General features: G+C 65.6%; 99 protein-coding genes, 4 tRNA genes, 3 rRNA genes, 1 pseudogene and 1 riboswitch (2 of these 108 cut by a window edge). Of the genes and pseudogenes, 49 read left to right on the top strand and 58 right to left on the bottom strand.

The features are described 5' to 3' along the window. The 3 genes in view from dnaE to B9N43_RS14405 are tightly spaced (at most 57 nt apart) and all read right to left on the bottom strand, a layout consistent with a single transcriptional unit that may run on beyond the window. On the bottom strand, positions 1–2,036 hold the 5' portion of the coding sequence (gene dnaE / locus B9N43_RS14415; RefSeq protein ID WP_145842887.1) for a DNA polymerase III subunit alpha. Its footprint begins 1,432 nt before the window's first position; only the first 2,036 of its 3,468 coding nucleotides appear in the window; its start codon is at positions 2,034–2,036; the stop codon falls past the left edge of the window. Positions 2,037–2,093: 57 nt separating this feature from the next. Continuing rightward, complete coding sequence (locus B9N43_RS14410; protein ID WP_145842886.1) at positions 2,094–2,720, bottom strand: ParA family protein; 627 nt, start codon at positions 2,718–2,720, stop codon at positions 2,094–2,096. 14 nt (positions 2,721–2,734) lie between these two features. Next, positions 2,735–3,640, bottom strand: a complete 906-nt coding sequence (locus B9N43_RS14405) for a LysR family transcriptional regulator (RefSeq protein ID WP_145842885.1) — start codon at positions 3,638–3,640, stop codon at positions 2,735–2,737. A gap of 170 nt (positions 3,641–3,810) precedes the next feature. Between B9N43_RS14405 and B9N43_RS14400 the strand changes: the two genes are divergently transcribed. From B9N43_RS14400 to B9N43_RS14385, 4 genes are all read left to right on the top strand, one after another. Continuing rightward, a complete protein-coding gene (locus B9N43_RS14400) occupies positions 3,811–4,092 on the top strand; it encodes a DUF2934 domain-containing protein (RefSeq protein ID WP_145842884.1) in 282 nt (93 codons plus the stop codon). Continuing rightward, the gene (locus B9N43_RS14395) at positions 4,089–4,505 is read left to right on the top strand and encodes a GreA/GreB family elongation factor (RefSeq protein ID WP_145842883.1); all 417 of its coding nucleotides are present in this window, start codon (positions 4,089–4,091) and stop codon (positions 4,503–4,505) included. Before B9N43_RS14400 ends, B9N43_RS14395 begins: the two co-directional genes overlap by 4 nt. Before the next feature lie 130 nt (positions 4,506–4,635). After that, positions 4,636–5,922 carry a polyamine aminopropyltransferase gene (speE, locus tag B9N43_RS14390; protein ID WP_145842882.1) on the top strand — a complete coding sequence of 429 codons (1,287 nt, stop codon included), beginning with the start codon at positions 4,636–4,638 and terminating at the stop codon, positions 5,920–5,922. Between the two features lie 22 nt (positions 5,923–5,944). Further along, a complete protein-coding gene (locus B9N43_RS14385) occupies positions 5,945–6,178 on the top strand; it encodes a hypothetical protein (protein ID WP_145842880.1) in 234 nt (77 codons plus the stop codon). A gap of 34 nt (positions 6,179–6,212) precedes the next feature. Here B9N43_RS14385 and B9N43_RS14380 read toward each other — a convergent pair whose 3' ends face one another. Further along, positions 6,213–6,842: a LuxR C-terminal-related transcriptional regulator gene (locus tag B9N43_RS14380; RefSeq protein ID WP_145842879.1), complete on the bottom strand. Its 630-nt coding sequence runs from the start codon at positions 6,840–6,842 to the stop codon at positions 6,213–6,215. A 154-nt stretch (positions 6,843–6,996) separates the two neighbouring features. Here B9N43_RS14380 and B9N43_RS14375 point away from each other — a divergent pair, with 154 nt between their 5' ends. Both B9N43_RS14375 and B9N43_RS14370 read left to right on the top strand, forming a co-directional pair. Then, positions 6,997–8,082: a hypothetical protein gene (locus tag B9N43_RS14375; protein WP_145842878.1), complete on the top strand. Its 1,086-nt coding sequence runs from the start codon at positions 6,997–6,999 to the stop codon at positions 8,080–8,082. Beyond that, positions 8,082–10,004, top strand: coding sequence for an ATP-binding protein (locus B9N43_RS14370; RefSeq protein ID WP_145842877.1), 1,923 nt, complete (start codon positions 8,082–8,084; stop codon positions 10,002–10,004). Before B9N43_RS14375 ends, B9N43_RS14370 begins: the two co-directional genes overlap by 1 nt. Here the strand turns inward: B9N43_RS14370 and B9N43_RS14365 are convergent. The 6 genes from B9N43_RS14365 to B9N43_RS14340 form a co-directional block, all read right to left on the bottom strand. Then, positions 9,937–11,016, bottom strand: coding sequence for a hypothetical protein (locus B9N43_RS14365; RefSeq protein WP_145842876.1), 1,080 nt, complete (start codon positions 11,014–11,016; stop codon positions 9,937–9,939). The genes B9N43_RS14370 and B9N43_RS14365 overlap by 68 nt on opposite strands. A gap of 79 nt (positions 11,017–11,095) precedes the next feature. Next, positions 11,096–13,405 carry an autotransporter domain-containing protein gene (locus B9N43_RS14360; protein ID WP_145842875.1) on the bottom strand — a complete coding sequence of 770 codons (2,310 nt, stop codon included), beginning with the start codon at positions 13,403–13,405 and terminating at the stop codon, positions 11,096–11,098. Positions 13,406–13,505: 100 nt separating this feature from the next. Continuing rightward, the gene (gene pcaD / locus B9N43_RS14355) at positions 13,506–14,312 is read right to left on the bottom strand and encodes a 3-oxoadipate enol-lactonase (protein WP_145842874.1); all 807 of its coding nucleotides are present in this window, start codon (positions 14,310–14,312) and stop codon (positions 13,506–13,508) included. Between the two features lie 9 nt (positions 14,313–14,321). Further along, positions 14,322–14,540 (bottom strand): hypothetical protein, encoded by a 219-nt coding sequence (locus tag B9N43_RS14350; RefSeq protein ID WP_145842873.1) that lies wholly within the window; start codon positions 14,538–14,540, stop codon positions 14,322–14,324. A gap of 22 nt (positions 14,541–14,562) precedes the next feature. After that, on the bottom strand, positions 14,563–15,360 hold the full coding sequence (gene pcaD / locus B9N43_RS14345) for a 3-oxoadipate enol-lactonase (RefSeq protein WP_145842871.1): 798 nt from the start codon (positions 15,358–15,360) through the stop codon (positions 14,563–14,565). Further along, positions 15,360–17,627 (bottom strand): UvrD-helicase domain-containing protein, encoded by a 2,268-nt coding sequence (locus B9N43_RS14340; protein WP_145842870.1) that lies wholly within the window; start codon positions 17,625–17,627, stop codon positions 15,360–15,362. The genes pcaD (B9N43_RS14345) and B9N43_RS14340 overlap by 1 nt, the downstream gene beginning before the upstream one ends. On the opposite strand from B9N43_RS14340, the gene B9N43_RS14335 reads away from it, so the two are divergent. From B9N43_RS14335 to holA, 7 genes are all read left to right on the top strand, one after another. Beyond that, entirely contained in the window at positions 17,627–17,878 is a 252-nt protein-coding gene (locus B9N43_RS14335) for a hypothetical protein (RefSeq protein WP_186453840.1), read from the top strand. The two genes, B9N43_RS14340 and B9N43_RS14335, sit on opposite strands and share 1 nt — an antisense overlap. 40 nt (positions 17,879–17,918) lie before the next feature. Next, entirely contained in the window at positions 17,919–18,911 is a 993-nt protein-coding gene (locus B9N43_RS14330; protein WP_145842868.1) for an IS481 family transposase, read from the top strand. Positions 18,912–18,934: 23 nt separating this feature from the next. Further along, positions 18,935–20,581 carry a methyl-accepting chemotaxis protein gene (locus B9N43_RS14325; protein WP_145842867.1) on the top strand — a complete coding sequence of 549 codons (1,647 nt, stop codon included), beginning with the start codon at positions 18,935–18,937 and terminating at the stop codon, positions 20,579–20,581. An 83-nt stretch (positions 20,582–20,664) separates the two neighbouring features. Beyond that, positions 20,665–23,424, top strand: a complete 2,760-nt coding sequence (leuS, locus tag B9N43_RS14320) for a leucine--tRNA ligase (protein ID WP_261379339.1) — start codon at positions 20,665–20,667, stop codon at positions 23,422–23,424. Continuing rightward, positions 23,424–24,065: a hypothetical protein gene (locus B9N43_RS14315; protein ID WP_145842866.1), complete on the top strand. Its 642-nt coding sequence runs from the start codon at positions 23,424–23,426 to the stop codon at positions 24,063–24,065. Before leuS ends, B9N43_RS14315 begins: the two co-directional genes overlap by 1 nt. Next, entirely contained in the window at positions 24,062–24,550 is a 489-nt protein-coding gene (gene lptE / locus B9N43_RS14310) for an LPS assembly lipoprotein LptE (RefSeq protein ID WP_145842865.1), read from the top strand. The genes B9N43_RS14315 and lptE overlap by 4 nt, the downstream gene beginning before the upstream one ends. A gap of 82 nt (positions 24,551–24,632) precedes the next feature. Then, positions 24,633–25,634, top strand: a complete 1,002-nt coding sequence (gene holA, locus B9N43_RS14305) for a DNA polymerase III subunit delta (protein WP_145842864.1) — start codon at positions 24,633–24,635, stop codon at positions 25,632–25,634. Between the two features lie 87 nt (positions 25,635–25,721). Here holA and B9N43_RS14300 read toward each other — a convergent pair whose 3' ends face one another. Next, on the bottom strand, positions 25,722–27,146 hold the full coding sequence (locus B9N43_RS14300; RefSeq protein WP_145842862.1) for a DUF4139 domain-containing protein: 1,425 nt from the start codon (positions 27,144–27,146) through the stop codon (positions 25,722–25,724). A gap of 121 nt (positions 27,147–27,267) precedes the next feature. Here B9N43_RS14300 and B9N43_RS14295 point away from each other — a divergent pair, with 121 nt between their 5' ends. The 5 genes from B9N43_RS14295 to B9N43_RS14275 all read left to right on the top strand — a co-directional run bounded on the left by B9N43_RS14295 (position 27,268) and on the right by B9N43_RS14275 (position 30,194). Further along, the gene (locus tag B9N43_RS14295; protein ID WP_145842861.1) at positions 27,268–28,524 is read left to right on the top strand and encodes a glutamate-5-semialdehyde dehydrogenase; all 1,257 of its coding nucleotides are present in this window, start codon (positions 27,268–27,270) and stop codon (positions 28,522–28,524) included. A gap of 2 nt (positions 28,525–28,526) precedes the next feature. Next, positions 28,527–29,015 (top strand): methylated-DNA--[protein]-cysteine S-methyltransferase, encoded by a 489-nt coding sequence (locus B9N43_RS14290; protein WP_145842860.1) that lies wholly within the window; start codon positions 28,527–28,529, stop codon positions 29,013–29,015. After that, complete coding sequence (gene xerD / locus B9N43_RS14285) at positions 29,012–29,917, top strand: site-specific tyrosine recombinase XerD (protein ID WP_145842859.1); 906 nt, start codon at positions 29,012–29,014, stop codon at positions 29,915–29,917. Before B9N43_RS14290 ends, xerD begins: the two co-directional genes overlap by 4 nt. A gap of 118 nt (positions 29,918–30,035) precedes the next feature. Continuing rightward, positions 30,036–30,111, top strand: a tRNA-Lys gene (locus B9N43_RS14280). Between the two features lie 7 nt (positions 30,112–30,118). Further along, a tRNA-Lys gene (locus tag B9N43_RS14275) sits at positions 30,119–30,194 on the top strand. Between the two features lie 53 nt (positions 30,195–30,247). On the opposite strand, the gene B9N43_RS14270 is transcribed toward B9N43_RS14275, so the two are convergent. Further along, positions 30,248–31,060, bottom strand: coding sequence for an SDR family NAD(P)-dependent oxidoreductase (locus B9N43_RS14270; protein ID WP_145842858.1), 813 nt, complete (start codon positions 31,058–31,060; stop codon positions 30,248–30,250). A gap of 350 nt (positions 31,061–31,410) precedes the next feature. Between B9N43_RS14270 and groES the strand changes: the two genes are divergently transcribed. From groES to B9N43_RS14220, 10 genes and pseudogenes are all read left to right on the top strand, one after another. Continuing rightward, complete coding sequence (groES, locus tag B9N43_RS14265; protein ID WP_145842857.1) at positions 31,411–31,701, top strand: co-chaperone GroES; 291 nt, start codon at positions 31,411–31,413, stop codon at positions 31,699–31,701. 40 nt (positions 31,702–31,741) lie between these two features. After that, on the top strand, positions 31,742–33,388 hold the full coding sequence (groL, locus tag B9N43_RS14260) for a chaperonin GroEL (protein WP_145842856.1): 1,647 nt from the start codon (positions 31,742–31,744) through the stop codon (positions 33,386–33,388). A 132-nt stretch (positions 33,389–33,520) separates the two neighbouring features. Next, positions 33,521–33,620, top strand: a riboswitch (cyclic di-GMP riboswitch). Positions 33,621–33,736: 116 nt separating this feature from the next. Next, complete coding sequence (locus B9N43_RS14255; RefSeq protein WP_145842854.1) at positions 33,737–34,312, top strand: hypothetical protein; 576 nt, start codon at positions 33,737–33,739, stop codon at positions 34,310–34,312. 203 nt (positions 34,313–34,515) lie between these two features. Then, on the top strand, positions 34,516–36,837 hold the full coding sequence (locus B9N43_RS14250) for an acyl-CoA dehydrogenase (protein WP_145842853.1): 2,322 nt from the start codon (positions 34,516–34,518) through the stop codon (positions 36,835–36,837). A 64-nt stretch (positions 36,838–36,901) separates the two neighbouring features. Continuing rightward, on the top strand, positions 36,902–38,305 hold the full coding sequence (locus tag B9N43_RS14245; protein ID WP_261379338.1) for an OmpP1/FadL family transporter: 1,404 nt from the start codon (positions 36,902–36,904) through the stop codon (positions 38,303–38,305). Positions 38,306–38,413: 108 nt separating this feature from the next. After that, positions 38,414–39,421 carry a sulfate ABC transporter substrate-binding protein gene (locus B9N43_RS14240; RefSeq protein WP_145842852.1) on the top strand — a complete coding sequence of 336 codons (1,008 nt, stop codon included), beginning with the start codon at positions 38,414–38,416 and terminating at the stop codon, positions 39,419–39,421. A 104-nt stretch (positions 39,422–39,525) separates the two neighbouring features. Beyond that, on the top strand, positions 39,526–40,359 hold the full coding sequence (gene cysT / locus B9N43_RS14235) for a sulfate ABC transporter permease subunit CysT (protein WP_145842851.1): 834 nt from the start codon (positions 39,526–39,528) through the stop codon (positions 40,357–40,359). Beyond that, positions 40,359–41,243, top strand: a complete 885-nt coding sequence (cysW, locus tag B9N43_RS14230; protein WP_145842850.1) for a sulfate ABC transporter permease subunit CysW — start codon at positions 40,359–40,361, stop codon at positions 41,241–41,243. Before cysT ends, cysW begins: the two co-directional genes overlap by 1 nt. A gap of 10 nt (positions 41,244–41,253) precedes the next feature. Next, positions 41,254–41,979 (top strand): annotated as a pseudogene (locus B9N43_RS14225) (sulfate/molybdate ABC transporter ATP-binding protein); the annotation flags it as partial. Positions 41,980–42,220: 241 nt separating this feature from the next. Beyond that, positions 42,221–43,162: a CysB family HTH-type transcriptional regulator gene (locus B9N43_RS14220; protein ID WP_145842849.1), complete on the top strand. Its 942-nt coding sequence runs from the start codon at positions 42,221–42,223 to the stop codon at positions 43,160–43,162. 103 nt (positions 43,163–43,265) lie between these two features. Here the strand turns inward: B9N43_RS14220 and B9N43_RS14215 are convergent, their stop codons facing one another. From B9N43_RS14215 to uvrA, 7 genes are all read right to left on the bottom strand, one after another. Continuing rightward, a complete protein-coding gene (locus B9N43_RS14215; RefSeq protein ID WP_145842848.1) occupies positions 43,266–44,840 on the bottom strand; it encodes a DUF3369 domain-containing protein in 1,575 nt (524 codons plus the stop codon). Continuing rightward, positions 44,837–46,930, bottom strand: a complete 2,094-nt coding sequence (locus B9N43_RS14210; RefSeq protein WP_145842847.1) for a PAS domain-containing sensor histidine kinase — start codon at positions 46,928–46,930, stop codon at positions 44,837–44,839. Before B9N43_RS14210 ends, B9N43_RS14215 begins: the two co-directional genes overlap by 4 nt. Before the next feature lie 129 nt (positions 46,931–47,059). Continuing rightward, positions 47,060–48,199 carry an ABC transporter permease gene (locus B9N43_RS14205; protein WP_145842846.1) on the bottom strand — a complete coding sequence of 380 codons (1,140 nt, stop codon included), beginning with the start codon at positions 48,197–48,199 and terminating at the stop codon, positions 47,060–47,062. A 7-nt stretch (positions 48,200–48,206) separates the two neighbouring features. Next, the gene (gene rbbA, locus B9N43_RS14200; RefSeq protein ID WP_145842844.1) at positions 48,207–50,942 is read right to left on the bottom strand and encodes a ribosome-associated ATPase/putative transporter RbbA; all 2,736 of its coding nucleotides are present in this window, start codon (positions 50,940–50,942) and stop codon (positions 48,207–48,209) included. Positions 50,943–50,948: 6 nt separating this feature from the next. Then, positions 50,949–51,929: an HlyD family secretion protein gene (locus B9N43_RS14195; protein ID WP_222428747.1), complete on the bottom strand. Its 981-nt coding sequence runs from the start codon at positions 51,927–51,929 to the stop codon at positions 50,949–50,951. Positions 51,930–51,950: 21 nt separating this feature from the next. Next, positions 51,951–52,277, bottom strand: a complete 327-nt coding sequence (locus B9N43_RS14190; protein WP_145842842.1) for a hypothetical protein — start codon at positions 52,275–52,277, stop codon at positions 51,951–51,953. 2 nt (positions 52,278–52,279) lie between these two features. Further along, a complete protein-coding gene (uvrA, locus tag B9N43_RS14185) occupies positions 52,280–55,114 on the bottom strand; it encodes an excinuclease ABC subunit UvrA (RefSeq protein ID WP_145842841.1) in 2,835 nt (944 codons plus the stop codon). Between the two features lie 98 nt (positions 55,115–55,212). Between uvrA and B9N43_RS14180 the strand changes: the two genes are divergently transcribed. From B9N43_RS14180 to B9N43_RS14170, 3 genes are all read left to right on the top strand, one after another. Further along, entirely contained in the window at positions 55,213–56,424 is a 1,212-nt protein-coding gene (locus B9N43_RS14180) for an MFS transporter (protein ID WP_145842840.1), read from the top strand. A 16-nt stretch (positions 56,425–56,440) separates the two neighbouring features. After that, entirely contained in the window at positions 56,441–56,902 is a 462-nt protein-coding gene (gene ssb / locus B9N43_RS14175) for a single-stranded DNA-binding protein (RefSeq protein ID WP_145842839.1), read from the top strand. A 186-nt stretch (positions 56,903–57,088) separates the two neighbouring features. Beyond that, the gene (locus B9N43_RS14170; RefSeq protein WP_222428746.1) at positions 57,089–59,380 is read left to right on the top strand and encodes a putative bifunctional diguanylate cyclase/phosphodiesterase; all 2,292 of its coding nucleotides are present in this window, start codon (positions 57,089–57,091) and stop codon (positions 59,378–59,380) included. Here the strand turns inward: B9N43_RS14170 and B9N43_RS14165 are convergent. From B9N43_RS14165 to B9N43_RS14155, 3 genes are all read right to left on the bottom strand, one after another. Further along, positions 59,369–60,220, bottom strand: a complete 852-nt coding sequence (locus tag B9N43_RS14165; RefSeq protein ID WP_145842838.1) for a class I SAM-dependent methyltransferase — start codon at positions 60,218–60,220, stop codon at positions 59,369–59,371. The genes B9N43_RS14170 and B9N43_RS14165 overlap by 12 nt on opposite strands. Before the next feature lie 11 nt (positions 60,221–60,231). After that, positions 60,232–60,939, bottom strand: a complete 708-nt coding sequence (locus B9N43_RS14160) for a DsbC family protein (protein ID WP_145842837.1) — start codon at positions 60,937–60,939, stop codon at positions 60,232–60,234. A 198-nt stretch (positions 60,940–61,137) separates the two neighbouring features. Then, positions 61,138–62,295 carry a UbiH/UbiF family hydroxylase gene (locus B9N43_RS14155; protein WP_145842835.1) on the bottom strand — a complete coding sequence of 386 codons (1,158 nt, stop codon included), beginning with the start codon at positions 62,293–62,295 and terminating at the stop codon, positions 61,138–61,140. Positions 62,296–62,419: 124 nt separating this feature from the next. Between B9N43_RS14155 and B9N43_RS14150 the strand changes: the two genes are divergently transcribed. Then, on the top strand, positions 62,420–62,731 hold the full coding sequence (locus tag B9N43_RS14150) for a hypothetical protein (RefSeq protein WP_145842834.1): 312 nt from the start codon (positions 62,420–62,422) through the stop codon (positions 62,729–62,731). On the opposite strand, the gene cobC is transcribed toward B9N43_RS14150, so the two are convergent. Beyond that, on the bottom strand, positions 62,707–63,255 hold the full coding sequence (gene cobC, locus B9N43_RS14145; protein WP_145842833.1) for an alpha-ribazole phosphatase: 549 nt from the start codon (positions 63,253–63,255) through the stop codon (positions 62,707–62,709). The two genes, B9N43_RS14150 and cobC, sit on opposite strands and share 25 nt — an antisense overlap. After that, the gene (locus B9N43_RS14140; protein WP_145842832.1) at positions 63,240–64,013 is read right to left on the bottom strand and encodes an adenosylcobinamide-GDP ribazoletransferase; all 774 of its coding nucleotides are present in this window, start codon (positions 64,011–64,013) and stop codon (positions 63,240–63,242) included. Before B9N43_RS14140 ends, cobC begins: the two co-directional genes overlap by 16 nt. A 124-nt stretch (positions 64,014–64,137) precedes the next feature. Between B9N43_RS14140 and cobU the strand changes: the two genes are divergently transcribed. Further along, the gene (gene cobU / locus B9N43_RS14135; RefSeq protein ID WP_145843589.1) at positions 64,138–64,707 is read left to right on the top strand and encodes a bifunctional adenosylcobinamide kinase/adenosylcobinamide-phosphate guanylyltransferase; all 570 of its coding nucleotides are present in this window, start codon (positions 64,138–64,140) and stop codon (positions 64,705–64,707) included. Here the strand turns inward: cobU and B9N43_RS14130 are convergent. The 3 genes from B9N43_RS14130 to B9N43_RS14120 are packed head-to-tail and all read right to left on the bottom strand — an operon-like array spanning position 64,694 to position 65,681. Further along, on the bottom strand, positions 64,694–64,984 hold the full coding sequence (locus B9N43_RS14130; RefSeq protein ID WP_145842831.1) for a YqjK family protein: 291 nt from the start codon (positions 64,982–64,984) through the stop codon (positions 64,694–64,696). The two genes, cobU and B9N43_RS14130, sit on opposite strands and share 14 nt — an antisense overlap. A gap of 7 nt (positions 64,985–64,991) precedes the next feature. Then, complete coding sequence (locus B9N43_RS14125) at positions 64,992–65,375, bottom strand: phage holin family protein (RefSeq protein WP_145842830.1); 384 nt, start codon at positions 65,373–65,375, stop codon at positions 64,992–64,994. Beyond that, positions 65,376–65,681 carry a YqjD family protein gene (locus B9N43_RS14120; RefSeq protein WP_145842828.1) on the bottom strand — a complete coding sequence of 102 codons (306 nt, stop codon included), beginning with the start codon at positions 65,679–65,681 and terminating at the stop codon, positions 65,376–65,378. A 300-nt stretch (positions 65,682–65,981) separates the two neighbouring features. Here B9N43_RS14120 and B9N43_RS14115 point away from each other — a divergent pair, with 300 nt between their 5' ends. Together B9N43_RS14115 and B9N43_RS14110 are read left to right on the top strand one after the other, a co-directional pair. Beyond that, complete coding sequence (locus B9N43_RS14115; RefSeq protein ID WP_145842827.1) at positions 65,982–66,746, top strand: SDR family NAD(P)-dependent oxidoreductase; 765 nt, start codon at positions 65,982–65,984, stop codon at positions 66,744–66,746. Between the two features lie 7 nt (positions 66,747–66,753). Further along, positions 66,754–67,566 (top strand): enoyl-CoA hydratase/isomerase family protein, encoded by an 813-nt coding sequence (locus B9N43_RS14110; RefSeq protein WP_145842826.1) that lies wholly within the window; start codon positions 66,754–66,756, stop codon positions 67,564–67,566. Between the two features lie 184 nt (positions 67,567–67,750). Here the strand turns inward: B9N43_RS14110 and B9N43_RS14105 are convergent, their stop codons facing one another. Further along, positions 67,751–70,123 (bottom strand): arylsulfatase, encoded by a 2,373-nt coding sequence (locus B9N43_RS14105; RefSeq protein WP_145842825.1) that lies wholly within the window; start codon positions 70,121–70,123, stop codon positions 67,751–67,753. Positions 70,124–70,270: 147 nt separating this feature from the next. Here B9N43_RS14105 and B9N43_RS14100 point away from each other — a divergent pair, with 147 nt between their 5' ends. Both B9N43_RS14100 and B9N43_RS14095 read left to right on the top strand, forming a co-directional pair. Beyond that, complete coding sequence (locus tag B9N43_RS14100; RefSeq protein ID WP_145842824.1) at positions 70,271–71,791, top strand: DUF1254 domain-containing protein; 1,521 nt, start codon at positions 70,271–70,273, stop codon at positions 71,789–71,791. 59 nt (positions 71,792–71,850) lie between these two features. Next, the gene (locus B9N43_RS14095; RefSeq protein WP_145842823.1) at positions 71,851–73,200 is read left to right on the top strand and encodes a phosphotransferase; all 1,350 of its coding nucleotides are present in this window, start codon (positions 71,851–71,853) and stop codon (positions 73,198–73,200) included. A gap of 7 nt (positions 73,201–73,207) precedes the next feature. On the opposite strand, the gene B9N43_RS14090 is transcribed toward B9N43_RS14095, so the two are convergent. Together B9N43_RS14090 and ubiD are read right to left on the bottom strand one after the other, a co-directional pair. Further along, on the bottom strand, positions 73,208–73,693 hold the full coding sequence (locus B9N43_RS14090; protein WP_145842822.1) for a hypothetical protein: 486 nt from the start codon (positions 73,691–73,693) through the stop codon (positions 73,208–73,210). 36 nt (positions 73,694–73,729) lie between these two features. Then, positions 73,730–75,199 (bottom strand): 4-hydroxy-3-polyprenylbenzoate decarboxylase, encoded by a 1,470-nt coding sequence (gene ubiD / locus B9N43_RS14085; protein WP_145842820.1) that lies wholly within the window; start codon positions 75,197–75,199, stop codon positions 73,730–73,732. Between the two features lie 143 nt (positions 75,200–75,342). On the opposite strand from ubiD, the gene B9N43_RS14080 reads away from it, so the two are divergent. Continuing rightward, a complete protein-coding gene (locus B9N43_RS14080) occupies positions 75,343–75,984 on the top strand; it encodes an RluA family pseudouridine synthase (RefSeq protein ID WP_145842819.1) in 642 nt (213 codons plus the stop codon). A gap of 35 nt (positions 75,985–76,019) precedes the next feature. Here the strand turns inward: B9N43_RS14080 and B9N43_RS14075 are convergent, their stop codons facing one another. The 17 genes from B9N43_RS14075 to tyrS form a co-directional block, all read right to left on the bottom strand. Continuing rightward, the gene (locus tag B9N43_RS14075) at positions 76,020–78,206 is read right to left on the bottom strand and encodes a molybdopterin-dependent oxidoreductase (RefSeq protein WP_145842818.1); all 2,187 of its coding nucleotides are present in this window, start codon (positions 78,204–78,206) and stop codon (positions 76,020–76,022) included. A gap of 236 nt (positions 78,207–78,442) precedes the next feature. Next, the gene (locus B9N43_RS14070; RefSeq protein ID WP_145842817.1) at positions 78,443–79,582 is read right to left on the bottom strand and encodes a hypothetical protein; all 1,140 of its coding nucleotides are present in this window, start codon (positions 79,580–79,582) and stop codon (positions 78,443–78,445) included. Continuing rightward, positions 79,576–80,682: a phosphotransferase family protein gene (locus B9N43_RS14065; protein WP_145842816.1), complete on the bottom strand. Its 1,107-nt coding sequence runs from the start codon at positions 80,680–80,682 to the stop codon at positions 79,576–79,578. The genes B9N43_RS14070 and B9N43_RS14065 overlap by 7 nt, the downstream gene beginning before the upstream one ends. 223 nt (positions 80,683–80,905) lie before the next feature. Continuing rightward, positions 80,906–81,766, bottom strand: a complete 861-nt coding sequence (locus tag B9N43_RS14060; protein WP_261379337.1) for an endonuclease/exonuclease/phosphatase family protein — start codon at positions 81,764–81,766, stop codon at positions 80,906–80,908. A gap of 28 nt (positions 81,767–81,794) precedes the next feature. Continuing rightward, the gene (ubiA, locus tag B9N43_RS14055; protein WP_145842815.1) at positions 81,795–82,685 is read right to left on the bottom strand and encodes a 4-hydroxybenzoate octaprenyltransferase; all 891 of its coding nucleotides are present in this window, start codon (positions 82,683–82,685) and stop codon (positions 81,795–81,797) included. Beyond that, entirely contained in the window at positions 82,682–83,248 is a 567-nt protein-coding gene (locus B9N43_RS14050) for a chorismate--pyruvate lyase family protein (protein ID WP_145842814.1), read from the bottom strand. Before B9N43_RS14050 ends, ubiA begins: the two co-directional genes overlap by 4 nt. Next, on the bottom strand, positions 83,245–85,311 hold the full coding sequence (gene recG, locus B9N43_RS14045; RefSeq protein ID WP_145842812.1) for an ATP-dependent DNA helicase RecG: 2,067 nt from the start codon (positions 85,309–85,311) through the stop codon (positions 83,245–83,247). Before recG ends, B9N43_RS14050 begins: the two co-directional genes overlap by 4 nt. Continuing rightward, on the bottom strand, positions 85,289–85,669 hold the full coding sequence (locus B9N43_RS14040) for a RidA family protein (RefSeq protein ID WP_145842811.1): 381 nt from the start codon (positions 85,667–85,669) through the stop codon (positions 85,289–85,291). Before B9N43_RS14040 ends, recG begins: the two co-directional genes overlap by 23 nt. A 14-nt stretch (positions 85,670–85,683) precedes the next feature. Next, entirely contained in the window at positions 85,684–86,112 is a 429-nt protein-coding gene (gene fliW, locus B9N43_RS14035; protein ID WP_145842810.1) for a flagellar assembly protein FliW, read from the bottom strand. A gap of 2 nt (positions 86,113–86,114) precedes the next feature. Further along, the gene (locus B9N43_RS14030) at positions 86,115–86,861 is read right to left on the bottom strand and encodes an SPOR domain-containing protein (RefSeq protein WP_186453839.1); all 747 of its coding nucleotides are present in this window, start codon (positions 86,859–86,861) and stop codon (positions 86,115–86,117) included. Then, a complete protein-coding gene (locus B9N43_RS14025) occupies positions 86,821–87,405 on the bottom strand; it encodes a DUF2802 domain-containing protein (RefSeq protein WP_145842808.1) in 585 nt (194 codons plus the stop codon). The genes B9N43_RS14030 and B9N43_RS14025 overlap by 41 nt, the downstream gene beginning before the upstream one ends. Positions 87,406–87,579: 174 nt before the next feature. Continuing rightward, a 5S ribosomal RNA gene (gene rrf / locus B9N43_RS14020) occupies positions 87,580–87,692 on the bottom strand. Positions 87,693–87,825: 133 nt separating this feature from the next. Further along, positions 87,826–90,714 (bottom strand): 23S ribosomal RNA (locus B9N43_RS14015). Between the two features lie 276 nt (positions 90,715–90,990). Beyond that, positions 90,991–91,066, bottom strand: a tRNA-Ala gene (locus B9N43_RS14010). Between the two features lie 11 nt (positions 91,067–91,077). Beyond that, positions 91,078–91,154: transfer RNA gene (locus B9N43_RS14005), tRNA-Ile, on the bottom strand. A 59-nt stretch (positions 91,155–91,213) separates the two neighbouring features. Then, positions 91,214–92,753 (bottom strand): 16S ribosomal RNA (locus B9N43_RS14000). The 16S, 23S and 5S rRNA genes sit together here with 2 tRNA genes alongside, the layout of an rRNA operon. A gap of 424 nt (positions 92,754–93,177) precedes the next feature. Next, positions 93,178–94,365, bottom strand: coding sequence for a tyrosine--tRNA ligase (gene tyrS, locus B9N43_RS13995; RefSeq protein WP_145842807.1), 1,188 nt, complete (start codon positions 94,363–94,365; stop codon positions 93,178–93,180). 81 nt (positions 94,366–94,446) lie between these two features. Here tyrS and B9N43_RS13990 point away from each other — a divergent pair, with 81 nt between their 5' ends. Then, on the top strand, positions 94,447–95,778 hold the full coding sequence (locus B9N43_RS13990; RefSeq protein ID WP_145842806.1) for a M23 family metallopeptidase: 1,332 nt from the start codon (positions 94,447–94,449) through the stop codon (positions 95,776–95,778). Beyond that, positions 95,771–96,871, top strand: coding sequence for an anhydro-N-acetylmuramic acid kinase (locus tag B9N43_RS13985; RefSeq protein ID WP_145842805.1), 1,101 nt, complete (start codon positions 95,771–95,773; stop codon positions 96,869–96,871). Before B9N43_RS13990 ends, B9N43_RS13985 begins: the two co-directional genes overlap by 8 nt. 42 nt (positions 96,872–96,913) lie before the next feature. Here B9N43_RS13985 and erpA read toward each other — a convergent pair whose 3' ends face one another. From erpA to rplM, 6 genes are all read right to left on the bottom strand, one after another. Beyond that, positions 96,914–97,264: an iron-sulfur cluster insertion protein ErpA gene (erpA, locus tag B9N43_RS13980; RefSeq protein ID WP_145842803.1), complete on the bottom strand. Its 351-nt coding sequence runs from the start codon at positions 97,262–97,264 to the stop codon at positions 96,914–96,916. A 54-nt stretch (positions 97,265–97,318) separates the two neighbouring features. Next, the gene (locus B9N43_RS13975) at positions 97,319–97,720 is read right to left on the bottom strand and encodes a polymer-forming cytoskeletal protein (RefSeq protein WP_145842802.1); all 402 of its coding nucleotides are present in this window, start codon (positions 97,718–97,720) and stop codon (positions 97,319–97,321) included. 50 nt (positions 97,721–97,770) lie between these two features. Next, entirely contained in the window at positions 97,771–98,229 is a 459-nt protein-coding gene (locus B9N43_RS13970; protein WP_145842801.1) for a hypothetical protein, read from the bottom strand. After that, on the bottom strand, positions 98,193–99,221 hold the full coding sequence (gene argC / locus B9N43_RS13965) for an N-acetyl-gamma-glutamyl-phosphate reductase (RefSeq protein WP_145842800.1): 1,029 nt from the start codon (positions 99,219–99,221) through the stop codon (positions 98,193–98,195). Before argC ends, B9N43_RS13970 begins: the two co-directional genes overlap by 37 nt. A gap of 99 nt (positions 99,222–99,320) precedes the next feature. Then, positions 99,321–99,713, bottom strand: coding sequence for a 30S ribosomal protein S9 (gene rpsI, locus B9N43_RS13960; protein WP_145842799.1), 393 nt, complete (start codon positions 99,711–99,713; stop codon positions 99,321–99,323). 11 nt (positions 99,714–99,724) lie between these two features. Continuing rightward, positions 99,725–100,153 carry a 50S ribosomal protein L13 gene (gene rplM / locus B9N43_RS13955; protein ID WP_145842798.1) on the bottom strand — a complete coding sequence of 143 codons (429 nt, stop codon included), beginning with the start codon at positions 100,151–100,153 and terminating at the stop codon, positions 99,725–99,727. Positions 100,154–100,335: 182 nt separating this feature from the next. Between rplM and B9N43_RS13950 the strand changes: the two genes are divergently transcribed. Then, positions 100,336–100,755, top strand: a complete 420-nt coding sequence (locus B9N43_RS13950) for an OsmC family protein (protein WP_145842797.1) — start codon at positions 100,336–100,338, stop codon at positions 100,753–100,755. Here B9N43_RS13950 and coq7 read toward each other — a convergent pair. From coq7 to B9N43_RS13935, 3 genes are read right to left on the bottom strand one after another with little or no spacing between them, the layout of a single operon-like run. Then, the gene (gene coq7, locus B9N43_RS13945; RefSeq protein WP_145842796.1) at positions 100,746–101,366 is read right to left on the bottom strand and encodes a 2-polyprenyl-3-methyl-6-methoxy-1,4-benzoquinone monooxygenase; all 621 of its coding nucleotides are present in this window, start codon (positions 101,364–101,366) and stop codon (positions 100,746–100,748) included. The genes B9N43_RS13950 and coq7 overlap by 10 nt on opposite strands. A 45-nt stretch (positions 101,367–101,411) precedes the next feature. Beyond that, a complete protein-coding gene (locus B9N43_RS13940) occupies positions 101,412–101,924 on the bottom strand; it encodes a CNP1-like family protein (RefSeq protein ID WP_222428745.1) in 513 nt (170 codons plus the stop codon). Then, positions 101,921–102,454, bottom strand: a complete 534-nt coding sequence (locus B9N43_RS13935; protein WP_145842795.1) for an RNA pyrophosphohydrolase — start codon at positions 102,452–102,454, stop codon at positions 101,921–101,923. Before B9N43_RS13935 ends, B9N43_RS13940 begins: the two co-directional genes overlap by 4 nt. 108 nt (positions 102,455–102,562) lie before the next feature. Between B9N43_RS13935 and B9N43_RS13930 the strand changes: the two genes are divergently transcribed. Next, positions 102,563–104,299: a proline--tRNA ligase gene (locus tag B9N43_RS13930; RefSeq protein ID WP_145842793.1), complete on the top strand. Its 1,737-nt coding sequence runs from the start codon at positions 102,563–102,565 to the stop codon at positions 104,297–104,299. Further along, a complete protein-coding gene (locus tag B9N43_RS13925) occupies positions 104,278–104,895 on the top strand; it encodes a lytic transglycosylase domain-containing protein (protein WP_145842792.1) in 618 nt (205 codons plus the stop codon). The genes B9N43_RS13930 and B9N43_RS13925 overlap by 22 nt, the downstream gene beginning before the upstream one ends. A gap of 148 nt (positions 104,896–105,043) precedes the next feature. Here the strand turns inward: B9N43_RS13925 and ffh are convergent, their stop codons facing one another. Further along, complete coding sequence (ffh, locus tag B9N43_RS13920) at positions 105,044–106,399, bottom strand: signal recognition particle protein (RefSeq protein WP_145842791.1); 1,356 nt, start codon at positions 106,397–106,399, stop codon at positions 105,044–105,046. 39 nt (positions 106,400–106,438) lie between these two features. Between ffh and B9N43_RS13915 the strand changes: the two genes are divergently transcribed. The 3 genes from B9N43_RS13915 (at position 106,439) to B9N43_RS13905 (ending at position 109,457) form a co-directional block, all read left to right on the top strand. After that, positions 106,439–107,269: an inner membrane protein YpjD gene (locus tag B9N43_RS13915; RefSeq protein ID WP_145842790.1), complete on the top strand. Its 831-nt coding sequence runs from the start codon at positions 106,439–106,441 to the stop codon at positions 107,267–107,269. 113 nt (positions 107,270–107,382) lie between these two features. After that, positions 107,383–108,600 carry a type II secretion system F family protein gene (locus B9N43_RS13910; RefSeq protein WP_145842789.1) on the top strand — a complete coding sequence of 406 codons (1,218 nt, stop codon included), beginning with the start codon at positions 107,383–107,385 and terminating at the stop codon, positions 108,598–108,600. Continuing rightward, complete coding sequence (locus B9N43_RS13905) at positions 108,600–109,457, top strand: prepilin peptidase (RefSeq protein ID WP_145842788.1); 858 nt, start codon at positions 108,600–108,602, stop codon at positions 109,455–109,457. Before B9N43_RS13910 ends, B9N43_RS13905 begins: the two co-directional genes overlap by 1 nt. 7 nt (positions 109,458–109,464) lie before the next feature. On the opposite strand, the gene B9N43_RS13900 is transcribed toward B9N43_RS13905, so the two are convergent. Beyond that, positions 109,465–110,219 (bottom strand): IS5 family transposase gene (locus tag B9N43_RS13900; RefSeq protein WP_145841296.1). Its coding sequence is split into 2 segments (ribosomal slippage): positions 109,465–109,898 and positions 109,898–110,219, totalling 756 coding nucleotides; the frame shifts between segments, so codons are not numbered across the junction. Positions 110,220–110,385: 166 nt separating this feature from the next. Here B9N43_RS13900 and B9N43_RS13895 point away from each other — a divergent pair. From B9N43_RS13895 to aspS, 3 genes are all read left to right on the top strand, one after another. Then, the gene (locus B9N43_RS13895; RefSeq protein WP_145842787.1) at positions 110,386–110,661 is read left to right on the top strand and encodes an FmdB family zinc ribbon protein; all 276 of its coding nucleotides are present in this window, start codon (positions 110,386–110,388) and stop codon (positions 110,659–110,661) included. Position 110,662: 1 nt separating this feature from the next. Next, positions 110,663–111,283, top strand: coding sequence for a DUF502 domain-containing protein (locus B9N43_RS13890; RefSeq protein ID WP_145842786.1), 621 nt, complete (start codon positions 110,663–110,665; stop codon positions 111,281–111,283). A 61-nt stretch (positions 111,284–111,344) separates the two neighbouring features. Next, a protein-coding gene (gene aspS, locus B9N43_RS13885) for an aspartate--tRNA ligase (protein WP_145842784.1) crosses the window boundary here: on the top strand, positions 111,345–113,107 show its 5' portion. The gene runs 37 nt beyond the window's last position; 1,763 of the gene's 1,800 nt are visible here — the first part of the coding sequence; its start codon is at positions 111,345–111,347; its stop codon lies beyond the right edge, outside the window.

The following is a 113,107-nucleotide window of genomic DNA, read 5'->3' as shown; positions in this document are numbered from 1 at the left end:
TTTTCCAGCGAGGGCGTCAGGTAGGTGACTTTCTCGCGCCCGTGCTTGCGCGCGATGAAGCTGGGGATCAGGTCCATCGGCCCCGGCCGGTAGAGCGCGTTCAGGGCGATCAGGTCCTCCAGGCGGTCGGGCCGGGCCTGCACCAGCATGTCCTTCATGCCGCCGGATTCGAACTGGAACACCGCCGTGGTGTTGGCGTTCTTGAACACCTGCTCGTAGGTGGCGACGTCGTCCAGGGGCAGGGTTTCCAGATCGATCCCCTTGCCTTCGTTCGCGCCCTCCACCGTGTTGGCGAAATGCACCGCCTCGTTGAGGATGGTCAGGGTGCGCAGGCCGAGGAAGTCGAACTTCACCAGGCCCGCCTGTTCCACGTCGTCCTTGTCGAACTGGCTCACCACCGAGCCGCCGCCGTCGGCGGAATAGAGCGGGCAGAAATCGGTCAGCTTGCCCGGCGCGATCAGCACCCCGCCGGCATGCATGCCGACGTTGCGGGTCATGCCCTCCAGCTTGGTCGCCAGTTCCCAGAGCTGGGCGATCTCCTCCTCGTTGTCGATCCGCTCGCGGATCTGGGGCTCCTTCTCCAGGGCGTCCTGCAAGGTGATGCCCAGTTCGTTGGGAATCAGCTTGGCGAACTGGTCGACGAAGTTGAAGGGCAGGTCCAGCACCCGTCCGACGTCGCGGATCACCGCCTTGGCCGCCATGGTGCCGAAGGTGGTGATCTGCGACACGGCGTGGCTGCCGTACTTCTCCTTCACGTACTGGATCACCCGGTCGCGGCCCTCCTGGCAGAAGTCCACGTCGAAGTCGGGCATGGAGACCCGTTCCGGATTGAGGAAGCGCTCGAACAGCAGTTCGTAGTACAGCGGATCGAGGTCGGTGATCAGCAGCGAATAGGCCACCAGCGAACCGGCGCCGGAGCCCCGCCCCGGCCCCACCGGCACGCCGTTGTTCTTCGACCACTGGATGAAGTCGGCGACGATCAGGAAGTAGCCGGGGAAGCCCATCTGCTGGATGGTGGCGATCTCGAACTCCAGGCGCTCCTCATAGTGCTGGCGCTGGGCCTCCCGCTCGGCCGGGTCGGGATAGAGCTGGACCAGGCGCTTGGCCAGGCCGGCGCGCGATTCGTTGGCCAGATGCTGGTCGAGGCTCACGCCCGGGGGCGTGGGGAAGTCCGGCAGGAAGTTCTTGCCCAGGGTGATCGAGAGATTGCAGCGCTTGGCGATCTCCACCGTGTTCTCGATGGCCTCGGGCAGGTCGGCGAACAGTTCCGCCATCTCGGCCTGGGTCTTGAAGCACTGTGCCGGGAAGAACGGCTTGGGCCGGCGCGTGTCGGCCAGCACGTAGCCCTCGGCGATGCAGACCCGGGCCTCGTGGGCCATGAAGTCGTCGGCGTCCACGAACTGGATCGGATGGGTCGCCACCAGCGGCAGGTCCAGCTTGCTGGCCAGGGCCGCGGTGTGGCCCACCAGCGCCTCCTGCTGGGCATGTGCGCGGTCGCCGTGGGGACGCTGCACCTCCAGGTAGTAGCTGTCGGGAAACAGCCGCGCCCAGCGCAGGGCGCGCCCCTCGGCCAGATCCGTCTTGCCGGCCACGAGCGCTTGCCCGACGTCCCCCAGCGCGCCGCCGGACAGGGCGATCAGTCCCGAGTTGTCACCGTTCGCCAGCGCCGCCAGGGTGATCTCGGCCCGGCCCTGGCGGCGCGGCGCCAGATAGGCGGCGGAGAGCAGCTCGCACAGGCGCAGGTAGCCGCCGCGGTTCTTCACCAGCAACAGGGTGCGGGCGAAAGTGTCACGGACCGGGTCGCGGGCATCCTCGTCGCGCACCCAGACGTCGGCGCCGATGACGGGCTTCAGCCCCTTGCCGCGGGCGCCGGTGTAGAACTTGACCATGCCGAACAGGTTGGCCAGGTCGGTCAGGGCCAGCGCCGCCATGCCATCGGCCACGGCGCGGCCGATGGCGTCGTCGAGGCGGACGATGCCGTCGGTGATGGAATACTCGCTGTGGAGACGGAGATGGACGAAACGGGGCGCGGACATGAACGGGATTTTATCGCCCCGGCCCGCCGCCGCGCGGTGGAATTTGGTCGGAGCGGATCAGTCCTGCTCCACCCACTCCAGCAAAGGTTGCCACTGCGCCCAGTCCTGCGCGGCGCGAGAGGGGGAGAGATCGAAAATGCTCATGCCGTGGGCGGCGGCCTGGACGTAGTTCTGCGTATCCCGCAGACAGGTCAGCACCGGCAGCCCGAGGCCGGCAAGAAAGCGGTCCAGCTCCCCCGCCGCCCGGGTACGGGCATCCACCCGCATGCCGACCACGGCGACGAAGGCGTGGTGCTTGCGAATCTCCCGCTCCTCCAGCAGGAGGTCGAGGAATTGGCGGGTGGCCAGGATGTCGAAAATCGACGGCTGCAAGGGCACGATCACCCGCTGCACCCGCTTCAGCACCTGGGCCAGCTTCTTGCCGTGGAGCCCGGCCGGCGTATCCAGCACCGCGTGGGTGGTGTCCCTGGGCGGCCGGGCCGGACCGTCGGCGCCGATCTCCCAGGATTCGATGCGCGGCAGGATCGGCGGGCGCAGGCGCAGCCAGTCGCGGGAGGACTGCTGGCGGTCGATGTCGCCCAGCATCACCTTGTGCCGCTGCCGCGCCAGCCAGGCCGCCAGATTGGTGGCGAGGGTGCTCTTGCCGACGCCGCCCTTGGGATTGGCGATCAGGAAACTCTTCATGGCCGGCGTCCCGCCTACCCTTGATCCCAATAGGGCTCGCTGCCAATGTGAGCCACCAGGAAGTCAATGAAGACCCTCACCTTGCTGGGCAGATAGCGCGTAGGCAGATACAGCGCATAGACGTGTTGCTCCACCGGGATGTATTCCGAGAGCACCGCCTGCAACTTGCCGCTCTGGATATCCTTGCCGACGATGAAGGTAGGCAGCATTCCGAGTCCCAATCCGCCGAGCACCGCCTGCGACAGGGCCTCGTCGTCGTCGATCCGCAACGGACCCGTCACCGGCACTGAAATTTCCCCTTCCGGACCGGTGAAGCGCCAACGCCCCTGCCCGCCGGAACGGGTGTAGTCGAGGCAGCAGTGGGCGACGAGATCGGCCGGCATTTGCGGCTGTCCCCGCTTGGCGAAATAGCCGGGTGTCGCACACAGCTTGCGTCGGACAGGCGCCAGCTTTCTGGCCACGTAGTTCGGCGGCGGCTCTCCCGTGACGCAAATCGCCACGTCATAGCCCTCCTCGGCCAGATCGATCCAGCGGTCGGTAATGGTCATGTCGATGGTGAGCTCGGGGTGCATGGAGAGAAACTCCGCCAGCAGCGGCGCGATGTGCAGGGTGCCGAAAGCGACGGAGGCACTGACACGCAACACGCCGCGCGGCTCGGTGCTGAGGCTGGCGACGATGCGCTCGGCCTGGACCGCCTCCTCGAGCATGCGGTTGCAATGCTCGGCCACGGCCACACCGATCTCGGTCAGACTGAGGTGGCGGGTCGTGCGGTTCAGCAACTGCGCGCCAAGCATGCTTTCCAGGCGGGTCACCGCCTTGCTGACGGCCGAGCGGGAAGTCGCCAGGCGACGGGCCGCCTCAGCAAAGCTGCCGGCCTCCGCGACACGGGCAAAAATCGCCATCAAATTGAGATCGTTCATGAATGACGCCATTGCACTTGGAGGTCGCATTGTAGCCGCTAGAGATACATTCTGATTCCCTCGGGGTGGCTAATGCGCCGATGCTTTCTTCGATACCATCGATCCCGGGACAGACAGTGCCGACGGTTGTTTTTCCGGGCTCCGAGAATCGTTGTATGGAGGACCATCGAATGGCCAGACTGAAAAGCAAGCCCGCAGCGGCGCCCACCGGAAATGGAAACAACGCCGCACAGCCGATTACGCCGGAGCAGCGCCATCGCTACATCGAAGTCGCTGCCTACTATGTCGCGGAACGGCGCGGTTTCTGCGCCGGTGATGCGATGGCGGACTGGATTGCCGCGGAACAGGAGATCGACCGCTGCTTCAGCTCCATGAAGGCGAGTGGAGACGAGGGCGAGTTTGTCGCCCAACAGGAAACACTTCCACGACTGTCAGAAGGAAAGGCGTCATGAGGAACACCAGTTTGATCGTCAGCGATATCGATTTCATCCTGCTGATGGCCATGCAGCCGCCGCCTGACCTGCGCGCGGAACTGGAACGGGCGGTCGTCGTGTCGCCGGAATCGATGCAGGCGGATATCGTCGCGATGGGCTCGCGCGTGCGCTATATCGATCACATCAGCGGCATCGGACACGAGGTCGAGCTCGTCTACCCCGAAGACGAGGATTCAGCCAGGGGCCACGTGTCGATACTCTCGCCGACGGGCGTGGCGCTGCTCGGGCGCAGGGAGGGACAGACAGTCGGCGGCGCTTTTCCGTTCACCGTGGTTTCGGTGACGCCGACGGGTTCGCGCCGGCCGTCATCCGCGCCAAACAAGGCATGCGCCGATCCGGAACCGGACCAGGAACAAGCTGTCGCACTGTAGGCGAGAGCACCTGCAAGGCGCCGCGCCGAGAAGAACGCCTGTCACTTGACGCGTTCCCGCCGCCATCGGCCGGCGCCGTGGCGGCGAGCGGGCGGATTCGAACAACACCTGTAATTTTGGAAAGGTAACGATGCAGGGGCTACATCTGACTGCGGATATTCACCAATGTCGTGGCGAACCGGATTTGCTGGTCCATGAACCACGCCTGGCGGCGATTTGTCGCAGCCTCACCGAGGCCGCCGGGTTGACGATCGTCGGCGAAAAATGGATCACTTTTCCGGCACATCAGGGACAGCCAGGGGGTGTCACGGGAGTGCTGCTGCTGGCGGAATCGCACCTGGCGATACATACCTGGCCGGAGCGGGCCGCCGTGACTCTCGATGTCTATGCGTGCAACTTCATTACCGACAATTCCACCAAGGTCGAGAAGCTCACCCACGAACTGATCGCCCTGTTCGCACCCGAAGAAACGCAGATCCACCGGATCCTCCGCGGCGCCGCGGAGAGCCCGGCGGAAGGGCCGCTGCTGCTGGAGCACCTCAATGCCGATAGCGTCCATGGCTACCGCGCCGACAAATGCCTGGAGGTCCGCGTTACGCCATACCAGCGCCTGGAGGTGTTCGCCACCCCGCAGTTCGGCCGGGTCCTGCGCATCGACGATGCATTCATGACCTCCGAACGCGAGGAATTCTTTTACCACGAGGCGCTGCTGCATCCTGCCGCCATTGCTCATCCACGACTGCGCCGCGCCCTCATCATCGGCGGCGGCGACGGTGGCGCGGCGGAAGAGCTGCTCAAGCACCCCGGTATCGAGCGCGTGGTCGTCGCCGAACTGGACGCCGAAGTGGTGGAGGTTGCGAAAAAATATTTTTCCGAAGTACACCGCGACGTCTTTTCCGATCCGCGCCTGGAAATCAGAATCGGCGACGGCTTCGGCTTCGTGCGCGATACCGACGAACGTTTCGATCTGGTCGTTCTCGACCTCACCGACCCGGATACGCCGGCGACCTCCCTCTACAGCGCGGCGTTCTTCGCCATGTGCCGGCGCGTACTCAAACCCGGCGGCGCCCTCACACTGCATCTTGGCTCGCCGGTATTCGATCCCGAACGGGTGCGGGTCATCGCTGGCGCATTGCATGCCACCTTCGGCATCGTGCGCTGCTACGGGCTTTACATCCCGCTGTACGGCGCCTATTGGGGCTTGGCCGTGGCCTCCGACAGCCTCGACCCACTGGCCATCGCGCGCGATGAAGTCGCACGCCGATTACGGCAACGCGGCATCGACGACCTGCGCTATTACAACGCGGACGTCCATGGCGCCCTGTTCGCCTTGCCGAACTTCTACCGCAACCTGCTGACAGAACCCGGTGCGGACAACCCGGCCTGCGGCACCGCCGACAAGGCCGTTGGCTCATAGCAAACACCGGACCGGAGAGAAAATGACGACCGCCCAGCTCAACGCAGAGAAAATCTCCAGCGCATCCATTCTTCACCGGCTGCACCAGGAGGCGTGCCTGGACCTGCGCCAGCTGGCCGCGCTGCACCATGTGGCCAGCGACGATCCGATGCTTTTCAAGACGCTCCAAGCTCTCGAACGGGCCGGAAAAATTCGCCGTATCGGCGGCGGCAAGGGCCGGCGGACGTCCTTCGTGCTGTCCTCGTTCGACATTTGAGGAACCACCCCGGTCCAGCGCCGCCCGCCATACCTTAGACCAGCCCCATGTCGCGCGCCAGGAGAGCGGCTTCGGCGCGTGATGAAACATTGAGCTTACGGTACAGATCCTTCACGTAGCCGGATACCGTATGTTGGGAAATCCCCAGCAGGCGGGCGGTCTCCGCCTGGGTCATACCCTTGGCGATGAAACGCAGCACTTCCGTTTCCCGCACGGTCAATGCGCTGGTGGACGCGACGGACGCACGGTTGAAGAAAGTCAGCATACGCCGGGCAATGGCGGGGGAAAGCGGCGGCTCGCCGGCGGCGATGCCTTGCAAGGCCTGCACGATGCTGTCGATCGGCTGATCCTTGAGCAAATAGCCCTGGGCACCGGCACGCAGGGCTGGAAAGACGTGACCGTCATCGTCGTAGATGCTGGTGACGATGCAGAGCGTCGGCGGCGACAGGCGCTGGGTGAGTTCGATGATCTCCACGCCCGAGCCGTCCGGCAGCCCCAGATCGATCAAGGCGATGTCCGGCGCCGGACCGTTCCTGAGCAGACTGCCGGCCTCCTGCAAGGTTTCCGCAACGACGATGGCGATGCCGGGAAAGCTGCTGGACAGGGCCTGCCGTAGCCAGACCTGCGATTCGGGCAGATCTTCCAGAATGAAGCCGTGTTGCATGAAAACGCTCCTAGGCGAGTTTACGGATGATACGAAAGGGCTTCTGGCAGTCACCCCCGCAAACGCGGGGGGGGCCCTCAATAACCATGGAAATTACCTGGAAATTAAGGATAATGCCGGGCTCATTTTTGTGGTGACGCCGGCTCCGAGCCCGATGAAAATCCTGCCCCATTTCACATTCCTCCTGCTGCTCATGGCGACTGCTCCCGCCTTCGCCGACACCCTGCCGGCCGCCTCCGGCTTCGCTCTGGACGGTATGGCGCCCGCGGGCCGCTGGGCCGCCCGCCTGACCTTGCTGCAGAACGGCTACGACCACAAATTCGACAACGACGGCCGGCGCGTGGATCTGGACAAGGACTACGACGGTCTGGATCTGTCCAGCCTCAACCCCTTCCTCGGCGGGCGGCTGCGCCTGGGAACCCATGTCGTCACGGAGTATGCAGAGCTGATGCTGGGCTATGGGTTGACGGAAGACCTGACGCTGGGCGCGATCGTCCCCTATGCCCGCACCACCACCCATGTGCGTTTCGGCGTGGATGGCGGGATCGGCACCGCGGGAATGAAGGGCGTATTGACGGCGCTCGGCTACAAGCTGCCCCGCACCACGGCGGCGGCGGGACCGGGTGATCCGACGCTGGGCGCGCTGTGGCGCTTTCACAAGACCGAGCGCGACAGCGCCATCCTCGGCCTGGGGGTTCGCTTCGGCGTGGCCAAGGCCGACGATCCGGACGACCTGTTCGATGTGCCGCCGGGCGACGGCAGCACCGACCTGCGCCTCCGCGCCGAATACTTCCGCGACCTGGGGCAGGGTTTCGATCTGCGCCTGCTGGGCGAATACCAGATCCAATTGCCGGACCACGTGACGGCACGCCCGGGTAATCCCTTGACCACGGCAACCAAGGAGCGATTGAAACGGGATCTGGGGGACTACTGGGAATCCGACGTGGAACTGGGCAAGCGCTTCGGCAACTGGCGCGTTTCCGCCACTTGGCACCGTTACCGGGAAGCGACCGACCGCTACTGGTCGGCCGTCGGGTCGGACACCCGTTTTCTGTCCACGAATACCGCGACCCTCGCCGACCAGTTGCGCCTGGGCGTCAGTTGGAGCGGCATCGAGGCTTGGCGCAGCGGCCGGCTGCCACTGCCGCTGATCGTCAAGCTGGAGGTGCAGGACGCCGCCCGGGGACGCAATTTCGTCGGGGTACGTGACGTGTACCTGCGGATCAGCACCTTCTTTTGATGCACGGCACCTTGCCACCCCGCGTCCTGCTGCTCCTGCTGCTGATTCTCGGCGCGGCGCTGCCGGCCTGGGCGGGCGGCCCCCTGCTGTTGAGCCGGGGCGAATTTGTGCTGGATGCCGGCTCCCTGCCGCCGGCCGACGACGCAGGCTGGCGCGCCCAGGAACTGCCGGATCCCTGGCGTCTGAGCCGCCCCGGCGCCGCAGGCAACGGCTGGTATCGGTTCCGATTCCAGGGCGCCGAACTCGCGGACCCGCTGATGGCGGTGTATCTGCCCAAACTGATCATGAACGCCGCCGTGTTCCTCAACGGCACGCCGATCGGGGACGGCGGCCGCTTCGCCGAACCCATGGCGCGCAACTGGAACCGTCCCCTGCTGTTCCTGGTGCCGCCGGGATTGCTGCGCCCCGGCGAGAACGTACTGCATGTCCGCCTGGGAACCCACGACTACACCCAGGCCACCCTGGATCCCTTCTGGGTCGGTCCCGAGCATGCCTTGCGCGCCGAATACGAACGGGCCTATTTCCTGCGCATCACCCTCAACCAGACAGCCAGCCTGCTGATCGCCGCCATCGGCATGCTCGCCCTGAGCCTCTGGTGGCGCCGGCGACAGGACACTGCCTACGCCTATTTCGGCCTTTCCGCCCTGGTCTGGGCCGCCCAATCCACCAACCTCTATCTGAACCAGATTCCGTTTTCCACCACCGTCTGGGAAATCCTGGTCAACGGCGGTTTCCAGGTGTTCGCGGGCCTGTTGCTGATCTCCCTGCTGCGCTTCGTCGGCCTCCACCGCCCGCGCCTGATCGCTGCCCTCTGGCTGGCCCTGGTCGTCGGTCCGCTCAGTCTCTGGGCCGTGCCCGCCCGCCACTACTTCGCCACCACGGCCTTCTGGCACTTGTATACCCTGGCGACATCGCTGCTGACGCTGGTCCTGCTGCTGCGGGCGGCGTGGTCCGGCCACAACCGCGACGCCCGCTTCCTGGTGGGAGCGATGGGCGTCGTGGTGCTGTTCGCGCTCCATGACTGGCTGATCCACAGCCAGCATCTCTGGCAGGGCTCCACCGCCTGGCCCCTGGCCGATGTATTCCTGCTCCATTACAGCGCACCGGTGGTGTTCCTCGCCGTGGGCCTGGTCATGGTGGGCCGCTACGTTCAGGTACTGAATGAATTCGAGCAATTCAACAACGAACTGGAATTCCGGGTACAGGCCAAGCATGCGCAACTGGAGCAAAGCTATGCGCGCATGCGCCTCCTGGAGATGGAGCGGGCAGTGGCGGAAGAACGGGAACGCATCTACCGCGACCTGCACGACGACGTCGGCGCCAAGCTGCTGTCGCTGGTCTATCGCGCCAGCCGCCCCGAGGACGCGGATCTCGCCCGCTCCGCCCTCAGCGACCTGCGCGAAGTCGTCTCCCGCACCGGCTCGGACGCCTTCGGGCTCGATGAACTGGTGGCCGATTGGCGCTCCGAATGCGAGCGCCGCCTGCGGGAGGCGGGCATCGCGATCGAGTGGACTCAACGCCTGCCGGTGCAGGACCTGCTCCTGAGCCAGCCGCAGGCCCTCGGCCTGGGGCGCATCCTGCGCGAAGCCGTCAGCAATGCGATCCGCCACGCCGGTGCGAGCCGGGTCGGGGTTTCCATCGCATGCGACGGCGAACTGCTGAGCATCGAAGTCCGCGACGACGGCAAGGGCTGCCCGCATGACTCAACCCACCCCACAGGCCGCGGCCTGCGCAATATGGAAGCCCGTGCGGCGCGCCTGGGCGGCAACCTGAGCCGACGCAACGGCAGTGCCGGTGGCCATGCGGTGAAACTGACCATGCCCCGGCCCGATGCCGCGGCGGACATCGGAGCGGCTACTTCGCCACCGACGCCAGGCTCGCCAGGAACATCCTCGCCACCGCCGGATGGTAGTTCTGGATGACCTGCTCGAAGCTGCCCGGTTCCACCCGCCACTCGTACTCCACCTCGCTGCCATAGCCCAGATCCACGCCCCGCATACCGAACGCCGCACCCAGGCGGGACGCCACGGTGAGCGTATTGCGCGCCACATCCACCGCCTTGGAGGCGGTGGATGTGACATTCACCAGTTCCCCCAGATGTCCGGTATTGACGGTACTCTTGAGCGAAAGACGGGCCTTGTCGCCGTTGCCGTTGATGAAGGCGTAGCGGGTCGCGGAGGGAGCGAAGGAGGCGGCGCCCTGGGCCGTCGCGCTGCCGCCGGTCCAGATGCTGTGCTCACGCTGGGCGGTTCCACCGAGGAAGGTGATGCGCACCTTGAGCACCGCGGCGTCGAATTCCTTGGCCAGCTTTTCTTCCAGCATTGGAATCTGCGCCGTGGAGAAACCTGAGCCGAATTTGGTGCCGAAGGTCAGATAGATGTCGTCCTTGGGCTTGCTGAACAGCTTCTGAATGAAGGCCTGCTCGTTCATGAAGTACAGCGGCAGGTCGACGGCCGTATGGTAGACGCCCTTGCCACCCTTGGCCTCCTCCTCTCGCGGTGCTTTTTCGCCCTTGGCCGCGATCTCCTGAAAAGTGGCGCTGGCCTTGAGCTGCGCCTGCGGCACCACCTCGATGCCGGCCCTGGCAAGTTCCGCCACTGTCTGTTCGTAGAGCCGGTCGGTCACCGCCTGGAACTGCTCTGGCTGCGCACCCTTCATGCGGATCAGGGCGCTGGACGCGCCGCCGACGGCCAGCGCGATACCCGTCAGTTCAGCGGAAGCCTTGGCCTCGGTGACGTACTCCACCATGAAGGAGGGGATCACCACCCGTTTGACGTTTTTCAGGTAGTCGGGGTTTTCGATCTCGACATACTTCGCCGCCATGGCGGCAGCAGGCGCCTGCGGATCGAAGATCTCGGGCGTATCGCCGGCGAAGGCCGGCGAGGACAGCGCCAGGATTGCAGCAAAGACATGGATGGACTTGCGTGGCGACATTGCGTTGACCTCTCACTATTGGCGCGGTGCGGCCGGAATCCACAGGTATCCGACAGCGTTCGCGCTGACCAGGATATTTTCAGAAGGACATTTTCCAGCCGACGCTGCCGGACCAGGAAGCATCGAATCCTTTCGACGCGGCATGGAGGGAGGCGGAAATCACGGTGCGCTGGCTCAGGCGATGGTCCACCTCCAGTCCGAGGCGGCCCCAGCTGCGGCTGTCGGACGAGGTGGTGAAGGCAAACGCGAAACCGCCCGTCCCCAACACCTGTCCAGCCACGGTGCCGGTCGCGACACGGGCCGAGACCGCTTCGCCGCGGATGCGCAGATCGGTGTTCCGTCCCAGCGCGGTCCGCGCCGTCACGCCCAGGCGCAGTTCGTCGCTGTCGACCTTCTGTTTGCCGTAGCTCACCGGGAAACTGCCGCCACGCTCCGTGTAGGCATCCATCCGGGTTTCGGCATGGCTGTAGGCGGCGAAGGGGCTCCAGCGGAAGGCGCCGGTGCTCCAGGCATCGTGGCGATCGACCCGAAGACGGGCGGCCCAGGTCTTGGCGGTGGAATCACCGCTGGAGGCATCCACCGTCGCGCCGTTCAAATAGCCACGGCTGATGCGGGCATCCATCTCGCCATAGAGACCGGTGGCGCTGAGAATCCAGTCCCGCTGTCCGGTGGGCGCATAGTCCGCCTCCGCCACCAGATAGCTGCCATGGGCCCGGGTCTTGCCGCCGAAAGCCAGGTCCTGACGCACTCCGTTGGCGCCGATGCCGGCGCCGATGCGCAGGTTGGGCGCGAAGTCGTGGAAAACTCCCGCCTCGCCCAGTGCCTGGCGCATGTCCTGGTCATTGTCGCGGGCGAAGTCGCCGGTGATCCAGACGCCATTGCCATCGGCATTGGCCAGGCCGCTATCCATCAGGGTGCGATGGTGGGCGCCCCACAGGCTCAAGCCGTAGCGCCGGGCGACGGTATTCAGGGACTGCACCCAGGTGCTCATCAGCGAGTCATGGAAATCGGCGAGACCGATCACGCCGCCACCCCCGACTGGCGGCGTAGCGCCCGCTCCCGTGCTACCGGAACCGCCGCCGGTGTTGCCAGTACCGCCGGTTGCGCCGCCGCCACTGGTACCGCTACCGGAGTCATCCGATCCCGCATTGCCGGTACCAGAGCCACTCGTCCCGCCTCCGGTCGTCCCGGTGCCGCCGCCCGTACCGCCAGTGGTGCCACCACCTGAGCCGCCAGCGGAGGTCGCGTCCACGCGGGCCAGGTAGATCTGGGTCGATCCGTTGATCTGCCCGCTGCCCATCACCACATTGCCGGCGGCATTCACGGCCCTGGCATCGGAGAAGGTGTTTTTGCCCACATCCACGCCGTTGGCGGTGAGCCAGGCGGCGACCGATTGCATGCCGCTGGCCTGTGTCCAACGGAAGCCGGTACCGCCCGTGAAATTCTGGGTGACACCGTTGACCACCACGGGTTGATCGGCGCTGCCGACGATCACCGTACCGTCGGCATTGATGTCATTGCCCATGCTATAAGTTCCGCCGCTCAACGTGCCAAGGTTGACCATGCCGCCCGCCGCCGTCCAGCGGAAGGCGCGCTTGTCGTCGCCGTTGGACGTGGAATAGCCGGTCACCACGCTGCCATCCGCGGATACCCCGGTGGCCCGGCTGGTGGGATATTGCCCCCCCAAATGCTCGGCCAGCAGCCCCAGCCCCACCATGCCGGTGGCTGCGGTCCAGCGATAGGCTTCATTGGTCAGGTCCCCATGAGCGCCATAGCCCACCACGGTGTTGCCGGCGGCGTCCATGTCCAGCACCCGGGTAGCACTGAAACCGTTGCCCTGGAGATCCTGCGGCGCGCTCCAGCTGCCGCCGCTTTTCGCCCAGCGCACGGCATGGAGGCCCCCGCCCGTATAGACCGTGCCGCTATAACTCTCACCAGCCACCATGCTTCCATCATCGGACACGGCTCTGGCAAAACCTTGTTGCACACTACCCGCACTCGTGTTCAGGTTGGGCAGTTGGGTCAGCGCACCATTCTCCCAGACCAGGGCGCCGTAGGTGGTTCCGCCGGAATAGCTGCGACCGGCGATGACGCTGCCATCGGCGGATGCCGCCTCGGCCACCACTTCGGTGGCACCGCTGGGGCCCGGCAGTTCCGTGGCGCCGGCGGTGGTGAATTTGTAGGCCCGATAGGTGTAGGGATCCAGCCTGACCGAGCCGACCACCACGGTGCCGTCGTCGGACATGCCCTGAGCGCCCTTGCCGATGTTCGTGACATCTGGGCTGGCGACGGCCTCCAGACTGCCGCCCGCCCATGCGACACCGCTGCCCAGCGTCAGGAACCCGCAGGACATCAGCGCCCGGACGAGGATGGAACAACGCAACTTCATGACAATGCCCCTTGATTGATGAGTGCCGCCGAGTATGACGACGAGCACCAGGGGGCACCACCCCACGATCAGGGGGTGGAAGGAAAAGAGAAAACGCCAATCAGGAAGTGCCCGCAGCTTGCAGCAGGAAGTCCAGGATCACGTGATTGAACAGATCCGCCTGCTCCAGATTGCAAAGGTGGGCGGCATCGGGCAGGACGTCCTGCAAGGCGCCGGGAATGGCGTCGGCGATGATCTCGGCCATCGCCGGCGGCGTACTGTAGTCCGACTCGCCCACCAGCACCAGGGTGGGGGTGCGGATCGCCGCGAGGCGGGCGGTGATGTCCAGGGTGGGGATCAATGCCGCGCAGGCGATGTAGCCGGCCACCGGCGTGGCCCGGATCAGATTCGCGATGCGCGCCACCAATTCCGGATGAGTGAGGCGAAAGGGCTCGGTGAACCAGCGTTCGAGAAAGCCGGCCACCTGGGTCTCCATCCCGCGATTCCGGGCCTGCTCGATGCGCGACGCCCAGACCGGCGCCACCTCGGGTCCCAGCGCGCTGGTGGTGCTGGCGAGCACCAGGCGATCCAGGCGCTGGGGTGCAATCAGGGCGCAGTGCTGGCCGATCATGCCGCCCAGGGAGAGGCCGACGAAATGGGTACGGACGATGCCCAGCGCATCGAGCAGGCCCAGAAGATCGGACACCAGCAGGGGAAAACCGTAAGGGCCGGGCGGCACCGCGCTTCTGCCGTGCCCTCTCAGGTCGTAACGCAGCACCCGGAAATGGGGCGCCAGGGCGGCCATCTGCGCCTCCCAGACGCTCAGGTCGCAGGCCAGGGGGTGGCACAGCGTCAACCAGGGAGCGCCGCCACGCCCGTCGACACGGTAATGGACGGGATTGCCGTTAACCTCGATGAAGCCGTCCACGCAGCCGACTCAACCCATCTGGGCGAAGATCCTGTCGCTGTTGGTCAGTGCCTTGCGCAGCCGGTCGATGCGGGCGAGTTGCGCGGCGGCGGCCAGGGTCTCCAGTTCGCGCTCGATGTCGCGCAGTTGCGCTTCCAGCCTTTCCTCGGATTCGAGCAGTTCGGCCGCCCGCTGGTAGGCGGAAGTGGTGCGGATTTGCGCCTCGACGGCGCGCAGTCGCTCATCCATGATTGTCGACCTCCATCGATACTCAGCCCAGAAAAGCCAACAGCAACTCGTTGAACAGCTCCGCCTGCTCAACGTTGCACAGGTGCGAAGCCTGCGGCAGCAGTTCCAGCCGCGCCTGAGGAATGCCGCGGGCGATCACCTCGGCCATCGCCGGCGGCGTGCCGGCGTCGTCCTCGCCCACCAGCACCAGGGTCGGCGCCTGGATGTCCACCAGCCGCCCGGTGGTGTCCAGGCTCGCCACCATGCGCCCGCAGCCGGCATAACCCGCCAGCGGCGTATTGCGGATCAGGGTGCCGATACGTTCCATCACCGCCGGGTTCGCGCAGCGATAGGGCTCGGTGAACCAGCGTTCGAGGGTGCCTTCCACCATCGCCGCCATGCCGCCGGCGCGGGCCTGGGCGATGCGCTGCTCCCAGAGTTTCTCGACGCCGTTGCCGGCGCCGTAGCCGCTGCTGGTGGAGCACAGCACCAGGCGGTCGAGGCGCCGGGGCGCCATCAGGGCGAAATACTGGCCGATCATGCCGCCCAGGGACAGGCCGCAGAAGTGGGTCTGCGCCACGCCCAGGCCATCCAGCAGACCCAGGAGGTCGGCCACCATCATCTCGAAGCCATAGGGCAGGTCCGGCGCGCTGGAACCGCCGTGGCCGCGGATGTCGTAGCGCAGGACGTTGAAGCAGGAGGTCAGGGCCGCGATCTGGTCGTCCCACATCGAGAGGTCGCAGGCCAGCGAATGGCACAGGGTCAGCCAAGGACGGTCGCCGCGGACCTCGCCCTCCACCCGGTAACGAATGTCGATGCCGTTGCTCCGCAGAATCGCCATCACAGCGCCTCCAGTTTGGCCACTGACAGTGCCAGCCACTTCATGCCGGCGGGGCCGAAATTCACTTGCACGCGGGCGTCGCTGCCGCTGCCCTCGGCATTGACGATGACGCCCTGGCCGAACTTGGCGTGAGCCACGCTCTGCCCCACCCGCAAGCCTCCCCGTTCGCCGCCGCCCCCGGCGCGGGGCCGCGGCGAGGGCGTGAAGGCGTCGGCCGCCTCATAAGCATAGCCGCCCTTCTTCGCCTTGGGCGTCAGCCATTTCAGGAGCTCACCCGGAATTTCGTCGATGAAGCGCGAGGACAGGCCGTAGCGGGTCTGGCCGTGCAGCATCCGGGTCTGGGCGAAGGACAGGTAGAGGCGCTGCCGCGCCCGGGTCACCGCCACGTACATCAGGCGCCGCTCCTCCTCCAGCCCCTTGGCTTCGAGAATGGAATTCTCGTGGGGGAACAGCCCCTCTTCCATACCGCTCATGAACACCACGTTGAATTCCAGGCCCTTGGCGGAATGCACCGTCATCAGTTGCAGCGCATCGTCGCCCTCGCCGGCCTGGTGCTCGCCGGCCTCCAGGGCCGCATGGGTGAGGAAGGCGGCGAGGTCGGCGCTCAGCTCCCCTGTCGGTTCCCCGGTCGCTTCGCCGTCCTCGGACTCGGGCAGTTCGCGCCCTTCCTCGGCGACGAAGCTGGTGGCGGCGTTCACGAGTTCATCCAGGTTGGCCAGGCGTTCCTGGCCTTCCTTTTCGTTCTGGTAGTGCTGGCGCAGGCCCGACAGCTCGACCACGTGCTCGACCAGCTCCGGCAGCGGCAGGTCCATGGCCGGGCGCATTTTATCGATCAGGGCGGCGAAGGCGGCCAGGGAGGCGCCGGCCTTGCCCGGCACTTGCGGAATCGCCGCGAACAGGCTGCTGCCGGCGGCACGAGCGGCATCCTGCAATTGTTCGATGCTGCGGGCGCCGATGCCCCGCGCCGGGAAGTTCACCACCCGGGCGAAGGCGGTGTCGTCGTCGCTGTTGGCGATCAGGCGCAGATAGGCCAGGGCGTGCTTGATCTCCTGGCGCTCGAAAAAGCGCAGGCCGCCATACACCCGGTAGGGAATGCCGGCCGAGAACAGGGCATGCTCCAGGATCCGTGACTGGGCGTTGCTGCGGTAGAGCAGCGCGATCTCACGCCGGGTGTGGCCGTCGCGGGAAAGCGCCCGCACTTCCTCGACGATCCAGCGCGCCTCGTCGCCGTCGGAGAACGCCTCGAACACCCGGATCGGCTCGCCGGCGCCGGCATCGGTCCACAGGTTCTTGCCCAGGCGCCTTTCGTTGTGCTTGATGATGGCGTTGGCGGCGTCGAGGATGTTGCCGTGAGAACGGTAGTTCTGCTCCAGGCGGATGATGTTGGCCACCTCGAACTCGCGCTCGAAGTCCCGCATGTTCCCCACCTCGGCGCCGCGGAAGCCGTAGATCGACTGGTCGTCGTCGCCCACGGCGAAAATGCACCCACTGCTGCGCGGCTCCGGGTCGTGACTGGCCGCGCCTTGGGGCAGCCCGGCGGCACGGCCTCCTTCCGCATGCCCCGCCAGCAGTTTGAGCCAGCGGTATTGAAGGACGTTCGTGTCCTGGAACTCGTCCACCAGGATGTGGCGGAAGCGCGCCTGGTAATGCCGGCGCAGGGGCTCGTTGCGTTCCAGCAGCTCGTAGCAGCGCAGCAGCAGTTCGGCGAAGTCGACGACGCCCTCGCGCTGGCACTGCTGCTCGTAGGCGGCGTAGAGCTCGACGCGGCGGCGGGTGTAGTCGTCCCACGCCTCCACCGCCGCCGGGCGCAGTCCCTGTTCCTTCTGGGCATTGATGAAATGCTGTAGTTCGCGCGGCGGGAATTTCTCGTCATCGACGTTGAGCGCCTTCAGCAGGCGCTTGATCGCCGCCTGCTGGTCGGCCGTATCGAGGATCTGGAACAGTTGGGGCAGGCCGGCGTCCCGGTGATGCGCCCGCAGCATGCGGTTGCACAGGCCGTGGAAGGTGCCGATCCACATGCCGCGAACATTGATCGGCAGCATGGCGGAAAGCCGGGTCAGCATCTCCTTGGCGGCCTTGTTGGTGAAGGTCACGGCCAGGATGCCCTGGGGCGTTGCCTGGTTGGTCGAGATCAGCCAGGCGATGCGGGTGATCAGCACCCGGGTCTTGCCCGAGCCGGCGCCGGCCAGGATCAGCGCGTGCTGGGCGGGCAGGGTGACGGCGGCGAGCTGCTCGGGATTGAGCTTGTCGAGGAGGTGCGGTGTCATTGGCGGATTATATCGGCCTCGGGATTTCGGCTCCGCGCCCCCAAAAACCACAAGGCCGGGATGAGCCTCGAAACCACGGCGACACGGCGGGCACGGCGAAAACCCTTGGTTTTCAGGATCAAATTGTCAGCAATCCACATGTTTCGGCCGTCACCGGCCATGCTAACGTCAACCTTGACCGATTACTTGTTGCATCCCGTGTGATCATATCCCGCTTCGTAGCTGGCCACTCTTTCGAGCAAGAGAAGTGATGCGTGGTCTGATTGAAACCTTGAAAGCGAAGCAAGCGACATGAGTGAAGTCCACGCCCAAGCCCGAACGACCCCTCGAACGCGAACAGAGATCAAGCAGTCATCCGCATCGCTGGCTGAGTTGGCAGAACGCTACAACATCAGCGTAGCGACCGCGCGTAAGTGGAAGCGGCGCGATAGTCCGGAGGATTTATCGCACCGCCCGCACAAGCTCTGTACCACGCTGACGCCTGCGCAAGAGGCGATTGTCGTGGCGTTACGGCGCCTGACGCTGCTGCCGTTAGATGACCTGGTGGCTGTGGTGCGCGAATTCATCAATCCGGAAGTCTCGCGCTCGGGACTGGATCGCTGCTTGCGCCGCCATGGCGTGGCCAACCTGCGCCAACAACAAGCCGAGGCACTGGCCGATGCAGGCGAAATCCAGCCCTCTGTCAAAACCTTCAAGGATTACGAGCCAGGCTTCCTGCACATGGATATCAAGTACTTACCGCAGATGCCCGACGAAAAAGAGCGGCGCTACCTGTTTGTGGCTATCGATCGCGCCACACGCTGGGTGTTCATGCATATCTATGCCGATCAAAGCGAGCGTAGCAGCGTGGATTTTTTGAACCGCCTGGAACGCGCCGCACCGATGAAGATCGTCAAACTGCTCACGGACAACGGCAGCCAGTTTACCGACCGCTTCACAAGCAAAAAGCGTGAGCCCACAGGACGCCACGTCTTTGATGTACGCTGCGCGGCGCTGAACATCGAGCACCGCCTGTGCCCGCCACGCCACCCGCAGACCAACGGGATGGTCGAGCGTTTCAATGGCCGAATCAGTGAGGTGGTGAGCCAGACCCGATTTGCTTCAGCCGCTGAGTTGGAGACGACGCTTGCGCGCTATGTAAAAACCTACAACCAGCAGATTCCGCAGCGCGCACTCAACCATCGTTCTCCCATTCAGGCGCTCAAGGAATGGCAGCAGAAAAAACCAGAATTGTTCAAAAAACGTGTTTATAACCAGGCGGGACTAGACAATTACTTCCATTGATCCGTTTCGCTCGGGAGGCACGTATGAGAAGCATCAGCATCAAAGTCCGACTGGCTCTTCTGGTCGGGTTCATGGGCATTCTCCTGCTTGTCGGGGGCGCCATCGGCATCAGCGGCATCGCCCGTACCAACGCGGCGCTGGAGTCGGTCTACCGCGACCGCCTGGAGCCGACGATCCTGATCAGCAAGATCATGCTGGCGATGCAGGACAACCGCGCCCAGGTGATGCTCGGCATCCAGCACGATCCGGGCAATCCCTTCTCCCGTTTCCACGACCACCCGCTTTCGGCCCACGTCGGCAACTTCGTCAAGAACCGGGACGCGATCACCGGCTACTGGGAAAATTACATGGCGCGCACGCTGTCGTCCCAGGAAAAGGCGCTCTCGGAAAAATTCGCCGCCGCCCGCGCCCGCTACGTCAACGAAGGCCTGGCGCCGGCGATGGCGGCGCTGCAGGCGGACGATTTCGGCAAGGCCAACGAGATCATGCTGGTGCGGCTCAACCCGCTGCACAAAGCCGTGAATGAGGCGGCGGAGGAGATTTTCAGAACCACCACCGAGGCCGCCCACCTCGAATACGAGACGGCGCTCCAGCGCTACCGGACACTGCGCCTCATCAGCATCGGCGGCACGATCGTCGGCCTGCTGCTGGCGGCCCTGGCCGGATGGCTGCTGATCCGCTCGATCTCCGACCCGCTGAACCGCGTGATCGCCAGCTTCGAGCAGATCGCCGCCGGCAGGCTCGACCAGCCGGTGAAGGTGGACCGGGGCGACGAAATGGGCCGCTGCCTGTCCGCCCTGGCGACGATGCAACAGGAACTGCGCCGCACCATCGGCGAGATCGGACAGGCCGCCAGCGCCATCGAGCAGCAGTCGGTCGCGCTGCATGCCGACATGGAAAACGTCGCCGAACGCTCCAACAGCCAGATGGACCGGGTGCAGGAGGTCGCCGCCGCGATGGAGGAAGTCAGCCAGTCGGTGAGCGAGGTGGCGGGCAGCGCCGAACAGACGGCGGTCGCCGCGGACGATTCCCAGCACATCGTCGACGGCAGCCATCGGCAGATGACCAGCAGCATGGCGGCCACGGAACGGGTGGTGCAGGTCGTGGAATCCGCCAGCACCACGATCCAGGAACTCTCCGCCGCCATTTTGCGGGTCGACCAGGTCACCCACGTCATCCAGGAAATCGCCGACCAGACCAACCTGCTGGCGCTGAACGCCGCCATCGAGGCCGCCCGGGCCGGCGAGCAGGGCCGCGGCTTCGCCGTGGTCGCCGACGAGGTGCGCAAACTGGCCGAGCGCACCACCGCCAGCACCACGGACATTTCCAGCACCGTCGGCACGATCCAGGAGGTGACCCGCAGCGCGGTGACCACCATGGGCCAGGCGGTGCGCGAAGTGGAGGAGAGCATCGGTCTGTTGAAGGCCAGCGGCGAGAGCGTCGCCCAGATCGCCACCACCAGCACCCATGTGTCCGCCATGTCCCAGCACATCGCCGCGGCGACCAAGCAGCAATCGGTGGCCAGCCAGGAAGTGGCCCGCAACATGGAACAGCTCTCCGAACTGATCGGGCAGAACAACGCCAGCGCCCAGCGCGCCAGCCAGACCAGCACGGCCATGTATCGCGCCGCCCAGGGGCTGCGCTCGCTGGTGGTCCGCTTCCAGGTGTAGGGAGCGGAGTGCCTGGCGGCCGGGAGACAAAATCGGGGCGGGTATAATTCGCGGCTTTGCCAAGACATCGAAAGCCACGGGCCATGCAGGAAAAATACACCCCGACCGAAATCGAGCAGGCCGCCCAGGCCCATTGGGAAAACACCCGGGCCTTCCGGGCCGTGGAGGACCTCGCCGGTCAAAGCGGCAAGCCCAAGTATTACTGCCTGTCGATGTTCCCCTACCCCTCGGGCAAGCTGCACATGGGGCACGTGCGGAACTACACCATCGGCGACGTGCTGACCCGCTGGCACAAGATGCGCGGCTACAACGTGCTCCAGCCCATGGGCTGGGACGCCTTCGGCCTGCCCGCCGAGAACGCCGCCATGCAGAACGGCGTGCCGCCGGCGAAGTGGACCTACGACAACATCGCCTACATGAAGAAGCAGCTCCAGTCCCTGGGACTGGCGATCGACTGGAGCCGGGAGCTGGCCACCTGCCAGCCCGACTACTACAAGTGGAACCAGTGGCTGTTCCTGCGCATGCTGGAAAAGGGCATCGCCTACAAGAAGACCCAGGTGGTGAACTGGGACCCGGTGGACCAGACGGTGCTCGCCAACGAGCAGGTGATCGACGGCCGCGGCTGGCGCACCGGCGCCGTGGTGGAAAAACGCGAGATTCCCGGTTACTACCTGCGCATCACCCAGTACGCCGACGAGCTGCTGGCGGACCTGGACCAGCTTCCCGGCTGGCCGGAGCGGGTGCGCACCATGCAGGCCAACTGGATCGGCAAGAGCCACGGCGTGCGCTTCGCCTTTCAGTACGAGCTGCCCGCCGCAGGCGGCACGACGCTTCCCTCTCCCGCAAGCGGGAGAGGGACTGAGGGTGAGGGCAATACCGCAGCCGCCCCCTCACCCCTAGCCCCTCTCCCAGAGGGAGAGGGGAACAGACAGAGCGCCGAAGACGCTCAAAAGGGTCTGCTCTGGGTCTACACGACGCGGGCCGACACCATCATGGGCGTCACCTTCGTCGCCGTGGCCGCCGAGCACCCCCTGGCCACCCATGCCGCCCGCAACAATCCCGAACTGGCCGCCTTCATCGAGGAATGCAAGCACGGCTCGGTGATGGAGGCGGATCTCGCCACCATGGAGAAGAAGGGCGTGCCCACCGGCATCTTCGTCGAGCATCCGCTGACCGGCGAACAAGTCGAGGTCTGGGTCGGCAACTACGTGCTGATGGGCTACGGCGACGGCGCCGTGATGGGCGTTCCCGCCCACGACGAGCGGGACGGCACCTTCGCCAGGAAATACGGCCTGGCCATCAAGCAGGTGATCGCCAAGGCCGGCGAGACCTACGACAGCGAGACCTGGCGGGAATGGTACGGCGACAAGAGCGCCGGCGGCGTCTGCGTCAATTCCGGCAAGTATGACGGCCTGGGCTACGAAGCGGCGGTGGATGCCATCGCCGCCGATCTGGAGACCCGTGGCCTGGGCGGCAAGCAGACCCAGTACCGGTTGCGCGACTGGGGCCTGTCCCGTCAGCGCTACTGGGGCTGCCCGATTCCCATCATCCACTGCGAGACTTGTGGCTCGGTGCCGGTACCCGACGACCAGCTGCCGGTGAAGCTACCCGAGGATTGCGTGCCCGACGGCTCCGGCAACCCGCTCAACAAACGGGAGGATTTCCTTGCCTGCGCCTGCCCCCAGTGCGGCAAGCCGGCCCGGCGCGAGACGGACACCATGGACACCTTCATCGACTCGTCCTGGTACTACGCCCGCTACTGCGCTCCCGACAACGCCGCCCACATGGTGGACGAGCGCACCGCCTACTGGATGCCGGTGGACCAGTACATCGGCGGCATCGAACACGCCATCCTGCACCTGCTCTACTCGCGCTTCTGGACCAAGGTGATGCGCGACGTGGGCCTCGTCGGCTACGACGAACCCTTCGCCAACCTGCTCACGCAAGGCATGGTGCTGAACCACATCTTCAGCCGCCGCACGGAGAAGGGCGGCATCGAATATTTCGCCCCCGAGGAGATCGAACCGATCAAGGACGAGGCCGGCAAGGTCACCGGCGCCAAGCTGATCGAGGACGGCAGCGCCGTGGATTACCAGGGCATCGGCACCATGTCCAAGTCCAAGCGCAACGGCGTCGATCCGCAGTCCCTGATCGACCAGTACGGCGCCGACACGGCGCGCTTTTTCATGATGTTCGCCTCGCCCCCGGAGCAGACCCTGGAATGGGCCGACTCCGGCGTCGAGGGTGCCCACCGCTTCCTCAAGCGCCTGTGGGCCTTCGGTGTGGCCTTGGCCGCGGGTCTGGGCAAAGCCGGCGGAGAACCGCTGCCCGCCAAGCTGCCCGAGGCCCTGGCGAATCTGCGGCGGGAAATCCACCTGACCCTGAAACAGGCCAACTACGACCTTTCCAAGCACCAGTTCAACACCGTGGCCTCGGCCGCCATGAAGATGCTGAACGCCCTGGAGAAGGCGCCGAAGGACGCGGCGGGTCATGCGGCCGTCGCCAGCGAAGGCTTCTCCATCCTGTTGCGCCTGCTCTCGCCGATCACGCCCCACATCTGCCACCACCTGTGGCGCGAACTGGGCTACCCGGAAGGCAATGGCGACATCCTCGCCGCCCCCTGGCCCGAACCCGAGGCGTCCGCCCTGGTGCAGGACGAGATCGAGCTGATGCTGCAGGTGAACGGCAAGCTGCGCGGCAGCCTCAAGGTGCCGGCCGGCGCCGACAAGGCCGCCATCGAGGCCGCCGCCCTGGCCGCCGAGGCCGCCCGGAAGTTCATGGAAGGCCAACCGGCGAAGAAGGTGGTGGTGGTGCCCGGCCGTCTGGTCAACATCGTGGTCTGATGCGCAGGTTGCTCCTGATCCTGGCGCTGACGGCCGTCTCGGCGGCGGCGGAAACCGGACCGGCGGAATCCACGGAGCCCACGGACTCCACGGAATCCACCGTGTTCCGCCTGGACGACACGCGGCTGTTGAAGCCGGCCCGGAACGGCACCTGGGACCTGGTGGACGCTTCTTCGGGCAAGACCCAGACCCTGCGCCTGCCGGCCTTTCACGAGGCGTTCTCGGCGGCCACCCTGCATGGCGACAAGCTGGCCTACACGTCCCTGATCCGGCGCGGCGAGCGTCTGCAACTGGGCTGCATCAGCATCGACCTGATTCGCGGCAAGGTGATCGACCGGGAAGACACCAGCCTGCTGCTGGCCGAGAACGGCGACCGCTCGCTGCAAGCGCCCAGCTTTTCCGGCGACGGCCAGCGCGTGGCCTGCCACCTGAGCGGGGAAAAATGCGATGGGAGCGGCGCCGCCGGCTGTACCCCGGTCGAAGAAACCGTTACCCTGTCGTCGCTGCTGAGCGGCTCGGCGCGCCTCCCGCACAAGCCTGTCCGCGGCAAATCCGCCCACAAGCCCGCCAAGAAGACCGGTACCAAGGCCCTCCCCCGTAGAGTCCCGTCGAAAAGCATCAAAAAGGTCCGCCGCAAATGAAAAAACTGATCGTCCTGGCCCACGCCCTCCTCCTCACGGCCTGCGGTTTCCAGTTGCGGGGCTCCAGCGACCTGCCGTTCGAGACCCTCTACATCGCCTTGCCGGAAACCGCGGAACTGCGCGTTCAACTGGCGCGCACCGTGCAGGCGTCGAGCAGGACGCGGGTGGTCGACACCCCGGCCGAGGCCCAGGCGGTCTTCAGCGTCAGCGCGGACAACATGGCCAAGAACATCGTGTCCCTCAACACCGCCGGCCGCGTGCGGGAATACCAGCTGGTCCGCACCTTCAGCTTCCGCGTCCATGACCCCAAGGGCCAGGAACTGATCCCCCCGGGCCAGATCGTGCTGCGCCGGGACGTCACCTTCGCCGACGATCAGATCCTGTCCAAGGAAAACGAGGAAAACCTGCTGCTGCGGGACATGCAGAACGATCTGGTGCAGCAGTTGCTTCGCCGCTTTGCAGCTGCGAAGCAACTGCAAAAGTGAACGATCCATCCCCCGCCCCCTTCCTAAAGGAAGGGGTGACTGAATCAGAGCCGCTTTGCGGCTGATTGGAAAACCAAACACTGTGCAGCTTCGTCCCGAGCAACTTGCCGCGCATTTGCAGAAACCACTGGCACCGCTGTATGTGGTGCATGGCGACGAACCGCTGCTGGCCATCGAGGCGGCGGACGCGATTCGGGCCGCCGCTCGGATCCAGGGCTTCGAGGACCGCGAAGTGCTGACCGCCGGCCCCGGTTTCCGCTGGGACGATCTGTACCTGGCCGCCGGCAATCTGTCGCTGTTCGGCGGCTCGAAGCTGATCGATCTGCGCATCCCCTCGGGCAAGCCGGGACGGGACGGCGGCGAAGCGCTGCAACGCTATTGCGGCACCCTCGGCCCCGGCGTCGCGACGCTGATCAGCCTGCCGCTGCTGGACTGGCAGGCCAGGAAGGCCGCCTGGTTCACCGCCCTGATGGAAGCCGGCGTGGTGCTGGAATGCAACGCCCCGCCGCTGCCGCAGCTACCCGACTGGATCGCCGGCCGCCTGGCCCGGCAGCAGCAGAGCGCCCCCCGCGCAGCCCTGGAATTCATCGCCGACCACGTCGAGGGCAACCTGCTGGCCGCCCACCAGGAGATCCAGAAGCTGGCCCTGCTCCATCCGGCGGGTACCCTGAGCCTGGAGCAGGTGGAGGACGCGGTGCTGGACGTGGCCCGCTTCGACGTGGACAAGCTGCGGGCCGCGCTGCTGGCCGGCGATCTGGCCCGCTGCGGGCGCCTGCTGGACGGCCTGCGCGCCGAGGATACGGCGCCGCCGCTGGTGCTGTGGGCGCTGACCAGCGAGGTCCGCACCCTGGCCCAGGTGCGCTCCGCCATGGATCGCGGCCTGCCGGCCGATGGCGCGCTGAAGGAGGCGAAGGTGTTCGGCCCGCGCCAGGGACCGGTGCGCGCCGCCGCCCAGCGCATCAGCAGCGCCGCCGCCCGTGCCGCCCTGCTGCACGCGGCGCGCATCGACCGCATGATCAAGGGGCTGGCCCGGGGCGACATCTGGGACGAGATGCTTCAGTTGGCACTGAAGCTCTCGAAATAAGCACCCTCACCCCCGGCCCCTCTCCCCGCGGGAGGGGTGGCGCAGTCAGGCCGCTGCGGCTCAATACAACCAACTCGACGCCCGGCCTCACCACTTCACGCGCGCCGTGTATTCCAGGGTGGCGCTGCCCTCGGCGGGGACGGTGACATTCCAGACCGCGCCGCGGGACGATTCCTTCACGTGTTTCTGGGTCTGCTGCACGATCTCCCAGTCGCCGGGCAGGGTTTCCTGCACCTTCACGGTCACCGCCTCGGGCTTGGCGTTGCGCAGGCGAATCGCATAGGCGGTCTCGGCGCTGCGCTCGGTGATGCGTTTGTAGCTGGTCTGCCTGCGCTCGGCGCTGATGTCGAAGGCCTCACCCAGGCGCAGACGCACGGTTTCGTTCTTCGCCGTGTGGGCGATGCGGTCCTCGCCGACGAACTGAGCCGCGCCCTGGCTGTCCCGCGCATAGACGCGCACCACGCCGGCCGGCAGGGGCTTGCCCAGCTGGCCGCCGCGGTTCTGGAAAATCACGAACACCGCCGGCTTGAGTTTCTCGCCCAGCACGTCGTAGCGCCCCATGTAGTAATAATCGGCGCCGGCCAGCAGGTACTCGCGCTCCACCGGCACGCGCGCAGCGGAAAGCAGGGCCAGCTGCTTGGTCTGGTTGTCGGCCAGAGTGGTGGGGCGATCGAAGCTGTAGAGGTGGTAATCCAGCAGCGCCTCCTCCCGCGGCGCGGGCGCGGGTGCCGCCATCGCGACGGCCTCCGGCTTCGCCAGGTAGGCGCGGGCCACGGGGCGCACCCGGTTGACCTGGCCGGCCACCAGTTGCAGCGCCGCGTTCTCGAACGTTGTGCCGCTGCTGTTGGTCAGGGTGACCCAGCCATTCAGGTCCAGCTGGCGGCCGCCGCCATCCAGTTCCGCGACGTAATCCGCCTGCCAGCTCAAGCCGCCGCTCAGGTACGACAGTTCCAGGGTCTGCGCGCCTCCCGCGCTTTCCAGCAGCACCGAAAGCGTCGGCCGGTCGCGCAGGTTGCCCGGCACGCCGTCGAAGGCCAGACGGCCGGGAACGCCGGTCTCGATCCGGTCGGCGAAGCGCAGCACCGTGCCCTGGGTCGTCGCCAGCACGCTGGCCTTCTCCCGCGTTTCCGCGCCGCTGGCTGGATTGGTGCGAATCACCGTCACCTCGCGGCCGACGTACTTGTCGAGCAGCTTCTGCGGCGTCAGCAGATCGAAATCGAAGTTCTGCTCGATCAAGGTCAGCGGCCGGCCGGAAGCCGCCTGCAGCAACGCGGTCTCCGGCCGCATCCGGGCGGAGACTTCGCGCAGCGAGAGGCGTACCGGACCGGCGGGCAGGGTCAGCTTGCGCCGCTCCTTCACCAGGGCCAGATCGTCGTTGTAGACGGTCACCGCGATCGCGCCGCGGTCCGCGGCGGTGGAGATCAGTTCAGCGGACGGCGTGGCGTGTGCGACGTTCGCCGCGCAGGCCGCGGACAGCGAGGCAAGCAGCAGGCGCGCGATGGAGGAACGCATGATCGGACTCCCTGAACGGAATGGACAACGGTCCCGGATGATGCCACGGGGCGCGGGGCGGCGGGCAACTGCCGCGGCAGCCCGCCGGCGGTACAATCGAGCATTGTTTCGGGAGTTTCCGATGGATATCGAACAGTACATGACCGGCGTGGGCCAGGCCGCCCGCGCCGCTTCCTACGCGACGGCGAAAGCCTCCACCGCCGCCAAGAACGCCGCGCTGCGGGCGATGGCCGCGGCGATCCGCGAGAACTGCGCCGGCCTGCTCGCCGCCAACGCCGAGGATGTCGCCCAGGCCCGCCGCGACGGCCTGGACGAGGCGATGATCGACCGCCTGACGCTGACCGCCAAGAGCGTCGAAGCCATGGCCCAGGGCCTGGAGCAGGTCGCCGCCCTGCCCGACCCGGTGGGCGAGGTCACCGACATGAAGCGCCGTCCCAGCGGCATTCAGGTGGGCAAGATGCGGGTGCCGCTCGGCGTGGTGGGCATCATCTACGAAGCCCGTCCCAACGTCACCGCCGACGCCGCGGCGCTGTGCCTGAAATCGGGCAACGCCGCGGTGCTGCGCGGCGGCAAGGAGGCGATCCGCGCCAACCAGGCCATCGCCGCCTGCGTCCGCCAGGGGCTTGCGGCCGCGGGCCTGCCGGAAACCGCCGTGCAGGTGATCGAGACCACCGATCGCGAAGTGGTGGGCCGGATGATCGCCCTGCCCGAGTACATCGACGTGATCGTGCCGCGCGGCGGCAAGGGTCTGATCGAGCGCATCTCGCAAGGCGCCAAGGTGCCGGTGATCAAGCATCTGGACGGCAACTGCCACGTCTATGTGGATGACGCGGCCGACCCTGCCAAGGCGCTCAGGATCGTCGAGAATGCCAAGACCCAGCGCCTGGGCACCTGCAACACCGCCGAGTCGCTGCTGGTGGCGCGCGGCGTGGCCGCCGCCCAATTGCCCGCCCTGGCCCGGATGCTGGCCGCCAAGGGCGTCGAGCTGCGCGGCTGCGAGGAAACCCGGCGCCTGGTGCCGGAAGCCAAGCCCGCCACCGAGGAGGACCACGCCACCGAATACCTGGCCGCGATCATCTCGGTCAAGGTGGTGGCCGACGTGGATGAAGCGATCGCCCACATCAACAAGTATTCCTCCAAGCACACCGACGCCATCGTCACCGAGAACTACACCCACGCGATGCGTTTCCTGCGCGAAGTGGACTCCAGCTCGGTGATGGTCAACGCCTCGACCCGGTTCGCCGACGGCTTCGAATACGGGCTGGGCGCGGAGATCGGCATCTCCACCGACAAATTCCACGCCCGCGGCCCGGTCGGCCTGGAAGGCCTCACCAGCCAGAAATGGATCGTGCTGGGCGACGGCGAAGTCCGCGGCTGATCATGGACGGCACCTGGCAAGCGATCATCGCCGCGGCGCCGGGCTTCAATCTGGGCCTGCGTTGCAGCGCGGACGAGATTCTGGGCATCGACTATCTGCCGCCGGGGCCCGAGCAGGCGCCGCGACTGCCCCTGGCGCGCGAAGCGGTGCGCCAGTTGCGGGCCTGGCTGAAGGATCCCGGCTTCGAGTTCAGCCTGCCCCTGGCGCCGGCCGGCACGCCGTTCCAGCGCCGGGTCTGGGCCCAGATCAACGCCATCCCGCTGGGCCAGACCCGCAGCTACGGCCAGATCGCCGCCCAGCTCAACAGCGGGCCCCGCGCCGTGGGCGGCGCTTGCGGCGCCAACCCCTATCCGCCGGTGGTGCCCTGCCACCGGGTGCTGGCCGCCAACGGCGGCCTGGGCGGCTTTGCCAACGCGCGCGGCGGCTTCCTGCTGGACGTGAAGCGCTGGCTGCTGCGCCACGAAGGCTGCCTGCCCGACGCCCCGGGATGAATCCGGCCGACGCCGCGCTGCTCGACGAGTTCATCGACGCCCTGTGGCTGCAGGACGGCCTGGCGAAGAACACCCTGGCCAGCTACCGCAGCGACCTCGCCCTGTTCGCCGCCTGGCTCGAACCGCGCCATACGCCGCTTGGCGCCGTGGGCGAGACCGAGGTGAATCGCTACTTCGCCCACCTCCTCGCCCAGCCCAGTCCGCCCAAGCCGTCCAGCCAGCGCCGCCTGTACACGGTGCTGCGCCGCTTCTACCACTGGCTGCTCGATCACGGGCGGATCGGCGTCGATCCCCTGCTCAACGTCCAATCGCCGCTTCCCGGCAGCCGTTTCCCCAAGACCCTCTCGGAAGACAAGGTCGAGGCCCTGCTCGCCGCCCCCGATGTGACCACCCCCCTGGGCCTGCGCGACCGGGCGCTGCTGGAACTGCTGTACGCCACCGGGCTGCGGGTCTCCGAACTGGTGGGGCTCAAGCTCTTCGAACTCGGCCTGAGCGACCGCGTGGTGCGCACTTTGGGCAAGGGCGCGAAGGAACGGCTGGTTCCCATCGGCGACATCGCCGGCGAATGGCTGGAGCGTTATCTGCGGGAAGGGCGCCCCGCCATCCTGGGCGGCAAGGTCTGCGACGAGGTGTTCGTCACCCGCCGCGGCGCCGGCATGACGCGGCAGATGGCCTGGACCCTGATCAAGAAGCACGCCGCGCAGGCCGGCATTCCGCGGGAGCGGATTTCCCCCCACGTGCTGCGCCATGCCTTCGCCACCCACCTGCTCAACCACGGCGCCGACCTGCGCGTGGTGCAGTTGCTGCTGGGCCACGCCGACATCTCCACCACCCAGGTCTACACCCACGTCGCCCAGGAACGGCTCAAGCAACTGCACCAGCGCCATCACCCCCGCGGTTGAGGGCCGCCGGGCGCGGTTGCGGGCTCGTCGTCCGCGGGGATGGATGCGCCGACATCGAAACAGCATCCGGCGTTTGACAGTGCGGAGGGTGCCTCTCTATAATCCGCGCCTCTTTTGGGGGTCGGTAGCTCAGTCGGTAGAGCAGCGGACTTTTAATCCGTTGGTCGCGAGTTCGAGTCTCGCCCGACCCACCATGAGAATGGGTTGTTAGCTCAGTTGGTAGAGCAGCGGACTCTTAATCCGTAGGTCCACAGTTCGAATCTGTGACAACCCACCAGATTTCACCCAATGCATCGAGCGAAGCCCAGCCGGACCGGCTGGGCTTTTTCTTTATTTATCGACCTTGACGTTGTTCAGGGCGCTGATGTCGAAGTTCGGCAGCGCCATCTGCGGCGTCTTGCCGCCGTCGACCGGCAGGATCACGCCCGTGATGTAGGACGCCTGGTCGGAACCCAGGAAACAGACGGCCTCGGCCACCTCTTCCGCGGCGCCGTGGCGCAGCATCGGGATCGACGCGGCCACCGCGTCCTGGGCCGCCTCGTTCTTGCGGAACGCGGCGTTCATGCCGGCGGTGACGGTGGAGCCGGGCGCGACCACGTTCATGCGGACATTGAAGGGCGCGGCCTCCATCGCCACGCACTGGGTGAACTGGTTCACCGCCGCCTTCGAGGCGCCGTAGGCACCGGCGGCCAGGCCCGCGCGCAGGCTGCTGACGGAGGAGATATTGATGATGGAGCCGGAGCGCTGCTTCATCATGACCTTCAGGGCTTCGCGGCAGCCGATGAACACGCTGTCCACGGACGCGGTGAAGTTGGAGCGGAAGTCCTCGATCGTCTGGTCGACGATCATGCCGCCCTTGACGGAGGGGGCATTGTTCACCAGCACATCGAGGCGGCCGAATTCGGCAACGGTATCATGGACCAGCTTGGCGAAGCCGTCCAGGTCATTGACGTCCAGTTCCACGCTCTTGAACTTGCCGCCGTTGGCCGTGACGGCGGCCGCCAGTTCGTCCAGCTTGGGCTTGCGGCGGGCACAGCCGACCACGATGGCGCCCTCGTCGGCGAACTGCTTGGCACAGGCACGGCCGATTCCCAGGCTGGCACCGGTCACGATCACCACACGGCCTTCGAAACGCTTGGTCATTCTTGGATCCCTTTCAGTAAATGATTTTGGTACAGCGGTCCGGAAACAAGGCGCATGGATAAAGGCTTTACAGCCGATGAGACCGTCCGCTGCAACCTCGTAAGTATCGTTCGCCCCGCGCTCCCGGTCAAACATCAATTTGTATCTTTTCCGGCTTGCGGGGCTCGGGCGCAGCCCCGCCCCTCGCATCAATTTTCGACCAGTGCCCTTGAAAACCCGAGGGACGGCCACTATTATTAGCACTCGTCGGCGGCGAGTGCTAATCAAGAGCAACACCGATCTTGCCGTCCTCCGACTCATTCATTCGCGGCGCCGCCGCATTCCACGTCATCCCTCAAGGAGATATATCCATGAAAATCCGTCCCTTGCATGACCGCGTGATCGTCAAGCGCATCGAAGACGAGCGCAAGACGGCCTCCGGCATCGTCATTCCCGACTCCGCCGCCGAGAAGCCCGACCAGGGCGAAGTGCTCGCCGTGGGCACCGGCAAGATCCTGGAAGACGGCAAGGTCCGCCCCATGGCCGTGAAGGTGGGCGAGCGCGTGCTGTTCGGCAAGTACTCCGGCCAGACCGTCAAGGTCGAGGGCGAGGAGCTGCTGGTGATGCGCGAAGAAGACATCATGGGCGTGATCGAGGCCTGATCGGCCCCGTCCAATCTAGAGATTTCAAGGAGATACATCAATGGCTGCTAAAGAAGTCAAGTTCGGCGACTCCGCTCGCCACCGCATGGTCGAAGGCGTCAACGTCCTGGCCGACGCCGTCAAGGTGACCCTCGGCCCGAAGGGCCGCAACGTGGTGCTGGAGCGTTCCTTCGGCGCCCCCACCGTGACCAAGGACGGTGTGTCCGTGGCCAAGGAAATCGAACTGAAGGACAAGTTCCAGAACATGGGCGCGCAGATGGTCAAGGAAGTGGCTTCCAAGACCTCCGACGTCGCCGGTGACGGCACCACCACCGCCACCGTGCTGGCCCAGGCCATCGTCCGCGAAGGCATGAAGTACGTGGCCGCCGGCATGAACCCGATGGACCTGAAGCGCGGCATCGACAAGGCCGTCACCGCCACCATCGAAGAACTGAAGAAGCTGTCCAAGCCCTGTACCACCGGTCAGGAAATTGCCCAGGTGGGTTCCATTTCCGCCAACTCCGACGCCAATATCGGCGACATCATCGCCAAGGCCATGGACAAGGTCGGCAAGGAAGGCGTGATCACTGTCGAAGATGGCAAGTCCCTGGACAACGAACTGGACGTGGTGGAAGGCATGCAGTTCGACCGCGGCTACCTGTCCCCCTACTTCATCAACAACCCGGACAAGCAGATCGCCATCCTGGACAATCCCTTCGTCCTGCTGTTCGACAAGAAGATCTCCAACATCCGCGACCTGCTGCCGGTGCTGGAGCAAGTCGCCAAGGCCGGCCGCCCGCTGCTGATCATCGCCGAGGACGTTGACGGCGAAGCCCTGGCCACCCTGGTGGTGAACAACATCCGCGGCATCCTCAAGACCGTGGCCGTCAAGGCCCCCGGCTTCGGCGACCGTCGCAAGGCCATGCTGGAAGACATCGCCATCCTCACCGGCGGCACCGTGATCGCCGAGGAAGTCGGCCTGTCCCTGGAGAAGGCCACCCTGCAGGATCTGGGCCAAGCCAAGCGCGTCGAGATCGGCAAGGAAAACACCACCCTCATCGACGGCGCCGGCACCGAGGACGCCATCAAGGCTCGCGTCGCCGCGATCCGCAAACAGATCGACGAAGCCACCAGCGACTACGACCGCGAGAAGCTGCAGGAGCGCGTGGCCAAGCTGGCCGGCGGCGTGGCCCTGATCAAGGTCGGCGCGGCCACCGAAGTCGAGATGAAGGAGAAAAAGGCCCGCGTCGAGGACGCGCTCCACGCCACTCGCGCCGCCGTTGAAGAAGGCATCGTTCCCGGCGGCGGCGTCTCCCTGCTGCGCGCCCGCTCCACCGTCTCCGTCAAGGGCGACAACGCCGAACAGGACGCCGGCATCAAGATCGTGCTGCGCGCCCTGGAAGAGCCGCTGCGTCAGATCGCCGCCAACGCCGGCGACGAGCCTTCCGTGGTGATCAACAAGGTGCTCGAGGGCACGGGCAACTTCGGCTACAACGCCGCCACCGGCGAATACGGCGACATGGTGGCGATGGGCGTGCTGGACCCCACCAAGGTCGAGCGCACCGCGCTGCAAAACGCCTCCTCCGTGGCCGGCCTGATGCTGACCACCGACTGCATGGTGGCCGAACTGGCGGAAGACAAGCCCGCCATGGGCGGCATGCCGGGCATGGGCGGCATGGGTGGCATGGGCGGCATGGACATGATGTGATGTCCGCCTGAGCTCCGCTCAAGCAATCGAAACACCCGGCTTCGGCCGGGTGTTTTGCTATTGGGCATCATCCATCCACTGCGCACTGCGCGCATCCGTCGCATTTAGCATATACTCACGCCGCAATCGAAAAACTGAAAAAGGCAAACCCATCGAAAGGTGGGGACGCAAAGTCTCCGGTCTACCGGGTGCATTCGTGTGAATTCCACCCCAGGATAGCGGGACCGCCAGGTCAGGACTCCGGCATCGCCGCGGAAATTCCGCGCTCGATGTCGACCTCGTCCAGCGATCCCCTATCCCCTTCGCCCGCCGACCGGACATTTCCCTCTCGACATCGAGGAGAAGGTCATGCCCCCCACTATCGTCAGAAGGCGGGTCGTCGGATACGTCAAGAAAAAGAAAAACACCAGGCCCAAGGCGCCGGCGCTGGTGGCGTCAACCCCGCCGAAAGACGCCGTTGTCGGCGACATCGGCCACGAAGGCAATCATTTTCGCGCGCCATCCGCCTCGAAACCTGCGCCGCCGTGGTGGCGCATGGCGTGGATTCCACTGCTGCTGCTGTCGGCCCTGATCGTCGCCCTGAATTTGGCCGGCAAGGTAGGGGATCGTTTGAATGCCGAGAACATGTCCTCGTCGAACGCCAACGTCGGGAGCGGTACGGGGGCCGGCGCCTGGCCCGAGCGCACCCGCATCGGCGGCGCCGGTATCGGCAACGGCAGCACCGCTGCCGGCGGTTTGGAGGCGCGGGCGGCGCCGACGGACCAGAGCTTCCTCGCGACGCCCTACGGCAACCGCGCCTCGCGCCGGATCTCGTCATCCCGCCAGGCGCCAGCGCCGCGCCACTGCGTGGTCAACGCGGGTGTGCGGGACGATGCGGCCCAAATTGCGGCGAACCTCAGCGCCTGTCTGAACGACGCCCCCTGAATCAAGCGCTGCAGCCAGACCTGAGCCGCCAAACGACGGCCCAGGCCTTTTCCATTGCGGCTCCCGCCGCGGAATGGATGCGCCAGCAGCCACGGCACCGCGCCTGAAAAATCCTTGCCACTTGTCTGGCGAAGACCCTATGCTCTGCGAGACCGTTGCGATTCGCCATTCGCCGCCCGGATAAAGTCCAAGAAAGTCCGATCATGTCCGTCGCTCTAGCCCTGCTGCTCGTCCTTGCCGCTTTGCTGGGTCTGCCGCCGCTGCGCCGGACCCTGCTCACCGGGCCGCTGTTCGCCCTCTACAAAGGCATGCTGCCGGAGATGTCCGACACCGAGCGCGACGCGCTGGAGGCGGGCAGCGTCTGGTGGGAAGGCCAGTTGTTCGGCGGCCGTCCCGACTGGAACGTGCTGTTGTCCTATCCCCGGCCGACCCTGAGCGCGGAGGAGCAGTCCTTCCTCGACCACGAGGTGGAAGAAGCCTGCCGCTTGGTCGATGACTGGCAGGTCTCCCACGCGCTGCACGACCTGACGCCGGAAACCTGGGACTACCTCAAGTCGCGCGGCTTCCTCGGCATGATCATCCCCAAGGCCTACGGCGGACTGGGATTTTCCGCCTACGCCCATTCCCAGGTGGTGACGCGGCTGGCCACCCGCTCCTCGGCCGTGGCCGTGTCGGTGATGGTGCCCAATTCCCTGGGGCCGGCGGAATTGCTGCTGCACTACGGCACAGAGGCGCAGAAGAACCACTATCTGCCGCGCCTGGCCAAGGGGCTCGAAGTGCCGGCCTTCGCGCTGACCAGCCCCTGGGCCGGCTCCGACGCCGCCGCCATCCCCGACGTCGGCATCGTCTGCAAGGGCCAGTGGCAGGGACGGGAGACGATCGGCATGCGCGTCACCTGGGACAAGCGCTACATCACCCTGGGGCCGGTGTGCACCCTGCTCGGCCTGGCCTTCCATCTCTACGACCCCGACGGCCTGCTGGGCGACCACAAGGACATCGGCATCACCTGCGCGCTGGTGCCGCGCGACCATCCCGGTGTCGAGCTGGGGCGCCGCCACCAGCCGCTGAACGCGGCGTTCATGAACGGCCCCACCCGGGGCCGCGACGTTTTCATGCCGCTGGACTTCATCATCGGCGGCCCGGCCACCGCCGGGCACGGCTGGCGCATGTTGATGGAGTGCCTGGCCGCCGGCCGCGCCATCTCCCTGCCCGCCTCCAACGTCGGCATGGCCCAGTTGACGGCCCGCGCCGTGGGCGCCTACGCCCGCATCCGCAGCCAGTTCGGCATGGCGGTGGGCCGCTTCGAGGGGGTGGAGGAGGCCCTGACCCGGATCGGCGCCTACACCTACCTGATGGACGCCGCCCGCACCATGACGGCCGGCGCGGTGGACCTGGGCGAGAAGCCCGCCGTGGTCTCCGCGATCGCCAAGTACCACGTCACCGAACGGGCGCGGCGGGTGGTCAACGACGGCATGGACGTGCTGGGCGGCAAGGGCATCTGCCTGGGGCCGTCCAATTTCCTCGGCCGCGCCTATCAGCAGATTCCCATCGGCATCACCGTGGAAGGCGCCAACATCCTGACCCGCAGCCTGATTCTCTTCGGCCAGGGAGCGATCCGCTGCCATCCCTATCTGCTGCGGGAGATGCGGGCGGCGCGCGATCCCGACCGGGCGGCGGGCCGCGCCGCCTTCGACCGCCTGCTCGTCGCCCATGTCGGCCATGTGCTGCGCAACGGCCTGCGGGCACTGGGCCACGGCCTGTCCGGCTCCCGCTTCGCCCGTGCGCCGGCCGCCGCCGCGCCCGAGGCGCGGCGCTACTATCGGCAGTTGACCCGTTTGTCCGCCGCCTTCGCCTTTCTCGCCGACGTCTCCCTGCTGATCCTGGGCGGCGGTCTCAAGCGGCGCGAGAAGCTCTCGGCGCGCCTGGGCGACATCCTCTCCGAGATGTACCTGATGTCCGCCACCCTGAAGCGCTACGAGGGCGAGGGCCGCCAGGTCGCCGACCTGCCCCTGCTGCACTGGGCGATGTGGGACTCGATGTACAAGGCCCAGCAGGCGTTCGACGGCGTCATCGCCAACTACCCCAACCGCTTCGTCGCGGCCTGTCTGCGCCTTGCGCTGTTCCCCTTCGGCCATCCCTACGTGGTGCCCTCGGATGCGCTGGGCCGGCGGGCGGCGCAGCTGCTGCTCGCCCCCTCGGCCAGCCGCGATCGCCTCACCGCCGCCTGCCATCTGCCCGGGAGCGAGGACGAACCGCTCGGCGCGATCGAACTCGCGCTGCGGGCAGTGATGGAATGCGAGCCGATCGAGGCGCGGATCCGCGCCGCCGAAAGGGCCGGGCGCTTCGCCGCCGACCCGCTCGCCAACGTGCGCGACATGGCGCGGGCCGCCCACGCGGCCGGCGTGGTGAGCGACGAGGAGTATGCGCTGCTGGCGCACCGCGACCGGTTGCGCGACATCGTCATCCGGGTCGACGATTTCCCTTTCGATTTCGGCGTCGATGCCAACCCGGCGGCGGCGGTGTAATGTGCGCGGCATGCTGTACGAAAACCCGGAGCGGACGCTCCCATCACAAGGAGGAGGTGCGATGATGTCCCAGAAGAAAAAAGCGGTTCGCAAACTGATGCCCGGCCTGATCCTGGCCGCCCTGGCCACCTCGGCCGGCACTGCCGGCGCGGCCGGCTTCCAGTTGCTGGAGCAGAACGCCAGCGGCCTCGGCAATGCCTTCGCCGGCTCGGCGGTGGTCGCCGACAACGCCAGCACGGTGTTCTTCAATCCGGCCGGCATGAGCCTGCTGCCGAGCGGCAAGCACTTCAGCGCCTCCCTCGACATGGTGCGGCCGCAGGTCAAGTTCGCCGACAGCGGCAGCATCCTGCCGCTGGGCATCACCCGCAGCGGCGGCAACGGCGGCGATGCCGGCGACTGGGCGCCGGTGCCGGCCGTCTATTTCGTGGCGCCCATCGATGCGCGCTGGAGCTTCGGCATCGGTGCCGGCGCGCCCTTCGGCCTGTCCACGGACTACGACAAATCCTGGCAGGGCCGTTTCCACGCCACCCGCTCCGACGTCAAGACCTTCAACATCAACCCGTCCGTCTCCTACAAGGCCGATGATCGGGTGTCCCTGGGCTTCGGCGTCGACTACCAGAAGATCGACGCCCAGCTGGCCAGCACCGCCAACCTCTCCGCCGCCCTCTGCGCCAACCCGGCCCTCGGCGCCCTGTGCGGCGCCGGTGCCCTGAGCAACCTGGGCGCGCCGGTGCGGGTCAAGGGCAGCGACTGGGCCTGGGGCTACAACCTGGGCGTCATCGTCCAGCTCAGCGAACGGACCCGCCTCGGCCTGGCCCACCGCTCCTCGGTCAAATACCACGTCACCGGCAACGTCGACTTCGACAAGCCCACCATCGCCGCCGGCGGCCTGATCAGCCCCGCCACCGCGGCCGGCCTCAACGCCACCCTGGCGGCCGCACCATCCCTGGCGAACGGCGCGGTCAAGCTCAACATCGAACTACCCGACACCGTCACCCTGAGCATGAGCCATCGCCTCGACGAACGCTGGGAAGTGCTGGGCGACCTGGCCTGGACCGGCTGGTCGAAGATCCAGTCGCTCGACATCTATCGCAGCAACGGCACCCTCCTGAGCGCCACGCCGGAACACTGGCGCGACACGCTGCGGCTTTCGCTGGGCGCCAACTACCAGCTGAGTCCGACCACCAAGCTGCGCATGGGCCTGGCCTACGACCAGAGCCCGGTGGGCGACACCTATCGCACGCCGCGCCTGCCGGACGGCGACCGTACCTGGCTCTCCATCGGCGCGCAGTTCAAGCTGGATGCCAACAGCGCGCTGGACGTCGGCTACGCCCACCTCTTCGTCAACAAGGTCGGCATCCGCGACAACGGCCATAGTGCCGTCAACCAGGCCAGCCAGGGTTATCTGATCGGCAACTACGACAACGCGGTGGATATCCTGGGCATCCAGTACTCGCTCGCCTTCTGAGCCTTTGCGGCAGCGCCGGGGAATTTGCATTGCAGAATTTCTTGGTTCCCTCGCCCGGGAGGACTCCGTAGATTTCTCTCCATCACTACAACCTGATGGAGAGAAATCATGTCATTCCAAAAAAATGCCCGGCGCACCCTCCTCGCCGCCGCCCTGCTCGGCACCCTGGCGGGGAGCGCCTTTGCCGACCTCACCCTGCTCAACGCCTCCTACGACCCGACGCGGGAGCTGTACCAGGATTTCAACACCGCCTTCACCAAGTACTGGCAGGCCAGGACCGGCGAAAAGGTCACCATCAAGGCTTCGCACGGCGGCTCGGGCAAGCAGGCCCGGGCGGTGATCGACGGCCTCGACGCCGACGTGGTGACCCTCGCCCTGGCCTACGACATCGACGCCATCGCCGCCAAGGGCCTCGTCGCAGCCGACTGGCAGAAACGGCTGCCCCACAACGCCGCCCCCTACACCTCCACCATCGTCTTCCTGGTGCGCAAGGGCAATCCCAAGGGCATCAAGGACTGGAGCGATCTGGTGAAGCCGGGCGTCGGCGTCATCACGCCGAATCCGAAGACCTCCGGCGGAGCGCGCTGGAACCACCTCGCCGCCTGGGCCTACGCCCTCCACCAGCCGGGCGGCGGCGAGACCGCGGCGAAGGCGTTCGTCCGCAAGCTCTACGCCAACGTCAAGGTACTGGACTCCGGCGCCCGCGGCGCCACCACGACCTTCGTCGAACGCGGCATCGGCGACGTGCTGATCGCCTGGGAGAACGAGGCCTATCTGGCGGTGAAGGAGCTGGGGCCGGAGAAGTTCGAGATCGTCACCCCCAGCCTGTCGATCCTCGCCGAGCCACCGGTGGCCGTGGTGGACAAGGTGGTGGACAAGAAGGGCACGCGCAAGGTGGCGACCGAATATCTGAACTACCTGTACACGCGCGAAGGCCAGGAACTGGCGGCGCGGAACTACTACCGGCCGGTCGACAAGGCCGTCGCCGCCAAGTACGCCAGGCAGTTCGCCCCGGTGAAGCTGGTCACCGTCGACCAGGAGTTCGGCGGCTGGGCCAAGGCGCAAAAGGCGCACTTCGGCGACGGCGGCATCTTCGACCAGATCTACGGCCAATGAGATGGAGCGCGCCGATTCGAATTTGCAAATCGAAAAATCTTGGTTTGTCCGCTGGGGACGCCTGAATAGACTGCTCGCCATCGCATCCGTTTCCGAGGCACGCCATGTCCGCCGCCGCCCGCCGGGTACTGCCGGGATTCACGCTGTCCCTGGGCTACACCCTGATCTATCTGTCGCTGCTGGTGCTGATTCCCCTGTCGGCCACCTTCATCAAATCCACCAGCCTGGGCTGGGAAGGTTTCTGGGCGGTGGTCACCACGCCGCGCATGATCGCCTCCTACAAGCTGAGCTTCGGCGCCTCCCTGATCGCCGCCGCCATCAACGCGGTGTTCGGCCTGCTGCTGGCCTGGGTCCTGGTGCGCTACCGTTTCCCCGGCAAGGCCCTGGTGGATGCTCTGGTGGATCTGCCTTTCGCCCTGCCCACGGCGGTGGCGGGCATCGCATTGACGGCCATCTATGCGCCCAACGGCTGGGTCGGCCGCCTGCTGGAACCTCATGGCATCAAGGTGGCATTCACCCCCCTCGGCGTGTTGGTGGCCTTGATTTTCATCGGCCTGCCGTTCGTGGTGCGCACGGTGCAGCCCATCCTCCAGGACCTGGAAACAGAGCTGGAGGAAGCCGCCGCCAGCCTGGGGGCCGGCCGCTGGCAGACCGTGCGCCTGGTGGTCTTTCCAGTGCTGCTGCCGGCCCTCTTGACCGGCTTCGCCCTGGCCTTCGCCCGCGCAATCGGTGAATACGGGTCGGTGATCTTCATCGCCGGCAACATCCCCCTGGTGTCGGAGATCACGCCCTTGATGATCATCACCAAGCTGGAGCAGTACGACTATGTAGGCGCCACGGCCATCGCCGTGGTGATGCTGGTGGCGTCCTTCCTGCTGCTGTTCGCCATCAACGGCCTGCAGCTATGGACGGCCCGCCGCACCGGGAGGAATCGCTGATGAGCGGAGCAGCCGCAACCCATTGGACCGGCAACGATGCTGGCCGTTACGAGAACAACGCGGCCACCCGGGAACCGGCCTGGGTGAAATGGACACTGATCGGGGTATCCCTGACCTTCTTCGGTTTCTTCCTGCTGCTGCCCTTGGCGGCGGTGTTCACCGAAGCGTTGCGCAAAGGCTGGGATGCCTACCTGAAGGCATTGGTGGAGCCCGATGCCCTGTCGGCCATTACCCTGACCTTGACGGCGGCGGCCATCGCCGTGCCGCTGAACCTGGTGTTCGGGGTGGCGGCGGCCTGGCTGATCGCCAAGTTCGAGTTTCGCGGCAAGCATTTCCTGATGACCCTGATCGACCTGCCCTTCTCCGTCTCGCCGGTGATCGCCGGCCTGATCTACGTGCTGGTGTTCGGCGCCCAGGGCTGGTTCGGCCCCTGGCTCCAGGACCACGACATCAGGATCATCTTTGCGATACCCGGCATCGTGCTGGCGACGATCTTCGTCACCTTTCCCTTCGTCGCCCGGGAACTGATCCCTCTGATGGAAGCCCAGGGCCGGGAAGAGGAAGAAGCGGCGGTGGTCCTGGGCGCCCCGGGCTGGAAGACCTTCTGGCACGTGACCCTGCCCAACATCAAGTGGGGCCTGCTCTACGGCGTGATCCTCTGCAACGCCCGGGCGATGGGGGAGTTTGGCGCCGTGTCGGTGGTCTCCGGCCACATCCGGGGCGAGACCAACACCATGCCCCTCCATGTGGAAATCCTCTACAACGAATACAACTTTGCCGCTGCCTTTGCCGTGGCCTCCCTGCTGGCCCTGCTGGCCCTGGTGACCCTGGCCGTCAAGAAGGCAGTGGAATGGAAAGGCCGCCAGGCGGCGGCACCTATTTAAGGGAACAACCATGAGCATTCAGGTTCAGAACATCAACAAGGTTTTTGGTGACTTCACCGCCCTGGACAATGTCTCTCTGGATTTCCCCAGCGGAGAATTGACTGCCCTGCTGGGTCCCTCGGGCTGCGGCAAGACCACTCTGCTGCGGGTCATCGCCGGTCTGGAACAGGCCGACAGCGGCCGGGTGCTGCTGGAAGGAGAAGACGCATCCGATACCCACGTGCGGGAACGCCAGGTGGGCTTCGTGTTCCAGCATTACGCGCTGTTCCGCCACATGAGCGTGTTTGACAACGTGGCCTTCGGCCTGCGGGTGAAGCCTCGGCGCCAGCGCCCCGCAGAAGCGGAGATCCGCCGCCGGGTGGGCGCGCTGCTGGAACTGGTGCAACTTTCCTGGGTGGCCGACCGCTTCCCGGCCCAGCTTTCCGGCGGCCAGCGCCAGCGCATCGCCCTGGCCCGGGCCCTGGCGGTGGAGCCCCGGGTGCTGCTGCTGGACGAGCCGTTCGGCGCCCTGGACGCCAAGGTGCGCAAGGAGCTGCGCGGCTGGCTGCGGCGGCTGCACGACGAACTCCACATCACCAGCCTCTTCGTCACCCACGACCAGGAGGAGGCCTTGGAAGTCGCCGACCGGGTGGTGCTGATGAACCACGGCAGGGTGGAGCAGGTCGGCACGCCGCAGCAACTGGTGGAACGGCCGGCGACGGATTTCGTTGCGGACTTCCTCGATCTGCAGGACCATGGCCCCGTCTGGCTGCTGCAGGCGAAAATCCGCCATCGCGGCTATGTGCTGCAACAGGGCGCGGGCATCTGAATGAAACAACCCCCACGCTCACTTCGTTCGCTGCCCCCGAGGGGGCGCAGGCCTCCCTTGGGACGGCCCCCTCCCAACCTCCCCCTCTCCGGGGGAGGTGATTGCGTTTGCTCGCTGCGCTCGGATGTCTGACTTATCGTTCCAATTTGCTGTTTCACGCTAAAACGACATGAACTTTCAACAACTGCGGATCATCCGCGAGACGGTGCGGCGCAATTTCAATCTGACCGACGCGGCCAACGCCCTGTTCACCTCCCAGTCGGGCGTCAGCAAGCACATCAAGGATCTGGAGGACGAGCTCGGCGTCGAGCTGTTCGTCCGGCGCGGCAAACGGCTGCTGGGCTTGACCGCGCCCGGCGAGGAGCTGCTGCAGATCGTCGAGCGCATGCTGCTCGACGCGCAGAACATCAAGCGCCTGGCCGACCAGTTCGCGCAGCGCGACGAGGGCCGCCTGGTGATCGCCACCACCCACACCCAGGCGCGCTACGTGCTGCCGCCGGTGGTGACGCGCTTCAAGCAGGCCTTCCCCAAGGTGCACCTGGTCCTGCACCAGGGCAACCCGGCGGAGATCGTCGAGCTGCTCAACGCCGGCGAGGCCGACGTGGGCATCGCCACCGAGGCCCTGGAGGGCGTCGCGACCCTGGCGTCATTCCCCTACCACACCTGGCACCACGGGGTGATCGTGCCCGAGGGACATCCTCTGCTCGACGCGCGGCCGCTGACCCTGGAGGCCCTGGCCGAGTATCCGATCATCACCTACCACGAGGGCTTCACCGGCCGCGGCAACATCGACCGCACCTTCGCCGCCGCCGGCCTGAGCCCGGACATCGTGATGGCCGCGCTCGACGCCGACGTGATCAAGTCCTACGTGGAACTGGGCCTGGGCGTCGGCGTGGTGGCCTCGGTGGCGTTCAACCCGGCCAAGGATACGGGGCTGCGGCTGCTGAATCTCGACCGGGACTTTCCCATCAACACCACGCGCATCGCCGTGCGCAAGGGCCACTACCTGCGCGGCTTCGCCTATCGCTTCATCGAATGGTGCGCCCCCACCCTGACGGAAATCGTGGTTCGCAACGCCATGGCGCCCCCGCGCGAGCCGGAGATCGAATGAACCTGAAAACCTCGGTTCGAGGATGAACGTCGGCGGCCGGCGCAAGGTCAGCGCTGCGTCTGGGTGAGCGAGCGGCGAAAGCGCGCCAGGACGGCGGGGAGCGTTACGGATGGTGGGGCGGGTCGCCCTCGTCGGGAAAGGCCTGACGGATGGCTTCCAGACGCTCGACGTTGGCCAAGACCCAGGCGACGATCTCCGGATCGAAATGGACGCCGCTTTGCGCGCGCAGGTAATCCCAGATGGCGTCAAAAGGCCATGGCTCCTTGTAGGTGCGGCGGCTGGAGAGCGCGTCCACCACGTCGGCCACCGCGGCGATACGGCCATAGATATGGATGTCGGCGCCCGAGAATCCCTGCGGATAACCGCTGCCATCCCATTTTTCGTGGTGATGGCCCGCGATCAGCGAGGCCGCGACCAGGATTTCCCGTTCCGACCGCTTGAGCATCTCGGCCCCCAGCGCGGCGTGCGTCCGCATGATGCGCCATTCCGGCTCGTCCAGCTTCCCGGGTTTGTGCAGGATGGCGTCCGGAATGCCGATTTTCCCAAGGTCGTGAAGGGGCGCGGCGATCTGAAGGATGTCCGCCTCCCGCTCGGGCAGGCCGAGGCCCAGGGCGATCGTGCGACAGAATTCGGCGACCCGGCGGACATGTTGTCCGGTCTCCTTGGAACGGGTTTCGATGGCCTCGCCCAGCATGTAGATCATGTCGCGCTGGGTGCCCTCGATGTCGTCGCGGAGCAGGATGTTTTCATAGGCGATGGCGGTGTTGTGCAGGAAAAGCTCGATCAGTCGCACCTCGTCGTCGTTCAGGGGACGATAACCGCAGAGGTAGATCACGTCTTCCCGCCCCGGCCGGGGGCAGAAGTAGCCGGCGAAAATGTCGGCCTTCCGGATCGAGGCCTTCCGGCGGATGGCCTCGTCGATGACGGCGCGTACCGCAAGGGGAAGTTCCGAGAGCGGCTTGTCGACGAGCGGGGAGAAACGGCCCGTGGCGGCGACGACGGTCATGCCCCCCGCATGATGCTCCATTGCCAGGCTGTCGCCGTTGATGATCATCGAATCCTTTTTCAGGTAGAGCAAGGCCACCAATTGCTCAAGGACGCCCTTGATGAAATCTCGCAGGCCCTGGATGCGGAAGACGACGGCCGATGCGTCGATCACCTGCAAGAGCCCGGCGCGGTGCCCCTCCAGGGCCGTCAGATCCCGAAAGGCGCGCAGGCAAGCCAGCACGGTGCTGTAGAGTTTCTGGGCGGAAAGCTCGGCCTTTTCCTTGTAGTCGTTGATGTCGTATTCGCGGATGACCGTCCGCTCCGGCGCCTGGCCAGGCTGGCCCGTGCGGAGGATCAGGCGGATCATCGAGTTGTTCATTTCCTCGCGGATCCGGCGGACCAATTTGAGCCCCGCCTGTTCCTCTTCCATGACCACGTCCACCAGCGCGATCGCGATGTCGGGATGGCTTTCAAGGTAATCGACGGCCTCATTCGCCGAATAGGCATGAAAAAACTTCAGGCCGCGACCCGCGTAATCGAAATCGCGCAGGGCGAACAGGGTGACGTCATGCACGCCGGGGTCGTCGTCGACGATGAGGATTTTCCAGGGGGAGGCGTCGAGCGCCTGCGGAGTCGCGGCCGCGGCGTCTTCCGGCGCGAAAAAAAGATCGTCTGAAGGAGGTTCTCTCATTTTTTCCCTCCAAGGTCGGTCGGAATGCGGATGATGAGCGCGGTACCGCGCCCGGGTTCACTCTGGAGCCGGATGGTTCCCCCCAGGGTGCCGGTCACCAGATTGTAGACAATGTTCAGCCCCAGGCCGGTGCCGCCGCTCCCTCTGCGGGTGGTGAAAAAGGGATCGAAGACATGTTTCTGGATGTCGGGGGCGATGCCCTTGCCCGTATCCTCGCAGCGCAGTTCCAGAATTCCGTCTTCCCGCCGGGCGTCGATCCGGATGGTGCCGGCCGTCCGGGGCTCGAAGCCGTGGGACAAGGCATTGAGGATCAGATTGCTGAAAATCTGGTAGAGGGCGCCGGGGTGCGTGCGCAGGACGATCTCGCGGGGGCAGGCGTTGACGACCTCCACGGCGTACGGCTTGATGCGCGGATGCAGGCTGCGGATGATCTCGTCCAGATAGTCATGGACGTCGATGGTGCGCCAGGCATCGCTGGATTGATCGGCCGCCACCTGCTTGAAGCTGGCCACGAGGTCCGCGGCCCGCTTCAGATGCTGCACGAGGATCTCGCTGCCTTGCAGGCTATGGGTGATGAAGGCATCCAGGGCCGACCGCTTCATCGTGCCGGCCTGGAAGTGGCGATGCAGTTTCTGCAAATCCTCCTGGATCGAGGTGGCCGCCGTCATGCCGATCCCGAGGGGGGTGTTGATCTCGTGGGAGATGCCCGCGACGAGGTTGCCCAGGGAGGCCATTTTCTCGGTCTGGATCAATTGCTCCTGGGCGGCCGCGAGCGTCCGGGTCCGTTCGCGGATGCGCTGCTCGAGGCTTTCGTTGAGATCGTGCAGCGCCTGTTCGGTGCGCTTCATGTCGGTGACGTCCTGGATGACGCCGAGGAAGCGGTCGCCAAGCCCTCCGCCATCGGCGTCGGCGGCCTGGAATTCGGACACCATGCGCAGGTAGCGTGACTCCCCCGAGGGTTCCTGGACTTCAACCAGGATGTCGAATGGCTCATGATGCTCGATCATCCTTCGCTTGCATTCCTCGAGGCGGGCGAAATCCTCCGGGACGATGATCGTCCCCGATTCGGCGAACCGCAGCGGACCCGCGTCCGGAGACCGTCCATACAGCCGGTACAGCCCGTTGCTCCAGAAGCCCTCGCCGCTGTCGATGTCGCGCTCCCAGCTGCCCATCTTCGCCAGCGCCTCGGCCTGTTCGAGGATGCGGGCATTGCGGCGCAGGGTCTGCTCGATGCGGCGGCGCTCGGTCACGTCCTGGGATGCGCCCAGGAGCGCCACGACCTTGCCCTGCGCGTCGAACTCGCCGCGGATGCGCGCTTCATGAAGGCGGATGGCGCCCCCCGGCCCGAAGACGCGGAACATGAGCGTCATCGTCTGCGGACTCTGGCCGGCATGGGTCATCGCCTCCTGGACGCGCGGCCGGTCGTCGGGGTGGATACGGGCAAGGGTGGCCTCGACGGAAATGGCCTCATCGACCACCGGCAGGCCGAACAGGTTGAAAAGCTGTTCGGACCAATGGAGGCCGGGCTCCCCCATGCGGTAATACCAGTGGCCGACCCCCGACAGTTGCTGGGCCTCGGCAAGCATGCTGCGGCTTTCCCTCAAGGCGTTCTCGGCCACGACCCGGTCCGTGATGTCCAGGCTGGTGCCGAGGATGGCGCAGGCCCGGCCTTCCGCGTCGCACTCGGCCCGCATGCGCGAATCCAGGTAGCGGATCGCGCCGCTTCCGGGCGGGCATACGCGGGCAATCAACGCGATGGCTTGCCCCGGGTGGGCGAGCGCCTGCTGAAAAGCCGCCAGTACCTTGGGGAAATCCTCGGGAAGGCTCAGTTGCCGCGTGGTCTCTTCAGTGATGGGATAGTCCATGGGCACGCCATTGACGCGCCGCATCTCGTCGGACCACTCGAGCGCGCGCGTGTTCAGGTCGAGGCGCCAATAGCCGCAATGGGCCAGGGTCTGGATCTGATCCAGCAAGGGGCGGACGGCGGCGAGTTCCTCGCGCGCCGCGCGGCAGGTGCGCTGGCTGCGGTAGAGCAGAAGGGCGCCGACGGCAAGGATGGCTGCAAGGAGAACGAGCAGCGGATCGATCATGACCCACCTTTCAATCGAGGAGGAGGGAATTGAACAACGTCGGCGGGGCAGTGTACCTCATTGCATTTCCGCCCTGGAGGCGCTTGCGCACCGGCAAAATCGTGACGGACGCCGGTTTCCGGCGCAAGGTCAGAGCTGCGTCTGGGTGACCGAGCGGCGAAAGCGCACCAGGGCGGCGAGGAAGAAAATCGCGCCGATGCCCGTGATGGCGAGGAACTCGGGCCAGACGATATCCAGCGAGGCCCCTCGGTAGAGGATGCCCTGGGCCAGGCGCACGAACCAGGTGGTCGGGGCCGCCAGCATGAGGTTCTGCACGGCCTCGGGCATGCTTTCGCGGGGTGAGATGCCGCCCGAGAGCATGTGCAGGGGCAGCACCACGAGGATGATGAGCAGGCCGAACTGCGGCATGGAGCGGGCCAGGGTGCCGAGGAAGATGCCGATCGAGGCGGCGGAGAACAGGTAAAGCGCCGTGCCCGCGAGGAACAAGGGCAGCGAGCCGGCGATCGGCACCCGCAGGATTCCCTGCACCACGACCGTCAGGGCGAAGGTGGCGCCCGCCAGCACCACCAGACCATTGGCCCAGACCTTGGCCATCATGATCTCGAAGGGCGTGAGCGGCATCACCAGCAGATGCTCCACCGTGCCGTGCTCCCGCTCGCGGATGAAGGCGGCGCCGACCAGGATGATGGTCATCATGGTGATGTTGTTGATGGTTTCCATCACCCCGCCGAACCAGATGCCGGAGAGGTTGGGGTTGAAGCGGATGCGGCTCACCAGATTCACCGGCAATGCGTCCGTCGTTTCCCGGCCGCTCGTGAAACGGGCGAGTTCCTTGGCGAGAATCTTCTGGATGTAGCTGGCGCCGACGAAGGACTGCGACATGATGGTGGCGTCGATGTCGAGTTGCAGCTCGGGGCGCCGCCCGCGTTCCAGGTTCCGCTGGAAATCGGCCGGGATCACCAGCACGAAGCTGAAACGGGCCTTGTCCAGGGCCGCGTCCATGGCGGCGAGGTCGGTTGCCACGGGAGGGCGGAAGTAAGGCGGGCGCAAGGCGTCGATGATGCGCAGGGACAGGGGCGAGCGGTCCAGGTCCACCACGCCCACGGGCGCATTGCGCAATTCCAGGGCGGTGGAACGGGCGCCGGCGAAAATGCCGAAGGAAAAGGCGAAGGCGATGATCATCAGCAGCACCCTGTCCGCCAGGAAACTGCGCAGCTCCTTCACGCCGAGGCGGAAGATGTTGCTGGCGGCGACGAGGGCGCGGGACATGGCCGGCTCACTTCTCCTGTTTGCGCAGCAGCGCCAGGCTCAATCCGAGCGTGATGGGCACGAACAGCGACAGGATCAGGATCTGGGGCAGCACGTCGCGAAACTCCAGCGCCTTGGTGAAGACGCCCCGGCTGATGAGCAGGAAATAGGTGACGGGAAAGCATTGGCCGATGGCGGCGGCCGTGTCGTCCAGGGCGCTGATGGGCGCGGTCAGGCCGGAGAACTGCACCGAGGGCAGCATGGTCGCGATCGCCGTCAGCGCCAGGGCGGCGATCTGGGTTTGAGTGAGGGCCGAAATCAGCATGCCGAAGCCGGTGGTGACGACGACGTAGATCAAGGCCGCCAGGGTCAGCGCCGCCAGGCTGCCCTTGAGCGGCACGCCGAAGACGAGGATCGACTGCAGCAGCAGTCCGGCGTAGCTGATCATGGCCAGCCCCACATAGGGCAGTTGCTTGCCGAGCAGGAACTCCAGCCGCGACACCGGCGTGACGTAGAGGTTGGTGATGGAGCCCAGCTCCTTTTCCCGCACCACGGCCAGCGCCGTCAGCAGGGCCGGGACGAAGATCAGCAGCACCGGGATCATCGCCGGCACCATGGCGTAGAGGCTCTTGAAATCCTGGTTGTAGCGGTAGCGTATCTGCAGGTCCACCGGCAACGGGTGCGGCGCCACGCCGTAGCGGCGGGTGGCCTGGTCGATCAGGTATTGCAGGTGCAGGCCCTCCAGGTAGCCGCGGATGTTCTCGCCGCGGAAGGGCATGGCGCCATCCACCCAGGCGCCGACGGAGACCGGGCGTCCGCGCCGCAGGTCGCGGCCGAAACCCGACGGGATTTCCAGGGCGAGGGAGACATCGCCGCTCGCCATGCGCCGCTCCAGGGCGCCGGCATCGGCCAGGGGCGGCAACTCGACGAAGTAGCGGGAGCCGGCCACGTTCTGGACGTATTCGCGGCTCTCCGGGGTCTGGTCGCGGTCCAGCACCGCGAAGCGCAGGTTTTCCACGTCGAAGGTGATGCCGTAGCCGAGCATGAACATCAGCAGCACGGACCCGAGCAAGGCAAACGCCAGCCGGATCGGATCGCGCCGCAGCTCCAGGGTTTCCCGGTAGGCATAGCCGAACAGCCGCAGCGGGCTGAAGCGGCGGGGAGCCTGGGATGGAGCGGCGGCCGGCCTGGCCGGTGGCTCCTGGCCGGGCGCGGCAGCGGCGGGTGTTGTTTCGCTGGAAGCCTCCTCGAGAAAAGCGATGAAGGCATCCTCCAGCGTCGCGGCCGCCTTGGCCTGGCGCAGCGCTTCGGGGCGGTCGCTGGCCAGCACCCGCCCGGCATGCATCAGGGAGATGCGGTCGCAGCGTTCCGCCTCGTTCATGAAATGGGTGGAGATGAAGATCGTCACCCCTTGCTCGCGGGAGAGTTCCAGCAGCAGGGCCCAGAACTGGTCGCGGGCGATGGGGTCCACCCCGGAGGTGGGCTCGTCGAGGATCAAGAGGCGCGGCTCATGGACCACCGCCACGGCCAGGGAAAGGCGTTGCCGCAGGCCCAGGGGCAACGCGTCGGAACGGGCGTCGAGATAGGGGGCGAGGCCGAAGCGCCGCACCAGATAGGCGATGCGCGCTTCGCGGCGATCGTCGGGAAGGTGGAACAGGCGGGCGTGGAGGTCCAGGTTCTGCGCCACCGTCAGTTCCCCGTAGAGGGAGAAGGACTGGGACATGTACCCCACCTGGCGCCGGGTTTCGAGGTCGCCGCCCCTGACGGCGCGGCCGAACAGGGCGGCCTGGCCGGCAGTGGGCGGCAGCAGGCCCGTCAGCATCTTCATGGTGGTGGTCTTGCCGCAGCCGTTGGAGCCCAGGAAGCCGAAAATCTCTCCCCGCGGGATGCGGAAGCTCACGCCATCCACGGCGGTGAAATCGCCGAAGCGCTGCACCAGCCCCTCGGCGACGATGACGGGCTCGCCGTCTCCGCTCCACGGCGACACCCGCAGTTCGGCATGGCCCTGGCGGCGGCTTTCCGGCAGCAGCCGGACGAAGGCTTGCTCCAGGGTGGCGGCGGCGGTCCGGGTCTTGAGTTCCGCCGGACTGCCCTGACCGAGGATGCGGCCGTCGTCCATGGCCGCCAGCCAGTCGAAACGCTCGGCCTCTTCCATGTAGGCCGTGGCGACGATCACGCTCATGCCCGGACGGCGGGCGCGGATACGCTCGATGAGTTCCCAGAACTGGCGGCGGGAAAGGGGATCGACACCCGTGGTGGGCTCGTCGAGGATCAAGAGGTCGGGCGCGTGGATCAGCGCGCAGCACAGCCCCAGCTTCTGCTTCATGCCGCCGGAGAGCTTGGCGGCGGGACGCGTGCGGAACGGGGCCAGCCCCGTGGCCTGGAGCAGCTCGTCGATCTGCCGGCGCCGCTCCTCGCGCGCCAGGCCGAAGAGGCGGCCGAAGAAGGCGACGTTCTCCTCCACCGAGAGCGTCGGATAGAGATTGCGGCCAAGCCCCTGGGGCATGTAGGCGATGCGCGGCTGGACCAGGGCGCGCTGCCGGGCATTGCCGAGATCGTGTCCCATCACCTCGACACGGCCCTGCTGCAGGCGGCGCGCACCCGCGAGCAGCGCCAGCACGCTCGATTTGCCGATGCCGTCGGGTCCGATCAGGCCGACCATGCCGCCGGCCGGGATGTCCAGGCTCACGCGGTCCAGGGCCACGGCGTTGCCGTAGCGATGACTAACGGCGGCCAACCGGGCCAGGATGGCGTCGTTCGTCATGCGCGGTCAGCGGCTGGGGAGTTGCGCGGGCCAGGGGCGGGAGGCATCCAGACGCACATAGGCGACGCCCGGCATGCCGGGTTTGGCGAGGTCGCGATGGGACTGCAACCAGCCGGCGTCGACGTTGAGCTTGACCCGGAACATCAGTTTTTCCCGTTCGCTGCGGGTCTCGACTTCCTTGGGGGTGAATTGGGCCTGGGGCGACACGAAGGTGACCCTGGCCGGGATCGGCGTTGCGGACAGGCCGTCGAGCACGATGCGCGCCTCGCTGCCCAGGGGCAGCCGCGTGGCTTCCGCCGCCGGCAGGAACACGGTCATGAAGACATTGTCGAGGTCGAGCAGGGTCAACACCTTGCCGCCGGCGCCCAGCACTTCGCCGGGCTCCGCGAGGCGGTAGAGCACGCGGCCCGACAGGGGCGCCTTGAAGGCGGTGTCCTCCAGGGTGACGGCCAGGGAGCGGGCCTTTTCCATGGCCGCCGCTTCCGCCGCGACGGCTTCCGCCACCTGGGCCTGGCCGCCCGCCAGGGCGACTTCGGCGGTCTTGACCGCGCTGCGGTCGCGGTCGAGCTTGTCGCCCGTGACGAAGCCCTTCCTGTCCAGGTTTTCGGTGCGAACCAGGGTCGTCCTGGCCAACTGCAACTGCACCTGGGCAGCCCGCGCCGCTTCCCTCGCGACACGTCCCGCTTCGCGGGCCTGGCGAGTGGCGGCCTCCGCGGCGCGCAACTGAGCCGCCAGGTCCTCGGCATCGAGACGCCCCAGAACCTGGCCGGCCGTCACGTCGGCGCCTTCACGGGGGCCAAGCTCCAGCAGCCGGCCGGCCACCTTGGTGGCGACGTCGACCTCGATCGCCTCCAGTCGCCCGTTGCCCAGGGCGAACCCCTCCGGCAACGTCTTGCCGTCGAGGCGGCCCCACAGGACAGCGACCAATACGGGAATCAGCAGCAGCAACAGCAGGAAAGCGAATTTTCGCGACGGAACGGAAGACAAGATGGCAATCCTCGAAAAACGTCAGTCCTGGTTCTTCTCGGCCCAGAGGGCCTTGGCGAACGCCTTCCAGACCGGGCCGCCGTGCACCTCGATGCCGTCCCCGGCGCCCTGCTCCATGACCTTCAGCATCAACTGGGCGAGGCCGAACAGCTCCAGCTTGGCGATGCCCTCCGAGGTGGCGGGATTGCAGTCCGCCTGAATGGTGTCCTTGCGACAGGCCAGGGCCTGCCTGGCGAGCTTGCGCAGCTCGCTTTCGTTGTCCCAGTCGATGCCGAGGATGATCCCCTTGCGGACGATCTCCGTTTCCAGTTGCGCCGCGTCGGCGGCATAGTTCTCGAATACGGGCATGGCTATTTCCTTTTCCTCTTGGGCGCCAGCAATGCGGAAAGATAGCGTGCGGTGTGGCTGCCCGCGACGGCCGCGACCTCCTCGGGCGTGCCGCTGGCGATGATGCGGCCGCCGCCGCCGCCGCCTTCGGGACCGAGATCGACGATCCAGTCGGCGGTCTTGATGACATCGAGATTATGCTCGATCACGACGATGGTGTTGCCGTGGTCGCGCAGCCGGTGCAGCACCGCCAGCAGCATCTCGATGTCCTGGAAGTGCAGCCCCGTGGTGGGCTCGTCGAGGATGTACAAGGTGCGACCGGTGTCGCGCTTGGAGAGTTCCAGCGCCAGCTTGACGCGCTGGGCCTCGCCGCCGGAGAGCGTGGTGGCGCTCTGCCCCAGTTGCACATAGGACAGGCCGACGTCCATCAAGGTTTGCAGCTTGCGCGCCACCACCGGCACCGGATCGAAGAATTCGCGCGCCTGCTCGACCGTCATTTGCAGCACGTCGTGGATGGTCTTGCCCTTGTAGCGCACCTCCAGGGTCTCGCGGTTGTAGCGCTTGCCGTGGCAGACGTCGCAGGGGACGAAGATGTCGGGCAGGAAGTGCATCTCCACCTTGATCATGCCGTCGCCCTGGCAGGCCTCGCAGCGGCCGCCCTTGACGTTGAAGGAGAAGCGCCCCGGCTCGTAGCCGCGCTGGCGGGCCTCGGGCACGCCGGAGAACAGTTCGCGGATCGGCGTCAGCACGCCGGTGTAGGTGGCCGGGTTGGAGCGCGGCGTGCGCCCGATCGGCGACTGGTCGACGTTGATCACCTTGTCGAAGAACTCCAGGCCCTCGATCTCGCCGTAGGGCGCCGGCTCGATCGCCGAGCCGTACAGATGGCGGGCGGCGGCCGCGTACAGGGTGTCGTTGATCAGGGTCGACTTGCCGGAACCGGAGACGCCGGTGACGCAGGTGAACAAGCCGACCGGCAGCGCCAGGTCGACGCCGGCCAGGTTGTTGCCGCGGGCATTGCCGATGCGCAATTGCCGTTCCGCGTCGGGGGCGGTGCGCCGCTTCGGCACTTCGATGCGGCGCCGGCCGGAAAGATAGGCGCCGGTCAGCGAGTCCGGGTGGGCCTCCACTTCCCGCGGCGCGCCCTGGGCGACGACGCGGCCGCCGTGCTCGCCGGCGCCGGGCCCCATGTCCACCACGTGGTCGGCGCACTCGATGGCCTCCTGATCGTGCTCCACCACGATCACCGTGTTGCCCAGGTCGCGCAGATAGGTCAGGGTGTCCAGGAGGCGTGAGTTATCGCGCTGGTGCAGGCCGATCGAGGGCTCGTCGAGCACGTACATCACGCCGGTGAGCCCGGAGCCGATCTGGCTGGCCAGGCGGATGCGCTGCGCCTCGCCGCCGGACAGGGTCTCCGCCGAGCGGTCGAGGGAAAGATAGTCGAGGCCGACGTTGATCAGGAAACCGAGCCGGCTCTGGATTTCCTTGACGATCTTTTCCGCCACCTGGGCCTTGTGGCCGCCGAGCTTCAATCCGTTGAAGAAATCCCGGCAGGCGCCCAGCGCGTCGCGGCTGATCTCGGCGATGGTGCGTCCGCCGATGAAGACGTGGCGCGCCTCGCGCCGCAGGCGGGTGCCGGCGCATTCGGGACAGGGCTGGGAATTGAGGTATTTGGCCAGCTCCTCGCGCACCATCTGCGAATCGGTCTCGCGGTAGCGGCGTTCCAGATTGGGCACGATGCCCTCGAAGCTGTGGGCGCGGTCGAAACGGGTACCCTTCTCGGAGAGGTAGCGGAACTTGATCTGCTCCTTGCCCGAGCCGTGGAGCACCACCTTCTGCACGGCGGCGGGCAGGTCCTCGAACGGCGTGGCGGTGTCGAACTGGTAGTGGGCGGCCAGCGACTCCAGCATCTGAAAGTAGAACTGGTTGCGCTTGTCCCAGCCCTTGATCGCCCCTGCCGCCAACGACAGGTGGGGATAGGCGACCACCCGCGCCGGATCGAAGAACTGGATCTGCCCCAGGCCGTCGCACTTGCCGCAGGCACCCATCGGATTGTTGAAGGAGAACAGGCGCGGCTCCAGCTCCTGCAACGCGTAGGAGCAGACCGGGCAGGCGAAGCGCGAGGAGAACAGATGCTCCCGTTCGCTGTCCATCTCCACCACCAGCACCCGGCCCTCGGCGTGGATCAGCGCCGTCTCCAGGCTCTCCGCCAGGCGCTGGCGCACGTCGGGACGCACCTTGAGGCGGTCCACCACAACGTCCACGCTGTGCTTGGTGGTCTTGGCCAGCTTGGGCAGCGCGTCGACGTCATAGACCTTGCCGTCGACCCGCAGCCGCACGAAGCCCTGCGCCCGCAGCTCGGCGAACAGTTCCTGCTGCTCGCCCTTGCGGTTGGCCACCACCGGCGCCAGGATCATCAGCTTGGTGTCCTCGGGCAGGGCCAGCACGGCATCCACCATCTGCGAGACGCTCATCGCCTCCAGCGGAGAATCGTGCTCCGGACAATGGGGCGTGCCGGCGCGGGCGAACAGCAGGCGCAGGTAGTCGTGGATCTCGGTCACCGTGCCGACGGTGGAGCGGGGGTTGTGGCTGGTGGCCTTCTGCTCGATCGAGATCGCCGGCGACAGGCCCTCGATCAGGTCCACGTCGGGCTTTTCCATCAGTTGCAGGAACTGGCGGGCGTAGGCGGAAAGGGATTCCACGTAGCGGCGCTGGCCCTCGGCGTAGAGAGTGTCGAAAGCCAGCGACGACTTGCCGGAACCGGACAGGCCGGTGATCACGGTCAGCTTGTTGCGCGGCAGGTCCAGACTGATGTTCTTGAGGTTGTGGGTCCGGGCGCCGCGGATCTTGATTTCGTCCATGTCTCTGGGGTTGGCGAGGGTGAATGAGGCAACCTGTTAATATACGCGGCCCCAGATTCCAGCACCACCCTGCCATGCGCTCCCCCAGCAACGATCCCATGACCCGCGATGAAAAACGCGCCGGCATCAGCCTGGCCGCGATTTTCGCGCTGCGGATGCTGGGTCTGTTCCTGATCCTGCCGGTCTTCGCGGAACACGCCAAACACATTCCCGGCGGCGGCAACCTGGCCCTGGTGGGCCTGGCGATGGGCGCCTACGGCCTGACCCAGGCGATTTTCCAGATTCCCTACGGCATGGCCTCGGACCGCTGGGGACGCAAGCGGGTGATCGTCGTCGGCCTGCTGCTGTTCGCCCTGGGCAGCGCCGTGGCGGCCCTGGCCACGGACATCTATCTGATCATCGCCGGCCGCGTGCTGCAGGGTTCGGGGGCGATCTCCGCCGCGGTGACGGCACTGGCCGCCGATCTGACCCGGGATCAGCACCGCACCAAGGTGATGGCGATGATCGGTTCCTCGATCGGCCTGGTCTTCGCCGTGTCGCTGATCGGCGCGCCCGCCCTCTACGCGGTGATCGGCATGGGCGGCCTGTTCTGGCTCACCGCCCTGCTGGCCCTGGGCGCGGTGTTCCTGATCACGCGCGTGGTGCCGGACCCGCCGCCGCCGCAACCGGGCCCCACCGTGCCGTTTCGCGAGGTGCTGCTGGACGGCCAATTGATGCGGCTCAACTTCGGCATCTTCGCCCTGCACCTGATCCAGATGGCGATGTTCGTCGTGGTGCCGGGCCTGCTGGTCAAGAACGGCCTGGCGCTGGCCGGCCACTGGAAAGTCTACCTGGGCACCATGCTGCTCTCCCTGGTGCCGACGGTGCCGGCCATCATCCTGGCCGAGCGCAAGGGCAAGGTGAAGGCGGTGTTCGTCGCCGCCGTGCTCCTGCTGGTGGCGGCGGAAACCGGCTGCTACCTGGGCATGGACAACCTCACCGCCCTGGTGGCGATGATGACGGTCTTCTTCCTGGCGTTCAACGTGCTGGAGGCCAACCTGCCCTCGCTGATCTCCCGCGTCGCCCCGGCGCGGGCCAAGGGCGCGGCGCTCGGGGTCTACAACACCAGCCAGGCCATCGGCCTGTTCCTGGGCGGCGCCCTGGGCGGCTGGCTCGCCCAGCACAGCGGCCCGGGCGGCGTATTCGGCCTGGGCGCGGTGGTGGCGGCGGCCTGGGTGCTCGTCGCCCTGTCGATGAAACTGCCGTCGCTGCGGCCCTCGCCCGAGGCGCAGGCAACGCCTGCGGCCCGTGGCATACTTGAACAATCTTAATCGGAGGAGATGCGCAATGGCATCGGTCAACAAGGTAATTCTGGTCGGCAACCTGGGCAAGGACCCCGAGATCCGCTACGCGCCCAGCGGTGATGCCATCACCAACGTGTCCATCGCCACCACGGACAACTGGAAGGACAAGGCGACCGGCGAGCGGCGCGAAGCCACCGAATGGCACCGCGTGGTGTTCTTCGGCAAGCTGGCGGAAATCGCCGGCCAGTACCTGAAAAAAGGCTCCCAGGTCTATGTCGAAGGCAGCCTGCGCACCCGCAAGTGGCAGGACCAGAGCGGGCAGGAGCGCTACACCACCGAAATCCGCGCCGATGCGATGCAGATGCTGGGGCGCCGCGAAGGCATGGGCGGCGGCGACCAGGAGCCGCGCAGCAGCGCGCCCCGCAGCGCCCCGCCGAGCCGGCCGGCGCCGGCCCCGGCGCCCAGCGGCGGGCTGGGGGATTTCGAGGACGACATTCCCTTCTAGCAGGCCCCGGCGGTGTCGACAGCACGCCCAACGGCTCGATGCGCGCATCCGCCCGACACCGCCACCAAGCATCAATCAGCAATAAGAACGCTGAAGCAGCCATGGGCGCCGCATTGAGCCGGTGCGGCGCCCATGGCGAACCCTGCGGCATCATGTCGACGTCCACCCGAGGAGGGTTTCCGTTCCATGAAGTACGCTGACCTGGTCGATATCCCCAAGCTGCAGGCGCTGATGAACAGCTTCAGCGAGGTGATCGGCATCGCCAACGCGGTGATCGACGTGGACGGCGCCATCATCGTCCGCGCCGGCTGGCAGGATGCCTGCATGGAGTTCCACTGCGCCAATCCGGCGACCTGCCGTCGCTGCGTCGAGAGCGACACCTCCCTGGCGACGCAGACGGCCGGCGCGACCTACGCAATCTATCGTTGCCACAACGGCCTGGTGGACACCGCCTCGCCCATCGTCGTCGATGGGCGCCATCTGGCCAATGTATTCACCGGCCAGTTCCTGACCGAGGCGCCGGATCTCGAGTTCTTCCGGCACCAGGCCCGGCAGTTCGGTTTCGACGAGGATCGCTATCTGGCGGCCATCGCCCGCCTGCCGGTCATTCCGCAGGAACGGGTGGAGGCCGTCACCCGCCTTTACGCCCAGCTCGCCGCCGTCCTGGCGGACAGCGGCCTGGACCGGCAGCGCACGCTCCAGACCGCGGAACAACTGGCGGACCTCAACAAGACCCTGGAAGACACCGTCGTCCAGCGCACCCGCGCCCTGACGCTGCTGAACGAGGACCTGGCGGACCGGGAACTGCTGCTGCAGCAGATCCTCGACACCTCCAGCGTCGCCATCTTCCTGGTGGACCGGCAAGGCGTCATCACCAAGGCCAACCAGCGCATGGCGGAAATGTTCCGCTACCCGCTCGACCAGTTGCTCGGGTGCACGTACACCGAACTCATCCATCCCGACGAACGGGCAACCGGGCACCGCAAGATGCTGGCGCTGCTCGCCAGCGACATTCCCGCCGTGGAACTGGACCGGCTTTATCTGCGCGCCGACGGCAGCGAATTCTGGGGCAACCTGACGGGACGCCGTTTCCAGAATCCGCGCGGCAAGGAACGGGGCCTGATCGGCGTCATCGCCGACATCACGGCACGCAAGCTGGCCGAGAGCAAAATTCAGGAACTGGCTTTCTTCGACCAGCTCACCAACCTGCCCAACCGCACCCTTCTCTTCGACCGGCTGCGTCAAGCCATGGTCTCCGGCGTCCGCAGCGGACACTTCGGCGCGTTGCTGCTCATCGACCTGGACGACTTCAAGACCCTGAACGACACGCACGGCCACGACATGGGCGACCTGCTGCTCAAGCAGGTGGCGCAGCGCCTGGTGGGGTGCGTGCGCGCCGAGGACACGGTGGCGCGGCTGGGCGGGGACGAATTCGTGGTGATGCTGGTGAACCTGAGCTCCCTCAAAATCAGCGCCATGGCCCAGGTCGAAGCCATCGGCGAAAAAATCCTCGCCGAGCTCAACCAGACCTACTACCTGAAGGACGCGGCCTGCCTCAGCACCCCCAGCATCGGCGCCACCCTGTTCCGCAATGAGTCGCCCGCCATCGACGACCTGCTCAAGCAGGCCGACCTGGCCATGTACCGGGCCAAGGACGCCGGCCGCAACACCCTGCGCTTCTTCGATCCGGCGATGCAGACCATCGTCGCGGCCCGCGCGGACATGGCGACGGGACTACGCCTGGGCCTTGCGGAACAGCAGTTCCTGCTCCACTACCAGCCTCAGGTCATCGACGACGGACGCATCATCGGGGCCGAGGCCCTAGTGCGCTGGCAGCACCCGCAGCAGGGCATGGTCTCCCCCGCCGCCTTCATCCCGCTGGCCGAAACCACCGGCCTGATCCTGCCGCTCGGCCAATGGGTGCTGGAAACCGCCTGCGCCCAACTGGCGCGCTGGGCGCGGCAACCGCAGCTGGCCCAGTTGACGATCGCGGTCAACGTCAGCGCCCATCAGCTCCGCCAGCCCGACTTCGTCCAGCAGGTGCTGGCGGCCCTGACCAAGACCGGCGCCAATCCGGAACGGCTCAAACTGGAACTGACCGAGAGCCTGCTGGTGGACAACGTGCAGGACATCATCGAGAAGATGTTCGCCCTGAGGGCCAAGGGCCTGGGCTTCGCCCTCGACGATTTCGGCACCGGCTATTCCTCCCTGTCCTACCTCAAGCGTCTGCCGCTGGACCAGTTGAAGATCGACCAATCCTTCGTCCGCGACGTGCTGAGCGACCCCAACGACGCCGCCATCGCCCGCACCGTCGTTGCCCTGGCCCAGAGCCTGAGCCTGGGCGTCATCGCCGAAGGCGTGGAAACCGAGGCCCAGCGCGGCTTCCTGACCAACGCCGGCTGCCACACCTTCCAGGGCTATCTGTTCAGCCGCCCGCTGCCGGCGGAGGAATTCGAGGCGTTCGCCCTAGGCCGGTGATACCCGGCCGGCGCTGCCGCTGAAAAAGCGCACCCCGAGCTCTTCCAGGCCCAGGGTCTGCAGCATCTCCGCCAGGCGCTCGCCGGCACGGCGGCGCGGCAGGTCCTTGTAGGTCGCGATGATCAGTTCGTTCTTCAGCGAGTGCTCCCAGCCCACCAGTTCGGTGACATTCACCTGGTAGCCGTGCGACTCCAGCTGCAGGCAGCGCAGCACGTTGGTGACCTGGCTGCCGAATTCCCGCGTGTGCAGCGGATGACGCCACAACTCGGTCAGCGCCGATTGCGCCAGCGCCCGTCCCTTGTGCTTGCGCAGCACGGCCGCCACCTCGGCCTGGCAGCAGGGCACCAGCACGATGAAGCGGGCCTGTTTCGCCAGCGCGAAGCGGATCGCGTCGTCGGTCGCGGTATTGCAGGTATGCAGCGCAGTCACCACGTCGATCCGCGCCGGCAGTTCGGCCGAGCTGATCGAGTCGGCAACCGACAGGTTGAGGAAGCTCATGCCGCCGAATCCCAGCCGCGCCGCCAGTTCGCGGGAGCGCGCCACCAGTTCGTCGCGGCTCTCGATGCCCCAGATGTGGCCGCCGCCCGGCGCGTTCCTGAAGAACAGGTCGTGGAGGATGAAGCCCAGGTAGGACTTACCCGCGCCGTGATCCACCAGATGCACATCGGGGTGGCTCAGCTGCGCTTCCTTCAGCAAGGGCTCGATGAACTGGAACAGGTGATACACCTGCTTCAGCTTGCGCCGGCTGTCCTGGTTCATCCGGCCCTCGCGGGTCAGGATGTGCAGTTCCTTGAGCAGTTCGATGGACTGGCCGGGCCGGATCTCGTAGGTCTTGGACATGCCGCGTCCGCTCAGTTCACGGCCTTGAAGCGTTTCTCCATCTCCTCCGGCTTCAGGTAGCCGGGCGCGGCGTCGCCGTTGGCGAACATCAGGAAGGGCGTGCCGCGGATGCCGAAGCGCTGGCCCAGTTCCATGGTCTTGCGCAGCACGCCATCGGCGTCGCATTTGGCCGCGGAAGCCGGCGCGGTGCCGCCGACCATCCACTCGGTCCAGGCCTTGCCGCGATCCGGCGCGCACCAGATGTTGCGCGCCATGCTCTCCGAGTTCGGGCCCAGCACCGGCAGCAGGAAGGTGTAGACGGTGATGTCCTTCTGCTTCTGCAAATCCTTCCCCAGCACCTTGCAGTAGCCGCAATTGGGGTCCTCGAAGGTGACCAGCACATTCTTGCCGGAGCCGCGCACCACCTTGATCGCCAAGTCCAGCGGCAGCTTGGCGTATTGCTTCTGCAACCACTTGGCGCGGCTGTCCGCCGAGACGTTGTTCATGGTCTTCAGATCGACCATGGTGCCGGCGATGAAGTGGCTGGCCTTTTCGTCGACGTACATGGTCTGCCCTTCCACCAGCACTTCGTAGATTCCGGGCAGCGGGGAGCGGCTGATCTGGTCGACGTGGGTCTTCAGCTTATCCTCGAACACCTTGCGGATCGCGGCTTCGCCGCTCTGTGCGAGGGCGGAGCCGGCAGCGGCGGCGAACAGCAGGAACAGGGCGATGCGTTTCATGAAAACTCCAGAGATAGTGTGAAATGACGAATTTCAACGACGGGTCGAACCGCCGAGCGTAGCGAGCCGATATCGTCACCTCCCCCGCGAGAGGGCGGTTGGAAGGGGGCGGGCCTGCTTGCGCTTTTCCGGCCAGCCGGCACGGCACCGTGCTTCATCGAAGTCTTGGCTGTTTGGTTCCGGCTTGGACGGTTTGAATCAGGACTCCAGGGCATAGCGCACCAGCAGGTTCTTTACGACCGGGACGCCGTTGGTAAGGTTCAACCCGAGGTTGCGCAGCCGGGAGAGGAGCGGCGACGTCGGCGCGAACAGGCGCTGCAGGCCGTCGGTTACGGTTTGCAGCGCCACCACGTCCTCCCGCCGCGCCCGCTCGTAGGCGCGCAGGAAGGCCGGCTCGCCGCAATCCACGTGTTCCGGCTTGGCCGCCAGCATCCGCGCCAGGGCCCGGGCGTCCTGGAAACCCAGGTTGATGCCGTGGCCCGACAGCGGATGGATGGTGTGCGCCGCGTCGCCGATCAGCGCCAGGCGCGGCGCGATGCTGCGCGGCGCGCGCATCAGGCGCAGCGGGAAGGCCGCCGGCGGTGTGGCCAGGCGCAATTCGCCCAGCGTGTGGTCGCCCGCCTGCTCCACCCGGCGGCAGAACTCCGCCGGCGCCAGATCCAGCAGTTCGCGGCAGTGCGCCTCCGGCGTGGACCAGACGATGGAAATCGCCTCTCCCGGCAACGGCAGATAGGCCAGCACGCCGTCGGCGCGGAACCATTGGAACGCCGCGTTGCGGTGCGGCCGGGCGCATTCGAAATTGGCCACCAGGCCATGTTGCCCATAAGGCTGGAACCGCGCCTCGATTCCCGCCGCCTGCCGCGTCCAGGAGTCGGCGCCGTCGGCCGCCACCACCAGCCTGGCGCGCAGCGCGCGGCCGTCGGCCAGGGTCAGGATCGCCCGCTCCGGCTCGAACGCCAGCGCCTGGGGGGAGGCGGGGCAGAACAGGGTCACGTTGGCCTGGCGCTTGGCGCTTTCCCACAGTTCGCACTGCATCGCCGAGGCCTCGGCGATCCAGGCCAGCGCATCGACGCCCGCGTCGTAGGCGGTGAAATCCAGCCGGCCGCCGGCATCGCCGCGCACCATCATGGCCTCGATCGGACACAGGCGGGCGGCGTCCAGATGGCGCCAGGCGCCGATCTGTTCCAGAAAGGCCACGTTCGCCGGGCTGACCGCATAGATGCGGGCATCCCAGCCCGCGGGCCGGGCCGGGGCGCGGCCCTCCACCAGCGCCACCGAAAGCCGGGCCTGGCGCAGCGCCACCGCCAGCGACAAGCCGGCCAGTCCCCCGCCCACGATCACGATGTCGAAATCCATCCCGTCATTGTCGCCGACAGCGCGCCGCCTGGCGTGGATTTTTGGGCTTCCGCGCAATTTTTGCCTTGCCAGGATTCCGGCCGCCACGCCATAGTGGGCGCGTTTCAGCGACCGAATCCGGACCATGAACAAGCTGCTGAAGGACCTGTGGAGTTTTTTTGCGCTGGCGATGATGCTGATCGGCATCGGCGGCGTCGCCTTCCATCTGCTCAGGAGCGACGGCTGGCTCGAACGCATGACCGGCAGGCTGTGGGAGGCCGAGATCAATCATCCGCTGATCGCGACACCCCTGATCCTGGCCGCGCTGGGCCTGGGCTGGGCCGCCCTGACCGGACGGCTGCTGGTCGATGGCAAGAACCGGCTGACCGATGTCGTCGTCGTCGGCCTGATGCTGGCCGGCGTCTACTACACCTACCACTGGCTGCGCGCGATCTGAGCGTCGCTCCAGACCATCCGCACCAGTTCGCCATAATCGAACCGCAGCCCCAGCCACTCCGTCTCCGGCAGATCGCGGACCCGCGCCGCCACCACTTTCATCACCCCGGCATGGGTGACGAGGACCGCCGCCTCATGGCCCGCGGCGCCCAGTTCCCCGATGAACGCCAGCACGCGCCGGCCGAGCGCCGCCACCGACTCGCCGCCCGGCGGCGCGTAGTGCAGCGGCGCCGCCGCCCAGGCGTCCAGCGCCGCGCGGTCGATGCGGTCCCAGGGCTGCATCTCCCAGGCGCCGAAATGCATCTCCTGCAGGCGCGCGTCGATCCGGGGACTCGCATGCAGGGCCGCGGCCAACGCCCGGCAGCGCTCCAGCGGACTGGTGTAGACCGGGGCCCGCGCCGGCAGAAGCGGCGCCAGGCGGCGGGCGCAGGCCGCCGCGTCGTCGGCCAGGCCCAGGTCGGTGCGGCCGTAGCAGATGCCGGGGGCGACCGCCGGCCGCGGATGGCGGATCAGATAAAGCTGCACGTCAATCCCAGATAGAACGCCAGTTCCGCCAACTGCTGGGTGGCGCCCAGGCAGTCGCCGGTATAGCCGCCGAGGCGGCGCTGGAAGTAGCGGGCCGCCAGCAGCGTGGTCAGCGCGACCAGCGCCAGCGGCAGCAGCGCGCTCCACCCCAGCAGCAGCGAGGGCGCCAGGCCGAACAGCGCGGCGCAGGCCAGCCCGCCCACGGACAACCGCGTCGCCAGCGGCTTCGATTTGGCGGTCGCGTCCTCGCGCGCATAGCTCAGGCCGTGGATCAGGCTCGCCGCCGCCAGGCGCGAGACGCCATGGCCCGCCACCAAGGCCACGGCGAGGAAAGGCGGCTCGAAGGCGGCGTCGATTTCGACGAGCGCCGTGTATTTGCCGAGCAGCGCCAGGCCGATGCCGATCGCGCCGTAACTACCGATGCGCGAGTCCTTCATGATGGTCAGCACCTGGGCCTTGTCCCAGCCGCCACCGAAACCGTCGATCGCATCGGCCAGGCCGTCCTCGTGAAAGGCGCCGGTCGCCAGCAGCGTGGCCGCCATGCCCAGCAGAATGGCCAGGGACACCGGAAACAGGAAGGCCGCGGTCTCGGTGACCAGGGCGCCGATGGCGCCGACGAGCAGGCCCACCAGCGGGAAGTAACGGCTCGCCTGGTCCAGTTGGTCCTGGGAATGCCCCACCCAGGCCGGCACCGGCAGACGGGTGAAAAAGCGCAGGGCGGCGAAGAAATATTCGAGTTCGCGGATCAGCGGGGTCATCGGATCGAAAAGGCGGAAAAGGCCGGGGCGGATTATGAGGCATCCAACCCGTGCCGCGGATCGAGGCGACGCGGCGGTGCTATGCTACGGCGCCTTGCCATTGCGCCGCCGCTTCTCCACCCCGATGACGACCGACCCTTGCCTTGCCGAACTGATCCTGGGCGGCGCCCGCTCCGGGAAGAGCGCCCTGGCCGAGCGGCGCGCCCGCGAAGCGGGGGTCGAGGTGATCTACGTCGCCACCGGCGAAGCCCGCGACGACGAAATGGCCCGCCGCATCGCGCATCATCGGGCGCGCCGCCCTGCGGCCTGGGGCCTGGTGGAAGAGCCGCTGCACCTGGCGGCGGCGCTGGCCGCCCACGCGCGGCCGGACGCGCTGCTGCTGGTGGACTGCCTGACCCTGTGGCTGTCCAACCTGGTGCTCGGCGGTGACGCCGCCGCCCAGGCGGAAGCCGGCGCGGCGGTGGACTGCCCGCTGCTGCGCGGCGAACTGCGGACCCTGGAAACCGTGCTGCCGACGCTTCCCGGGCGGGTGATCATGGTCAGCAACGAAGTGGGCTGGGGCATCGTGCCGATGGGGGCGCTGAGCCGGCTGTTCGCCGATGAACAGGGACGCCTCAACCAGCGCCTCGCCGCGCTTTGCCGGCGCGTGACGCTGGTCGCCGCCGGATTGCCGCTGGAACTCAAGAACCTCTGAGCGCGGCCAGCGCGCGCCGCGCGACGCGCCAGACGAACCAGCCGCGCCGCCCCCAGCGCAGGGCGGCACGGGGACGGGCGACCAGCAAGGCGACCAGTCCGCCGACGACCCAGCGGGGATGCTCGCGCAACCAGCGCAAGCCATCGCCGAGGCGATCCGCGACCGCGAACGCCGGCGCCAGGCCGGCGGCATCGGCGGCGATCCGGTGGCGCAGGGCGGCGCTGTGGAGTTGCAGCCGCTGTTTTCTCAGCGCCAGTTCGAGGTCGCGCTGGTTCATCGCTGGTTCATTCGCGCGGTGCGAGGGCGGCGCGGTCCTGCCTCAACTCGTCCAGGCTGGCGGAGAAGAGGCTGCTGCCGACACACCCCTGGCGCCGCGCCCAGAGCAGCGCAGCGCCGCCCAGCAGCAGGAAGGCGATGCCGAAGCCCCCCAGCAGCCACAAACGGTGGCTGTCCCAGAACAGCACGGTGACGAACACCGCGAGGAACGCCAGCCCCACCACCAGGCTGGCCGCCGCGACGGCGCCCGCGACCAGGAGGCGCAGCAGCCGGGCGCGCTCCTGCTCCAGCTCGACCGCCAGCAGCTCGGCCCGCGTTTGCAGCAGTTCCAGCCCATGCGCCAGCAACCGGCGCAGCGAGCCGAAGATGCCGGGCGTAGCGGCTTCGGACAATTAACGCCGCCCGATCAGCAGGCCGACGACCAGACCGATGCCGGCGGCGATGCCGACGGATTTCCAGGGATTGTCATGCACGTAATCGTCCGTGGCATGGCCGACGGCCTTGGCCTTGGCCACCACGGCCTCCTGCGCATCGACCAGGCTGGCCTTGGCCTGGGCCAGGCGATCCTGCACCCGCCCGCGCAGCTCCTCGACCTTGCCGCTGGCCTGCCCGGCCGTGGCTTTCAGCAGCTCCTCGGCATCGGCGACCACCACATTGAAATCGGCGATCAATTTTTCCTTGCTGACGGTATCGGTCATGGCGAACTCCTGAAAAGATGAACGAAAGAACAGCGACAGGCTACCCATTCTGTGCCGGTGATGCAACGACGGTCCCCGACGGAATCCAGCCGCGGCCAACGATTAATCGCTCATACTGCGCCAATTCGACTCACCAACGACAACCCATCGATTCTGTTCTGCTTTGAAGTTTATGCGCGCCCCGCGCAAAGTCACGGGAGAACTCCGCGGCAACGGCGTGCCGTTTGCGCCTGGCGGCGCGTGCCGCTTTTCCCTTTTTCGTTACTCACTGAAATCTGATTCTTTTTGTGGAGCGAGACGATGTACCAAGTGAATCTGGAAGGCAAAGTGGCCCTGGTGACCGGCGGTAGCCGGGGTCTGGGGCGGGCGATGGTGCTGGGCCTGGCCCGGGCCGGCGCCGACGTGGTGATCGCCAGCCGCAAGCTCGACACCTGCGAGACGGTGGCGGCGGAAGTGCGCGCCCTGGGCCGCCAGGCGCTGCCGTTCGCGGCGCACGCGGGCCGGATGGAAAGCCTCGACGCCCTGCTGGACGCCACCTACCAGCGCTTCGGCAGGCTCGACGTCCTGATCAACAATGCCGGCACCAACCCGGTGACGGCACCCCTCACCGACCTGACGCCGGAGCTGTTCCAGAAGGTGTTCGAGGTCAACACCAAGGGCCCCTGGTATCTCGCCTCGCGCGCCGCGCCACGTATGGCCGAGCACGGCGGCGGCTCCATCATCAACGTGATCTCCGTGGCGGCCCTCAAGCCGCCGGCCTACCAGGGCTTCTACGCCGCCACCAAGTCGGCGCTGCACGCCCTGACCAAGGTGATGGCGGTGGAATGGGCGCGCCTGGGGGTGCGGGTGAATGCCCTGGCGCCGGGGAGCTTCCATTCCGACATGTTCGACAACTCCGCCGCGCAACTGCCGGGCTTCATGGAAGGCTCCATCGCCACCACGCTGCAAAAGCGCGTGGCCGAGACCGACGAGATCCTCGGCCCGGTGCTGTACCTGGCCAGCGACATGTCCAGCTTCACCACCGGCACCACCGTCGTCGCCGACGGCGGCTATCTGGCTTTGTGAGGCGCGTATGGAAACCGTGATCTGCCGCGAAATCGAGGACGGCATCCTGGAAGTGCGCATGAACCGCCCGGAGCGGCTCAACGCCATCAATGCCACCCTGATCAAGGAACTGCTGACCGTATTCCAGGGCCTGCAGAACGACCGCAAGACGCGGGTGGCGATCCTGACCGGGGAAGGCAAGGGCTTCTGCTCCGGCGCCGACATGCAGGAGCCCGCCAGTCCCGGGGCCATTCCCGGCACCGACGGCATGGGCCCGCTGGGCTTCGTCTACAAGTTCCAGGAATACCTGGCGCAGCTGATGCTGGCGATCCACGAATGCGACAAACCGGTGATCGCCGCGGTGAATGGCGCGGCGGTGGGCGGCGGCCTGGCCCTCGCCTTGGCGAGCGACATCCGCATCGCCTCGACGGCGGCGAAGTTCGGCGCGGTGTTCATCAAGACCGGGTTGTCGAACTGCGACGTGGGGGTCAGCTATTTCCTGCCGCGCCTGGTGGGCGCGGGCACGGCGGCGGAGCTGATGCTCACCGGCCGCATCTTCCAGGCCGACGAGGCGCGCGAGATACGGCTGGTGTCGCGCGTGGCGGCGCCGGAGGACCTGGCGGCGGCGGCGCTGGAGACGGCGCGGGCGATCGCCGAGAACTCGGAGTACGGGGTGTGGATGACCAAGAAGGGCCTGTGGTCCAACGTCGATGCGCCCAGCCTGCGCCAGGCGATGGAGCTGGAGAACCGCACCCAGGTGCTGGGCTGCTTCACCGGCGGCATGGACGATGCCCGGGCCGCCTTCGGTACGGGTGCCAAGCCGCGCTGGAAGCCGCTTTAGCGATTGATTCCACAGAAGATACAATTATCGAATGAAATTCGGGGTCTGAATTGATGCACCAGACAGGGACTGGAGCAACTTCTTGAGACCCCGAACACAACATTCGATTGTTTCCTGAAAGACTACAATCCATTCAAAGCCAAGGGCGCGCTGTAGGGCTCACCCTTGACTTTCCCGGTGCCCCTCAAGGCGCCGCCAGTTCCACGCGGACCCGCTCCAGCCCGCCGCTGAACCGGTAGGGGGCGGCGTAGGCGGCGCTTACCGGGCTGCCGCTGTCCAATCCGACGTCGAAGCTTTCGGACAGTGCGAAGCGGGCCGGCACGGTGCGCGGGATGCGGCCCTCGGCGAGTTTCCGGCCGTCCGCCAGCAGCGTCACAGTCCCGCCCTTGCCGGGGCCGCCGCCGTCGTAGGCGAAGACCGCCGACAGGGTGCGCGCACCCTGCGGCAGAGGGTCCGGCGAACCGATGCGGACGTGTTGCTTGTCGAGGAAGTTGTAGTCGAAATAGAGACGCCCCCCCTGGACGTAGAAACTGAAACCGCCGGGGCGCCCGCCCACGGCCGCCAGCACGCCCGCGCTGTCCGGCTTGAGCGCCACCTCGGCATCGATGCGGAAGGAGCGATTCTTGACGTTGGGCGCGCTGACCTCGGGCAATTGGGTGCCGGCGGGATAGACGAACTGCGCACGGCCCCGGGTGTAGTTGGGCCGATAGACGCCGGCCATGTCCTCCACGGTGTTCAGGCCGGTCACCGGCAGGGCGCCGAAGCGCTGCGCCTCCTTCCAGAACAGCGCCTCCATGCGCTTGAGCCGGGCCGGTTCGGCGGCGGCCAGATCGCGGGTCTGCGAGAAGTCCCGCGTCAGGTCGTAGAGTTCCCAGCGCACTTGCGAGGGATCGGTGGGCGTCGGACGGCCGGCGAAGAAATCGGAAATGGCGAAGAACTTGGCCGAGGCCAGCCAGCCTTCGTGATAAATGGCGCGGTTGCCCTGGATCTCGAAATACTGGGTGCGACGCCGGCTCGGGGCCTCGGGATGGTCGAAGGCGTAGGCCATGCTGACGCCCGCCATGGGCTGCTGGGCCACGCCGTCCACCCGCTTGGGCGCGGGCAGGCCGGCCGCGTCGAGGATGGTGGGGGCGATGTCGACCACGTGGTGGAACTGGCTGCGCACCGCGCCCTTGCCGGCGAAGCGGGCCGGCCAGGACACCACCAGGCCGTTGCGGATGGCGCCCAGATGCGAAGGCACCATCTTGTACCAGGGGAAAGGCGTGTTCATCGCCAGCGCCCAGCCGTAGGGAAAGTGGTTGTTGTGGCGGGCCGAGCCCAGTTCGTCCAGATGCGCCAGCAGTTCGGCGTTGTCGTCGAGCAGGCCGTTGTAGAGGGGCAGCGGGTTCAGGGTGCCCTGCGGGCCGCCCTCGGCGCTGGCACCATTGTCGCCAATGACGAACAGCACCAGGGTGTTGTCGCCGTCGGGCAGGGCGCGCACGGCGTCGATCACCCGCCCCATCTCGTGGTCCACGTGGGCGGTGAAACCGGCGAAGACTTCCATCATGCGGGCGGCGATACGCTTTTGCTCGGCGTTCAGCGAATCCCAGGCGGGAATGCCGTCGGACCGCGGCGCGAGCTGGGTGTCGGCGGGCACCAGGCCCATCTGCTTCTGCCGCTCCAGCGTGAGCCGGCGGTATTCATCCCAGCCGGCGTCGAAGCGTCCCTTGAAACGGGCGATCCATTCCGCTGGCGCGTGGTGGGGCGCGTGCGTGGCGCCGGGCGCCAGGTAGAGGAAGAATGGCTTGTCCGGCGTCACCGCCTTGATCTGCCGCACCCAGCCGATGGCGCGAGTGGCCAGATCGGTGGAGAGGTGGTAGTCCGCCGGGCGGGCCTGTTCCGTCACCGGACGGGTGTTCTCGTACAGCGTCGGTTCGAACTGGCTGGTCTCGCCGCCGTTGAAACCGTAGAAATACTCGAAGCCCAGGCCGGTGGGCCAGCGGTCGAAGGGGCCGGCGGGCGTGGTCTCCCAGTCCGGCGTGTTGTGGTTCTTGCCGAACATCGCCGTGGCATAGCCGTTGTAGCGCAGCACCTGGGCGACGGAGGCGGCGTCGCGCCCTATCATCGAGTTGTAGCCGTCGTAACCGGAGGCCATTTCGGTGATCTTGCCGCTGCCCACCGAGTGATGGTTGCGGCCGGTGAGCAGCGCCGCGCGGGTCGGGGAACACAGCCCCGTGGTGTGGAACTGGTTGAAGCGCAGGCCCTGCCCGGCGAGCCTGTCGAGGGCCGGGGTTTCGATGGCGCCGCCGAAGGTGGCGGTCTGGCCGAAGCCGGCGTCGTCCAGCAGCACCAGCACCACGTTGGGCGCCCCCTTGGGCGCGGCCGGCTGGGCCGGGAACAGCGGCGGATCGGACTGCGCCGGATAGCGGCCCACCTTGCCGGCGAAATGCGCCTGCGGCAGGGGCAGGACGCTGCGGTCCGGTGCGGATGGTGCGGATGGCGCGGCCATGGCCGACGCGGCCAGCGCGAGCACGGCCAGGAAGCCGCTCAGGCGGCGCAGATGCGGATGGATCGGCATGGGTCTACTCCTTCGCTTCGGATTTTTCATGGTGGCATGGGCATCGTCGCGCCGGCCGCGCTGCTCGCCCAAAATAGGCAAAACGGTATCGGTTCGGCCCAGGTGTCGGAAATATATTGAGCGGCCCATGCCCCTGCGGAGAAACCGATGCGCGCCCCCACCCGATCCCATCTCCTGACGACCTGCCTGTTCCTCTGCGGCCTGGCCGGCAGCGCCGCCAACGCCACCGCCGAATTCGCGGGCCGCGAACTCGCCACCCGGCAGAACGTGGCCGCCCCCGGCCAGTGGAATCCCCTGCACCTGCACAAGGACGTTGCCGCCGACACCGCGCGCGCCTACCGGCGCGATTTCGACACGCAGTTGGCGGCGGCCGGCTATCTCTACGCCCTGCCGGCCTATCTGCACGCCAAGCAGCGCTACGAGTTCCTCTACAACTTCACCCGCTACATGGGCGAGCGCGGCAATCCCTTCGGCCAGTTCCTCTCCGTGCGCACCCCGGCCTCGATCAAGACCACCGACACGATGCCGAACAACGACACGCTGTACGGCGCCGCCTTTCTCGACCTGAAGGCCAGCCCGATGGTGCTGAGCGTGCCGGACATTCCCGACCGCTATTACAGCTTCACCCTGATCGACGCCTACTTCTATCCCTTCGCCTACGTCGGCTCGCGCACGATGGGGCAGAAAGCGGGGCATTACCTGATCGTCGGCCCGGACTGGAACGGCCCGCGCCCGCCGGGCATCCGCGAGGTGGTGCGGGCGACCACGCCCTCGATCAACATCTATCAGCGCATCTATTTCCGCAACCTCGACGACGTGCCGGCCGTGGTGAAGCTCCAGGACCAGATCCGGCTCACGCCGCTGGCGACGTTCCTCGACCCCGCCGTCCGGGTCGCGCTGCCCGATCCCGCCGCCATCCTGCGGGACAACCCGCTGCTCGCCCGCGACCCGGTGCAGGTGCTGCGCATCGCCAATCGCTACATGGCGGAGAATCCGCCGCCGCGCGAGGATCGCGGCTTCCTCGACTACATCGCGCCGGTCGGCGTCGGGCCCGGCCTGGAGATTACCGACGATCCCCAGCGCCTGGAGGCGCTGCGCGCCGGCGCGACGGCGGCGGACCACGCGATGACGGCGCTGCTGCTCGACGGCTTTCCGGTCAGGAACGGCTGGCAGATTCCCCCGGTCAACATCGGCCGCCGCGATGCGCCGGGCAGCATCGCCACCCAGGCGATGATCCAGTTGCGTTCGATCGGCATCAACCACGCGGAGGAGGCCACCTACTACACCGCCTATGCCGACGGCGCCGGACGGCCGCTGAACGGCGGCCACCGCTACACCCTCACCTTCCGCGCGGACGAGATCCCGCCGCTGCTGAAGGAGAAGTTCGGCTTCTGGTCGCTCACGCTCTACGACCGGACCAACGGCCTGTTCGTGGACAACCCGCGCCACAAGTACCTGGTGCGCTCCGCCGACCCGCTGGTGTTCGGCCGCGACGGCTCGCTGACGCTGCTGATCCAGCCCGAGCCGCCCGCCGATCCCGCCCTGGCCGCCAACTGGCTGCCGGCGCCGGCGGCCGGGGACTTCATGCTCAACCTGCGGGTGTTCGTCGGCGGCCCCGCCGTGGTCGCCGGCAGCTACACGCCGCCGCCGCTGATCAGGCGGGAGTAGCTGTCCGGCGCCCAGCCGCCGTAACATGCGCCATCGATATCCGCCTTGGGAGAGCACCGATGAGCGACAGCGCGCAGAGCCCCACCGAAAAGATCACGGCCTGGCTGGAGGCGAACCTCGGCGGCCGGGTGGTGCGCATCGCGCGCCAGTCGCGCTGGCGGCCGGTGTGGTTCGCCGACCTGGAGCGCGACGGCGAATCCCTGGCGCTCTGCGTGCGCGGCGAGCGCACCGACATGCCGATGATCTTTCCCCTCGACCACGAGATGCGCTTCCAGGCGCTGTTGCAGCAGCACGGCATCCCGGTGGCGAAGGTCCATGGCTGGATCGACGATCCGCGCGCCTACGTGATGGATCGGGTGCCGGGCAGCGAGGACTTCGCCCAGGCGACGGCCGATGAGCGACAGGCGGCGGTGGACGACTATCTACAGATCCTCGCCCGCCTCCATCAATTGCCGATCGAGCCCTTCGTCGCCGCCGGCATTCGTCGCGCGGCGACGCCGGCGGAATCGGGACGGATCGGCATCGGGCGTTACGAGGAGATCTACCGCGGCCGCAAGCGCCATCCGGAACCCTTCATGGAGTTCTGCCTGGGCTGGCTCAAGCGCCACTGGCCCGACACCCGCGGCCGGGAAGCGCCCGTGCTGTGGGACAGCGGCCAGTTCCACCACGCCGGCGGGCGCATCGTCGCGGCCCTCGACCTGGAGTTGGGCCATCTGGGCGACCCGATGATGGATCTGGCCGGCTGGCGCATCCGCGACACCGTGATCGGCTACGGCGACTTCAAGCGGCTCTACGCCCGCTATGAGGAATTGACCGGGCGGCCGGTGGACCTCGACGCGATCCGCATCTACTACTTCGCCTTCACGCTGACCAACCACCTGGCCCTGGGCGCGACCCTGCGCGAGCCGCCGGCGGAATCGGACCTGATGATCAACCTGCGCTGGTGCTCCGAGACCGACCTGTTCGCCACCGAGGCGCTGGCGGAGATCCTCGGCATCGACCTGCCGCAGGTCGAACTCCCGGCGGCGGCGGCCAGTCCCGTGGCCGGCCGCCACGAGCATCTGATCCGTTCGCTGCGGACGATCAAGAGCGACGACGACTACCTGAACCACCAGCTCCACGTCGCCTTCCGCCTGGCCCGCCATCTGCAACGCCAGGACGAGATCGGCCAGGCGCTCATGGAGGCCGATCTGGACGATCTGCAGGCGTTGCTGGGGCAGCGCCCGGCCGACTGGCGGGAAGGCGAGGAGGCCCTGGAACGTTTCGTCCTGGCCGACGCGGCCCGCGGACGCCACGACCGGGAGCTGGTGCCGCTGTTCTACCGCCGCAATCGCCGCGCCCAATTGCTGCTGGGGCCGGAAGGATCGGCGATGACCCGCCACTTCCCCGCCCAGCGCTTCGACGCCTGAACCGGGATCAAGGCGCCGTCGCGTCCAGCACCCGATTCACTTCCTGGGCGGTGGCCAGCAGCCGCACCACCGTCTCCCGGGTGAAGGCCCGGGAGACGGAGTCCGCCTCGACGCGACAGACCTGCCAGGCGCCGTCGGCGGTACGCTCGATCTTGCCCAGGCTGCGCAGTTTTTCGAGCTTGCGCCGCACCGTCTCGCGCGGCAGGCCCGCCACCTGGCTCAGGTCGGAAAGCCGCACCGGGTGGACGCGGTCCTCCGGCAATTGGCCGCTCTCTTCGAGAATGCTCGAAGGCGCGGTGCCGGGCGGCATTTCCGCCGCGATGTTCAGCATGCCGAGGGTGCCGTAGATGAAGGCGGATTCCAGATCGACGCCCAGTTCCACCATCACCCGGCGCATATGGCTGACCAGATAGCGGTTGGCGACGAAGGCGACCATCGCGAAAGCGTGGTCGAAGCGGGCCTCGAAATCCTCGGGCGGGGCGGGGCGGGCCATGGTGTCGGCTTCCTCGTTATGCGGCCTGACGCCGCCTCACAGCCCCAGGCTGTGCCACAGATCATCCACCCGCCGCTTCACCGCCGCGTCCATCTCGATCGGCCGCCCCCATTCGCGGCTGGTCTCGCCGGGCCACTTGTTGGTGGCGTCGATGCCCATCTTGCTGCCCAGGCTCGCCACCGGCGAGGCGAAGTCGAGGTAGTCGATCGGCGTGTTCTCGGCGATCAGGGTGTCGCGCGCCGCGTCCACCCGGGTGGTCAGCGCCCAGATCACTTCCTTCCAGTCGCGGATGTCCACGTCGTCGTCGGTGACGACGATGAACTTGGTGTACATGAACTGGCGCAGGAAGCTCCAGATGCCGAACATCACGCGCTTGGCATGGCCCGGGTACTGCTTCCGGATGCTGACCACGGCCAGCCGGTAGGAGCAGCCCTCGGGCGGCAGGTAGAAATCGACGATCTCGGGAAACTGCTTCTGCAGCAGCGGCACGAAAATCTCGTTCAGCGCCAGGCCCAGCACCGCCGGCTCGTCGGGCGGCTTGCCGGTGAAGGTGGAGTGGTAGATCGGGTTCTTGCGCATGGTGACGCGCTCGACGGTGAACACCGGGAATTCCGCCACTTCGTTGTAGTAGCCGGTGTGGTCGCCAAACGGTCCCTCCAGGGCCGTCTCGTCCGGATGGATCACGCCCTCGAGGACGATCTCGCTGGAGGACGGCACCTGCAGGTCGGAGCCCAGGCACTGCACCAGCTCGGTCTTGCCGCCGCGCAGCAGGCCGGCGAACTGGTATTCGGAAAGCGTGTCGGGCACCGGCGTCACCGCGCCCAGGATGGTGGCCGGATCGCAGCCCAGCACCACCGCCAGCGGGAAGGGCTGGCCGGGGTTGGCCTTCTGAAATTCGAGGAAGTCGAGGGCGCCGCCGCGATGGGCCAGCCAGCGCATGATCACCTTGTTCGGGCCGATCACCTGCTGACGGTAGATGCCCAGGTTCTGCCGCGGCTTGTGGGGGCCGCGCGTCACCACCAGACCCCAGGTGATCAGCGGGCCGGCATCGCCCGGCCAGCAGGTCTGCACCGGCAGGCGCGACAGATCGACGTCCTTGCCTTCCCAAACCACGGCCTGGCAGGGCGCCGAGGACACCACCTTGGGCGCCATGTTGAGCACCTGTTTCAGCACCGGCAGCTTGTCCCAGGCGTCCTTCAGGCCGCGCGGCGGCTCGGGTTCCTTGAGGTAGGCCAGCAGCTTGCCGATCTCGCGCAAGGCCGTCTTCCAGTCCCCTTCCTCGCCCATGCCCAGGGCCACGCGCCTTGGCGTGCCGAAGAGGTTGGCCAGCACCGGGATATCGCTGCCCTTGGGTTTCTCGAACAGCAGCGCCGGACCGCCGGCGCGCAGCACGCGGTCGCAGATCTCGGTCATCTCCAGGCGGGGATCCACTTCCACGGCGATGCGTTTGAGTTCGCCGAGCTTTTCCAGTTGGGCGATGAAGTCGCGCAGGTCGTCGTATTTCATGGCGGGAATGATACTTCAGCGACGCCGGGCCAAGCGTGCGCGGCCGGCCGCGGCCAGCCCTTGCTTTAAAATCCGGAGAACCCATACTCCGCTCCCCATGCCCCCGGTCGCCGTCATGTGCGGCAAGAGGCACCCTTGCCACCGTGTCCCTACCCCCGCCCCTCATCCTCTATCAGGACGACGCCCTGATCGTCGCCGACAAGCCGGCCGGCCTGCTGTCCGTGCCCGGCCGCGGCCCCGAGCGCCAGGACTGCCTGGCGGCGCGCGTACAAGCGCATTGCGCCGACGCCCGCATCGTCCATCGGCTGGACATGGATACGTCCGGCTTGCTGCTGCTGGCCCGCGGCCTCGAGATGCTGCGCCGGATGAGCCGGGCGTTCGAGCAGCGCACCGTCGGCAAACGCTATGTGGCGCTGGTGCATGGGCACCTGGCCGAGGACGGCGGCGAGATCGACCTGCCGCTGCGCTGTGATTGGGACAACCGCCCGCGCCAGATCGTCGACCTGGCGCGGGGCCGCCGCGCGCTGACCCGTTACCGGGTGCTCGAACGCCACGGCGCCGATGCGGAAGCGGTCAGCCGGGTCGAACTGCATCCCGTCACCGGCCGCTCCCATCAACTTCGCGTGCATCTGCTGTCCCTCGGCCACCCCATCCTCGGCGACCCGCTCTACGCGCCGGAGCGCGCCGGCCGCCAGGCGCGGATGCACCTCCATGCCGCCCATCTCAGCTTCATCCATCCGGCCACCCAGGTTCCGGTCAGCTTCGACAGTCCGGTGCCTTTCTGAGCGTCTCCCGCGTCCGCCCCTCGTCCGCAACCCGCTCAAGCGGCGCGCGCGGCATCTTCCGCCGCCGTCACCTCCACCAGGATGCCGTTGAACTGGGCCATGCCGGAGAGCGGCTCCAGGGCGTCCGGGCCGTCGGCCGCCAGCACGTTGGCGTTGGCGCCGCCGGTCCGGCTCGCGGTGCTCAACCCCGGGGCCTGCTGGTGCCCCCAGCCGTGCGGCAGGGCGACGGCGCCCGGCATCATGTCCTCGTCCAGCGTCACCGCCACCGTCACCGCGCCGGCGGCGGAACTGACCCGCACCTGCTGCCCTTCGCTCAGGCCGCGCTGCCGGGCGTCGGCGGGATGCATGTGCAGATGGTTGCTGCCGCCGCTGCCCTTGACGAAGATCGGGTCGTTGTGGGCCCAGCTGTTGTGGGTATAGCGCTCGCGCTTGGTGATCAGGCTCAGGCGGTCGCGCTGTTGCAGCGCCTTGGCGAAGGCGGGCTCCAGCCGCTGCCGCGCCTGCTCCAGCAGCACGGACGGCGCCAGATCGAGCTTGCCGTCGGCGGTAGCCACGCGCTTGCCGAGGAAGTCGTTGCCCGGGTGGTCCGCCAGGCGCATGCCGTGAGGGTAGCGGCGCATTTTCGTCAGCCCGCCCAGCCGGGCCACGCGCAGCAGCAGGCCCAGCATGCGCTCCGGCATCGGGGTCAGGCGCGGGCCGAGCACGGGCCAGCGCTTCAGGTGCCCGCCCAGGTTGAGCAGGCCCTGGAAGATCCGTGAACCGAACAGCGGCGCCCGGCAGACCTGCCCCAGCCGGGCCAGGGTCCAGCATTCGTCGCGGCACTCGCCGGGGGGGCGGACCAGGGCATCGGTGTATTGGAACCAGGGGACCGGCATCATCCCGCCCATGCTGAAGAACAGGAAGGGGATGTCCGGCCGCTCGCTGAAATGGGTGCCCGGCAGGATGTAATGGGCCTTTTCGGCGGTGGCGCTGCGCACCATGTCCACGCTGACCAGCAGTTCCAGGGACTCCAGCGCCTGCCCCATCCGCTCGCAGCGGGTGGCCGTGATCATCGGGTTGCTGCCGAACACGAACATCGCCTTGATCGCGTCGTCGCCCGGCTGCAGGATCTCGTCGGCCATCAGGCCCACCGGCAGCGCGCCGAGGAAACTCGACACGTTGCCGACGCGGGAGCGGAATTCCACGTCAACGTTCGCCGAGTTCTTGGTGAAATCGACGATGCCGCGGCCGACCAGGGTGCCGCCGAGACGATCCAGATTGCCGCTGATGGCGTTGATGGCCTCCAGCGCCCAGAACGCCAGGGTCCCGTTGCTGCCCTGGTTGATGCCGGTCGAGGCATACAGGGCCGCGCCGTCGGCGGCCAGGTAGTCGGCCACCATGCGGCGCAGGGCCTCGGCGTCGATGCCCGTCACCTCGGCCTGGCGCTCGGCCGTCCAGGGCGCCGCCAGGGCGGTCAACTGATCCAGGCCCTTCATGTGGGCGGCGACCCGCTCCCGGTCGACGCCGCCCTGCCGGATCACCTCGTTGAGAAAGGCGAACAGGAAGAACGCATCGGTGTCGGGACGGATGAACTGATGCTCGCCGATCTTGTGGGCCGTTTCCGTGCGCCGCGGATTGACGTTGATCACCCGTCCGCCGCGCGCCTCGATGGCCCGCAGCTGTTCCATCGGCGCCGGCAGATTGATGAAGCTGGTCTTCGACACCGCCGGATTGGCGCCGATGATGACCAGGAACTGGAGGCGCGGGACGTCCGGAAAGGTCAGCGCCAGCGGCGCACCGTACATCTGCTGGCTGACGACGAACTTGTTGTTGCAGTCCAGGCTGCCGGAATTGAACACCTTGGCCGTGCCCAGCCCCTTGGCGAAGCCGTTGACGAAGGTGGGGATCAGGAAGGTGAAGCTGACCGGGTTGCCGTAGTAGACGCCGACGCTGTTGTTGCCGTGGCGCTGGCGCAGGGCCCGCACCTTGGCGCCGATTTCCGTCAACGCCTGGTCCCAGCTGATGGGTACGAAGGTTCCGTTCTGCTTCTTCAGGGGCGTGGTGATGCGATCGGGACTGGCCCGCATGTTCTCCAGCTTCAGGCCCTTGATGCAGGCGTAGCCGTGGCTGGCGACGTGCTCGTCATCGGGCAGTACCCGGATGATTCGGTCGTTCTCCACCTGGACGCGCAATCCGCACTGGTTCTCGCAGATGCGGCAGAAAGTGGTTTTTTCCACGGCCATTCCGTTCTCCCTCGCCCCTGATTCAGGGTAAAAAATAGCTTTTCCGCCGGGCCGCCATTTCCCACGAGAGGAAAAGCGGTACGCGGCGCCCGCCGCAACCCCTCGGCACCGTTACAGCGCGCCCCGTAACTTCGAGCGCAGCGAGCCGTATCGAACCCCCCGGAGGGGGACGAAGGGGGGCGAGCCCTTTCATGATGCGGGGTATCGTTTCTGCATCATGAAAGTTCCGTGCGGATCTATTTGATGCCGAAGTAAGTCGACTGTCCAGACACAACGAAGACCTGGTGTCCGGTGCCGGGGTGGGTCGCGCCGTCGATGGTGGCGCGGATGCTCATCGGCGCTTCGCGGTGCCCCGGCTTGTAGCGCCGGCCGTCGGCGCGGGCGACCTCTTCCGGATGGGTGATGTCGAACACGTCGCGCTCCTCGCAGTAGTCGCCGCGGTTGAAGCCCAGGCCCTTGCCGTCGTCCCAGCCCCAGTCGTAGCCGGTGCCGTCCATCGACCAGTAGCCGGTGATCGGCTCCATCTCGAGAACCAGGGTCTTGCCGTTGTCCAGGGTCGCCGTCGTCACCAGGTGGCTGACGATGCGGGTGTCCTCGTGGAACTTCGCCTGGAAGTCGACCTTGACGACTTTCGCGGTCGCGCCCGTCGCCGGATTGCCGATGACGCCGTCGGTGTAGATGACCATGCCGTTCCCCAGCAGCTGGCACTGGATGTAGCCGCCGACGTCTCCGGCCGTGAAGGTGAGCCAGGTGAAGATGTAGCCGAAGGCGGCCATGACCTTGTCGCCCAGGGCATTGGTGGCCGGCTCGTAGCCGCCCACCTGGGAGCGCACGCCCCAGGAATGGTCGCGCCCGCCGGACCAGTCGCGCACCGCCAGGGTCTCGCCGTGCAGGACGAGTTCGCCGTTCACCTTGCCCACCTGGTTGTAGCGGTGATAGTCCTGGAAGGCCCGGCCGTTGGCGCGGTTGAAGTGATGGCCTTCCTCCGCCGGAGGCAGCAGGGCCTCCCATTCCAGATCGACTTTCAGTTCCTGTTTCGGATCGTCGAAGCGGAGACGGATTTTCTTGAAGGGTTCGAGAATCTCCACGCTCAGGGGACCGACGCTGCTGTCGTCGTGATTCGGGCGCAGGGCGCGGCTGACGCGGAAATTGTGTTGCAGGATCTTGCCGTTGCCGTCCGGCTTCTGGATGGCGACGAAGCCGTCCATCACGTCCATGTTCACGTACGTCGCCAGGCCGAGGACCAGATGGGCCTTGCCTTCGGGGTCGTAGGCGCCGAACCAGTAGCGATCGAAAAAGCGGTGATCCGAGGTGTAGACGTGATCGAAGGTGCTGCTGGTCTGGTGACGCAGGGTTTCATCGAGCTTGGTCAGCATGTGGCGCTCCGTGTGGAAGGAATGGAAAGGTTGTCGAGCAGGCCGGCGAGCAGCAGGACGACGGGGTTGTTCTGTTCGAAGCTCAGTCCCGCCGCTTCGTCCATGAAGCCGTAGTACACCAGTTGCTGGGCGATGCGCACCATCGAGCAGCTGAAGCGGTAGCCGGCGAAAATTTCATAGTAGTCGAGGTTGCGGACCCGATGGCCGCTCTTGTCCTCGAAGCGCGCGATCGTTTCCGCACGGCTCGGCATGCCCGGCAGGCGGGGATGGCCGGAGCCTTCGGTATGGTAGCGTTCGAGGAACAGCGTCCAGCCCAGATCCATCTCGGGACTGCCGATGGTGGCCGACTCCCAGTCCACGCAGGCGGCGGGAACGACGCCGTCGTAGATGATGTTGCCGATGCGGGCATCGCCCCAGACCAGGCCCTCGACCTCGTCCTGCGGCTGATTGGCCAGGAGCCAGGCGTAGGCGGTCTCCAGCACCGGCTGATCGACGCCGCGGCTGGCCCATGTCTGGAAGTTGCGGTAATACTCGAGATTCTGTTGCAGGGCCGTCTGCCCCTGCGCCGGGTCGCGCAGGAAACCCAGGCCCTGCTGGCGGTAATCGATCCGCGCCACGTTCGCCAGGCAGTCGATGGCGCTCATCCACACCGCCCGCACTTCGTCGGGCGAGATTTCCGTCATCCAGCCGGATACGCTGTAGGACGGGTTGTCGCCCGGCACGCGGCCATCCACCCGCCGCATGACGAAAAAGGCGTTGCCCAGGAGCGAGGTGTCCTCCGTTTCCAGCCAGAGCACTTCCGGCACCGGCACCGCCGTGCCCCGCAGATGCTTCATGCAGAGGAACTGCTTGGACATGTCGTAGTCGGGATACACCACGTAGCCGATGGGGGCGACCCGGATCACCAGCCGGTCCAGCTTCTCCTCACCCCGCAGTCGATAGCGCACGTCGGCAAACAGGGTCTCGTTGGAGAAGCCGGAGGCCTGGGGCGCCGTGAGCGCGGCGATTTCCAGATCCGTGGCCTCGGGCATTTTCCCGGCCAGCCAGGGCTTGAGGGCCGTTTTGGCCTGGTCGAGATCCCGCTGATATAGCGTCGGCATGAATACTCCCTTGATGAATGAAAAAACGGCACCGGATCGAAAGGCCCCGACAACATGAAGCACACGGGCATTGGAACCCTGGTGGGTTTAGTGGTGTAAGCGTACACGTGTAAAGGCACGGCGGCAACCCCACCCATTCCGGGTTCTCCATTGAATTTCAGGCATGGGGCCGCCTGGAAACGAGGCAACGCCACCGGAAGGCAAGGTGGCCCGGACGGCCGGTTCAGGGCGTGGCCAGCTCGAGGATCAGCGGCTGATGGTCGGAGCCGTCGGCGGCCGCATCCACCGTCAGGTTGCGCAGCCAGGGCGCCAGGTTGGCGCTGACGAAGCAGAAATCGTAGCAGTCGGGCCCGACCAGCCAGGGCACCGGCATCAGGCCCGCCGTCGGGGCATGGGGTTGCCCTGGATGGACCAGGGTCCAGGCATCCACCAGAGCCGGTGCAGCGCCATCCAGGGGAGCGCTGAGGCGTCGCAGTTCCGCCGCGCCGGCCGGGCAGTTGAAATCGCCACAGAGCACCGCGTATTCACCCCGCGGCAGCACGGCGAAAGGCGGATCGAGTTCCGATTGGCTGCGGGGACGACGGTCATGCGCGTGGGCCTGGACATGCAGGTCGCGCAGGGCTTCGACCTGGGCCGCTCGCTGCCGCGCCGAATAAAACTCCAGATGGGTCGTCGTGACCCGCAGGCTGCCGAAGGAGGCATCCACCACCGCCTCCACCGCCACCCGCTGCATGCTGGGCACCGCCGGGTCGGGAGGCCAGGGCAGCAGATGACGGAAGGCCTGCCGGACCGGATGACGGGAAAGGATCAAATTGCCGAACTGGCGACGCCCGCCCCGACCATCGCCCAGGTCGCTGCCGACGCCGTAGATGGGCTCGAAACCGGGAAGCAGCGCCGCCAGCCCGGCCACCTGGTCGCCCGCCGCGCCACCCGGCAGATCGGGATGGTTGCGCGCCACCTCCTGCAGGCACAGCAGATCCGGCTGATGGCTGCGGACCGTGGCGGCGATCCGTTCCAGGCTCACGACGCCGTCGCGGCCCCGGCCCCACTGGATGTTCCAGCTCAGGATGCGCAACGTCTCCATGGCTCCCTCCAGAGCGGAAGGCCGCCGCTCAGTGCATCTGTAACAGCGGCCTCAGGTTGAGCTCGGCGGTCAGACCGGCGAACACGGCGGCGCCGAACCAGTTGTTGTGCAGGAAGGCCCGGAAGCAGGCCATCCGCTCCCGATGCCGGATCAGGCGGTAGTGGTAGAGGGCGATCAGACCCGCCAGCAGCAGTCCGGCATGGTAGAAGAAACCGTAGCCCAGGCTGACGCCGATGGCGGCCAGGATGGCCAGGGACAGGGCGTAGCAGAGCATCACCGCCGCCACGTCGAAGCGGCCGAAGGTGATCGCCGAAGTACGGATGCCGATCTTGAGGTCGTCTTCCCGATCCACCATTGCGTACTCGGTATCGTAGGCGATGGTCCACAGGATGTTGGCCGCCAGCAGCGCCCAGGCCAGCGGCGGCACGGCATCCTGCAGGGCGGCGAACCCCATCGGGATGCCGAAGCCGAAGGCGATGCCCAGATACGCCTGGGGAATGGCGAAGAAACGCTTGGTGAAGGGATAGCTGACGGCCAGGAACAGCGCCGGGATCGACAGCGCCCAGACCAGGGGCTTGAGCGGCAGGATCAGCAGGAAGGCGCAGAGGGCGAGCCCGGCCGCGAGCAGCAGCGCTTCGCCGGTACCGACGCGACGCGACGCCAGCGGACGTTCCCGGGTGCGCTCGACGTGAGGATCGAAGTCCCGGTCGGCATAGTCGTTGATCACGCAGCCGGCGGAGCGCATCAGCAGCGTGCCGAGGACGAAGATCCAGACCAGTTGCAGGGGCGGCTGGCCCTCGCTGGCGATCCACAGCGCCCACAGCGTGGGCCAGAGCAGCAGCAGGGTGCCGATGGGCTTGTCGAGCCGCATCAACTTTTCATAGAGGTCGAGACGTTCGCGCAGGGCTGCGAGATTCATGGCTGATTCAAGTCGAGAATGGCGGGCAGGAACACCTCGGTGACCAGCAGCAGCCCGCGACCGCGTTGAAACAGGGCGCGCCGGGCCCACAGCCGGCGTGGCGCCGTGTCCCCGCACCAGGGCAGGGCATGCCGATAGAGCCGGTCGCGGGCATTCAGGCATCGATAGTGGTGGGGACCGGCCAGCACCAGCGGATCGGAGAACAGCAGTCCCCCCAGGGAGCGGCCACCAGCGCGCTCCAGCAGGCGGCGGCCGCGCTCCAGGGCCACGGTGTGGGCAAACACCACTGGCCGGCTGCCGCTCTGCAGCAGCACTTCCCGCACCTGGACGAGACGGGCGGCACGCAGCGGCAGCACCGGATATTCGTCGGCGCAGGGCCGGCCGTGGCCCTGATTCAGCAGGCGCACGGCGAACGGCGCCTCCCGTGGGCAGGCCCGCTGGATGCGCGCGGTGAGGGAGCCGGTTTCAGCCAGCCAGGGACGATAGCCGCCCATCGCGGGGTCCAGGCGGGCCTGCCAGCCGCCGGCATCCGGGGCGCCGGCTTTACGGTTCAGGTTTCTCATGCTTTCAGGTATTCCTCGGCGCCCTTCAACCAACGCCGGATGTGCCGGACGGCCTGTGCGGGATGGTCGCGCAGCAGGACGTCGGCCGCCGCGCGCGCCGCCTCCACCAGGGCGCTGTCGTCCAGTTGTGCATAGCGCAGCAGGGGCATGCCGCTCTGACGGCTGCCGATGAACTCGCCGGGCCCCCGCAACGCGAGGTCCTGGCGGGCGATCTCGAAACCGTCGGTGTTTTCGTAGATGATTTTAAGCCGTTGGCGGGCGGTTGCGGAAAGCGGCCGGGCATACAGCAGAATGCAGACGGATTCGGCCGAACCGCGCCCCACCCGGCCCCGCAGCTGATGCAGTTGCGACAGGCCGAAGCGCTCCGCGTGTTCGATGATCATCAGGGAGGCATTGGGCACATCCACGCCCACCTCGATCACCGTTGTGGCCACCAGCACCTGGATTTCATTGCGCAGGAAGGCATCCATCACCGCGGCCTTTTCCTCCGGCCGCAGCCGGCCATGGACCAGCCCCGTCCGCAGTTCGGGCAGTTCCGTGCGCAGGTGGTCATAGGTTTCCTCCGCGGTCTTGAGCTGGAGGGTCTCGGATTCCTCGATCAACGGACAGACCCAATACACCTGTCGTCCCTCGCCGCAAGCGGCGCGGACCCTTGCCACGACTTCGGCACGCCTCCCCTCGCCCACCAGCTTGGTCAGCACGGGCGTGCGGCCGGGAGGCAGTTCATCCAGCACCGACACGTCCAGGTCGGCGTAATAGCTCATGGCCAGGGTACGCGGAATGGGGGTGGCCGACATGGTCAGCTGATGCGGCGCGACGGCCTTTTGCTTGAGCGCCAGGCGTTGGCGCACGCCGAAGCGATGCTGCTCGTCGACGATGGACAGACCAAGACGGGCAAAGGTGATTTCATCCTCGATCAGGGCGTGGGTCCCCACCGCAAGAAGGGTCTCGCCGCTGGCGATGCGCCCGGCCATTGCGGCCTTCTCGGACTTGCGCAGGCTGCCGGTGAGCCAGGCCACCGGCAGCCCCAGCGGCTCCAGCCAGGCCGCCAGTTTGCGGTAATGCTGCTCGGCAAGGATCTCGGTGGGCGCCATCAGCGCCGCCTGGTAGCCGCTATCGGCGGCCTGCAGCATGGCCAGGGCGGCGACGATGGTCTTGCCGCTGCCGACGTCGCCTTGCAGCAGCCGCTGCATCGGATGAGGCTGCGCCAGATCGGCGGCGATCTCCTGCCAGGCGCGGCGCTGCGCCCCGGTGAGGGTAAAAGGCAGGTGGCGCAGCAAGCCGTCGGTGAGCCGGCCGCTGGCTGGCAGGGGCGCCGCGCCGCGGGCACGGCGGGCGGCATAGGCCTGACGCAGGGAAAGCTGCTGGGCCAGCAGTTCGTCGAAGCGAATGCGGCGCCAGGCCGGCGCCAGGACTCGATCCAGTTCGTCGAGTCCGGCGACGGGCGGCGGCTGATGCAGCGCCTCGAGGCTGGGCGCGAGTTCGGCCAGCGCGAAGCGCTGTCGCAACGCCTCGGGCAGCGTGTCGGCAAGATCGGCCTGCGCCATTTCCTTCTGGACCAGGCGCCGCAGCGTGCCCTGGCCCAGGCCGGCGGTGGTGGGATAGACGGGAGTGAGTCGCTCGGGCAGGGGCTCGTCGCCTTCAAGCCGGCGAAAGCGCGGGTGGATCAGTTCGTTGCCGAAAAACCCGCCGCGCGGCTCGCCGAACACCCGCAGGCGGGCGCCGGGACTGAGGAGCTTCTGCTGGTTGGGATAGAAGTTGAGAAAACGGAGCGCCAACTCGCCGGTTGCATCCGCTACGTGGCAGATCAACTGGCGGCGGGGGCGAAAGGCGATTTCGCAATCCCGCACCTCCACCTCGAACTGCGCGGCCTGCCCGGAAATCGCCGCGGCGACGGGGGTGATGCGCGTCTCGTCTTCGTAGCGCAGGGGCAGGTGAAAGGGCAGTTCCGCCGCCGTCAGCCCCAGCCGGGCCAGCTTGGCCGCCAGGGTCGAGGTGTTCGGCGCGCTCGCGGCGGCGCGCCGGGTGCGGGACGCCGTGTCAGCCAACGACGAGCACGGCATCGGCCTCCACCAGTGCGCCGCGCGGCAGTTCCTTGACCCCCACGGCGGCACGGGCCGGATAAGGCTCGGCGACATAGCGTGCCATCACTTCGTTGACCTTGGCGAAGTTGGCGAGGTCGGTGAGATAGATGTTGAATTTAACCGCGTCGTTCAAGGTAGCGCCGGCAGCCTCGGCCACGGCCTTGAGGTTCTCGAACACCCGCACGATCTGCGCGTCGATGCCGTCCACCATCTGCATGGTGGCGGGGTCGAGACCGATCTGGCCGGACAGATATATGGTGTTGCCGGCCTGCACCGCCTGGTTGTAGGTACCGATGGCGGCAGGGGCATGCGGCGTGGAGATGATTTTCTTGCTCATGGTGAGATTCCGGATTACGGTTGGGACGCCTTCAGGGTGACTTGGTAGTTAAGGCGCGAGAACACGTGCTGCAAGGCCTTGCGGGAGCGGAGATTCAGCACCAGGGGCGCGGTGAAATTGGCCCGCAGGTCGGGCTGCATCTCGCCCTTGGCGAGGATCACCATCACCACGGCGTCGTCGGAATCGGTCAGGTCCACCGAAGCGGCCTCGGCGTCGGAAAGGCTGATTTCATAGTCGAAACCGAACAGGGCGGGATCGGCGATATTGAAGGCCAGCAGCGGATCGTCGATGCTTTGCAGGATGTAGTAAGACACCCGTGCGCCTTCCGGATGGAAGAGCGAGAACCGGCGCGCATCCTCGAAGCCGAGTAGACCGTTGGGAAACTCGATGACCTTTTCAGGCGCGATTTCCAGCGTGCCAAAACGGGGGCTGTCAATTTTCATTTCTATTTCCTTATCGCCATCAGTAGACCGGGTTCGAGTCCCAGGGCCACTAGCTTCTTGCGCGCCTCGTCGGCCTCTTCCTTGGAACCGAAAGGTCCGACCTGGACCCGCGCCTCGATCTGCGCCGGGATACCATTGAGTTCGAGTTTAGCCCTCAACTCCTCGGCATTGGCCAGATTGTTGAATACCCCCATCTGCACCACGTAGCGCCGTTGGGATTCCGGTACCTGACTGAGCGGCCTGGAGGGCGGCGCATGGCGCCCGGCCGCCGAGAGCGGTGCCTGTCGCGCATGCCCGAGCTCCGAGGTGGGCGCCATGACGGGAGGCGCCACCGGCGCCGCAGGCTTGAGCATCGCCGCCTGCGGCGTAGCGGGCTTGGTCAACGGTTTGATGGCGGGAGCGACAGGATGGGCCGCCGAGCTTGGCGCAGTACTGCCTTCCTGAGGAGCCTCGGCCGTCTTGGCCGGCTCCTCCGTCTCGGCCGCAGCCTCTTCCTTGGGCGGCTCGGAGGCCGCCTCATCGGGCTTCGCTGCCTCCTGTGGCGGTGATGGCGGCACAACAGGCGGCGCCTTGGCAACGGGCGGCGGCGACGGCGTGTTGAGTGCGTCGATGAGCGCCAGCCCACCCAGCAGGGCGACGATCACCACGCCGGCGACAGCAATGCGACTGACCAGACGCCGCTGTAGCGCTTCGTCTTCGTTGTCGTCTTCAGGCGGCGCGCTGGTCATCGGTTGGTTCTTGTCGACCATACATGTCCTCTGTTTCCTCAATGTCCCGGAATTCACCGCGATTTCGCGCGAGCGCCGCAACCAGCTCCGCTTCTGCGATGGAAATGCCGCAGCGCCCGGCGATTCCGGCAGCATCGTGACCTCGCTCAGCCAGGCTCATGGCTTCGCTATAGAGCGGCGACACACTCCGCGCCGCGTTGAGGCGATCCAGGTCCTCGCGCAGCGTCGCCAACTCGCGCCGCATCCCGATGAGTTCCTGCTGCATTCGCTGAAACTCGGACTCCATTCCGAAGCGCTGCATCTGCTCTTCGAAGCGGCGTTGCGTCGACTCGGCCGGCGCAGCGGAGGCTTCGTCATCCCGAACCTTGGACCGGGCGGCAGCACCGAATGGCTCGTTGAAAGCGACGCTGGTCGCCTGCTCCGATTCATCCCGGGAAAGCGCAGCCGATCGCTTGCGCGCGGCAGTCATTTTCTTCAAGCGCAGCACCTGGAAGACGAAGTAAACGGCGAAGAGACTTGCTATGAGCAAGACTCCGTCACGCAAGCTGACTGCCGAAATATCCATCGTCCCAATCGCGCACAAAGCAATCCGATGCGATCATAGATCGTCGAACCAGAGCGAAAAACCCAAGCAGAGCGGGAAATCGGGTCTATCTGGGCTGAGCCGAGGATTATTCAGATGCCTGAAAAACAAAAACCCCAGTCTATTTTTTAGGCTGGGGTTTTTGGGGGGTGAGGAGTCTGGCGCTGACCTACTTTCGCGGGCGGAGGCCCACTATCATTGGCGCGGTCCTGTTTCACGGTCCTGTTCGGGAAGGGAAGGGGTGGTTCCAAGACGCTATGGGCACCAGACGAAACTGGCTGTGCGGGGTTAAGCGGGGGTGGTTTGCTTAACGGGCACAGAGGAGGAGAAGTAAAGGGTGGGGGTTGGTGATTGCTTGTGACAAGGGCGAGCGCAGCCGATGAGAGATGAGCTCAGGGTTATAGGGTCAAGCCGCACGGGCAATTAGTACTGGTTAGCTTAACGCATTACTGCGCTTCCACACCCAGCCTATCAACGTTGTGGTCTTCAACGACCCTTCAGGGGGCTCGAGGCCCCGGGAAGTCTTATCTTGAGACGAGTTTCCCGCTTAGATGCTTTCAGCGGTTATCTCTTCCGGATTTAGCTACCCGGCGATGCGACTGGCGTCACAACCGGTACACCAGAGATCCGTCCACTCCGGTCCTCTCGTACTAGGAGCAGGCTCTCTCAAACTTCCAGCGCCCACGGCAGATAGGGACCAAACTGTCTCACGACGTTTTAAACCCAGCTCACGTACCACTTTAAATGGCGAACAGCCATACCCTTGGGACCGGCTACAGCCCCAGGATGTGATGAGCCGACATCGAGGTGCCAAACTCCGCCGTCGATATGAACTCTTGGGCGGAATCAGCCTGTTATCCCCAGAGTACCTTTTATCCGTTGAGCGATGGCCCTTCCATACAGAACCACCGGATCACTATGACCTGCTTTCGCACCTGCTCGTCTTGTTGGACTCGCAGTCAAGCCTTCTTTTGCCATTGCACTATCAGTACGATGTCCGACCGTACCTAGAAGACCTTCGTACTCCTCCGTTACCCTTTAGGAGGAGACCGCCCCAGTCAAACTGCCTACCATGCACGGTCCCCGAACCGGATTCACGGTTCAAGGTTAGAACCTCAACGACACCAGGGTGGTATTTCAAGGGTGGCTCCTCGTGATCTGGCGACCACGTCTCACAGCCTCCCACCTATCCTACACAAGTCCCGTCAAAGTCCAATGCAAAGCTACAGTAAAGGTTCATGGGGTCTTTCCGTCTAGCCGCGGGGAGATTGCATCTTCACAAACACTTCAACTTCGCTGAGTCTCAGGAGGAGACAGTGTGGCCATCATTACGCCATTCGTGCAGGTCGGAACTTACCCGACAAGGAATTTCGCTACCTTAGGACCGTTATAGTTACGGCCGCCGTTTACCGGGGCTTCGATCAAGAGCTTGCACCCCATCACTTAACCTTCCGGCACCGGGCAGGCGTCACACCCTATACGTCGTCTTTCGACTTGGCAGAGTGCTGTGTTTTTATTAAACAGTTGCAGCCACCGATTCTCTGCGGCCCCATCGCGCTTCGTGGGCAAGCCACTACACGCTACCGGGGCATACCTTCTCCCGAAGTTACGGTATCAATTTGCCGAGTTCCTTCTCCTGAGTTCTCTCAAGCGCCTTAGAATTTTCATCCTGCCCACCTGTGTCGGTTTGCGGTACGGTCAATCACAGACTGAAGCTTAGAGGCTTTTCCTGGAAGCAGGGTATCACTCACTTCGGTCTCAATGAGACCTCGTCATCACGCCTTGGCTAAGCCGCACGGATTTGCCTATGCAGCACGCCTACACGCTTAAACCAGGACATCCAACACCCGGCTGAGCTAACCTTCTCCGTCCCCCCATCGCATCTGTGATCGGTACGGGAATATTGACCCGTTTCCCATCGACTACGCCTTTCGGCCTCGCCTTAGGGGCCGACTCACCCTGCGCCGATGAACGTTGCGCAGGAAACCTTGGGCTTTCGGCGAGCGTGCTTTTCACACGCTTTATCGCTACTCATGTCAGCATTCGCACTTCTGATACCTCCAGCATCCCTCTCGAGACACCTTCGCAGGCCTACAGAACGCTCCCCTACCACGCGTACAAAGTACGCATCCGCAGCTTCGGTTATTGGCTTGAGCCCCGTTACATCTTCCGCGCAGGACGACTCGATCAGTGAGCTATTACGCTTTCTTTAAAGGGTGGCTGCTTCTAAGCCAACCTCCTGACTGTCTATGCCTTCCCACCTCGTTTTCCACTTAGCCAATCATTGGGGACCTTAGCTGGCGGTCTGGGTTGTTTCCCTCTTGACGATGGACGTTAGCACCCACCGTCTGTCTCCCGTGCATCACTTTCCGGTATTCGGAGTTTGCTATCGCGGGGTAGATCGCAATGACCCCCCCAACGATTACAGTGCTCTACCCCCGGAAGTGTCCACACGAGGCACTACCTAAATAGTTTTCGGGGAGAACCAGCTATTTCCAGATTTGTTTAGCCTTTCACCCCTATCCACAGCTCATCCCCTAGTTTTTCAACACTAGTGGGTTCGGACCTCCAGTACCTGTTACGGCACCTTCATCCTGGCCATGGATAGATCATCTGGTTTCGGGTCTACGCCCAGCAACTCAATCGCCCTATTCAGACTCGGTTTCCCTACGCCTCCCCTATTCGGTTAAGCTCGCTACTGAACGTAAGTCGCTGACCCATTATACAAAAGGTACGCAGTCACCCCTTTCGAGGCTCCCACTGTTTGTATGCATGCGGTTTCAGGATCTATTTCACTCCCCTCCCGGGGTTCTTTTCGCCTTTCCCTCACGGTACTAGTTCACTATCGGTCGATCACGAGTATTTAGCCTTGGAGGATGGTCCCCCCATCTTCAGACAGGATTTCACGTGTCCCGCCCTACTTTTCGTACGCTCAGTTCCACAATCGGGTTTTCATATACGGGGCTATCACCCGCTCTGGCCAGCCTTTCCAGACTGTTCTACTAACGCAACTGCTAAATCGTACAGGCTACTCCCCGTTCGCTCGCCACTACTTGGGGAATCTCGGTTGATTTCTTTTCCTCGAGCTACTTAGATGTTTCAGTTCGCTCGGTTCGCCTCCACTGACCTATGTATTCAGTCAGGGATACCGCTTGCGCGGTGGGTTTCCCCATTCGGACATCTCCGGATCAATGCTTGTTTGTCAGCTCCCCGAAGCTTTTCGCAGACTACAACGTCCTTCATCGCCTGTGATCGCCAAGGCATCCACCACATGCACTTAGTCGCTTGACCCTATAACGCTGAGCTCCGGTTCCCCGGACCCCTCATCATATGGCGCAACTCGCGCTTGTTTTTTCCACACCCGGGCTGGTTCAAAGCCAGGTATGGAGAGAATGCAATCACACAACCCATACGCCGATCCATTCCTGGATCTTCGTATGACTTTACTTCTCCATTTTGTTAAAGATCAGACAACCGATTCACTTCTACTATCGGCCCGCCACTCTTTGAGTCGCTATCTCAACACGCCACGACCCACATGCCGCGCTCAGATAGCCCTTCAATTCATGGTGGAGGCAGACGGGATCGAACCGACGACCCCCTGCTTGCAAAGCAGGTGCTCTCCCAGCTGAGCTATGCCCCCTCTATTTCCGGTGGTGGGTCTGGTTGGGTTCGAACCAACGACCCCCGCCTTATCAAGACGGTGCTCTAACCAGCTGAGCTACAGACCCACTGTCTGTACCGCTGAACAACCGATAGGCTGTAGGTGCTCGCCAAGCCTTTGCTCTAGAAAGGAGGTGATCCAGCCGCACCTTCCGATACGGCTACCTTGTTACGACTTCACCCCAGTCATGAACCCCACCGTGGTAAGCGCCCTCCTTGCGGTTAGACTACCTACTTCTGGTGAAACCCACTCCCATGGTGTGACGGGCGGTGTGTACAAGACCCGGGAACGTATTCACCGCGACATGCTGATCCGCGATTACTAGCGATTCCGACTTCATGGAGTCGAGTTGCAGACTCCAATCCGGACTACGATCGGCTTTCTGGGATTGGCTCCACCTCGCGGCTTGGCAACCCTCTGTACCGACCATTGTATGACGTGTGAAGCCCTACCCATAAGGGCCATGAGGACTTGACGTCATCCCCACCTTCCTCCGGTTTGTCACCGGCAGTCTCATTAGAGTGCCCAACTGAATGATGGCAACTAATGACAAGGGTTGCGCTCGTTGCGGGACTTAACCCAACATCTCACGACACGAGCTGACGACAGCCATGCAGCACCTGTGTCCAGGCTCCCTTTCGGGCACTCCCAACTCTCATCAGGATCCCTGGCATGTCAAGGGTAGGTAAGGTTTTTCGCGTTGCATCGAATTAATCCACATCATCCACCGCTTGTGCGGGTCCCCGTCAATTCCTTTGAGTTTTAATCTTGCGACCGTACTCCCCAGGCGGCCAACTTCACGCGTTAGCTACGGTACTAAGGAAGTCTCCTTCCCCAACACCTAGTTGGCATCGTTTAGGGCGTGGACTACCAGGGTATCTAATCCTGTTTGCTCCCCACGCTTTCGTGCATGAGCGTCAGTGTTAACCCAGGGGGCTGCCTTCGCCATCGGTGTTCCTCCACATCTCTACGCATTTCACTGCTACACGTGGAATTCCACCCCCCTCTGCCACACTCCAGTCTTGCAGTCACAACCGCAGTTCCCAGGTTAAGCCCGGGGATTTCACAGCTGTCTTACAAAACCGCCTGCGCACGCTTTACGCCCAGTAATTCCGATTAACGCTCGCACCCTACGTATTACCGCGGCTGCTGGCACGTAGTTAGCCGGTGCTTCTTCTTCAGGTACCGTCATCAGTAGCCAGTATTAGTGACCACCTTTTCGTTCCTGCCGAAAGAGCTTTACAACCCGAAGGCCTTCTTCACTCACGCGGAATGGCTGGATCAGGGTTGCCCCCATTGTCCAAAATTCCCCACTGCTGCCTCCCGTAGGAGTCTGGGCCGTGTCTCAGTCCCAGTGTGGCTGATCATCCTCTCAGACCAGCTACGGATCGTCGCCTTGGTAGGCCTTTACCCCACCAACTAGCTAATCCGACATCGGCCGCTCCAATAACGCGAGGCCTTGCGGTCCCCCGCTTTCCCCCTCAGGGCGTATGCGGTATTAGCCATCCTTTCGGACGGTTATCCCCCTCTACTGGGCACGTTCCGATGTATTACTCACCCGTTCGCCACTCGCCACCAGGTGCAAGCACCCGTGCTGCCGTTCGACTTGCATGTGTAAAGCATTCCGCCAGCGTTCAATCTGAGCCAGGATCAAACTCTTCAGTTCAATCTCTTTAACTCACTCAACGAAATTCACAGGCTCAACTTTCGTTAAACCTTTCTTCTTCGTGTAAGTGCTTGCTACTTTTTTCATTCGCTTGAAATCCAGCGTGGCTTCCGCCGCAGTACCTCGGTCTCCCTCTGCACCGCATGAATACCCTTCGATCTCGGATATCCACCCGCCAAGACTCCTCAGCCTCGCAAGCACCTACACCTATCGATTGTCCAACTTTTTAAAGAACACGCTCAAACTTCAGCAAACTTCGCCTACCCCGCAACGCCGCTCCAGCTCTGCAAATTAACCAACTTTTTGCCGCCTTCTCGCTGCGTTGCGCGTCGAAGAGGTGCGCATTATACGGACCACCTCCTCCCCGTCAACTCCCTTCACAAAAAATTTCGAATCGACGGAAATCCGGTTCCCAAATCCGGATTCACACGATGGTTACACGGGCAAACTTGCGCTTGCCGACTTGCAGCACCAGCACATCTCCCGAACTCAAGACCAGGGACTTGTCGGCAACCTTCTCGCCGTTGGCGCGAACGCCACCCGCATCGATCATCCGCAGCGCCTCGGAAGTGCTCGCAACCAATCCAGCTTGCTTCAAGACCTGTGCGATCGGAGCGGAGGGCAAGGACAGTTCGGGCATTTCGTCGGGAACCGCCCCACGCTGAAACCGTGCTTCGAAGTCGGCCAAAGCGTCTTCCGCCGCCTTGCGGGAATGGAACCGTTCCACGATTTCCTGGGCCAGCAGCACCTTGATGTCGCGGGGATTGCGGCCGGCAGCGACATCCCGCTTGAACTGCCGCACCTCCTGGTCGCTACGGAAGGAAAGCAACTCGTAGTAGCGCCACATCAACTCATCGGATACCGACATGACCTTGCCGAATATTTCCTTGGCCGGCTCGGCGATCCCGATATAGTTGCCCAGGGATTTGGACATCTTGTTGACGCCATCGAGCCCTTCCAGCAAAGGCATCATCAGCACGCACTGAGACGCTTGGCCGTAATGCCGCTGCAGCTCCCGGCCTATCAGCAGGTTGAATTTCTGGTCGGTGCCGCCGAGCTCGACATCAGCCTTCAGGGCCACCGAGTCGTAACCCTGGCACAGAGGGTAGAGGAACTCATGGATGGCGATGGGCTGATTGGCTGCATAGCGCTTGGCAAAATCGTCGCGTTCCAGCATTCGTGCCACCGTATGCAGCGCTGCCAGCCTGATCATCCCAGCGGAGCCCAACGGCTCGAACCAGCCGGAATTGAAGCAGATTTCGGTTCTGGCCGGATCAAGAATCTTGAAAACCTGCTCCTGGTAGGTCTTGGCGTTCTCGATGATCTGTTCTTTGGACAAAGGCGGACGCGTCGCGTTCTTGCCGGTCGGGTCTCCGATCATCGCCGTGAAATCGCCGATCAGGAACAGGATTTGATGGCCGAGGTCCTGGAAGTGGCGCAGCTTATTGATGAGCACCGTATGCCCAAGGTGCAGGTCGGGCGCCGTCGGATCGAATCCGGCCTTGATCCGCAAGGGCCGCCCCGACTTCAACCGCTCCCGCAGGTCGGTCTCTATCAGCAGTTCATCGGCACCACGCTTGATCAGTGCCAGTTGGGACTCGATGTCGCTCATCGTCGTAAGGGATCCGAATTTGACGACGGTCGGCGGCTTTTTGTTACACTGCGGCGAATTTTTTGCCGGTCCGACTGCCAGATGAATCAGGAAAAGCGGGCGATTTTAGCCGATCTACTTCACTACCGCGAAACCCGGCCAGCGCGTTTCTGGGCGTCCATCGGGGTGGCCTCCACAATGATTTTCGGTATGGTTGCCGCGTTCGGCACCGCCCCCGACACCGTGCTCACGCATGTCGCCCAGAAGGATTACGTCGAGGAACTGAAATTCGGTGCGGCGCCTGAAAATCCTGCCCTCGACGCCGAGTTCGTGCGGGAAGAACAGATTCGGCGCGGCGATACCGCGGCGAGCCTGTTCTCGCGCCTGGGGATGGACGGCCCGGCAACCGTATCGGCGCTCTCGGTGCTGCCCGGTGCCGACGTGCTGTTTCGCCAGATCGCGCCGGGAAAAACGGTTACGGCACGCATCGACCGCGACGGCCTGTTGCAATCCCTAGTCTTTCCCTTGAACAGCAATCAGGGGCTGGCCCTTTTTGTACAGCGCCAGGGCAATACCTTTACCTTCACGCAAAAGTCGGTCGCCGTGGACACTCAAGTCGTGATGAAGTCCGCGACCATCCAAAGCTCCTTGTTCGGCGCCACCGACGCCGCAGACATTCCCGACAGCGTGGCGACCCAATTGGCGGACATCTTCAGCGGTGATATCGATTTTCACCGGGATTTGCGGCGCGGCGACCGCTTTTCCGTGGTCTATGAGTCCATCAGCGCTGCGGGAAAGCCGATCCGTATGGGGCGCATTCTCGCCGCCGAATTCACCAATGCCGGCAAGCAGTTCAGCGCCATCTGGTTCGGCGACGCTCAGGGGAGCGGAGGTTACTACTCGCCGGATGGCCGCAGCTTGCGCAAAGCGTTTTTGCGCTCGCCGCTTGAATTTTCGCGAGTAACCTCCGGTTTCACCGCCTCTCGCTTCCATCCTGTCCTGCAGAGGTGGCGAGCCCACAAGGGCGTCGACTACGCGGCCCCACCGGGAACCCGGGTCAGAGCCACCGCCGATGGCGTCGTCGCGTTTGCCGGCAACCAGGGCGGTTACGGCAAGGTGGTGATCCTGAAGCATCAGACGCGCTATTCGACACTCTATGGTCACCTCTCGGGCTTCGCCGCCGGACTGAAGGCGGGGCGGCGCGTCGCTCAGGGCGAAGTGATCGCCTATACCGGCGCAACCGGCTTGGCCAGCGGCCCCCACCTCCACTACGAGTTCCGCGTCGACGGAAGCCACAAGAACCCCTTGACGGTGGCCCTTCCCGGAGCACCGCCGCTGGCGCCGCAACAACTGGCCAAGTTCCGACAGGTGGCCGCTCTTGAATTGACTCGCATCAACAAGATCCGCGAATTCGACCTTACCGCACTTGACTAAACCGGACCTCTACATCGGCCTCATGTCCGGCACCAGCTTGGACGGCATCGACGCCGCGCTGGTGCGATTTACCGAAGGCACGTCGCCGACGACCCTGGCGACCCATTACACGCCTTACCCAGAGGCCGTTCGCATGGAGGCGCTGAGCTTGCATGTGAGTGGCACGGACGAATTGCACCGTGCGGCCCTGCTCGCCAACCAATTGGCGCATCTCCATGCACAGGCCGTTGACGCCCTACTGACGGAAGCAAGCTGCCAGCCGGCCCAGGTGGTCGCTCAAGGCTGCCATGGCCAAACCCTGCGCCATTGCCCTGAGCAGGCCTATACCCTGCAGTTGAACAATCCATCGCTGCTGGCCGAACTCACCGGTATCGCCGTGGTCGCCGACTTCCGCAGCCGCGATATCGCGGCAGGCGGTCAGGGAGCGCCTCTGGTGCCGGCCTTCCATTCGACCGTGTTTCGCGATACGCAGCACCACCGGGCGATCCTGAACATCGGCGGCATCGCCAACATCACGAACCTGCCGCCTCGCGATGAGACGACCGGCTTTGATTGCGGACCGGGAAACATGCTGCTCGATGCCTGGGCGGAACGCCACCTCGGCGTACCCTACGACGCAAATGGCGATTGGGGACGCACCGGGAAATTGATTCCCGAATTGAGGAACCGGATGCTGGCGCATCCCTTTCTCGCTCGCCTACCGCCGAAAAGCTGCGGGCGCGAACAGTTCGGCCTGCATTGGCTCGAGGACTTGTTGACGGGTCCGGAAACACCCGCCGACGTGCAACGCACCCTCGTGCAGCTGACGGCGGAAAGCGCGGCAGGCGCGCTCCGGCGCTGGTGCGGGCCGGTCGAGGCGCTTTATGTCTGCGGCGGCGGTGCCAGGAACGCAGGATTGATGGAAGCCCTTCGGGACGCGCTCCCCGACATTACCGTCGGCCTCACCGACCTGCTGGGGGTTCCCGCGGACTGGGTCGAAGCGGTCGCCTTTGCCTGGCTGGCGCGGCAACACGTACTCGGCCGGCCGGGCAATCTTCCGCAAGTCACCGGCGCCTGCTCAGCGAGAATCCTGGGCGCCTACTTTCCCGCCTAGGCGGAAGGGGGAGGAGGGGCACGCACCTCCTCCACGGCAAGATCAAGCGGAGAAGGACGAGCCGCAGCCGCAGGTGCTGTTGGCATTCGGGTTCTTGATCACGAACTGCGAACCCTCGAGGCCTTCGGTGTAGTCGATTTCCGCACCGACGAGATACTGATAGCTCATCGGGTCGATCAACAACGTGACGCCGTCTTTGATCATCGACGTATCGTCGTCGTTGGCGACTTCGTCGAAGGTAAAACCATATTGGAACCCGGAACAACCGCCACCCGTCACGAACACTCGCAACTTGAGGTCAGGATTGCCTTCCTCGGCGATCAGTTCCTTGACCTTGCTCACCGCGCTGTCGGTGAAAACGAAGGGACCTGGCATCTCTGTTGGTGCGTTCATATCGTTCTCCTAGGGGTTGGGGTGGCGAATTATCGGTGCAATCCAGGTGGAGGGTCAATTGGCACTGGCCAACTTGAGATCCACAGCCTTGGCCGAACCGCTCTGATGCACGAACCGACCCTGCACGACGGCCCCCAGCCGCATCTCGATCGCGCCATATTCCACATCGCCTGTGACTCTCGCCTGCGACTGAAGTTCCAGGAAATCGCTGCAATGAATGGGACCGACAACGGTACCATTGACCACCAAATGGAACACCCGGATTTCGCCTTCGATCCGGGCATGTTCACTGACCACCAGCGTGCTGGGCTGATCGCCGACGGCAATGACGTCGCCGACAACCTCGCCATCGATCCGCAAGCCGCCCGAAAATTGGACGTTGCCTTCTATTTTCGTTCCAGCGCCAATCAGGCTATCGATCCGGCCATGGGCCGACCCGGGTTTCTTGGAAAACATCACACCCCCTTCTTCGATTGCTGAGATAAACAGACCGCAGGGTAAGGATTCTAGCGACGCCCGCCGATCGAGGTTGCGCGTGCGCGCTCTTTGGCAAGACTTTCGAATACGGCCAAGTCCTCGCGCAGATGATTATTCTCGGACTCCAAATCCTTGACCTGCTGGATGAGACGATCTTGTGTCGCCCGCGCCATTTGCGCATTGCCGTCATTGGCGCCAAATTCCCGCCGCAGCCGGTCCAGTTCCGCCTTCTGTTGCGCTGTTTCAGCGCGTAGTACGGTCAGTTCCTCATTGGTCGCCCACCGATCGTAGCCAGCGTGCCGACTCCCCATATCGTATGCGCCGATGACCAGGATCAGCACGCCCCCCAGCAGCAAGACGACCCAGACTGCCCGCCAGTACCACGGATGGTGGGTCCGCACCGCGACGCGCGGCGCGGCGACCCCCAGCCGCCCGCGCAGGCGGCGCAATTTCAGGGCAAGACCGGAATTTGCGCGAGTCCGGCGCATTCATCGAGTCCAAACATGAGATTCATGTTTTGCACCGCCTGCCCAGCCGCTCCCTTCACCAAATTGTCGATGACCGACAACACCACCAGCACATCCCCCCCCTGGGGGCGATGCAGGGCGATGCGACAAATGTTGGAAGCCCGGACGGAGCGGGTTTCCGGATGGGACTTGGGTGCCAGTACATCGACAAAAGGTTCGCCGCCGTAGCGCCGCTCGAAGAGCGCCTGAAAATCCATCTCCTGGGTAATGCGCGCATAGAGCGTGGCATGGATTCCTCGGATCAGCGGCGTCAGATGGGGAACGAAGGTCAGTCCCACCGGCTGCCCGTGAATTGCGCTCAATCCCTGCCGGATCTCGGGCAGATGCCGATGGCCGGCCACGCCGTAAGCCTTGAAATTGTCGGCCGCCTCCGAAAACAGAATATGGGTTTCCGCCTTGCGCCCGGCGCCGGAGACACCCGACTTGACGTCGGCGATCAAGGTTGCGGCATCCACGCAACCGGCCTCGATCAGGGGAATGAAACCCAACTGGGTCGCAGTCGGGTAGCAGCCGGGGTTCGCCACCAGGCGGGCGCTCCGTATCCGCTCTCGATTGACCTCTGGCAAGCCATACACCGCCTCCGCCACCAACGCCGGGCTGGCGTGCGTCATCGAGTACCACTTCTCCCATTCGGCCACGTCCTTGATGCGAAAGTCCGCCGCCAGATCGATCACCCGCACGCCGGCGGCCAACAAGTCCGCCGCCTGCTGCATGGCGACGCCATTGGGCGTGGCGAAAAACACCAGATCGCAATCGGCGAGGGGGGAACTGGCCGGGTCGGTGAACTTAAGACTCACATGTCCACGCAAGCTGGGAAACATATCCGCCACCGCAGTGCCCGCCTCGCCCCGCGAGGTAATCGCCGTCAACTCGACATCGGGGTGCTGCGCCAGCAGACGCAGCAACTCCACTCCGGTGTACCCCGTCCCCCCTACGACTCCAACCTTGATCATTTGGCCTCCGGTAAACAATTGCCGCCAATGGTAGCGTACGGCCGGTACAAATGACAAAGCCGCCCGCGGGCGGCTTTGTCTGAGCAGCAAACCGCGCGCTTAGCGCTTGGAGAACTGCTTGCGGCGACGCGCCTTGTGGAAGCCGACCTTCTTCCGCTCGACTTCGCGGGCATCGCGAGTCACAAAACCGGCATTGGACAATGCGGGTTTCAAGGATGCGTCATATTCGATCAGCGCGCGGGTGATGCCATGGCGGACAGCGCCTGCCTGGCCGGACTCGCCGCCACCGGTGACATTCACCATGATGTCGAAGGTGTTGGTGTGCTGCACCAGCTCCAGCGGCTGACGAACGACCATGCGTCCGGTTTCGCGAGAGAAGAACTCATCGACGGGCTTGTCGTTCACAACGATCTTGCCGGTGCCCGGCTTGATGAACACGCGCGCAACCGCAGTCTTGCGGCGACCGGTCCCGTAGTTGTAATTCGTGGCCATGATATATGTCCTTAGATCTCAAGCGCCTTGGGTTGCTGAGCAGTATGAGGATGCGCGGTGCCCGCGTAGCACTTCATCTTCTTCAGCATTGCGTAGCCAAGGGGACCCTTGGGCAGCATACCCTTGACGGCCTTTTCCAGCACGCGGGCGGGAAAACGCTGTTGCAGCTTGTTGAAATTGGTTTCGTAAATGCCACCGGGAAAGCCGGAGTGGCGGAAGTACTTCTTGTCTTCGGCCTTGGTGCCGGTCACGCGCAGCTTGTCCACATTGACGACCACGATGTAGTCCCCCGTGTCGACATGAGGCGTGTACTCGGTTTTGTGCTTGCCGCGCAGACGGCGGGCGATCTCGGCAGCCAGCCGGCCCAGGACCTTGTCCGTCGCGTCAACGACGAACCAGTCCCTTTTGACCTCGTGCGGCTTGGCGGAAAAGGTTTTCATGAGGAATTCCTCTGATTTCAAACGCCCGTGACCGGGCTGGACGGCGGAAAAGCCGCGCATTGTATGTCACAGTCGACAACAGTGTCAAACCTAGTTGTCGACCGGCCAAGCCGCCCCTTCCGTCCGCCATCGGCGACGGCCCGCTACAATATTCGGCCTACCGAATCACCGAGGAACACGGCATGGAATGCACAGTGCGCTGGCACGATGGGATGAGTTTTATCGCCGAGACCGGCAGCGGCCACTTGGTGGCGATGGACGGCGCACCGGAAGCCGGCGGGCGCAACCTGGCGCCGCGGCCGATGGAACTGCTGTTGGCGGGCACCGGCGGCTGTACCGCGTTCGACATCGTCATGATCCTGCAGCGCGGGCGCCACGACATCAAGGGCTGCGAAGTGAAACTATCCGCCGAACGTGCGGATACCGACCCCAAGGTATTCACCCGGATCAACATGCATTTCGTGGTGACGGGCAGGAATCTCAAACCTGAAGCCGTCGATCGGGCGGTGAAGCTCTCCGCGGAGAAGTACTGCTCGGCCTCCATCATGCTGGGCAAGACCGCGGCCATCAGCCACAGTTGGGAAATCGTCGATCAGACGTAATACGCGGTGGTCGTCATCACTTTCGACGACAGTTTCATCGCGAACTTCACCGGCAAGGGCAGTTCCCGGGCGCCGAAACGGACCGCCGTTTCGGCGTGCTTGATCTCATCGACCTTCATCTGCTCCAGAACCTCCCAGGAACGACGGTCCTGGGGCGGCAGGCTCGCCAGATGGACGTCCAGGTGGCGTTCCACCTGGCGTTCGGTTTCAGCCAAAAACCCCAGATTCCAGTCGTCGCCCAACAGACCGGCGGCGACGCCGACACCCAACGAGCCGGCATACCAGAGTGGGTTGAGCAGGCTTTTACGCCCCCCTAGTTCGCCAATTCGCCGCTCGGTCCAGTTGAGATGCTCGGTTTCTTCGAAGGCGGCCCGCTCCATGGTCTGCCGGGTGGAAGGATTCCGGGAAGTCAATGCCTGCCCCTGGTACAGGGCCTGGGCACAGATTTCCCCGCAATGGTTGATACGCATCAACGCGGCGGCATGGCGCCGCTCGGCATCGCTCATGTCCGCCTCCGGCAGGCTCTCGCCGGGCATGGACCGCACGGTCGGCGCGGAGGCCCACAACGTCCGCAGCGCCTTGTCAAATTCGATGATCAGACGATCCAGCATGGCGAACCCCCATTCGAGTTTCCCGTCGGACGCGCCTTCGGGCGCTCACGGCGCAAGCAGATGACTGCTTTTGCGCAGGGCATCCGCCGCTTCGTTTCCATTCGTGATTATTTGGCCTATAGGACAGAAATAATCACGATTCAAGGCCGCATGGTGCGCATTGAGCATCTTGTTTTCGATCGGCTTCCAGGCGGGATTGCGCGCTTTGCTCCACTGCCCGTCGGCGCCGCCCAGGGCATAGAGCTTCACCTCCCGCGTCTCGCAGCGGATACCCTCGTAAGTCACGTTGCTGGCGCCGGATGGCGTCCGGATCACCAGCACGTAGCGCACCACGCCGTCCTCGCCGACACGGATGGTAGAACCGTCCACATAGAAACGGTTCTTGGCCAAGGGCCCGACATAGAACTCGATCAGATTTTCCGGGCGGGGAAAGGCCGGCAGTTCCGTCTGCGCTTCCGCCCATGCCGGTTCGTCCCAGTCATCCGCCTCGGCCCATGCCACCTGCCCGACGCAGATCAGCGGCGCCAGCACCAGGAAACGCAGGCATGTCCGGATCACGGACAAGCCCCATCCTCAGCGGAGGACGACCGCCACATCGGACGACGGTCGGCGGGATGCAGGAAAAGATGGCGCGCCAGTTCGGTCAATGCCTGCTCATATACGGTGCGTTTGAACTCGATCACCGAATCCAGGGGAATCCAGTAGTCGTTCCACCGCCAGGCGTCGAACTCGGGATGCTCGGTCGCCCGCAGGGAAACGTCGGAATCCCGCCCCACCAGGCGCAGCAGATACCAGATCTGCTTCTGACCGCGATAAGTGGTGCGCCACTCGCGCCGCACCCAGTGTTTCGGCACGTCGTAACGCAGCCAATCCCGGGTCCGCCCCAGAATCTTGACATGTTCCGGCATCAAGCCCACCTCTTCGTGGAGCTCGCGATACATGGCCTGCTCGGGCGTTTCGCCCTTCTTGATCCCGCCCTGCGGGAATTGCCAGGAATGCTCGCGTATCCGTTTGCCCCAGAAGACCTGATTATGGCTATTGACCAAAACGATGCCGACGTTCGGGCGATAACCTTCCCGATCGAGCATGATGCAACCTTCTCAATATTTGACTGCCGCAAATTGTTCCACAATTGCCGGGCACTGGAAAGCTTGACGGCGGCGGTAAAATCGGCGTTTTTTCGCACCGGAACAGCCATGCGCGCATCCCAGTTTTTCATCGCCACCCTCAAGGAAGCCCCAGCCGACGCCGAGGTCGTCTCCCACAAGCTGATGATGCGGGCCGGCCTGATCCGCCGCCTGGCCGGTGGCATCTACACCTGGACCCCGCTGGGGTTGCGGGTGCTGCGCAAGGTGGAGCGCATCGTGCGCGAGGAAATGAACCGGGCCGGCGCCCTGGAACTGCTGATGCCGGCCGTGCAGCCCTTCGAACTCTGGGAGGAATCCGGGCGCGGCCCCAAGTACGGCCCCGAACTGCTGCGCTTCAAGGACCGCCATCAGCGGGATTTCGTCATCGGCCCCACCCACGAGGAAGTCATCACCGACTTCGTGCGCAAGGAGGTGAAGAGCTACCGACAGCTGCCGCGCCACTTCTACCAGATCCAGACCAAGTTCCGCGACGAGATCCGCCCCCGCTTCGGCGTCATGCGCGGCCGCGAATTCCTGATGAAGGACGGCTATTCGTTCCACACCAGCTACGCCGACCTGGAGCGCGAATACCAGAACATGTACCAGACCTACGGCCGCATCTTCAGCCGCCTGGGCCTCTCTTTCCGCGCCGTGGCCGCCGACACGGGCTCCATCGGCGGCACCGGCTCCCATGAATTCCACGTCATCGCCGCCACCGGTGAGGACGCCATCGCCTACTGCCCCGACTCCGCCTACGCCGCCAACGTCGAGTTGGCCGAAGCCCTGGCACCGTCCACGCCCCGCGGCGGCGCCGTCGAGCCGCTGACCAAGGCCGCCACGCCGGGCAAGATCAAGTGCGAGGACGTGGCCGACTTCCTCGGTACCGCGCTCACCCGCACCGTCAAGGCGATCGCCGTGATCCGCACCGAACTGGCCGAGGACGCCCCCGGCCGTTTCGCGCTGCTGCTCCTGCGCGGCGACCACGAACTGAACGAGATCAAGGCCCAGAAGGTGATCGGCGAGTTCCGCTTCGCCCGGGACGAGGAAATCGAGGCCGCCCTGGGCTGCCGCCCCGGCTACATTGGCCCGGTGGGCGTGAACAACGCCCACGTCGTGGCGGACCGCACCGTCGCCGCGATGGACAACTTCGTCTGCGGCGCCAACGAGGCGGGTTACCACCTCACCGGCGCCAATTGGGACCGGGACCTGCCCGAACCGGCCCAGGTGGCGGACATCCGCAACGTCGTGGAAGGCGACCCCTCCCCCGACGGCCAGGGCAGGCTCGCCCTGTGCCGCGGCATCGAAGTGGGCCATATCTTCCAGCTGCGCACCAAGTACGCCGAAGCCCTGAACTGCAGGTTCCTCGACGAACAAGGCAAGGAGCAGGTGATGGAAATGGGCTGCTACGGCATCGGCGTCTCCCGCATCGTCGGCGCCGCCATCGAGCAGGGCCACGACGAGCGCGGCATCGTCTTCCCCGCCGCGATCGCCCCCTTCGAAGTGGCGATCGTACCCATGGGCTACGCCAAGTCGGAAGCCGTGCGGGAAGCCGCCGACACCCTGCTCGCGGAACTCCTCGCGCTGGGCATCGACGCGGTGCTGGACGACCGCGACGAGCGCCCCGGCTCGATGTTCGCCGACTGGGAACTGGTGGGCATTCCCCATCGCGTCGTGGTCGGCGAACGGGGCCTGAAGGAGGGCATGCTGGAGTACAAGGGACGCACCGACGCGGACGCCCAAATGCTGGCGCGGGAGGAGCTTCCGGCCTTCATTGCGCAGCGCCTATGCCCCCAGCCCTGCGCCTGACCGCGTTCCTCGCCCTGTTCCTGCGGGGTACCGCCGCCCTGGCCGGCGCCCAGCAGTACGAGCCCCTGGCGGCCAGCGTGCAAGCCGCGCTGTCACGCAGCATCGCCGACCAGAAACCGCCGCAAAGCTCCTTCCAGAATCCGCTGGAGGCGGTGAACTGGCTGACGGAGATGTCCCGGCGTCTGGAAAAGAAACTGCCCGACCGGGAATACCGCATCGACTTCCTGCGCTCCGTCCATTACGAGGCGACCCGCGCCGGCCTCGATCCGCAACTGGTACTGGGCTTGATCCAGGTGGAAAGCGGCTTTCGCAAATACGCCGTCTCCAGCGCCGGCGCCCGCGGCTACATGCAGGTGATGCCGTTCTGGATCAAGCTGATCGGCCGGCCCGGTGACAACCTGTTCGAGATGCGCACCAACCTGCGCTATGGCTGCACCATCCTGCGCCACTACCTGGGCATCGAGAAAGGCGACCTGTTCCGCACCCTGGGCCGCTACAACGGCAGCCTGGGCCAGGCCGAATATCCCAACATGGTCCGCGGCGCCTGGGAAAAGCACTGGCACTGGGGTCCCCAGGTCATCGAACCCGCCCGCTGATCAGCCACCCCCTTCCATGGGAAGGGGCAGGGGGGATGGCTCCCCAATCCCCTTGGGTAGCGGGCTCTGCCCGATACCCCTTCCCTCGGGGAAGGGGTTGGGGGATGGGTGGTCCAGTTCCCCGCAGGGATGTTGCCCGGGATGCGCTTCAACGCATCCCGGGCAACATCCCTTTCATGCCGCGCATCATCTTCGCCAAGCCACCCTTGGAAAACTGCTTCATCACCTTCTGGGTCTGCTCGAACTGGGTCAGGAGACGATTCACTTCCTGGACCTGAACCCCAGCTCCCGCGGCGATGCGGCGCTTGCGGCTGGCCTTGATCAGTTCCGGCTTGGAGCGCTCCGCCGGCGTCATCGAATTGATGATGCCCTCGATGCGGCGGATCGCCTTGTCCTCCACGGCGCCGCCAGCCTGCTGGGCCAGGCCTCCGAGCTGGGCCGGCAGCTTGTCGAGCAGCGAGGACAGGCCGCCCATCTTGCGCATCTGGGCGATCTGATCCTTGAAATCGTTGAGATCGAAGCCCTTGCCGGACTTCATCTTCTGCACCAGGTCCTTGGCCTTTTCCTGGTCCACGCTGCGCTGGGCCTCCTCGACCAGGCCCAGGATGTCGCCCATGCCCAGGATGCGGGCAGCCATCCGCTCGGGATGGAACTCCTCCAGGCCCGCGAGCTTCTCTCCGATGCCGGCGAACTTGAGCGGCTTGCCGGTCACGTGGCGCACCGAAAGCGCCGCGCCGCCACGGGCGTCGCCGTCCAGCTTGGTAAGGATCACCCCGGTCAGCGGCAGTGCGTCGTTGAAGGCCTTGGCGGTATTCACCGCATCCTGGCCGAGCATCGCATCGACCACGAACAGGCACTCGACGGGGTCGAGCTGGGCGTGGAGGGCCTGGATCTCGGCCATCATCGCCTCGTCGATGGCCAGTCGGCCGGCGGTGTCGACGAACAGTACGTCGTAGTAGTGCTTTTTCGCGTAGTCCAGCGCGGCGGCGGCGATGGCGGCGGGCTTCTGCTCCCCGGAGGAGGGGAAAAAATCGATGCCGGCCTGCGCCGACACCGTTTTCAGCTGTTCGATGGCGGCGGGACGATAGACGTCGCAGCTCACGGCCAGCACCTTTTTCTTCTGCCGTTCCTTCAGCCATTTGCCGAGTTTGGCGGTCGTCGTCGTCTTGCCCGCCCCTTGCAGGCCGGACATCAGGATGACGGCCGGCGGCTGGGTCGCCAGATTGAGGCCGACCGCCTGCCCACCCATGATCTCGGTCAGTTCCCGGTGCACCACCCCGACCAGGGCCTGGCCGGGGGAAAGGGCGCCCACCACCTCCTGGCCCACCGCCTTTTCCTTGACCCGGGCGATGAAGTCCTTGACCACCGGCAGGGCCACGTCGGCCTCCAGCAGCGCCATGCGCACCTCGCGCAGCATCTCGGTGATGTTGTCTTCCGTAAGCCGGGCCTGGCCACGCAGGTTCTTGACGACCTTGGCGAGCCGCTGGGTGAGATTGTCGAGCATGGGGAATACCGGAAAAGCGGGATCGGTTAGACTTGCGGGATGCCAGCAATTCTACTGCATGTCCTCACCACGACCCTTTACCTGGCGCTCGGTGTCCATTTCTGGCACAGCCGGTGGCGCGGTCCCGCGCTCGACCAGCCCCGGCGCGGCCTGAGGACCTGGGAACGGGTGGCCCTGGCGGTGGCATTGGCCCTGCACGGCCGCACCTTGCAGCTGTCGATCTTCGACGGCGACACCATGCGTTTCGGTTTCGCCATCGCGCTCTCGGTGATGTTCTGGCTGGCCCTGCTGCTGTACTGGCTGGAAAGCTTCTATGCCCGCATGGAGGGCCTGCAGATCCTGGGCCTGCCCCTGGCCGCGCTGTGCTCCCTGCTGCCGGCATTGATTCCCGAACAGCATGTGCTGGTCAATGCCCACTCCGCCGCCTTCCGCTTTCATTTCCTCACCTCCATGCTGGCCTACAGCCTGTTCACCCTGGCCGCCCTGCACGCGCTGCTGATGACGGTGGCGGAACGGAACCTGCACCAGGGCCGGCTTTCGCCCCTGCTGGCGGGCCTGCCGCCGCTCCTGACCATGGAGGCCCTGCTGTTCCGGCTGATCCACGTCGCCTTCGTCCTGCTCACCCTGGCCCTGGCGTCGGGGGTGCTGTTTTCCGAAACCCTGTTCGGCAAAGCCATCGCGCTCAACCACAAGACGGTTTTCGCCATCCTCTCCTGGCTGATCTTCGCGGCGCTGCTGGCCGGCCGGCACCTGCGCGGCTGGCGCGGCCGCATCGCCTTGCGCTGGACCCTGACCGGATTCGCCGTGCTGCTGCTGACCTATGTCGGCACCCGCTTCGTGCTGGAGATCCTCCTCGGCCGCATGGCGTGATCTCCTCCCTCTCTGCCCGCAAAACCCATCTGGTACCATCCGGCACTCTGCGAAGTGCTTGACTGGAATCCAGATGGCATGGATTCCGGCACATCCGGTAAAAGGAGCCCTTCATGGCCGCGGCGAAGGACGATAAGAAAAAAGAATTCAACTTTGCCTGGGAAGGCAAGGACAGGACGGGGCGCATCATGCGCGGCGAAATGCGCGCCGGCGGGGTGGCCGTGGTGCGGGCCACGCTGCGGCGCCAGGGCATCCTGGTCGGCAAGGTCAAGAAACAGTCCAACCGCGGCGGCGGCAAGGTCACCGACAAGGACATCACGCTGTTCACCCGCCAGCTGGCCACCATGATGAAAGCCGGCGTGCCTCTGCTCCAGTCCTTCGACATCGTCGGCAAGGGCTCCTCCAACCCCGCCGTGACCAAGCTGCTGCTCGACATCAAGACCGAGGTGGAAACCGGCTCCAGCCTGAACCAGGCCTTCCGCAAGTACCCCATGTACTTCGACCTGCTGTTCTGCAACCTGGTGGAGGCCGGCGAGCAGGCGGGCATCCTGGAAATGCTGCTGGACCGGCTGGCCACCTACAAGGAAAAGATCCTCGCCATCCAGTCCAAGATCAAGAGCGCCCTGTTCTACCCGATCGCCGTGGTCCTGGTGGCCTTCGTGGTGACGGCGATCCTGATGATCTTCGTGGTGCCCCAGTTCAAATCGGTATTCGCCGGCTTCGGCGCCGACCTGCCGGCGCCGACCCTGGTGGTGGTGGGTATCTCGGACTTTTTCGTCCAGTACTGGTACATCATCTTCGGCGGCCTGGGCGGCGGCGTCTATGGTTTTCTCAGACTCTGGAAGCGCTCCCGCAAGGTACAGATCTTCATGGACCGGCTGTCCCTCAGGCTGCCGGTTTTCGGCGACCTGCTGATGAAAGCCACCGTCGCCCGCTGGACCCGGACCCTGTCCACCATGTTCGCCGCCGGCGTGCCCCTGGTCGAAGCGCTGGACTCCGTCGGCGGCGCCGCGGGCAATTATGTCTATGCCACCGCCACCAAACAGATCCAGGCCGAGGTCTCCACCGGCAACAGCCTCACGGTGGCGATGCAGAACACCAACGTCTTCCCTTCCATGGTCCTGCAGATGGTGGCCATCGGCGAAGAGTCCGGCCAGCTGGACGGCATGCTAAGCAAAGTGGCGGACTTTTTCGAAGCCGAGGTGGATGATGCCGTGGAAGGTCTCTCCAGCCTGATGGAGCCGCTGATCATGGCCTTCCTCGGCGTGGTGGTGGGCGGCATGGTGGTGGCCATGTACCTGCCGATCTTCAAGCTCGGCGCCGTGGTTTGATGCAAAACCTGCTCCTTCTGCCCCCCGCCTATTGGATCGGCGTTTGCGCCTTGCTGGGACTGATCGTCGGCAGTTTCCTGAATGTCGTGATCCATCGCCTGCCAAAAATGATGGAACGCGACTGGGCCATCCAGTGCGCCGAACTGCGGGGCGAAGAATTGCCGGCCGGCGAGCCGCTGTCCCTCTCCCGGCCGGCCTCGCGCTGCCCGGCCTGCGGCCACGCCATCTCCGCCCTGGAGAACATCCCGCTCCTGAGCTGGCTGTTCCTCAAAGGACGTTGCCGGGCCTGCCGGGCACCGATCAGCCCGCGCTACCCCCTGGTGGAAGCCCTGACCGGCGCGCTGTTCGCCCTGGCCGCCTGGAAACTGGGCCCCGGCTGGTCGCTGGCCGGCGCCCTGCTGTTCCTGGCGGCCGCCATCGCCCTGACCTGGATCGACTTCGACACCCAGCTCCTGCCCGACGACATCACCCTGCCCCTGCTCTGGGCCGGCCTGCTGTTCAACCTGGGCGGCACCTTCACCAGCCTGCCCAGCGCCGTGATCGGCGCCATGGCCGGCTATTTGTCACTATGGCTGGTGTATTGGGGATTCAAGCTCGCCACCGGCAAGGAGGGCATGGGCTACGGGGATTTCAAGCTGCTGGCCGCCATCGGCGCCTGGCTGGGCTGGCAGATGCTGCCTTTGACGATCCTGCTCTCCTCCTTCGTCGGCGCGCTGGTGGGCATCCTGCTGATCGTTCTCGCCCGCCACGGCCGCAACGTTCCCATCCCTTTCGGCCCCTATCTGGCGGCCGCCGGCGTGATCGCCCTGTTCTGGGGCGCCGACCTGAACCGCGCCTGGCTGGGCCTCTTGCTCTAGAGCGTGTTCACAGTAGCCAGATATAGGTGCATGCCAGATGCAAGAATGCATTGAAGCGGTTGGCGAGCTTGTCGTAACGTGTGGCGAGTCGGCGAAATTGCTTGAGCCGATTGAAGAATCGCTCGACCAGGTTACGCGCCTTGTAGCGCTCTCGGTCGAACTCACGCGGCGTGGGGCGATTGCTGCGGGGTGGAATGACGGCCTCAGCGCCCATGCGGGCGATGGTGTCGACAAACGCGTTGCTGTCGTATCCCTTGTCGGCGACCACTGCGTCGGTAACCAAGGCATCGACCAGTGCGGGGCCTTGCGTAATGTCGGCCACCTGACCACCGGTGAGGATCAGGCGCAGCGGATTACCCAGGGCATCCACGCACGCATGGATCTTGGTGGTCAGTCCGCCACGCGACCGACCGATCGCCTGATCGCCACCGTTTTTTTTGATGCGCCCGCTGAGTGCTGGTGCGCACGTACCACTGTCGAGTCGATGAAGAGCTCTTCCAGGTCTGCTTCTCCTCGGAGGGCCTCGGCCACTCGCGACCAAACCCCATTGGCTTCCCATCGTGCAAAGCGCACATACACAGAGTGCCAGTTGCCAAACTTCGGCGGCAAATCACGCCAGGGGTTGCCTACCCGGGCGGTGTATAGCACCGCCTCAACAAATAAACGGTTATCCACGGCACGCCCTCCCTTGTCCGTGGGCTTCCCTGGCAACAACTCCGAAATCCGCGCCCACTGTGCATCGCTCAACATGTCCCGATCCATTGCTTACGTCCAAATTCCAGGATGTAAACACAAATCCGATACTGTGAACAGACCCTAGCGCCAGCCGTCCCCATCTGATGTCGCATGCCATGCGGGGCGGCCTTGTGCGAAACCCTTTCGCCAGAGGCCCTTACGCTATAATTCGCCCCTTTTCGCGGAGCTGCCTATGCCCATCTACGCTTATCGCTGCGGGAATTGCGGTCACGAGAAGGACGTCATGCAGAAGATGAGTGACGCGCCGCTCACGACCTGTCCCGAGTGCAAACAGGAAAGTTTCAGCAAACAATTGACCGCCGCCGGTTTCCAGCTCAAGGGCAGCGGCTGGTACGCCACCGACTTCAAGGGCGGCGCACCCGCGCCCAAGAACGACAACCCGCCGCCCTGCCAGGGCGGCACCGGCGCCTGTCCCAGCGCCACGCCCAATGCCACGTCGTGCGGCTGACTTGAAAAAATATTTCATCACCGGCCTCCTGATCTGGGTACCCGTGGCGATCACCGCCTGGGTGCTGGCGGCGATCGTCCGCACCATGGATCAATCCCTGCTGCTGCTGCCGCACGATCTGCGGCCGGAGCGGTTGCTCGGCTTCTACGTGCCGGGGCTCGGCGTGCTGTTGACCCTGCTGGTGGTGTTCGTCACCGGCCTGGTGACCGCCAACATCATCGGCCAGCGCCTGATCCGTTTCTGGGAGGGCCTGCTGGCCCGCATCCCGGTGGTGAAGTCGGTCTACTACAGCGTCAAGCAGGTCTCCGACACCCTCTTCTCCTCCAGCGGCGAAGCCTTCCGCAAGGCCCTACTGGTCGAATATCCGCGCAAGGGCAGCTGGACCATCGCCTTCCTGACCGGCCAGCCCGGCGGCGACGTGGTGAATTACCTGCAGGGCGAGTGGGTCAGCGTCTATGTGCCGACCACGCCCAACCCCACCTCCGGCTTTTTCCTGATGATGCCCAAGGCCGATGTGATCGAGCTGGACATGAGCGTCGACGAGGCGCTCAAGTACATCATTTCCATGGGCGTCGTCGCCCCGCCGATGAGCAACCCCCTCGGCCACGCCCAGAACGAATAGGTTTCGAATACCCTAGCCCGCAACCCCGCCGCCAGGCGGTTTTTCATTTTTTGGACAAGCCATGCGTACCCACTACTGCGGCCAACTGAATGCCGGCCTTACCGATCAGATCGTCACCCTTTGCGGCTGGGCGCACCGCCGCCGCGACCATGGCGGCGTGATCTTCATCGACCTGCGCGACCGCGAAGGCCTGGCCCAGGTGGTCTGCGACCCGGACCGCGCCGAGATGTTCAGCCGCGCCGAGACCGTGCGCAGCGAGTTCGTACTCAAGATCACCGGCAAGGTGCGCCGCCGCCCGGCCGGCACCGAGAATCCCAACCTGGCCTCCGGCGAGATCGAAGTGCTTTGCCATGAGATCGAGATCCTCAACGCCGCCGTCACGCCCCCGTTCCAGCTCGACGACGAGAACCTCTCGGAAAACGTGCGCCTGACCCACCGCGTGATCGACCTGCGCCGCCCCCAGATGCAGAAGAACCTGATGCTGCGCTACCAGGTGGCCCGCGCCTTCCGCCGCTTCCTCGACGACAACGGCTTCGTGGACGTGGAAACCCCGATGCTGACCAAGAGCACTCCGGAAGGCGCCCGCGACTACCTGGTGCCCTCCCGCGTGCACCCCGGCCAGTTCTTCGCCCTGCCCCAGTCGCCGCAGCTGTTCAAGCAGCTCCTGATGGTGGCCGGCTACGACCGCTACTACCAGATCACCAAGTGCTTCCGCGACGAGGACCTGCGCGCCGACCGCCAGCCCGAGTTCACCCAGGTCGATATCGAGACCTCCTTCATGGGCGAGGGACAGATCACCGCGCTGATGGAGGAGATGATCCGCACGGTGTTCCAGCAGACGCTGGCCGTCGAGTTGCCCAGCCCCTTCCCGCGCATCACCTACGCGGAAGCCATGCGCCGCTTCGGCTCCGACAAGCCCGACCTGCGCGTCACCCTGGAACTCACCGACGTCACCGACGCGGTGGCCGACGTCGCCTTCAAGGTCTTCTCCGGCCCCGCCACCTCCGGCGGCCGCGTCGCCGCCCTGCGCATTCCCAATGGCGCCGGCCTGTCGCGCGGCGAGATCGACGGCTACACCGAGTTCGTCAAGATTTACGGCGCCAAGGGTCTGGCCTACATCAAGGTCAACGACGCCAGCCAGTTGAACGAGACCGGTCTGCAATCCCCCATCGTCAAGAACCTCCACGAGCGGGCGCTGCAGATCATCATGGAGCGCACCGGCGCCCAGAACGGCGACCTGATCTTCTTCGGCGCCGACAAAACCAAGATCGTCAACGACGCGCTGGGCGCGCTGCGCGTCAAGCTCGGCCACGAGAAGGGCTACATGAACGGCAAGGCCTGGGAGCCGGTCTGGGTGGTGGACTTCCCGATGTTCGAGTACGACGAGGAGGACCGTCGCTGGACCGCCTGCCACCACCCCTTCACGGCGCCCAAGGACGGCCACGAGGAATTCCTCCAGACCGACCCGGGCCAGTGCCTGGCCAAGGCCTACGACCTGGCCCTGAACGGCTGGGAGATCGGCGGCGGCTCGGTGCGGATCCACAAGGCCGACGTCCAGGCCAAGGTGTTCGAGGCACTGGCGATCGGTCCCGAGGAACAGCAGACGAAGTTCGGCTTCCTGCTCGACGCCCTCAAGTACGGCGCACCCCCCCACGGCGGCCTGGCCTTCGGCCTGGACCGCATCGTCACCATGATGACCGGCGCCGAATCCATCCGCGACGTGATCGCTTTCCCCAAGACCCAGCGCGCCCAGTGCCTGCTCACCGACGCACCGTCCAGCGTGGATGAGAAGCAGCTGCGCGAACTGCACGTGCGCCTGCGGCA

Origin of the sequence: Denitratisoma sp. DHT3 (assembly GCF_007833355.1) — a bacterium.
Classification (GTDB): domain Bacteria; phylum Pseudomonadota; class Gammaproteobacteria; order Burkholderiales; family Rhodocyclaceae; genus Denitratisoma.
Note: the sequence above shows the minus strand (reverse complement) of the source record. Positions and strands in the feature narration are given on the sequence as shown.

Excerpts from the sequence above, each read along its gene's own strand:
- B9N43_RS14325 (WP_145842867.1), top strand. The coding sequence starts at position 18,935 with ATGAGAAGCATCAGCATCAAAGTCCGACTGGCTCTTCTGGTCGGGTTC.
- B9N43_RS13970 (WP_145842801.1), bottom strand. The coding sequence starts at position 98,229 with ATGCGCCGGACTCGCGCAAATTCCGGTCTTGCCCTGAAATTGCGCCGC.
- cysW (WP_145842850.1), top strand. The coding sequence starts at position 40,359 with ATGAGCGGAGCAGCCGCAACCCATTGGACCGGCAACGATGCTGGCCGT.
- B9N43_RS14115 (WP_145842827.1), top strand. The coding sequence starts at position 65,982 with ATGTACCAAGTGAATCTGGAAGGCAAAGTGGCCCTGGTGACCGGCGGT.
- B9N43_RS14220 (WP_145842849.1), top strand. The coding sequence starts at position 42,221 with ATGAACTTTCAACAACTGCGGATCATCCGCGAGACGGTGCGGCGCAAT.
- B9N43_RS14290 (WP_145842860.1), top strand. The coding sequence starts at position 28,527 with ATGGACGGCACCTGGCAAGCGATCATCGCCGCGGCGCCGGGCTTCAAT.
- groES (WP_145842857.1), top strand. The coding sequence starts at position 31,411 with ATGAAAATCCGTCCCTTGCATGACCGCGTGATCGTCAAGCGCATCGAA.
- B9N43_RS14250 (WP_145842853.1), top strand. The coding sequence starts at position 34,516 with ATGTCCGTCGCTCTAGCCCTGCTGCTCGTCCTTGCCGCTTTGCTGGGT.
- speE (WP_145842882.1), top strand. The coding sequence starts at position 4,636 with ATGCAGGGGCTACATCTGACTGCGGATATTCACCAATGTCGTGGCGAA.
- B9N43_RS14270 (WP_145842858.1), bottom strand. The coding sequence starts at position 31,060 with ATGACCAAGCGTTTCGAAGGCCGTGTGGTGATCGTGACCGGTGCCAGC.
- ubiA (WP_145842815.1), bottom strand. The coding sequence starts at position 82,685 with ATGAATCTCGCAGCCCTGCGCGAACGTCTCGACCTCTATGAAAAGTTG.
- B9N43_RS14030 (WP_186453839.1), bottom strand. The coding sequence starts at position 86,861 with ATGGTCGACAAGAACCAACCGATGACCAGCGCGCCGCCTGAAGACGAC.
- B9N43_RS14210 (WP_145842847.1), bottom strand. The coding sequence starts at position 46,930 with ATGATCGATCCGCTGCTCGTTCTCCTTGCAGCCATCCTTGCCGTCGGC.
- B9N43_RS14170 (WP_222428746.1), top strand. The coding sequence starts at position 57,089 with ATGAAGTACGCTGACCTGGTCGATATCCCCAAGCTGCAGGCGCTGATG.
- B9N43_RS14155 (WP_145842835.1), bottom strand. The coding sequence starts at position 62,295 with ATGGATTTCGACATCGTGATCGTGGGCGGGGGACTGGCCGGCTTGTCG.
- B9N43_RS14365 (WP_145842876.1), bottom strand. The coding sequence starts at position 11,016 with ATGTCGCCACGCAAGTCCATCCATGTCTTTGCTGCAATCCTGGCGCTG.
- B9N43_RS14180 (WP_145842840.1), top strand. The coding sequence starts at position 55,213 with ATGACCCGCGATGAAAAACGCGCCGGCATCAGCCTGGCCGCGATTTTC.
- B9N43_RS14140 (WP_145842832.1), bottom strand. The coding sequence starts at position 64,013 with ATGACCCCGCTGATCCGCGAACTCGAATATTTCTTCGCCGCCCTGCGC.
- B9N43_RS14380 (WP_145842879.1), bottom strand. The coding sequence starts at position 6,842 with ATGCAACACGGCTTCATTCTGGAAGATCTGCCCGAATCGCAGGTCTGG.
- B9N43_RS14095 (WP_145842823.1), top strand. The coding sequence starts at position 71,851 with ATGAGCGACAGCGCGCAGAGCCCCACCGAAAAGATCACGGCCTGGCTG.
- B9N43_RS14165 (WP_145842838.1), bottom strand. The coding sequence starts at position 60,220 with ATGTCCAAGACCTACGAGATCCGGCCCGGCCAGTCCATCGAACTGCTC.
- B9N43_RS14385 (WP_145842880.1), top strand. The coding sequence starts at position 5,945 with ATGACGACCGCCCAGCTCAACGCAGAGAAAATCTCCAGCGCATCCATT.
- B9N43_RS14075 (WP_145842818.1), bottom strand. The coding sequence starts at position 78,206 with ATGGCCGTGGAAAAAACCACTTTCTGCCGCATCTGCGAGAACCAGTGC.
- rpsI (WP_145842799.1), bottom strand. The coding sequence starts at position 99,713 with ATGGCCACGAATTACAACTACGGGACCGGTCGCCGCAAGACTGCGGTT.
- B9N43_RS14120 (WP_145842828.1), bottom strand. The coding sequence starts at position 65,681 with ATGACCGATACCGTCAGCAAGGAAAAATTGATCGCCGATTTCAATGTG.
- B9N43_RS13950 (WP_145842797.1), top strand. The coding sequence starts at position 100,336 with ATGGAATGCACAGTGCGCTGGCACGATGGGATGAGTTTTATCGCCGAG.
- rbbA (WP_145842844.1), bottom strand. The coding sequence starts at position 50,942 with ATGACGAACGACGCCATCCTGGCCCGGTTGGCCGCCGTTAGTCATCGC.
- uvrA (WP_145842841.1), bottom strand. The coding sequence starts at position 55,114 with ATGGACGAAATCAAGATCCGCGGCGCCCGGACCCACAACCTCAAGAAC.
- argC (WP_145842800.1), bottom strand. The coding sequence starts at position 99,221 with ATGATCAAGGTTGGAGTCGTAGGGGGGACGGGGTACACCGGAGTGGAG.
- B9N43_RS14110 (WP_145842826.1), top strand. The coding sequence starts at position 66,754 with ATGGAAACCGTGATCTGCCGCGAAATCGAGGACGGCATCCTGGAAGTG.
- B9N43_RS13975 (WP_145842802.1), bottom strand. The coding sequence starts at position 97,720 with ATGTTTTCCAAGAAACCCGGGTCGGCCCATGGCCGGATCGATAGCCTG.
- B9N43_RS14400 (WP_145842884.1), top strand. The coding sequence starts at position 3,811 with ATGGCCAGACTGAAAAGCAAGCCCGCAGCGGCGCCCACCGGAAATGGA.
- B9N43_RS14370 (WP_145842877.1), top strand. The coding sequence starts at position 8,082 with ATGCACGGCACCTTGCCACCCCGCGTCCTGCTGCTCCTGCTGCTGATT.
- B9N43_RS14205 (WP_145842846.1), bottom strand. The coding sequence starts at position 48,199 with ATGTCCCGCGCCCTCGTCGCCGCCAGCAACATCTTCCGCCTCGGCGTG.
- B9N43_RS14245 (WP_261379338.1), top strand. The coding sequence starts at position 36,902 with ATGTCCCAGAAGAAAAAAGCGGTTCGCAAACTGATGCCCGGCCTGATC.
- rplM (WP_145842798.1), bottom strand. The coding sequence starts at position 100,153 with ATGAAAACCTTTTCCGCCAAGCCGCACGAGGTCAAAAGGGACTGGTTC.
- B9N43_RS14070 (WP_145842817.1), bottom strand. The coding sequence starts at position 79,582 with ATGCTGACCAAGCTCGATGAAACCCTGCGTCACCAGACCAGCAGCACC.
- B9N43_RS14240 (WP_145842852.1), top strand. The coding sequence starts at position 38,414 with ATGTCATTCCAAAAAAATGCCCGGCGCACCCTCCTCGCCGCCGCCCTG.
- ubiD (WP_145842820.1), bottom strand. The coding sequence starts at position 75,199 with ATGAAATACGACGACCTGCGCGACTTCATCGCCCAACTGGAAAAGCTC.
- groL (WP_145842856.1), top strand. The coding sequence starts at position 31,742 with ATGGCTGCTAAAGAAGTCAAGTTCGGCGACTCCGCTCGCCACCGCATG.
- B9N43_RS14100 (WP_145842824.1), top strand. The coding sequence starts at position 70,271 with ATGCGCGCCCCCACCCGATCCCATCTCCTGACGACCTGCCTGTTCCTC.
- B9N43_RS13915 (WP_145842790.1), top strand. The coding sequence starts at position 106,439 with ATGCCAGCAATTCTACTGCATGTCCTCACCACGACCCTTTACCTGGCG.
- B9N43_RS14330 (WP_145842868.1), top strand. The coding sequence starts at position 17,919 with ATGAGTGAAGTCCACGCCCAAGCCCGAACGACCCCTCGAACGCGAACA.
- cobU (WP_145843589.1), top strand. The coding sequence starts at position 64,138 with ATGACGACCGACCCTTGCCTTGCCGAACTGATCCTGGGCGGCGCCCGC.
- xerD (WP_145842859.1), top strand. The coding sequence starts at position 29,012 with ATGAATCCGGCCGACGCCGCGCTGCTCGACGAGTTCATCGACGCCCTG.
- B9N43_RS14150 (WP_145842834.1), top strand. The coding sequence starts at position 62,420 with ATGAACAAGCTGCTGAAGGACCTGTGGAGTTTTTTTGCGCTGGCGATG.
- leuS (WP_261379339.1), top strand. The coding sequence starts at position 20,665 with ATGCAGGAAAAATACACCCCGACCGAAATCGAGCAGGCCGCCCAGGCC.
- ssb (WP_145842839.1), top strand. The coding sequence starts at position 56,441 with ATGGCATCGGTCAACAAGGTAATTCTGGTCGGCAACCTGGGCAAGGAC.
- fliW (WP_145842810.1), bottom strand. The coding sequence starts at position 86,112 with ATGAAAATTGACAGCCCCCGTTTTGGCACGCTGGAAATCGCGCCTGAA.
- B9N43_RS14065 (WP_145842816.1), bottom strand. The coding sequence starts at position 80,682 with ATGCCGACGCTATATCAGCGGGATCTCGACCAGGCCAAAACGGCCCTC.
- pcaD (WP_145842871.1), bottom strand. The coding sequence starts at position 15,360 with ATGGCGATTCTGCGGAGCAACGGCATCGACATTCGTTACCGGGTGGAG.
- B9N43_RS14395 (WP_145842883.1), top strand. The coding sequence starts at position 4,089 with ATGAGGAACACCAGTTTGATCGTCAGCGATATCGATTTCATCCTGCTG.
- B9N43_RS14060 (WP_261379337.1), bottom strand. The coding sequence starts at position 81,766 with ATGGAGACGTTGCGCATCCTGAGCTGGAACATCCAGTGGGGCCGGGGC.
- B9N43_RS13910 (WP_145842789.1), top strand. The coding sequence starts at position 107,383 with ATGGCCGCGGCGAAGGACGATAAGAAAAAAGAATTCAACTTTGCCTGG.
- B9N43_RS14375 (WP_145842878.1), top strand. The coding sequence starts at position 6,997 with ATGAAAATCCTGCCCCATTTCACATTCCTCCTGCTGCTCATGGCGACT.
- B9N43_RS14025 (WP_145842808.1), bottom strand. The coding sequence starts at position 87,405 with ATGGATATTTCGGCAGTCAGCTTGCGTGACGGAGTCTTGCTCATAGCA.
- B9N43_RS14160 (WP_145842837.1), bottom strand. The coding sequence starts at position 60,939 with ATGAAACGCATCGCCCTGTTCCTGCTGTTCGCCGCCGCTGCCGGCTCC.
- B9N43_RS14255 (WP_145842854.1), top strand. The coding sequence starts at position 33,737 with ATGCCCCCCACTATCGTCAGAAGGCGGGTCGTCGGATACGTCAAGAAA.
- lptE (WP_145842865.1), top strand. The coding sequence starts at position 24,062 with ATGAAAAAACTGATCGTCCTGGCCCACGCCCTCCTCCTCACGGCCTGC.
- erpA (WP_145842803.1), bottom strand. The coding sequence starts at position 97,264 with ATGAACGCACCAACAGAGATGCCAGGTCCCTTCGTTTTCACCGACAGC.
- B9N43_RS14360 (WP_145842875.1), bottom strand. The coding sequence starts at position 13,405 with ATGAAGTTGCGTTGTTCCATCCTCGTCCGGGCGCTGATGTCCTGCGGG.
- tyrS (WP_145842807.1), bottom strand. The coding sequence starts at position 94,365 with ATGAGCGACATCGAGTCCCAACTGGCACTGATCAAGCGTGGTGCCGAT.
- B9N43_RS14040 (WP_145842811.1), bottom strand. The coding sequence starts at position 85,669 with ATGAGCAAGAAAATCATCTCCACGCCGCATGCCCCTGCCGCCATCGGT.
- B9N43_RS13925 (WP_145842792.1), top strand. The coding sequence starts at position 104,278 with ATGCCCCCAGCCCTGCGCCTGACCGCGTTCCTCGCCCTGTTCCTGCGG.
- B9N43_RS14350 (WP_145842873.1), bottom strand. The coding sequence starts at position 14,540 with ATGGATGAGCGACTGCGCGCCGTCGAGGCGCAAATCCGCACCACTTCC.
- coq7 (WP_145842796.1), bottom strand. The coding sequence starts at position 101,366 with ATGCTGGATCGTCTGATCATCGAATTTGACAAGGCGCTGCGGACGTTG.
- B9N43_RS13935 (WP_145842795.1), bottom strand. The coding sequence starts at position 102,454 with ATGCTCGATCGGGAAGGTTATCGCCCGAACGTCGGCATCGTTTTGGTC.
- B9N43_RS14130 (WP_145842831.1), bottom strand. The coding sequence starts at position 64,984 with ATGAACCAGCGCGACCTCGAACTGGCGCTGAGAAAACAGCGGCTGCAA.
- B9N43_RS14315 (WP_145842866.1), top strand. The coding sequence starts at position 23,424 with ATGCGCAGGTTGCTCCTGATCCTGGCGCTGACGGCCGTCTCGGCGGCG.
- B9N43_RS14090 (WP_145842822.1), bottom strand. The coding sequence starts at position 73,693 with ATGGCCCGCCCCGCCCCGCCCGAGGATTTCGAGGCCCGCTTCGACCAC.
- B9N43_RS13990 (WP_145842806.1), top strand. The coding sequence starts at position 94,447 with ATGAATCAGGAAAAGCGGGCGATTTTAGCCGATCTACTTCACTACCGC.
- B9N43_RS14405 (WP_145842885.1), bottom strand. The coding sequence starts at position 3,640 with ATGAACGATCTCAATTTGATGGCGATTTTTGCCCGTGTCGCGGAGGCC.
- B9N43_RS14410 (WP_145842886.1), bottom strand. The coding sequence starts at position 2,720 with ATGAAGAGTTTCCTGATCGCCAATCCCAAGGGCGGCGTCGGCAAGAGC.
- B9N43_RS13905 (WP_145842788.1), top strand. The coding sequence starts at position 108,600 with ATGCAAAACCTGCTCCTTCTGCCCCCCGCCTATTGGATCGGCGTTTGC.
- B9N43_RS14050 (WP_145842814.1), bottom strand. The coding sequence starts at position 83,248 with ATGAGAAACCTGAACCGTAAAGCCGGCGCCCCGGATGCCGGCGGCTGG.
- recG (WP_145842812.1), bottom strand. The coding sequence starts at position 85,311 with ATGCCGTGCTCGTCGTTGGCTGACACGGCGTCCCGCACCCGGCGCGCC.
- B9N43_RS14105 (WP_145842825.1), bottom strand. The coding sequence starts at position 70,123 with ATGCCGATCCATCCGCATCTGCGCCGCCTGAGCGGCTTCCTGGCCGTG.
- B9N43_RS14190 (WP_145842842.1), bottom strand. The coding sequence starts at position 52,277 with ATGCCCGTATTCGAGAACTATGCCGCCGACGCGGCGCAACTGGAAACG.
- B9N43_RS14215 (WP_145842848.1), bottom strand. The coding sequence starts at position 44,840 with ATGAGAGAACCTCCTTCAGACGATCTTTTTTTCGCGCCGGAAGACGCC.
- B9N43_RS14300 (WP_145842862.1), bottom strand. The coding sequence starts at position 27,146 with ATGCGTTCCTCCATCGCGCGCCTGCTGCTTGCCTCGCTGTCCGCGGCC.
- ffh (WP_145842791.1), bottom strand. The coding sequence starts at position 106,399 with ATGCTCGACAATCTCACCCAGCGGCTCGCCAAGGTCGTCAAGAACCTG.
- B9N43_RS14295 (WP_145842861.1), top strand. The coding sequence starts at position 27,268 with ATGGATATCGAACAGTACATGACCGGCGTGGGCCAGGCCGCCCGCGCC.
- B9N43_RS13930 (WP_145842793.1), top strand. The coding sequence starts at position 102,563 with ATGCGCGCATCCCAGTTTTTCATCGCCACCCTCAAGGAAGCCCCAGCC.
- cysT (WP_145842851.1), top strand. The coding sequence starts at position 39,526 with ATGTCCGCCGCCGCCCGCCGGGTACTGCCGGGATTCACGCTGTCCCTG.
- B9N43_RS14340 (WP_145842870.1), bottom strand. The coding sequence starts at position 17,627 with ATGACACCGCACCTCCTCGACAAGCTCAATCCCGAGCAGCTCGCCGCC.
- B9N43_RS13895 (WP_145842787.1), top strand. The coding sequence starts at position 110,386 with ATGCCCATCTACGCTTATCGCTGCGGGAATTGCGGTCACGAGAAGGAC.